General features: G+C 51.9%; 70 protein-coding genes and 1 tRNA gene. 63 read left to right on the top strand and 8 right to left on the bottom strand.

The window, feature by feature from the left end; translation table 11 throughout:
• Positions 1–388 precede the first annotated feature (388 nt).
• The gene (gene aroC, locus ACTQ3A_RS07125; protein WP_441494459.1) at positions 389–1492 is read right to left on the bottom strand and encodes a chorismate synthase; all 1104 of its coding nucleotides are present in this window, start codon (positions 1490–1492) and stop codon (positions 389–391) included.
• A 151-nt stretch (positions 1493–1643) separates the two neighbouring features.
• The gene (locus ACTQ3A_RS07120; protein WP_441494460.1) at positions 1644–2732 is read right to left on the bottom strand and encodes a glycerol dehydrogenase; all 1089 of its coding nucleotides are present in this window, start codon (positions 2730–2732) and stop codon (positions 1644–1646) included.
• A 530-nt stretch (positions 2733–3262) separates the two neighbouring features.
• On the opposite strand from ACTQ3A_RS07120, the gene ACTQ3A_RS07115 reads away from it, so the two are divergent.
• The 10 genes from ACTQ3A_RS07115 (at position 3263) to glmS (ending at position 12763) form a co-directional block, all read left to right on the top strand.
• Positions 3263–4231, top strand: coding sequence for a hypothetical protein (locus ACTQ3A_RS07115; RefSeq protein ID WP_441098977.1), 969 nt, complete (start codon positions 3263–3265; stop codon positions 4229–4231).
• Between the two features lie 256 nt (positions 4232–4487).
• A complete protein-coding gene (locus tag ACTQ3A_RS07110) occupies positions 4488–5765 on the top strand; it encodes a diaminopimelate decarboxylase (protein WP_441098976.1) in 1278 nt (425 codons plus the stop codon).
• Positions 5766–5895: 130 nt separating this feature from the next.
• A tRNA-Leu gene (locus ACTQ3A_RS07105) sits at positions 5896–5979 on the top strand.
• 74 nt (positions 5980–6053) lie between these two features.
• Positions 6054–6380 carry a hypothetical protein gene (locus ACTQ3A_RS07100; protein WP_441098975.1) on the top strand — a complete coding sequence of 109 codons (327 nt, stop codon included), beginning with the start codon at positions 6054–6056 and terminating at the stop codon, positions 6378–6380.
• 112 nt (positions 6381–6492) lie between these two features.
• Positions 6493–7353, top strand: a complete 861-nt coding sequence (locus ACTQ3A_RS07095; protein ID WP_441098974.1) for a patatin-like phospholipase family protein — start codon at positions 6493–6495, stop codon at positions 7351–7353.
• Positions 7354–7418: 65 nt separating this feature from the next.
• Positions 7419–7787 carry an ACT domain-containing protein gene (locus ACTQ3A_RS07090; protein WP_441098973.1) on the top strand — a complete coding sequence of 123 codons (369 nt, stop codon included), beginning with the start codon at positions 7419–7421 and terminating at the stop codon, positions 7785–7787.
• 158 nt (positions 7788–7945) lie between these two features.
• A complete protein-coding gene (locus ACTQ3A_RS07085) occupies positions 7946–8554 on the top strand; it encodes a histidine phosphatase family protein (RefSeq protein ID WP_441098972.1) in 609 nt (202 codons plus the stop codon).
• 112 nt (positions 8555–8666) lie between these two features.
• The gene (locus ACTQ3A_RS07080) at positions 8667–9344 is read left to right on the top strand and encodes an acyltransferase (protein WP_441098971.1); all 678 of its coding nucleotides are present in this window, start codon (positions 8667–8669) and stop codon (positions 9342–9344) included.
• The gene (gene glmM / locus ACTQ3A_RS07075) at positions 9344–10681 is read left to right on the top strand and encodes a phosphoglucosamine mutase (protein WP_441098970.1); all 1338 of its coding nucleotides are present in this window, start codon (positions 9344–9346) and stop codon (positions 10679–10681) included. The genes ACTQ3A_RS07080 and glmM overlap by 1 nt, the downstream gene beginning before the upstream one ends.
• 243 nt (positions 10682–10924) lie before the next feature.
• A complete protein-coding gene (gene glmS / locus ACTQ3A_RS07070; protein ID WP_441098969.1) occupies positions 10925–12763 on the top strand; it encodes a glutamine--fructose-6-phosphate transaminase (isomerizing) in 1839 nt (612 codons plus the stop codon).
• Positions 12764–13021: 258 nt separating this feature from the next.
• Here glmS and ACTQ3A_RS07065 read toward each other — a convergent pair whose 3' ends face one another.
• Positions 13022–13819, bottom strand: a complete 798-nt coding sequence (locus ACTQ3A_RS07065; RefSeq protein WP_441098968.1) for a type III pantothenate kinase — start codon at positions 13817–13819, stop codon at positions 13022–13024.
• A gap of 20 nt (positions 13820–13839) precedes the next feature.
• On the bottom strand, positions 13840–14466 hold the full coding sequence (locus ACTQ3A_RS07060) for an ECF transporter S component (protein WP_441098967.1): 627 nt from the start codon (positions 14464–14466) through the stop codon (positions 13840–13842).
• 367 nt (positions 14467–14833) lie between these two features.
• On the opposite strand from ACTQ3A_RS07060, the gene ACTQ3A_RS07055 reads away from it, so the two are divergent.
• The 10 genes from ACTQ3A_RS07055 to ACTQ3A_RS07010 all read left to right on the top strand — a co-directional run bounded on the left by ACTQ3A_RS07055 (position 14834) and on the right by ACTQ3A_RS07010 (position 28222).
• Positions 14834–15541 (top strand): 4'-phosphopantetheinyl transferase family protein, encoded by a 708-nt coding sequence (locus ACTQ3A_RS07055; RefSeq protein WP_441098966.1) that lies wholly within the window; start codon positions 14834–14836, stop codon positions 15539–15541.
• On the top strand, positions 15534–16613 hold the full coding sequence (locus ACTQ3A_RS07050) for an HAD hydrolase family protein (protein WP_441098965.1): 1080 nt from the start codon (positions 15534–15536) through the stop codon (positions 16611–16613). Before ACTQ3A_RS07055 ends, ACTQ3A_RS07050 begins: the two co-directional genes overlap by 8 nt.
• A 295-nt stretch (positions 16614–16908) precedes the next feature.
• Positions 16909–17988 carry an ABC transporter substrate-binding protein gene (locus ACTQ3A_RS07045; RefSeq protein ID WP_441098964.1) on the top strand — a complete coding sequence of 360 codons (1080 nt, stop codon included), beginning with the start codon at positions 16909–16911 and terminating at the stop codon, positions 17986–17988.
• Between the two features lie 619 nt (positions 17989–18607).
• The gene (locus tag ACTQ3A_RS07040; protein ID WP_441098963.1) at positions 18608–19558 is read left to right on the top strand and encodes an ABC transporter permease; all 951 of its coding nucleotides are present in this window, start codon (positions 18608–18610) and stop codon (positions 19556–19558) included.
• Entirely contained in the window at positions 19559–20356 is a 798-nt protein-coding gene (locus tag ACTQ3A_RS07035; protein WP_441098962.1) for an ABC transporter ATP-binding protein, read from the top strand. It abuts the gene before it with no gap.
• Between the two features lie 353 nt (positions 20357–20709).
• Positions 20710–21168: a tRNA adenosine(34) deaminase TadA gene (tadA, locus tag ACTQ3A_RS07030; protein ID WP_441099141.1), complete on the top strand. Its 459-nt coding sequence runs from the start codon at positions 20710–20712 to the stop codon at positions 21166–21168.
• Positions 21169–21332: 164 nt separating this feature from the next.
• Complete coding sequence (rpsO, locus tag ACTQ3A_RS07025; protein WP_441098961.1) at positions 21333–21599, top strand: 30S ribosomal protein S15; 267 nt, start codon at positions 21333–21335, stop codon at positions 21597–21599.
• A 233-nt stretch (positions 21600–21832) separates the two neighbouring features.
• Positions 21833–23980: a polyribonucleotide nucleotidyltransferase gene (locus ACTQ3A_RS07020; RefSeq protein WP_441098960.1), complete on the top strand. Its 2148-nt coding sequence runs from the start codon at positions 21833–21835 to the stop codon at positions 23978–23980.
• 388 nt (positions 23981–24368) lie between these two features.
• Positions 24369–26876 (top strand): TIM-barrel domain-containing protein, encoded by a 2508-nt coding sequence (locus ACTQ3A_RS07015; RefSeq protein WP_441494461.1) that lies wholly within the window; start codon positions 24369–24371, stop codon positions 26874–26876.
• Between the two features lie 155 nt (positions 26877–27031).
• Positions 27032–28222: a trimethylamine corrinoid protein 2 gene (locus tag ACTQ3A_RS07010; RefSeq protein ID WP_441098958.1), complete on the top strand. Its 1191-nt coding sequence runs from the start codon at positions 27032–27034 to the stop codon at positions 28220–28222.
• Positions 28223–28228: 6 nt separating this feature from the next.
• On the opposite strand, the gene dut is transcribed toward ACTQ3A_RS07010, so the two are convergent.
• On the bottom strand, positions 28229–28666 hold the full coding sequence (gene dut / locus ACTQ3A_RS07005; protein ID WP_441494462.1) for a dUTP diphosphatase: 438 nt from the start codon (positions 28664–28666) through the stop codon (positions 28229–28231).
• Positions 28663–29010 (bottom strand): DUF1292 domain-containing protein, encoded by a 348-nt coding sequence (locus tag ACTQ3A_RS07000; RefSeq protein WP_441494463.1) that lies wholly within the window; start codon positions 29008–29010, stop codon positions 28663–28665. The genes dut and ACTQ3A_RS07000 overlap by 4 nt, the downstream gene beginning before the upstream one ends.
• Positions 29011–29388: 378 nt before the next feature.
• Between ACTQ3A_RS07000 and ACTQ3A_RS06995 the strand changes: the two genes are divergently transcribed.
• Both ACTQ3A_RS06995 and ACTQ3A_RS06990 read left to right on the top strand, forming a co-directional pair.
• Entirely contained in the window at positions 29389–32235 is a 2847-nt protein-coding gene (locus ACTQ3A_RS06995; RefSeq protein WP_441494464.1) for an NYN domain-containing protein, read from the top strand.
• Between the two features lie 316 nt (positions 32236–32551).
• Positions 32552–33097 (top strand): TetR/AcrR family transcriptional regulator C-terminal domain-containing protein, encoded by a 546-nt coding sequence (locus ACTQ3A_RS06990; RefSeq protein ID WP_441098954.1) that lies wholly within the window; start codon positions 32552–32554, stop codon positions 33095–33097.
• Positions 33098–33135: 38 nt separating this feature from the next.
• Here ACTQ3A_RS06990 and ACTQ3A_RS06985 read toward each other — a convergent pair whose 3' ends face one another.
• Positions 33136–34197 carry a hypothetical protein gene (locus ACTQ3A_RS06985; protein WP_441494465.1) on the bottom strand — a complete coding sequence of 354 codons (1062 nt, stop codon included), beginning with the start codon at positions 34195–34197 and terminating at the stop codon, positions 33136–33138.
• Positions 34198–34454: 257 nt separating this feature from the next.
• On the opposite strand from ACTQ3A_RS06985, the gene ACTQ3A_RS06980 reads away from it, so the two are divergent.
• The 14 genes from ACTQ3A_RS06980 to ACTQ3A_RS06915 all read left to right on the top strand — a co-directional run bounded on the left by ACTQ3A_RS06980 (position 34455) and on the right by ACTQ3A_RS06915 (position 49555).
• Positions 34455–35576: a 4-hydroxybutyrate dehydrogenase gene (locus ACTQ3A_RS06980; RefSeq protein WP_441494466.1), complete on the top strand. Its 1122-nt coding sequence runs from the start codon at positions 34455–34457 to the stop codon at positions 35574–35576.
• 661 nt (positions 35577–36237) lie between these two features.
• Positions 36238–36528: a 30S ribosomal protein S6 gene (gene rpsF / locus ACTQ3A_RS06975; protein WP_441098951.1), complete on the top strand. Its 291-nt coding sequence runs from the start codon at positions 36238–36240 to the stop codon at positions 36526–36528.
• A gap of 27 nt (positions 36529–36555) precedes the next feature.
• Positions 36556–36846, top strand: coding sequence for a 30S ribosomal protein S18 (gene rpsR, locus ACTQ3A_RS06970; RefSeq protein ID WP_441098950.1), 291 nt, complete (start codon positions 36556–36558; stop codon positions 36844–36846).
• Positions 36847–37024: 178 nt separating this feature from the next.
• Positions 37025–38251, top strand: coding sequence for an FtsW/RodA/SpoVE family cell cycle protein (locus ACTQ3A_RS06965; RefSeq protein WP_441494467.1), 1227 nt, complete (start codon positions 37025–37027; stop codon positions 38249–38251).
• A 215-nt stretch (positions 38252–38466) separates the two neighbouring features.
• A complete protein-coding gene (gene acpP / locus ACTQ3A_RS06960) occupies positions 38467–38706 on the top strand; it encodes an acyl carrier protein (protein WP_441098948.1) in 240 nt (79 codons plus the stop codon).
• 79 nt (positions 38707–38785) lie between these two features.
• Positions 38786–39523 carry a Sir2 family NAD-dependent protein deacetylase gene (locus tag ACTQ3A_RS06955; RefSeq protein ID WP_441098947.1) on the top strand — a complete coding sequence of 246 codons (738 nt, stop codon included), beginning with the start codon at positions 38786–38788 and terminating at the stop codon, positions 39521–39523.
• 102 nt (positions 39524–39625) lie between these two features.
• Complete coding sequence (gene gltX, locus ACTQ3A_RS06950; RefSeq protein WP_441098946.1) at positions 39626–41074, top strand: glutamate--tRNA ligase; 1449 nt, start codon at positions 39626–39628, stop codon at positions 41072–41074.
• Positions 41074–42936: an ATP-dependent helicase gene (locus ACTQ3A_RS06945; protein WP_441494468.1), complete on the top strand. Its 1863-nt coding sequence runs from the start codon at positions 41074–41076 to the stop codon at positions 42934–42936. The genes gltX and ACTQ3A_RS06945 overlap by 1 nt, the downstream gene beginning before the upstream one ends.
• Positions 42937–42962: 26 nt before the next feature.
• Positions 42963–43379, top strand: a complete 417-nt coding sequence (locus tag ACTQ3A_RS06940) for a zf-HC2 domain-containing protein (protein WP_441494469.1) — start codon at positions 42963–42965, stop codon at positions 43377–43379.
• Between the two features lie 65 nt (positions 43380–43444).
• Positions 43445–46168 carry a DNA polymerase I gene (gene polA, locus ACTQ3A_RS06935; RefSeq protein ID WP_441494470.1) on the top strand — a complete coding sequence of 908 codons (2724 nt, stop codon included), beginning with the start codon at positions 43445–43447 and terminating at the stop codon, positions 46166–46168.
• A 183-nt stretch (positions 46169–46351) separates the two neighbouring features.
• On the top strand, positions 46352–46963 hold the full coding sequence (coaE, locus tag ACTQ3A_RS06930; RefSeq protein WP_441098942.1) for a dephospho-CoA kinase: 612 nt from the start codon (positions 46352–46354) through the stop codon (positions 46961–46963).
• Between the two features lie 30 nt (positions 46964–46993).
• The gene (locus ACTQ3A_RS06925) at positions 46994–47791 is read left to right on the top strand and encodes an MBL fold metallo-hydrolase (protein WP_441098941.1); all 798 of its coding nucleotides are present in this window, start codon (positions 46994–46996) and stop codon (positions 47789–47791) included.
• 110 nt (positions 47792–47901) lie between these two features.
• The gene (locus tag ACTQ3A_RS06920) at positions 47902–48174 is read left to right on the top strand and encodes an ACT domain-containing protein (RefSeq protein WP_441098940.1); all 273 of its coding nucleotides are present in this window, start codon (positions 47902–47904) and stop codon (positions 48172–48174) included.
• 16 nt (positions 48175–48190) lie between these two features.
• Complete coding sequence (locus tag ACTQ3A_RS06915; RefSeq protein ID WP_441098939.1) at positions 48191–49555, top strand: PFL family protein; 1365 nt, start codon at positions 48191–48193, stop codon at positions 49553–49555.
• A gap of 237 nt (positions 49556–49792) precedes the next feature.
• On the opposite strand, the gene ACTQ3A_RS06910 is transcribed toward ACTQ3A_RS06915, so the two are convergent.
• Positions 49793–51094 (bottom strand): tRNA(Met) cytidine acetate ligase, encoded by a 1302-nt coding sequence (locus ACTQ3A_RS06910; protein WP_441098938.1) that lies wholly within the window; start codon positions 51092–51094, stop codon positions 49793–49795.
• A gap of 313 nt (positions 51095–51407) precedes the next feature.
• On the opposite strand from ACTQ3A_RS06910, the gene pta reads away from it, so the two are divergent.
• From pta to rpsA, 27 genes are all read left to right on the top strand, one after another.
• Entirely contained in the window at positions 51408–52406 is a 999-nt protein-coding gene (gene pta / locus ACTQ3A_RS06905; RefSeq protein WP_441475098.1) for a phosphate acetyltransferase, read from the top strand.
• A 271-nt stretch (positions 52407–52677) separates the two neighbouring features.
• Positions 52678–53880: an acetate kinase gene (locus ACTQ3A_RS06900; RefSeq protein ID WP_441098936.1), complete on the top strand. Its 1203-nt coding sequence runs from the start codon at positions 52678–52680 to the stop codon at positions 53878–53880.
• 160 nt (positions 53881–54040) lie between these two features.
• A complete protein-coding gene (gene rpmF, locus ACTQ3A_RS06895; protein ID WP_441100412.1) occupies positions 54041–54226 on the top strand; it encodes a 50S ribosomal protein L32 in 186 nt (61 codons plus the stop codon).
• Between the two features lie 391 nt (positions 54227–54617).
• Positions 54618–55361, top strand: a complete 744-nt coding sequence (locus ACTQ3A_RS06890) for a hypothetical protein (protein ID WP_441100411.1) — start codon at positions 54618–54620, stop codon at positions 55359–55361.
• Between the two features lie 123 nt (positions 55362–55484).
• On the top strand, positions 55485–56552 hold the full coding sequence (gene plsX, locus ACTQ3A_RS06885; RefSeq protein WP_441494471.1) for a phosphate acyltransferase PlsX: 1068 nt from the start codon (positions 55485–55487) through the stop codon (positions 56550–56552).
• A gap of 9 nt (positions 56553–56561) precedes the next feature.
• Positions 56562–56831, top strand: coding sequence for an acyl carrier protein (locus tag ACTQ3A_RS06880; RefSeq protein ID WP_441494472.1), 270 nt, complete (start codon positions 56562–56564; stop codon positions 56829–56831).
• 224 nt (positions 56832–57055) lie between these two features.
• The gene (rnc, locus tag ACTQ3A_RS06875) at positions 57056–57799 is read left to right on the top strand and encodes a ribonuclease III (protein ID WP_441494473.1); all 744 of its coding nucleotides are present in this window, start codon (positions 57056–57058) and stop codon (positions 57797–57799) included.
• Between the two features lie 11 nt (positions 57800–57810).
• Positions 57811–61356 (top strand): chromosome segregation protein SMC, encoded by a 3546-nt coding sequence (gene smc, locus ACTQ3A_RS06870; RefSeq protein ID WP_441495273.1) that lies wholly within the window; start codon positions 57811–57813, stop codon positions 61354–61356.
• A 141-nt stretch (positions 61357–61497) separates the two neighbouring features.
• A complete protein-coding gene (gene ftsY / locus ACTQ3A_RS06865; RefSeq protein ID WP_441100406.1) occupies positions 61498–62427 on the top strand; it encodes a signal recognition particle-docking protein FtsY in 930 nt (309 codons plus the stop codon).
• A 113-nt stretch (positions 62428–62540) separates the two neighbouring features.
• The gene (ilvA, locus tag ACTQ3A_RS06860; RefSeq protein WP_441100423.1) at positions 62541–63752 is read left to right on the top strand and encodes a threonine ammonia-lyase; all 1212 of its coding nucleotides are present in this window, start codon (positions 62541–62543) and stop codon (positions 63750–63752) included.
• 190 nt (positions 63753–63942) lie between these two features.
• Complete coding sequence (locus tag ACTQ3A_RS06855; protein ID WP_441100405.1) at positions 63943–64578, top strand: epoxyqueuosine reductase QueH; 636 nt, start codon at positions 63943–63945, stop codon at positions 64576–64578.
• Positions 64579–64708: 130 nt separating this feature from the next.
• Entirely contained in the window at positions 64709–66085 is a 1377-nt protein-coding gene (gene argH / locus ACTQ3A_RS06850; RefSeq protein ID WP_441494475.1) for an argininosuccinate lyase, read from the top strand.
• Between the two features lie 97 nt (positions 66086–66182).
• Positions 66183–67268 carry an aspartate-semialdehyde dehydrogenase gene (asd, locus tag ACTQ3A_RS06845; protein ID WP_441494476.1) on the top strand — a complete coding sequence of 362 codons (1086 nt, stop codon included), beginning with the start codon at positions 66183–66185 and terminating at the stop codon, positions 67266–67268.
• Positions 67269–67523: 255 nt separating this feature from the next.
• Positions 67524–69566, top strand: a complete 2043-nt coding sequence (locus tag ACTQ3A_RS06840; RefSeq protein WP_441494477.1) for a DNA topoisomerase — start codon at positions 67524–67526, stop codon at positions 69564–69566.
• 121 nt (positions 69567–69687) lie between these two features.
• A complete protein-coding gene (locus ACTQ3A_RS06835; protein WP_441100399.1) occupies positions 69688–70380 on the top strand; it encodes an iron-sulfur cluster assembly scaffold protein in 693 nt (230 codons plus the stop codon).
• A gap of 18 nt (positions 70381–70398) precedes the next feature.
• Complete coding sequence (locus ACTQ3A_RS06830) at positions 70399–71418, top strand: GGGtGRT protein (protein WP_441100397.1); 1020 nt, start codon at positions 70399–70401, stop codon at positions 71416–71418.
• Between the two features lie 95 nt (positions 71419–71513).
• Complete coding sequence (locus ACTQ3A_RS06825) at positions 71514–73436, top strand: YgiQ family radical SAM protein (protein ID WP_441494478.1); 1923 nt, start codon at positions 71514–71516, stop codon at positions 73434–73436.
• Positions 73433–75376: a BMP family ABC transporter substrate-binding protein gene (locus tag ACTQ3A_RS06820; RefSeq protein WP_441494479.1), complete on the top strand. Its 1944-nt coding sequence runs from the start codon at positions 73433–73435 to the stop codon at positions 75374–75376. Before ACTQ3A_RS06825 ends, ACTQ3A_RS06820 begins: the two co-directional genes overlap by 4 nt.
• Positions 75377–75398: 22 nt before the next feature.
• Positions 75399–76085, top strand: coding sequence for a metallophosphoesterase family protein (locus tag ACTQ3A_RS06815; RefSeq protein ID WP_441100393.1), 687 nt, complete (start codon positions 75399–75401; stop codon positions 76083–76085).
• Positions 76086–76425: 340 nt separating this feature from the next.
• On the top strand, positions 76426–76980 hold the full coding sequence (locus tag ACTQ3A_RS06810) for a DUF3793 family protein (protein ID WP_441100392.1): 555 nt from the start codon (positions 76426–76428) through the stop codon (positions 76978–76980).
• 101 nt (positions 76981–77081) lie between these two features.
• On the top strand, positions 77082–77888 hold the full coding sequence (locus tag ACTQ3A_RS06805) for an MATE family efflux transporter (protein ID WP_441494480.1): 807 nt from the start codon (positions 77082–77084) through the stop codon (positions 77886–77888).
• A 269-nt stretch (positions 77889–78157) separates the two neighbouring features.
• Positions 78158–78814 (top strand): DUF3786 domain-containing protein, encoded by a 657-nt coding sequence (locus tag ACTQ3A_RS06800; RefSeq protein WP_441475115.1) that lies wholly within the window; start codon positions 78158–78160, stop codon positions 78812–78814.
• Complete coding sequence (locus ACTQ3A_RS06795) at positions 78807–79910, top strand: MurR/RpiR family transcriptional regulator (RefSeq protein WP_441475116.1); 1104 nt, start codon at positions 78807–78809, stop codon at positions 79908–79910. Before ACTQ3A_RS06800 ends, ACTQ3A_RS06795 begins: the two co-directional genes overlap by 8 nt.
• 27 nt (positions 79911–79937) lie before the next feature.
• A complete protein-coding gene (locus ACTQ3A_RS06790; RefSeq protein ID WP_441494481.1) occupies positions 79938–81218 on the top strand; it encodes an NAD(P)/FAD-dependent oxidoreductase in 1281 nt (426 codons plus the stop codon).
• Positions 81219–81625: 407 nt separating this feature from the next.
• Entirely contained in the window at positions 81626–82309 is a 684-nt protein-coding gene (gene cmk, locus ACTQ3A_RS06785) for a (d)CMP kinase (protein WP_441494482.1), read from the top strand.
• 13 nt (positions 82310–82322) lie between these two features.
• Entirely contained in the window at positions 82323–83174 is an 852-nt protein-coding gene (ispH, locus tag ACTQ3A_RS06780) for a 4-hydroxy-3-methylbut-2-enyl diphosphate reductase (protein ID WP_441475119.1), read from the top strand.
• Positions 83155–84237 (top strand): 30S ribosomal protein S1, encoded by a 1083-nt coding sequence (gene rpsA, locus ACTQ3A_RS06775; RefSeq protein ID WP_441475120.1) that lies wholly within the window; start codon positions 83155–83157, stop codon positions 84235–84237. Before ispH ends, rpsA begins: the two co-directional genes overlap by 20 nt.
• Positions 84238–84518: the final 281 nt, after the last annotated feature.

Raw genomic sequence — 84518 nt, 5'->3', positions numbered from 1 at the left:
CATGCATAACCTCGTATAAGATTTCTGTACGTCAGACCGGAGATTTGCCCGTGGGATAGTATGTTCCCCACATCCGGCTTCCTTCAGATTCCGTCTCACGGCGGACACCCTAGCCTTCGGCTATATCCTTCCCACTACCGGGCGGATTCGGGACTTGAACCCGTTGGAAACGTGCGCCGCTAGGCGCACTGTATAGCAGAACCCCGGCTGGAAACCAGCCGGGGTTCTGCTATATCTGCCAAATAATTCCAGCCACGCTGTTCCTGGCACATGACCTGCCTGCTCACCAGTGGGCAAGAACATTTGTGGTGGCGACAGATATGAACGAACATGGTACCGTGGAAATAACGCGAGAACGAGAACACGGCTAAAAACCAGGGAAATTTTCTCAGCGCTCAGGCATCCATATCCGGCGCACATTTTCGATCCGGCTGCCCATTCCAGTAAGAAGCTTATCTGCAATCGTAATGGCTGTCATCGCTTCGACAACCACAACCGCTCTCGGCGCCACAATCGGATCATGTCTGCCGTGTATCTCAATCTCAACCTTTTTCCCGTCCCGGCTGACTGTCTGCTGCGGCCTTGCGATAGAAGGAGTTGGCTTGCTCGCGCACCGGATCACAATATCCGATCCGTCGCTGATGCCTCCCAGGATTCCGCCGGCATGATTGGTCTGCTTCGTGATTCTGCCGTTCTCATCGATGGTAAAGTCATCATTGTTCTCCGCACCGGTTGCCTCTACAACACCAAAGCCGTCGCCGATTTCCACTCCCTTTATCGTTCCGATCGACATGATTGCCTTCGCCAGATCCGCATCCAGCTTGTCAAAGACCGGTTCCCCGACTCCCGCCGGCATTCCCTTCACAACGCATTCTATCATCGCGCCGGACGAATTCTTCTCCGACATACATTTTTCCAGGTATGCGGAAGCCATTGCGGCCGCGGAAGCATCCGGCATATACAGCTTGTTGTTCATAATCTCCTTCTCATCAAAACTCCGGATCGGTATCGGCCCGATTTGTCTGACATAGGTAGTGATCGTGATTCCCAGCTGTTTGAGCAGAAGAGAAGCGATTGCTCCCGCGGCAACCCTTCCGATGGTTTCCCGGCCTGAGGACCGCCCGCCGCCCCTGTAGTCTCGTATGCCATACTTGCTGTCAAATCCGTAATCCGCATGTCCGGGGCGGTATTTATCCATGATGCTGCTGTAATCCCCCGAGTGTTGATCGGTGTTATGTACCATCATCGAAATCGGTGTTCCTGTGGTCATTCCCTCAAAGGTGCCGGATAAAATTTCAATTTTGTCGGATTCCGCACGCTTCGTTGTATACCGGCTCTGGCCGGGTTTCCTCCGGTCCATAAAGGGCTGTATATCCTCCTCTTTAAGAGGAATCCCCGCCGGACATCCGTCCACGACAACGCCGACTCCTTTGCCGTGCGACTCTCCCCAGGTAGTGACGCGAAAGATTGTTCCAAAAGTTGATCCCGCCATGCTTTTTTCTCCTGACTGAATGGTAAAAATATGAGGCGGATGGCCGCGAAACAGTCCATCCGCCTCCAATATTAATCACTTTAGCACAGGGGAGCTGTCCTTTCAATCCCCCGCACCCCCTCACCGCTTCAGAAACGAACCGCTTTATTCCTTATTGCAGTTCTTTTCCAAGTGCATCTGCAGCCAGGATTGCGTCATAAAGCTGCTCCGCTGTAACATCCGCAACCATGTTGTGAATGGATTCCCCTTCAACGCAAGCCAGCTCTGCAATCTTTCTGACCTGTTCATCAGTAGTTACACCGAGCTCTGCAAGCGTAACCGGAAGCCCCGTCTCACGGCAGAAGTTCTGCACTTCATCGAACTCTTCACGGGGAGCACCCTCAAGCTGCAGCTGAACCAGCGTACCGAATGCAACACATAATCCATGCTGCGCCGGATGATTCTCGAGACCGGTGTACCCATTGTAGAAGGAATGCGCAGCTGCCAATCCGGCATTGTCCGCACCAACTCCTGAGAGATAGGTATTTGCCTCAATGATCGCATCCAGTGCGGGTGTTACCACATGATTCTCACACGCGCGAATTGCTGCTGCGCTGTAGTCACGCAGTGTCTTGTAGCAAAGCTCACAGAGTGCCATGGCAGAACGGGTAATTCCACCATTTTCAAGGCTCGGCGCATCGGTACGAACGCAGGCTCTTCCCTCGAAATATGTACCGAGCGCATCACCAATGCCCGCAATCAGAAAACGGGTCGGCGCGTTTGCGATAACCGCGCTGTCCACAATTACGGCATCCGGGTTTTTCGGATAGAAGAGATAGCTGTTAAACGAATGATCATCGTTGTAAATAACAGAAAGTCCTGTGCAGGGAGCATCTGTCGCGCAGACAGTGGGGCAGGAGACGTCATGGATCTTCTCATAATATGCGGTTGCCTTGGCGGTATCAATTGCCGATCCTCCGCCTACACCTACTACCGTATCGATGCCTTCCTCACGGACAATCTTCCGCATCTTTTCAATCTCACCGATACTGGAGATACCGCTGAATACTTCATAATGACGGACGTTATCTGTTCCCTCAAAACTCTTCTCGATTTTATCATGACAATTCTTATATCCGCTGTGTGAACAGATAAAAAGCCATTTTGATCCGAGATCCTGCAGCTGCTCATAGAAATGAAGCAGCGAATCCTTTCCCTGAACATACTTTAGCGGTGCTCTCATTAAACGTAATCTAGCCATAGTATCCTCCTTTATGGAATCTGTCTTGTATAATTCTCTGAGACCGTTCCGGAATCCTTTGTGATTCCAATGTTCTGTCCTAACCCCGGCCTGAAAAGTCCTAATATCCGGCTTCATCCAACCGGGATTACAATTCCATATTATGTCATTTTGTTAAATTGTTATCAACGAAGAATACGAGAAAGATGCGTCAAATATTGCAGACAACCAACGCCGGCACAAAAGCCGTGGCAAAAAGTGTTTTACGAACCGGTACCGGTCATGCGGGCGGCGCATTCCGCAACACACACAACAGCCATGGCATAAATCAATGACATGAACTGGTGGAGTGTGCGGGCAGCATATTACTGAACCGGCAATACAACTGCACAACGCCAGGGCTGGGGCATTGTGCGACGTTGACAACCCTTCGGCTGCCCCTTATAATTGTAGAAATTAACAAGAAAGCCGGCAATATCGTATCACCGGATGACAGGATATTCTGTTTCACCTGACATCCGTCTTAATACGGGAAAGAAAGGACAGGATCCATGGATTTTTTACACAAACTGGAACGAAAAATCGGAAAGTATGCAATCCATCATCTGACCATTTACATCATTATGACCTATGTAGCAGGATATATTCTCTACTTCATGGCACTCATGAATCCGGAATATGGAACGGTCTTTAACTATCTGACGCTTTCACCATCTCTTATTCTGAAGGGGCAGGTGTGGCGTCTCGTATCCTGGTGGCTGATTCCCCCGTCATCTCTGAATATCTGGACCATCATCATGCTGATCTGTTACTATCAGCTCGGAACGCTCCTGGAGCGGACCTGGGGCGATTTTCTCTATGACGTATACATTTTCTTCGGTCTGATCATGACCGTCATCGGCGCATTCGTCCTGTACGCCATCACCGGTGTGGATTATGGAATGATGTTCTCCACGTACTATGTCAGTCTGTCCATCTTCCTCGGATTCGCCCTGACCTTTCCCGATCAGAAGATGCTGTTTATGTTCATCATACCGATCCGGATCAAATACCTGGCCATCGTCGACATCATTTATCTGATCTATGACGTCATCAGTTCCCCCGCGTCAATGCGTCTTCCGAGGATCATCATGATTGTCTGCTCACTCGCCAGCACGATTATTTTCTTCTTCCTCACACATGGAACGCAGGGCATGAGCAGAAGCCAGCGGCAGACGCGGAGAAATTTCCGCCGCTACATGAACGGCTACAACACCGGCCGGAACAGTTCTCCCTATAATAGCGGGCAGAACAGCTCCCCTTACGGAAACAGCGCAAACAGAGGAGACAAAATTGACCGCAGCACCTTCGGCGCCGGCCAAGGCAATCCGAACAGCGGCCGACGGCCAATTCACCGCTGTGCCGTGTGCGGACGAACAGAACTCGATGACCCGAATCTCGAATTCCGGTTCTGTTCCAAATGCAACGGAAACTACGAATACTGTCAGGATCACCTTTATAATCATAAGCATATCCAATAAACCCTTATACGATAAGTCGTGCCACAAACTGTATAAGCTACGGATTGCTCCGTGCTTCGCGCGTGACGATTCTGTATGCGTTTTCGAAGAGCTTATACAGTACATTTTAGCTTTGTAAAGTCACAAAGTGTTTTACATTTTAATCAGAGTATGTTTTAATGGTACAGGAAACCCGGTGTCCCGTGAATGGGGCTCCGCATACTGTATAAGTTCACCTCCGATCTGTTTGCCGGAGTCATTATAAGGAGATCTACCCATGAAGAAAACGCCTTTTGTCACAAAGGAGAAACTTGAAGAGATCATTCGCGATGTACCGACTCCTTTTCATATTTACGACGAAAAAGGAATCCGTAAAAACGCACAGGCGGTGAAGGAAGCATTTGCCTGGAATCCCGGCTTCCGAGAATATTTTGCCGTTAAAGCAACCCCGACACCCGCACTCATTAAAATTCTGAAAGAGTACGACTGTGGCTGCGACTGTTCCTCTATGACCGAACTGATGCTTTCCGAGGCAATGGGCTTTGACGGAGACCATATCATGTTCTCCTCAAACGACACTCCGCTTTCGGAATACAAGAAGGCGAATGACATCCATGCCATCATCAACCTGGACGACTTCACCAGCATTGCGGATATCGAGGAAGCACTGGGATATGTCCCGAAACGGATCTGCTGCCGCTACAATCCCGGCGGGCTGTTCGAGCTTTCCAATGGAATCATGGACAATCCCGGGGATTCCAAGTATGGTATGACGACAGACCAGCTCTTTCAGGCATTCCGTATTCTGAAGGAGAAGGGCGTCGAGGAGTTCGGCATCCATGCTTTTCTCGCAAGCAATACGGTCACAAACGAGTATTATCCGAAGCTTGCCGAAGTCCTGTTCAATCTCGCCGTAAAGCTTCAGAACGTAACCGGCGCGCACATCGGATTCATTAATCTGTCCGGCGGTGTCGGCATCCCTTACAAGCCATGGGAAGAGCCGAACGACATCCACGTCATCGGCGAAGGTGTGCACAAGGTCTACGACAAGATCCTCGTACCGGCAGGAATGGGCGACGTCAAGATCTTCACCGAAATGGGCCGTTTCATGATGGGCCCCTATGGAGCCCTTGTCACCCGCGCGATTCACGAAAAACACATCTACAAGGAATATATCGGTGTGGACGCCTGCGCGGTCAACCTGATGCGCCCCGCCATGTACGGCGCGTACCATCACATCACAGTGATGGGCAAGGAAAACGCGGAATGCGATCACAAATACGATATCGTGGGTTCGCTCTGCGAGAATAACGACAAATTTGCAATCGACCGCATGCTCCCGGAAATCAAGAAGGGCGACATTCTGTATATACACGACACAGGAGCACATGGTTTCTCCATGGGATACAACTACAACGGAAAACTCTGGTCTGCGGAAATCCTTCTGAAGGCTGATGGCAGCTACGAGATGATTCGTCGTCCTGAAACGCCAAAGGATTATTTTGCCACTCTGGATTTCACCCCGGAATACCGCAAAATGTTCGGAGAGCAGTAAACCGCCATACCCCGCAGGCGGGCATTGTGTGTCAGCGACGAGCTGTGAACTTTGCATTGATTTTAAATACCCGATATGCTACACTAACAGAGTGCCCGAAAAAGGCACTCTGTTTTATTTTCTGACAAACGCCGGTGTGTCGGAATCGGTAGACGAGACAGACTCAAAATCTGTTGTCAGCAATGGCGTGTGGGTTCGAGTCCCACCACCGGCATATTACTTACCCGGAAATCTGTCGTATCGGATTTTCGGGTATTTTCATGGAAAACGAGGAAGTATAAAACAATCATGATGAGTCTGGAGAACCGAGAAAATATGTATGATACGGACGAATTCTACCACCTTGAGAAAATTTTTGTCGGACTGATTATCGCAGCCGCGATACTGATCGGCGTTGTTTTCGGTTTTTTTATCGACCATACCCGGATACCCAGAATTGTGTTCGGGGCAGTAGGAGCCACCTCTGTGATTTCCTCTCTGGCGGGAATCATTCTGATCAATTCTCTTCAGCTCGGTTACTGCGATAACGCGCTGCCGGTGAGAATTCTTCTGATTGTATCAGCTGGTCTCATGGTTTGTTTTCTGGTTCTCGCAGTGATCGGGCTTTGCATCTGATCTCACTTGAACCTGTGGCTTCATCCGCAGGGACTATTTCACCTGAACCTGTGGCTTCATCCGCAGGGACTATTTCACTTACAGCTGCGTTTCCAGCAGAAAGAGGAAAAAAATGAGCAAAATCGGACTTGTAGTCGAAGGCGGAGGTATGAAATGCGCATACAGCGCCGGCGTTCTGGATAAATTTCTGGACGATGAGATCTGCTTCGATTATGTGATCGGCGTATCCGCCGGATCGGCGAACTGTGCCTCCTTTCTGGCAGGCCAGCGGGAGAGAAATCTTCGCTATTACACCGAACATCTGAAGCGAAAAGAATATTTTGGATTTAACAGTTTTCTGAAAACAGGCGATCTCTTCGGGTTGGACTTTATATACAGCACAATGACAAACCACGACGGCGACGATCCCCTCGATTATCCGAAGCTTGCAGCGAATCCGGCCGAATATGAAGTCGTCGCTACCAATGCACTCACCGGTGTTCCGGCCTATTTTTCCGGGAAGCAGATGTCCCAGGACAATTATGAAATTATCAAGGCATCCTGTGCCCTGCCTGCCGCATGCAGACCCCGCTTTATCAACGGTACTCCGTATTTTGACGGCGGCGTCTCCGACCCGATTCCTGTCGACCATGCTCTGCGTCAGGGCGGCTGTGACAAGATCGTTGTCATTCTCTCAAAACCCAGGGATTTTCAGAAAAAGCCAGAGCACATGCGGTTATTCTACTCTCTGCGTATTATGAAATATCCAAAAATCGTGGAAGCGCTGAACAACAGGCACATCAGCTATATGCAGCGTTTTCGCAGAGTCTTTGAGCTCGAGAAGGAGGGGAAGGCTTTTGTATTCGCGCCGAGCAGGCATCTTGAGATGAGTACCTACGCGATGGATCCGGAAGAAAACCGCCGCCTCTATGATCTCGGAATTGAGGACTACCGGAATGAAAAGGATCGTCTGGGTGAGTTTCTGACCCGTTGATAACCGGTATCTGTTTCAACTGACAGTTTGTTGTAAACTATATCATATATGTTTCGGAGGATGATATGAATATCAAGGTAATAGACGAGGAATTTTCCGTCTGCAAGGTAAAGGATTTCAGTGAGACAAACCTGGAAAAAAATTTCTGCTTCATGGAGCGTACTGATGAAGAGAATTCCCTGGTCTGTCTGACCAGATATATCCCGGAAAACGCCACCGATGTCGACTACGGATGGAAGGCTATGAGAATCGAGGGACAGCTTGATTTTAATCAGATCGGCATCCTTGCAAAGATCTCGGAAATACTCGCAGAGAACAGCATCAGTATTTTCGTAGTCTCTACCTATAATACAGATTATATCATGGTCAAGAAGCAGAACATCGAGAAAGCGCTCCACGCGCTGGAAAATGCCGGCTACCATATTGACCCGTAACGTTAAAAACAGACTCCTCCGGCACCTGTTACCGCAATTTCAAGATGATTCCGGCTGTTGCTGCCGAGTTTTCCAGATGATTCCGGCAGTTACCGATGGAATCTCCAGATCATTCCGGTCATTATTCCGATATCCATCCGCGAGCGAAAGGATCTATTATGAAAATCTATCTTCTGAGGCATGGCGAAACCAGGATTAACGCGCTCGGCGGCCGGTTCCAGGGTCAGATTAACTCCCCGGATGCCGCTCTTACCGAAAAAGGCCGGAGGCAGGCACGGGAAGTTCGGGAAGAATTCCGGACAATGGGACTGCATTTTGATCTCGTATACACAAGCCCGCAGGAGCGCGCGGTGGAGACCGCCATGCTTGCGACAGGTCTTCCGGCCGAGCGGCTGACCATGGATGACCGGCTGAAGGAGATCAGCTTCGGGCCGTTTGAGGGACAGAAGTGGGAGAAGATGAACCCCAAAACCCTGCACACCATGCTGTATGACTTCGGCAACTATATTCCCGGTCCGGGCATGGAAAGCGGAATCCGTCTGATCCAGCGGGTGAGCAGTTTTCTCGAGGATTTGAAAAGAGAAAAACCGGCAGAAAGCATTCTGGTATCCACTCACGGAGGCGTGATACGTGCCGCTCTCGTTCACATTCACGCAGATCCCCTGAAGACCTTCTGGGAGAATCCTGTCGGAAACTGTGCGTGGTTCGAAATCACATGCGAAAATGGCGTCTTAACCTTGACAGGCTGCGACAGGAAAGAAGACTAAAGAAAACTGACCGGTGCGCGGCATCACAGCGAGATCAGGGCAGTAGCGCTTCCTTACATTTTGTGATATAGTAATAAACTATATATTATTCCAACATATAGAGGAGCATCATATGTACACTATCAGAGATTTGTATGATCTGGATCACACTCTTGCAAAGGACTATCTCAGCCGTTTCACCTATCCCTGGGAGGCTCTTGCAGGAATTAAGGACCTGATCCTCTCCCTTGGCAGGGATCTCGACAAAAATGAATATACAGAGGTTTCCGAGCACGTCTGGGTTCATCGGACAGCACGGATTTTCCCGTCTGCCTACCTCGGCGCACCGTGTATCATCGGACCGAACACAGAGGTCAGGCACTGTGCCTTTATCCGTGGCTCCGCCCTTGTCGGCGCTGACTGCGTAGTCGGAAATTCGGTTGAATTGAAAAATGTCATTCTCTTCGACCATGTTCAGACGCCGCACTACAACTACGTCGGGGACTCGATTCTCGGATATTTCTCCCATATGGGCGCAGGATCCATCACCAGCAACGTCAAATCCGACAAGCTCCCGGTGGTTGTCCACGGACAGGATGAAAATATCGAGACCGGTCTCAAGAAATTCGGAGCCATGCTCGGAGATCATGTGGAAGTCGGCTGCAACAGCGTCCTCAATCCAGGCACGGTCATCGGAAGAAACTGCAATATTTATCCGACCTCCTGTGTCAGAGGAGTTCTTCCTGAGAATTCCATCTGGAAGGACAACGGAACAGTAATCAGAAAAATTATCCCGGAGGAGAAGAGATAATGGGAAGATATTTCGGTACAGACGGCATCCGCGGCAAGGCAAATGAGGGGCTCACGGCTTCCCGCGCTTTTGAGGTTGGAAGATATCTCGGCTATTATTACAGCAGAAACGGCAGAAGCAAAATCATCATTGGAAAGGACACCCGTCTTTCCTCTGATATGCTGGAGAACGCGCTTGCTGCCGGCATTGCTTCCGAGGGATGCGACGCGTATCTGGCAGGATACTGCCCGACCCCGATGATCTGCTACCTCACGGTTCATGAAGATTTTGCCGTAGGCGCCATGATCAGCGCCTCCCATAATCCGTTCTATGACAACGGAATCAAAATTTTTTCAAAGGACGGCATAAAGCTCCAGGGCGAGGTGGAAGCTCTGATCGAGGATTATATCGACGGCAAGGAGACCATCCATTTTGTGACGGATGAAAAAATCGGCCGTGTAATTCCCTACCCGCAGGGCATTGATCATTATATCGATTTTATCTGCCGTACATTCCCGACAGACCTCACCGGAATGCGTGTTGCCATGGACTGCGCAAACGGATCCAGCACATATACGGCAGAAAAGGTTCTGACCCGTCTGGGCGCATCCTGCACGGTCATGAACAACAAGCCCAACGGTATTAACATCAACAACAACTGCGGCAGCACCCACCCGGATGCTTTCCGCGAATTCATGAAGACAGGAAGCTTTGATCTCGGCCTCACCTTTGATGGAGACGCGGACCGGCAGATCCCGGTACGGCCTGACGGCGCACTTGTAGACGGAGACTTTGTGCTTTATATCTGCGGCAAATATTATCGCGACAAGGGAATGCTGAAGGGGAATACCGTTGTCACCACTGTCATGGCAAACCTCGGTCTCTGGAAAGCGATGGAGCGTGAGGGCATCCATGTGGAAAAAACCGACGTCGGCGATAAGTATGTCTATGACTGCATGCTGAAAAACGGATACATCGTCGGAGGCGAACAGAGCGGTCATATCATCTTCAGTGAATACGAGACAACGGGCGACGGACTTGTCACCGCCCTCGCGCTTCTGAAGATCATGAAGGAGACCGGCCGCACAATCAATGAGCTCTGTGAGGGCCTGAAGATCTACCCGCAGCTTCTGGTAAATGTAAAGGTTACCGATAAGAATCAGGTCATGGGCGATCCGGAGGTTCAGGATGCCATCGATCAGGCGAACAGGAGCCTTAACGGCAACGGACGAATCCTGGTGAGACCGTCCGGCACGGAGCCACTGCTCCGGATTATGGCGGAGGCAGAAACCGACCGGATCTGCGAAGATGAATGTGAGAGAATAGCCTGCATCATCCGCAGAAAATACGGGGCCTGAGAATTCTGCCGGCTGTCTCGGTTCATGACATTAATTTCACAGCTCCGCTGTATTCACGAACCGGCAGACATTTCACAGCTCTGCTGCATTCACAAACCGGCAGGCGCTTCAGATATGGCGGTCCGTGCCGCCCGGGTTGATTTTCTCCGGGCACTGATGTATGTTAGACTATATGCAGGCGGAAGGGTCTGTTCCCTTCCGCCTTATGCAGATTCATATGAAGAAAGACAGGAGATATTTATCATGTGTGGAATAGTAGGATATACCGGCGACCGCCAGGCGGCTCCGATCCTTCTTGAGGGTCTGACACGGCTGGAATATCGCGGATATGATTCCGCCGGAATCGCCGTACGAAATGGAGACAAGACGATCATCGTCAAGGCTAAGGGCCGTCTTTCCGAACTGAAGGACAAGACCGACAACGGCGCTGCTGTTCCGGGCTTTTGCGGAATCGGGCACACCAGGTGGGCAACCCACGGCGAACCCTCGGAGATTAACGCCCACCCTCACTGCAGCGATGATATGAATGTCGTCGGCGTTCACAACGGAATCATCGAGAATTTCCAGGAGCTCAAGGCAAAGCTTCTGCGCCATAACTACACCTTCTACTCCGAAACCGATACGGAGGTTGCGATCAAGCTGATCGACTACTATTACAAGAAGTACGAAGGCACCCCGATTGACGCCATCAACCACGCGCAGGTTCGTATCCGTGGTTCGTATGCTCTTGCCATCATGTTCAAGGACTATCCGGGTGAAATCTATGTAACCCGGAAGGACAGTCCCATGGTGCTCGGCACCAACAAGGACGGCTCCTTCCTCGGTTCCGACGTTCCCGCCATTCTCAAATATACCAAGAATGTGTATTACATCGGGAACATGGAGGTCGGACGGCTTACCAGAGACGGAATCACCTTCTATAATCTGGACGGCGACGAGATCCAGAAGGAACTCAAGACCATTGAATGGGATGCGGAAGCAGCGGAAAAGGGCGGCTACGAGCATTTCATGATTAAGGAAATTCATGAACAGCCGAAGGCGGTCAGAGACACGGTCAATGCCTATCTCAGGGACGGCCATGTAAACCTCGAGGCACTTAATCTGACCGAAGGACAGCTTGCGGATCTCACCCGCGTATACATTGTGGCCTGCGGTTCTGCCTACCATGTCGGAATGGTCGCGAAATACGCGCTTGAAAAGATGACTGACATATGCGTAGAGGTTGACTTCGCCTCGGAATTCCGTTACCGGAACCCCAAACTTCAGAAGGAACACTCTCTCGTTATTATCATCTCTCAGTCGGGAGAAACCGCCGATTCACTGGCTGCACTTCGCCTGGCGAAAGACCGGAATATTCCGGTTCTCGCCATTGTCAATGTCGTCGGATCGTCGATCGCGCGTGAAGCCGATCACGTGATGTACACCTACGCCGGACCGGAAATCGCAGTTGCCACCACCAAGGCATACAGCTGTCAGCTTATTGCCAGCTACCTCCTCGGCATTGCAATCGGTACCGCACAGGGCTCTATCTCCGAGGAACGGGAAGCACAGTATATCGACGCCCTTCTGGCGCTCCCGGATCACATCGAAAAGGAGCTTGAGGATAAGGAGCGTATCCAGTGGTTTGCGGCAAAATATGCCAGCGCCCACGATGTCTTCTTCATCGGCCGTGGCATTGACTACGCGATCTGCATGGAAGGCAGCCTTAAGATGAAGGAGATCAGCTATATTCACTCCGAGGCATATGCTGCAGGCGAACTGAAACACGGAACAATCAGCCTGATCGAAGACGGGACTCTGGTGGTCGGTGTCTGCACACAGCAGGATCTCTATGAGAAGACCCGCAGCAATATGGTCGAGGTCAAGAGCAGAGGCGCTTATCTCATGGGGCTTACCACCAACGGGAATTACAGCATCGAGGACGTCGCGAACTTTGTCGTATACGTTCCGAAGACGGAACCGGCTTTCGAAGCAAGCCTTGCCGTGATTCCGCTTCAGCTTCTGGGCTATTACATCAGTGTCGCAAAGGGCCTCGATGTTGACAAGCCGAGAAATCTCGCGAAATCCGTAACCGTAGAATAACCGCAGAATAACTTCAAGTGGATGTAAAAAACGCCTGCAAACGCTGCCATCGCCAGATGACAGTGCGCAGACGATTACATCTTGATCGTGCAGATTATTACAGGCTGTTAGCGCAGACGATTACATCCTGATAAGGATTACAAAGCCGGGAAAGGCGGCACCTCCACGGTGCCGCTTTTCCCGGCTCTATTTTTTCCCCGATATTCTAACCCTTCATCGGAATTTTTCGTTCTGATTCAGTTCATCGGGATTTTTCGTTTACTTCTGATTCAGTTTCCAGATAATACCCAGTCCCTTCAGAAGCAGTTCATTGTCTACAATGATCGAATGACGGCAGAACGGCGCGATCAGCCGTCCCATACCGCCGGTAGCCAGACACGTAGGCGAAACCTCTCTTCCCTCAATTTCAGAAAGCTCATTTGTGAACCGGTCCAGAAGGCCGTCTATCTGTCCGGCAGAGCCGTAGACGATACCGCTGCGGATCGCGTTCACAGTATCTTTTGCAATTGCCCGGTCTGGCGCTATAAAATCAACGGCGGGCAGAAGAGAAGTATCCGCGATCAGGCCCTTCAGGGCAGTTCCCGGCCCCGGAAGTATGCAGCCTCCCAGATAAACACCCGCGGATGAAAGAGCGGTCATCGTGGTTGCCGTTCCCATATCGATGATCAACGCCGGCATCGGATATTCCGCCTTTGCAGCGACAGCAGTTGCCAGAAGATCCCCCGCGATTGCCGACGCGGGAATTCCGTTCATGTCGAGTTCCAGGCCGACCTCAACGCCTTCTCCGAGGATTCGTGCATTCTCACCGGTCAGAAGTCTTACTGCCTCAGCCACCACATGGGTGACAGACGGTACAACCGATGAAATCAGACATCCCCGGAATTCCTTCGGGTCTATCTTCTCCAGAGCAAGTATTCTGCTGATTTCTGCAGCATATTCATGATAGGTCTCGATTTTGTTGGTACTCATCTGAATGTGACGAATCACTTTATTATCCGACTCACGGATACAGCCGAGAACCATATGTGTATTTCCGATGTCGATTGCGAGAATCATTTGTATTCCCCCGTTTACGCTCAGCTTCTGTCTTTCTTCACAATCCGGAGAATGCGGATGATTATCGGGGTGAGTGCGACATTGATTATGAACTCAACCACGAAGTTTAATCCGATAAAGGTTGTCAGAAAAACGCCGAGCAGATTCTGGTCTGTTCCGAGCGCACCTGCAATGAGTCCGCGGAAAATCGTAAGAGCGGTGACACTGAAAATTCCCGTATTTATGATTGGCGCGATAATCGCCGCCAGGACAACTCCTGTGTAGAAATTGATTCTGGAGAACAGACGGAAAAACAGTCCGCTCACCAGACCGGCAAAGGTTCCCTTCAGGATGCAGACGAGAATCGTAGCCACCGGCTGGTACTCAAGCATCATTGTCGAAAAAGCGCCTGCCGCTCCGGTGATGACCTGAATCGATACCACGGCCCCGAATACCGCTCCCAGAAACGCTCCGCCTGCCGGGCCATCAAGAATCGCTCCGATAATAATCGGAACAAGCGTCAATGTAATGGTGAATGGTCCGAGCGGTATGCTTACTGCCGCCTGCAGGATGATTACAATCGCCGCCAGGATCGCAAGCATGGTCATACGCTGAACCCTGCTCCTTGGTTTGTTTACAGAATCCTTTGTTACTGTTGCTGTATTCATTTTTTTCCTCCTTGCTGCTGTTTTGGTCAATCCAAATATAGCGCAGAATTACTGTAACATACTTTTCCCCGCATGTTAACCTTTTGTCAAAAAAAATGCTACAATGTACTGTATAAGTCCAGTCGCAATGTTCGTGGCCCACGGGGAGCTTGCTCACCAGTGGGCAAGAACATTAGCGACGACAACAGGTATGAGCACGAAGTGACGCGTAAGCGGCACGGAAGTGCGAATACCTGTTAGCGGCACGGAAGCTGCGAAGCAGCGAAGTGACGCGGGGACTTATACAGTATGTGGCACGACTTATCGTATGAGGTGTGCTGTATAAGTCCAGCCGCAATGTTCTTGACCCGCATACAGGAGACATTCTATGACCATTCGTCTGTATATATTCGACAATAATTGCCCCATCCAGAGAGAAGACCGTATCCGGGCTGCTGTCCGTTCTTTTACGCACGACTCTCAGGGCAGCCTGACCGCATCTCTTAAGATTTGCAGGACGAACAGGGGCCGCCCATATCTGGTTCAAAACGGAAAAACATCGGAAGAGGACCCGTCTGTTCCGGAAATATCTATAACGGACAGTGGTTCCTGCTGGATTGTTGCTGTCTCGGATCAGCGAATCGGCATTGATCTCCAGGAAAACCGTATACGAAGACAATCCTGCCCGACGGATGACACCGAACGCTGCCGAAGACTCGCGTCCCGGTATTTTCACGCTTCAGAAAGTTCCTTCATTCTCTCCGCACAGACAGACGAAGAAACCATCCGTCGATTTTTTCAGGTATGGACCGCAAAAGAAGCTTACGTCAAATATACAGGCACCGGAATTGATGGCAACTTTTCCTCCTTCGCGGTAAATACCGGAACAACATATGCCAGCCGTGATCCCGATCACCCATTTTTCTACCTGAATCCGGAGCTTGACTGTGCGTTTCTCTATCCCCGCACTGACAGTTCCCGCACCCTCTGCGTCTGTATCGGCTGTTCCTGCAGGATTCCGGGATCAGTGCCGCCCGCCGACTGCCGGCTTTATTATTATGATCTCAAACAGAAAGGATTCCTTCTTTATGATTAAAATGATCGCTTCTGATCTCGACGGCACACTGCTTCTGGATTCCCGGACCGTCAGCGCACGCAATCGTATGGCCCTGACCCGGGCTACAGCATCGGGCATCGAGGTCGTCGTCGCAAGCGGGAGAGTACTGACCTCACTTCCGGAGTCCGTGTTCCGCATCCCCGGAATCCGTTATGCCATCACCTCGAACGGAGCAGCAATCTACCGGATTCCTTCTGATGCAGATACCTCTTCTGGCGCAGATGCCTCATCCGGTGCAGATACTTCATTTGGCGCAGATACTTCATCCGCTACAGATGCCTCTTCTGATGTTTCCTCAGCTCCCGCCCGGATACTCCCCGGCTTCCAGCCAGATAAACGGAACAATCTTTACAAAAAATCGTATTCAGACTTTCAAAGTATTCTGGCCCGCAATCCTCAGAACTATTCTGACAGTTTCCGCGGCCGACTGTTGTCTTCGAAGCGTATTTACCACCGTCCCCTGTCAGAGAAGGCTGTACTCGACCTGCTTGAGCTCACCGCGGCATATCCTTCAGACCTTTTTCCACTTTCTTATGAGGTCTTTATTAACGGCGTTGCCTATGCCTGTACCGCCTACGTCAATGAACCCGGAAACTTCGGAGCGTCCTCAGCATATGTCGATTATGTGCGGACAACCCGTGTCATGAAGGATGATATCCGCGGCTTTATCTTTCAGCACAGAAAGGAGCTTGACGGACTTGATCTTGTCGTCGGTGACGATGCGCTCTGCGAGCAGCTGCGCAATAAAATCCACAGCACGCTCAGGAATATCTATACCACCTCCTCCGTATCAAACCGCATTGAAAATTCCTCCCCTGAGGTGGGTAAGGGAGCAGCGCTTCGATTCCTGTCTTCTCAGTTAAAAATACGAAAGGAAGATATCGTCGCCTTCGGAGATGCAGACAACGATATCGACCTTCTGACCTCCGCAGGTACCGGAATTGCCATGGAAAACGGCACCGAGCGATGCAGAAAATCGGCCGACTACGTAGCCGGCCGCTATGACAGCGACGCAGTAGCAGAAGTTCTCCAATCCCGGTTCGCGATCTGACATCACATCCGAATTACATGACTAACCCGAGATCCTATGACAAAATCTTAATATTCCTCGTCGGGAAATCCGATCCGGACGAGGAATAATGGCCGATTGTGATTTGAGCGTTAATTTTTTGTGAAAATTAACAATTATTTTTTATAAGCTTCACATTGACGGCCACCCCGGTGTGTGGTAAATTATCTCTTAAATACTTTAATACAGCAACGTGTAACGCTTTTAAGCGTTAAAGCGTTTTGTATGATCCAGCAAAATCCAGCATCAAAACAGTAAAATTCAGGGAGGACAAGAAATGAAATTAAAGAAAATCACATCCGTCTGCCTTTCGGCCGTCATGGCAGGAGCACTTCTCGCCGGCTGCGGAAGCAGCTCTGCAGCCTCTTCCACGGCATCATCTGCGGATTCTTCCGCTTCTTCCGCGTCCGCTTCGGCGTCGGTAACCGCCGCTTCCGCATCGGCCGCAAAAACATCCGGCAAATATACGATCGGTATCTGCCAGCTCGTACAGCATCCGGCTCTTGACGCCGCGACCAAGGGATTCGAGGACGAGCTTAAATCCGAGCTTGGAGAAGACAACGTAACTTTCGATGAACAGAATGCTGCAGGCGACGCCGCAACAGCAACACAGATCTGCACGAATCTCGTATCTGAAAACGTAGATCTGATTCTGGCAAACGCTACCGCAGCTCTTCAGTCCGCAGCTGCTGCGACAAGCACAATCCCGATCCTTGGAACTTCCATTACAGACTATGGCGTTGCACTTGACATCGACGACTTTAACGGAACGGTCGGCGGCAACATCTCCGGCACATCCGACCTTCCTCCGCTTGATCAGCAGGCGGACATGGTTACCGAGCTTTTCCCTGATGCAAAAAATGTCGGCATCCTGTACTGCTCTGCTGAGCCGAACTCCAAATACCAGGCGGATCAGGTGAAAGGATATCTGGAAGACGCAGGACTCACCGTAAATGTATACACCTTCTCAGATTCCAACGATGTAGCCTCCGTCACCGGAGAGGCATGCAACAACAGTGATGTTCTCTACATCCCGACCGACAACACAGCGGCTTCCTGCACCGAGGCCATCAACAATGTAGCCCTTCCGGCAAAGGTTCCGATCATTGCAGGTGAAGAGGGTATCATGGCCGGATGCGGCGTTGCCACCCTTTCCATCGATTACTACGGCCTTGGTCAGACGACCGGCAAGATGGCGGCACAGATCCTGAAGGGAGAGGCAGACATCTCCGAGATGCCGATTCAGTACTATGACAACCCTGTGAAAGAGTATAACCCGGACATCTGCGAAAAGCTCGGCATCACCGTACCGGACGGATACACCGCATATGAAGCCGACAGCTCCGACAGCGAATAAAATTCAATGATTTCACGCGCGAAAATCAAACATTTATGACACCAGCTGTCAATGTGTGATATACTATTCAACGTGTTCGTGAAACAGATCAATCAATGTTTCCCCACCAGGGTGTGAAGAGCACATGGTGGGGCTTTTACTGTATAAGCTCTTCGAAAACGCAGACAGGATCGTCGCACGCGAAGCGCGCGTAAGAGACTGTATGCGATTTCGAAGGCAACAGGTATGAGCACGAAGTGACGCGCAAGCGGCACGGAAGTGCGAATACCTGTAGGATTGCGAGAGTGCGAAGCACGGAGCAATCCGTAGCTTATACAGTATGTGTCACGATGTATCTATAAGCTCTTCGAAAACGCAGACAGGCCGCCTGCCGCGAAGCGTGTGTAAGAGACTGTATGCGATTTCGAATACCTGTAGGATTGCGAGAGTGCGCAGCACGGAGCAATCCGTAGCTTATACAGTATGTGTCACGATGTATCTATAAGCTCTTCGGAAACGCAGACAGGCCGCCTGCCGCGAAGCGCAGCACACATAATCCGGCCATCCGACAGATCTCCGGACACACCTTCGCCAGAAAAGCAACAACAGAGAAAAAGAAAACCAGGAGGAACAATTATCTATGGAGGCATATTTCGCATCGCTGAACCCGATGGATCTGCTGGGCAGATTCCCCTCAGGCATTGCACAGGGCCTTATCTGGGGCATCATGGCTCTCGGCGTCTATATTACTTTCCGTCTGCTCGACATTGCAGACCTTTCCGTCGACGGAACCTTTTCAACCGGTGCAGCTGTAACAGTAATGCTGATCCTCGCGGGCTGGAATCCGTGGGCGGCACTTGTAATAGCATTTATCGCGGGTCTGATCGCAGGCTCCGTCACCGGCCTCCTTCACACGGTATTCGGAATCCCGGCCATTCTCGCAGGAATTCTGACGCAGTACGGTTTGTACTCCATAAACCTCGTAATCATGAAGATGAAAGCCAACCAGGCTGTCAGCGTTGACAAATACAACCTGATCATCTCCGGGCGGAATGTACCGAATGCTATTCTGGTGGGCGGCATCTTCGCCATCGCCCTCATAGTCATTCTCTATCTCTTCTTTGGAACCGAGCTCGGATCGGCCATCCGGGCAACCGGCTGCAACCAGCAGATGGCAAAGGCACAGGGCATCAACATCAATATTATGAAGGTTCTCGGCCTCGCGATTTCCAACGGAATCGTAGCCGTTGCCGGTGGTCTTGCCGCTCAGTACTCCGGTTTTGCGGATGTCAACAGCGGACGCGGATCCATCGTCATTGGGCTTGCGGCTGTCATCATCGGAGAAGTACTCGGAGAAGCGATCCTCCACAAAAAGCTGAATTTCTTCGGCCGCCTGGTTTTTGTAATTGTCGGCGGCATCATCTACTATCTGGTATACACTCTGGTTCTGTGGCTGAAGATCGACTCGAACCTGATGAAGCTTTTCACCGCCATCATCGTCGCCGTCTTCCTTGCAGTGCCGTATCTGAAGGGACAGGCAAAAAGCTCCTTCAGCCGTGCCGGAAAAAACTCGAGATCGGAGGGAAAGTAAATGTTAGAGGTCAAAAACATCAGCAAAACATTTAACCCCGGAACCATAAATGAGAAAAAGGCTCTGCGAGGTGTCAGCCTCACGCTCAATGACGGTGATTTTGTGACCGTTATCGGCGGCAACGGCGCCGGAAAATCCACCCTTCTGAATGCCATTGCCGGTGTATGGCCGGTAGATACCGGATCCATCACAATTGACGGACAGAATGTGACGGGATTCCCGGATTACAGGCGCGCCAGCCTTATCGGCCGGGTCTTCCAGGATCCCATGACAGGAACTGCCGCAACCATGCAGATTGACGAGAATCTTGCGCTTGCCAGACGCCGCGGCGCCAGAAGAGGCCTCAGGTGGGGTGTAACCGCCGCGGAAAGAAACGAATACCGCGAGCAGCTCAAGATTCTGAACCTCGGCCTCGAAGACAGACTCACAGCCAAAGTCGGTCTCCTGTCAGGCGGTCAGCGGCAGGCACTTACCCTGCTCATGGCAACCCTGCAGAAACCGAAATTGCTGCTTCTCGACGAACACACAGCCGCTCTTGACCCGAAGACAGCCGAGAAGGTGCTCAACGCTACAGAAAAGATCATCAACCGCGATCATCTCACAGCGCTGATGATCACCCACAACATGAAGGACGCAATCACCCATGGGAACCGTCTGATCATGATGCATGAGGGGAATATCATCTACGATGTGTCCGGAGAGGAGAAGAAGAATCTTACTGTTTCCCAGCTTCTCGATAAATTCGAGGAGGTATCCGGCAACGAATTCGCAAATGACAAGATGATGCTCGGTATCTGACCACAGAGATTCTGAGAACAAAAGCAGGATAAAACAGACAGCCGGGGCGCATCAGGCGTTAAGCACAGCATATCCTGCTGGCAGGGCACCACATAATGAATGATAAGAAAAGCAAAATCGAAGTATCCTCCACGGCAGAACACAAGGTCCTCCCGGCTGCCGGGGAGGATATTTTCCTCTTAAATAGTAATAAAAATAATATAGAGACCGGCCGCACCCAACTTAAAGAGGACCGGCGCGCGGCAGACCGCGCTGCCAAACAGATCAAATGGGAACAGAGAATGCGGCGAAAAAAATCACGGGAAGAAAAGGCTCGAAAAGAAGCGGAACAAAAAAATGCCGTAATCCGGTCCATGCACGAAAAATACATGAGAGCAGCCCTGGCGGAAGCGCAGAGGGCAGCCGCTCTCAGAGAAGTTCCCATCGGATGCGTCATTGTAAAAGAAGGCAGAATCATTGCCCGTGGATATAACCGGCGCAACACGGACGCGAACACACTGTCTCACGCAGAGCTGAACGCCATCCGGGAGGCCAGCCATGCTCTCGGCGACTGGAGACTCGAGGGCTGCACCCTGTATGTCACCCTTGAGCCCTGCCAGATGTGCGCGGGTGCCATCGTCCAGTCCAGAATCGACGAAGTCGTCATCGGCTGCATGAATCCGAAGGCGGGATGTGCAGGATCCGTTCTGAACCTCATGCAGGTACCCGCATTTAACCATCAGGTGAAGATTACGCGGGGAATTCTTGAGAAAGAATGCAGTCATCTCATCAGCAGCTTCTTCGAGCAGCTCCGTTCCGAAAAATCCGGATAAAGAAAATCCGAAAAATCCGAAAGATCCGGATAAAGAAAATCATTTACTTTTTCTATACGCTATGCTATATTGAGTGGGCATGAGTTTTAACCTTGATTCAGATCCCGGAAACTCCGACCAGATCTTAATCACAGGCGATTAGAAATATTTTGGAGGAAAATGAAATGATTACAAAAGAACTCAAACAGCAGATTATCAAAGAGTATGCAAGAACAGAGGGCGACACCGGTTCACCTGAGGTACAGGTTGCAATCCTCACCGAGAGAATTAAAGAGCTCACAGAGCATCTGAAGACAAACCACAAGGATCACCATTCCAGACGCGGTCTTCTGAAGATGGTAGGTAAGAGACGCGGACTTCTTGATTACCTCAAGAAGACAGATATCGAGAGATATCGTGCTCTGATCGAGAAGCTGGGACTTCGTAAGTAATCGAATCGCTTTCAGGGCGGGTAGGACTCACCTATCCGCCCTGTTTCCGTGTTTACAAGCAATGAGCCGCAGCCACCGCGAAGCGTGACTCATCTCGTTTTTCGGAAATCGGGACAGATGTTCCGCACGAGGATCCGTCCGTTTTCAAAGAGTAACATCCGGCGCCGCAGCAGGGCCTGCACGGTCCCGGCGGTTCGGAACAATGGCATTCGCCGAGAAGTAAAGGAGTAAAGATGGAAGAAAACAAGACATTCTCAACCAGACTTGAGAACAACTACAAGACCTATGAAATGGACCTGGCCGGAAGAAAACTTTCCGTGGATATCGGGAGAGTCGGCAAGCAGGCAAACGGATGCGCGTTCATCCATTATGGTGACACCACACTTCTGTGCACCGCAACCGCTTCCAAAGAGCCGCGGGAGGGAATCGATTTTTTCCCGCTTTCCGTTGAATTTGAGGAGAAAATGTACTCGGTCGGCAAATTCCCGGGCGGCTTCAATAAGAGAGAGGGAAAAGCTTCCGAGCATGCCGTACTCACATCCCGTGTTATCGACCGTCCGATGAGGCCTCTTTTCCCGAAGGATTACAGAAACGATGTCACACTGAATAATATGGTGATGTCCGTTGATCCGGAATGTGACCCGGAAGTTGTCGCCATGCTCGGTGCGTCTCTCGCCACATCCATTTCCGATATTCCTTTTGACGGTCCCTGCGCCGCCACACAGATTGGAATGATCAACGGCGAATTTGTCATCAACCCGGGTTATGAGAAGAAGGCCGAGTCAACGCTTGCTCTGACCGTTGCCTCTACAAGAGAGAAGGTCATCATGATCGAAGCCGGCGCGCAGGAAATTCCGGAGCAGAAGATGATCGAGGCCATTTATCTTGCCGATGAGACAAATAAAAAGGTTATTGCTTTCTTTGATCATATCGTGGCAGAGTGCGGAAAACCGAAACACACCTACGAGAGCTGCGCGGTTCCGGAGGAGCTTTTTGCCGCGATCCGCGAGGAGGTTCCGGATTCTGAGATGGAAATTGCCGTGTTCACGGATGACAAGCAGACCAGAGAGAACAACATCGCCGCCATCACAGACAGACTCAAAGAGAAATTCGCAGACAACGAAGAGTGGCTTGCCCTCCTGCCCGATGCTATCTACCAGTATCAGAAGAAGACCGTCCGCCGCATGATTCTGAAGGAGCATAAGAGACCGGACGGACGCCAGATCCGTCAGATCCGTCCGCTTGCAGCCGAGGTGGATGTCATCCCACGTGTACACGGCTCCGCGATGTTCACCCGCGGACAGACACAGATCTGCGACGTTGTGACTCTCGCTCCTCTTTCCGAGGCGCAGAAGGTAGAGGGACTTGATCCCTATATCACAAAGAAACGCTACATGCATCAGTACAACTTCCCGAGCTACTCTGTCGGTGAGACAAAGCCGTCCAGAGGACCGGGGCGCCGCGAAATCGGTCATGGCGCTCTTGCAGAGAGAGCTCTCCTTCCGGTTATGCCTTCGGAAGAGGAATTCCCATACGCAATACGTGCCGTATCCGAGACCTTTGAGTCTAACGGTTCCACCTCACAGGCTTCCGTCTGTGCTTCTTCCATGGCTCTGATGGCAGCCGGCGTGCCCATTAAGAAGCCCGTTGCCGGAATATCCTGCGGCCTTGTTACCGGAGATACCGACGACGATTATATCGTGCTCACAGACATTCAGGGTCTTGAAGACTTCTTCGGAGACATGGACTTCAAGGTTGCCGGAACACATGACGGCATCACCGCAATCCAGATGGATATCAAAATCCACGGCCTTACCCGTCAGATCGTGGAGGAAGCCATTTCCAGATGCAAGGAAGCAAGAGAATATATTCTGACCGAGGTAATGGAGAAGGCAATCGCCGGACCGCGTCCGACTGTCAACGAGTACGCGCCGAAGATCGAGCAGATCAAGATTGATCCTGACAAGATCGGTGATGTAGTCGGCAAACAGGGAAAGAATATCAATGAAATCATCGCCCGCACGGGTGTAAAGATCGATATCGACGAAGACGGATCCGTCTCCATCTGCGGAACGGACCGTGCGAAGATGGATGAGGCCGAGAAATACATCGAGGTCATCACCACAGATTTCGAAAAGGATCAGGTTCTGAAAGGAAAGGTTATCAGCATCAAGGAGTTCGGTGCTTTCCTGGAGTTTGCTCCCGGCAAGGAGGGAATGGTTCACATTTCCAAGATTGCTAAACAGCGTATCAATCACGTAGAAGATGTTCTTACTCTCGGCGATGTTGTAAAGGTTGTCTGCCTTGGAAAGGACCGCATGGGAAGACTCAGCTTCTCCATCAAGGACTGCCCGAAGGACGCAAAGGCGATCAACGAATAATCAGCTGTATACATATTTATTTATATGGGGAATCCCCTGCTGTACACGAAAATGTATGGCAGGGGATTTTTATGTTCATGCCCGCAGGCGGGGCGCAGCTATATCTATAAGCCCTGCGTCACTTCGCTGCTTCTCAGCCTCCGTACTGCTTACAAGTCCGCGATACTGCATAAGCTGCGGATTACTCCGGTACTTCGCACTTTCGCAATCCACAGAAAAAAAGTACATAAAACGGACAAACTGATGCATGGTGATTTTTGTCGATTTCTTATACAATGTAGCCGTAATCGGATCATATTTTATGCAATCCGGAGCTTATACAATAGGCGGAGCCCCGCCTGCGGGGCATAGACGTTTATGAACGATACACAGAAAGAGAAAATCCAGAATGAAGATACAAGACTGTCAGAAAATCAGTGATAACAAGATTCGGATCCGGACAGACCGGGGACTGCTTTTCATCTCTGCCGAGACAGATAATATTATGCGCTGTGTCTATACCGGAAGAGAAGAGGAGTCTTCCGCGTCCCCTCTTCAGATCAGGCACAGCGAGTCCGCATGTCCTCTCGCTCTGGAGGTGCGTGATCTGGATCTGCAAATTTCCACAAAACTTCTCACACTCCGGATCAGGCGGACAGACGGCTGTTTTGTCTGGATTCGAAGAAAAGATGGTTTTCAGTTGCTGGAAGAAGGAGAGAAAGAGCTTACCGGGATTCCAGTTATGAAATACTCAACCTGCGGAGAGAAGCCAGTCATCCGCAGAGTGAAAACCGTAGACGGAGAAAGAAATTTTGTTGAAAACCTGCGGGAGGTTGAGGACCACAGAGCGTATCGGGCGAAGCTCTCGTTCCGATTCCAGCCCGGAGAACAGATCCACGGGCTTGGTCAGGGGGAAGAGGGCATCTACAACTACAGAGGCCACACCCAGTACCTCTACCAGCACAACATGCGCATCCCGGTTCCTTTTCTGATCTCCGACAGAGGCTACGGTATCCTCGCCGACTGCGGAAGCCTCATGACCTTTAACGACGATGAGCGAGGCTCCTATCTCTTCTGCGACACTGTGGAACAGCTGGACTATTACTTTATCTCCGGGGATTCTGCGGATGCACTCATCGATGGATTCCGCCGGCTGACGGGGAAGGCGGCAATGCTCCCGAAGTGGGCCTTCGGATATATCCAGTCCAGGGAAAAGTATTCCACGCAGGATGAACTCGTTGAGGTTGCTGAGAAATATCGCCACATCGGCGTCGGACTTGACTGCGTCGTGCAGGACTGGAAGACCTGGCCGGCAGATGACTGGGGATGCAAGATTCTGGACAAAACACGCTATCCGGATATCCGGGCGGCAATCGACAGGATTCACGAGCTCCATGTCCACACCATGGTGTCCGTCTGGCCGAATATGAATTACGGAACAAAAGATTATTGTGAGATGTCCGACGCAGGCTTCCTTCTCAATGACCTGGCGACCTATGACGCTTTTGACGAAAAGGCCAGAGAGCTGTACTGGAAGCAGTGCAGCCGGGAACTTTTCTCCGGCGGCTTTGATTCCTGGTGGTGTGACTCGACAGAACCTTTTTCCGGTCCGGACTGGAACGGGGAATATGAGCGGGAACCCTGGGAGCGGTTTCTTCTTGTCGGCGGCGAGCACAAGAAATTCCTCGGCGCGGACCGGGCAAATCTCTATGCTCTCGCCCACGCCAGGGGTATTTTTGAAAACCAGAGAAAGGCGGATCCGGACCGCAGAGTTCTGAATCTTACCCGCTCCGGATATGCAGGAAGCCAGAAATACGGAACGGTTCTCTGGTCCGGCGACATCTCTGCCAGATGGGATGTTCTGAAGAAGCAGCTCCCAGAGGCGCTCAACATGGCGATGAGCGGCATGCCTTACTGGACCTTCGACATCGGTGGATTTTTCGTCGTACATGAAAACTGGTCCGGACGCGGCTGTGAGTGCAGCGGAGACCCCTCGATGAAATGGTTCTGGCGCGGCGACTACGAAAAAGGACTCGAGGATCCGGGCTACCGGGAACTGTATGTCCGGTGGTTTGAATTCGGCTCCTTCCTCCCGATGTTCCGCTCCCACGGAACCGATGTGCCTCGTGAAATCTGGAATTTTGGAAAGCCCGGCGATCCTTTTTACGATGCACTGGAGAAGACGATCCGCACACGATATCGCCTGATGCCCTATATTTATTCCATGGCAGGCGCGGTCGTACAGCAGAACAGCACCATGGTTCGGAGTCTGCTCTTTGATTTTTCCGATGACATCAGGGCAGCTTTGCTTGATTCTGAATATATGTTCGGAGAAAGCCTGCTGATCTGTCCGATCACCGATCCGATGTATTACGGCAGAGGCGGGGAGCATCTCAACACCCCGAAAACCTGGACAGTCTATCTGCCGGAGGGAACCGGATGGTATGACTTCTACACGGACGACTATTATGAAGGCGGACAGACGCTGACGCTCGCGGTTTCTCTGGATCACATCCCGGTGTTTGTGCGGGCGGGAAGCATCCTGCCGATGGAGTCCGGTCTCACCTATGCAGAGGAAGTGCCCGACACTCCCTTTGAATTTCATCTGTACCCGCTTCGCCATCCGGGGAAGAAAAGTTCCTCCGTGCACCGGATTCTGTACTATGAGGATGACGGCGACGGATATAGCTATGAAAACGGAGTTTTTCAGCAGATTCCCGTTACATGGGATGAAAAAGAAAATCTCTTTTCCATCGGTCCGTCGCCCTTCCGTTTCAGGGGAGGTATCGCCGGCAGGGATATCCGCCTCGTATTTGCCGGCGGCGGAGAGCAGCTCTTCCGTTACCGGGGTGAAGAGCACACCGAACACCTTTCAGCTTCTTGCCGGTCACTGAGCCACATACCGGAGAAAGAATAACATACGAAAGGAAGCGCACAAATAATCAGGCGTGGAACAACACCCTCGAATAATCGATTGATATACAGGCCCTGAAATAAATCCGCAAACAAAAGATCTCCAATTCAGAGATTTGTTATTTCAAGCCATAAAAAAGCAAAGTAAAGGAGAATGCAATGCAATACAAAGACAACTGGGATGAAACAAAAAAGAAATTTGACGGCTGGTGGCATCAGAGCAATACCGGAAGACCGCTGATGCACATCGTCGCGAGAAAACCGGAAATCGAACACCTATCCGATGGTCAGCCGCATGAGGGCGGAATGGATCAGGTCTTCTGCCAGGGCCTGTATTATGATCTGCCCGAGAATCTCAAATGGAAAGATATGGAGGACAAATACATGAACCCGGAGCGCATGGTTCTCCGGTACCGCGACTTCTGCGAAAAGCATCTGTTCCTCGGAGAAGCATTCCCGAACATGGAGACTAACTTCGGACCGGGCTCCGTCGCGGCTTATCTCGGCTCTGATATCGGATTCAAGGAGGATACGGTCTGGTTCAAGCCCTGCATCGACGAAGATGACGACTGGGAAGACGTTCCGCCGTTGAAATTTGACCCGGAGAATAAATGGCTTCGCAGACATCTCGAAGTGGTCGAAGGCTGCAGAAAATTCGCGGGCAATGATTTTTGCCTGGATATGCCGGATCTCATGGAAAACGTTGATGTGCTTTCCTCTCTCCGGGGCGCCCAGACCCTCATGATGGATATGATTGAGGATCCGGACTCCATTGAGGAGCGGGTCGGACAGGTGACCGACGCATATTTTGAGTTCTTTGACCGTTTTTATGATCTCGTCAGAACTCCTGACGGAGGCAATTCCTATTCCTGCTTCCAGATCTGGGCTCCGGGAAGAATGGCAAAGCTTCAGTGTGACGCCTCAGCCATGATGTCGGTTGACTTCTTTGACGAATTTGTTCTGGACTCGCTGAAAAAACAGACACAGAAGCTCGATTATGCCATGTATCATCTGGATGGCCCCGGCGCCATCCGCCATCTTGATCATCTTATGGAAATTCCCGGCATCAATGCCCTTCAGTGGACACCGGGAGACACCGGTCCGGACGGCACTTACGAAGAGTGGGACAAGATCTATGACAAGGTAATTGCCTCCGGCAAATCCCTGTGGATCAAGGTATACAGCGGCGGCTTTGACGACTGGATCCGGAACTGCGACAGAATCGTCCGTAAATACGGCTCCGCGTCCATCATGTTCTATTACCCGGAGATGTCTCTGTCACAAGCTGAGCAGCTTCTGAAATACGCGGAAGAAAACTGGTCGGATATCAAAGGATCCTTCCGCGGATAATTTCTATCAGGATCTTCCGGTGCTTCCGAAGCCGCCTTCTCCCCGTTCCGTCTCGCCGAGCTGTTCCACCTCCTCAAACTCGGCGGGAAGGAAGGGAAGGATCACAAGCTGCGCAATCCGCTCTCCCGGAGTCACACAGCGCGCTGTCTCGCCGTCATTGTGAACAGCGATCATAAAGGGGCCCCGGTAATCCGCGTCAACCACACCGACACAGTTTGCGGGTCGGAGAGATTCCTTTGCGGCAAGTCCGCTTCTTGCAAAAATAGCTCCGAAATATCCTTCCGGGATCTCCATCGATAAGCCTGTGCCAACCATAACCGTTGCGTGAGGCTCAATTTCCACCGGTGTTTCCACGTCTGCATAAAGATCGTAACCCGCAGCCGATGCGCTTCCGCGCGTCGGCATCTTGGCGGTATCGGTCAGTTTCTTCACTTTGATTTTCATGTTTCATCCTCCGTAAGGTCAATATTTTTCGTCATGGCTTCGAAAATCGCCGAAGCTTCTCTGTATTCATCCTCACTTTCAATCTGTGTCACAACCGGTGCGCCTTCATCATCTGTATCAAAATGATACAGATACGCCGTACCTTTCGTACTTCCGTCCTCCGGAATCAGAACGATATATTTCTGCGCTGGTGTCTGGAAGATCCTGACGATTGTGCATCTCACGTCCCTTCCGTCCTCATAGGTCAGTGTCAGGCTTTCCTTGTCCGTATCGATAAAAGAGCAGCCCTCCGTGCGGGCCGCACCTTCCGGCGCATGATTCTTCTGTTCTCTTTCTTCCGCCATATTTTCCTCCATTTCAGACTGTTGAGCCAGCCATCCATTTCCTTCTGTTTCAGGCTGCCCTGAGCCGGCCATCCGCTTCCCTCTGGTTCAGACTGCCTTGAGCCAGCCATCCATTTCCTTCTGTTTCAGGCTGCCTTGAGCCGGCCATTTAATTCCTTCTGATTGTACCTGTTTCCGGAGCATGTTACAATACTTCACAGAAAGATCTGTCCCTCCGGAGGCCATACTGTTAAGCCGATGCCTGATATTCTCCGTGGACAGTACGGTAAGACGCACATGCCCCGCAGGCGTGGCACCACAATATGCATATGCTGCGGATTGCTCCGTGCTTTGCACTCTCGCAATCCACAGGGTATGAGCAGAACAGAAGGATAAGCAATGAGCAGCAGACATATCACAGCAGGAATTCTGGCACATGTAGACGCGGGAAAGACAACCCTTTCCGAAAGTCTTCTGTACCTGTCCGGAAAAATACAGAAACAGGGAAGAGTCGATCATAAAGATGCCTATCTTGATACCTGGCAGCTGGAGAAAGACAGGGGCATCACTATTTTTTCCAAGCAGGCGGAGCTCTCTTTCGGCGGCACCGACGGGCTCTCCGTAACCCTTCTGGACACACCGGGTCATATCGATTTTTCGCCGGAAACAGAGCGGGTTCTTCAGGTTCTAGACTACGCAATCCTGGTTATCAGCGCGGCGGATGGCGTCACCGGGCAGGTCCGGAATCTCTGGAATCTTCTCGCACATTACAGAATTCCGACATTTCTTTTCGTAAATAAGATGGATCAGCCGGGTGCGGACACCGCGGACCTTCTCCGCGATATCCGGGATAATCTCGGCTCGCAATGCGTGGATTTTACCGGAGTTCAGTTTGATCCGGTGCTTCAGATCCCGGGAAGTCAGGCGGAGAATATTGCTGTCTGCGATGACCGTGTTCTGGAGCACTATCTGGAGACGGAAGAGATCCTGGAGGACGATCTCCGCGCCATGATCCGGGACCGGAAGCTCTTTCCCGTTTTCTTCGGATCTGCGCTGCGAAATGAAGGCGTCAGCGCGCTGATGCGGGCGATGGACGCTCTTGCACTGATGAAACATTATCCGGACGAATTCGGCGCGCGAATTTTCAAGATATCCCGCGATGATTCCGGAAACCGTCTGACCTGGATGAAAATCACCGGAGGCAGTCTCAGGGTTCGTTCTGTCATCTCTGTCAGGAATGAGGACAGCACAGAGAGCAGCGGAGAGAACACGGAGCAGAAGGTCAACCAGATCCGTATCTACTCCGGCAAAAGCTTCGTGCAGGTGCCCCAGGTGGACGCGGGTTTTGTCTGTGCGGTTACCGGACCTGACGAAACCCGGATCGGAATGGGTCTCGGCTTTGAGCATGACTCGGATGCATCTGTTCTCCAGCCGGTATGGAAGAGCCGCATCCTTCTTGCGCCGGACCAGGACAGAGCCGAAGCTCTCCGGAATCTTCGGGTTCTTGAGGAGGAAGAGCCGCTTCTTCACATTGACCAGGACGATGCCTCCGGTGAGATTTCCGCCCGTATCATGGGAAAGGTCCAGATGGAAATTCTGAGGGAGCTCTGTGCGCAGCGGTTCGGCATGCGGATTGATTTCGCACAGCCGTCAATCATGTACAAAGAGACCATAGCGGATTCCGTCGAGGGCGTAGGGCATTACGAACCTCTGCGGCATTATGCAGAGGTGCATCTTCTGATGGAACCCGGCGAGCCGGGAAGCGGGCTTGTCCTGGAATCCGACTGCAGCACTGATGATCTGGCGCTCAACTGGCAGCGCCTTATCCTGTCTCATCTGGAGGAGCAGCCGTTTCCGGGCGTTCTGACAGGATCGGAAATCACAGATATTAAGATCACCGTGATCGGCGGAAGAGCATCGGAAAAGCATACCTCCGGAGGTGACTTCCGACAGGCGACACACAGAGCTGTCCGTCAGGGTCTGATGATGGCAAAAAATGTGCTCCTTGAGCCGGTCCTGCGGCTTCACGCCGAACTGCCGTCAGGGAGCATGGGCCGCTTTATGACAGACATACAGAGAATGGAGGGATCCGCGGATCTTCGCGAGAACGACGGCACCACCGCGATCATCACAGGTTCTGTGCCTGCCGCGGCCATCGGGGATTATCAGCAGGATTTCATGTCCTATACCCACGGACACGGAAGACTGAGCCTGACACTCAGGGGGTATGAGCCCTGCCGCCATTCCGAAGAGGTGATTCTCGAGAAGGGTTATGATCCGGAGGCAGATACGGATCACCCGTCCTCCTCTGTATTCTGCTCCCATGGAGCCGGAATCCGGGTACCGTGGGATCAGGTCCGCGACTACATGCACATCGACACCGGATGGCGTCCGGATATGAAATGGCTCACCGAAGAAGACCAGGCACTCTGCACTGACGGTCCGAAGACGGAGAATACGGAAAATACCGGAGGGAAGAAAATTTTTTCCGCCGGATGGCAGAAAAAGCACAGGACAAAAGAAAAATCATGGACAGAAGAGCAGCGCACCCGCGAAAACGAGGAAAATGAGCTGCAGCAGATTTTTGAAAAAACCTACAGTGGATCCAGCTGGAACACCCCTATCCACAGCGTTGCGAACAGCTATTCAAATGAAACCGGCATATGGAGCCGTGACGGCTCTTTGGAAAAAGCGGAGCGGGACAGAACAGAGAAGAATAAATCGGAGAGCAGCAGAACAGCGGCTGTAAAGTCTGCTGGTGAACAGACCTCCTCCGGCAAAAATCGACGGTCCGGAACTTCCGGAGCCGCTTCAAAAAAGGAAGATTACCTGCTGGTTGACGGATACAACATCATCTTCAGCTGGGAAGAGCTCCGCAGCCTTGCGGCGTCCGGCATGGATGCCGCAAGAGACCGGCTGATCGACATTCTGAGCAACTTCCACGGCACAAGATCCGGTACGCTGATTCTGGTTTTTGATGCGTATAAGGTGCCTGGCGGGAGAGGCGCGGTCTGCCATTACCATAACATCTATGTCGTTTACACGAAGGAAGCGGAAACTGCAGACGCCTACATTGAAAAGACCGTACATAAAATCGGAAAGCAGGGCAATGTCACCGTCGCGACCTCCGACGGCCTTGAACAGGTGATCATCTTCGGTGAAGGCGCGCGTCGAATGTCTGCCCGGGAACTGCTTCTGGAAGTAGAGGCCTCCAGGAAGGAACTTCGTTCGAGCTACAATTTATAATTACCTTTGATAACGGACTTTTATTAGTGTATTGATAATGGTCTTCTATAATAGCTTTCGATTACAGCCTTCATAATGGCCTTCAAGATACAGAATCTGACTTTCCCTGTATCCTGTCCTGTGATATAATTGGAACAGTTTTTGGAATGTGTTACCGGATAAATATCTGTACCTATTTGATATTTATTTACAAGATCAGACACCTCTGCCTGCCATAAGCCGGCAACGGTCTGCTGCATGCCCGGCGTGCAGAAGGCCCTGCGTCGATCTGACGCAGGCTGGTGTCTGATTTCAGAATGGACAGGAGAGTGATTTTGTGCCCGATGCTAACATAACGAAAAATGCACTTGCTTCTTCCATGAAAAAGCTGATGAAGGAAAAGCTTTTTGAGAAGATCAGTGTCATTGACATCTGTGAGGGCTGCGGGATGAACCGCAAGAGCTTTTATTATCACTTCAAGGACAAATACGATCTGGTTAACTGGATTTTCTACACCGACTTTATCAAAACCGCCAGCAAACGATCCTATACCAACGGATGGGATCTTCTGACCGCAGTTGTCGAGCTGTTCTCAAGTGACCGCGACTTCTACAAGGCGGCTCTTGAGATCCACGGCCAGAACTCCTTCCGTGATTATTTTTATGAGGCAACCGTGCCAATCTTCTCCATGTTTTCGGAAGCAATGACCTCCGACACCGACAGTGCTGTCCTCGATCCACATTATTTCACGGATGCCTTTCTGGTCATCATGTACCGCTGGCTCAGCCAGAAGACCGATCAGAGCCCCGAGGAATTTATCGAGAGTCTGAAAAATGTACTCGTAAAGGTCGGAAAGGATATTGTCAGATCAGAAAATTCCTGATACATCTCCCCCCGTGGATCCGGTGACAATCATCGGATTCATGAGGGATTTTCTCTTGGAAGGCCGATCGTAAACAGCTGATCCAGCGATGTCGTGTGTCTGAAATCAGAGATCGTCTCCGTCGTGGTCTTAATGTCTCCGTTCTCGAGAAGCTCGAAGTAACATTCATCCTCTGAGATGATGTGGTTGATCTGCACAGCATCTCCTACCAGATCGAACAGGATCATCGGATACTCCGGATGCGTACGCAGAGACCGGCAGTACTTCGCGACCTTTGCTCCATTCCTTTTCGAACAGGTGTCGTCACTGACCAGAAGATTGATACCTGCATTGAGCTCCGCGAGCTCCTCGGCCTTCTGATCATTGTACCAGGCAGCCGCGTCGTCATTCCCGTACACCGCGTAAATGCCATAAAGGATCTTGCTTTTCTTCATTGCGCTTACATTTTCTGCCGTTGCAGCACCCCTGTTCTGGAACATAACCATGCTGTTGGTACACTCCTTGATTCCCGCGACCTGAACCGGATTCAGCGGCTCGTCCGGAAGCAGCGACACAAAAGCACACTCCGGATGCTGCTTCACCAGATCCATGAGTCTGCCAATGCAGGTAATTGCGCCGGATAGACGAATGAAATAGCAATATATTCCCATCGCCGTTCCCTGACGGACACAGCTTTCCAGTTCGCTGACCGACAAACCGTCCTTCAGCGTCGGATTGATCCGGAGTGTAAGTGCCCACGGAATGTGATAGGGAAGCGACAACTCATGTTCCCGTATCACCTTGCCGCCATAGGTAAGTCCACTGTATCCGAAGCTGATCCCGAAATCCTTCAGATTTTTCCGGTCCGTATTCCGCAGCATCTGCTCAATTGCCTCATAGTAAGGGCTGTCATCATTGCGAAGGAGATCCTGCACAATGCTCAGCACCTCGTCCATGAACCTTCCCTTGATGAACATCCGGCCCATGTCCGTGAGCTTCCGGATACTCCGCTTCGGGTCCTCCTCGATCTCACGAAGCCCCCGGTCTACAGACGCGTCGATCAGCGCCCTTGTTATATTATTCGGTCCCTGTGACTTATTGTCATCCCTCGAAATTTTCATTGTTTTTCCTCGTTAATTTCTAAAATTCAATTCATTATAGAAAAAATGAAAGCAGATTCACACGGTCAGATTTTTCCGTTTGTCTAAAGAATCTGTCATTCCCAGTCCGTTCCGGAAATCCGGGATCACCAGCAGTTTAATGAAATATAAGTAGCCGATCGGGCAGAATCCATACAATAAAAGAATGGAATATTTCAAAGCGGGTTATATAATTGTTATAAAAAGCATATAAAATACGAACAAGGAGGCAGAAGAAATTGGAAGGTTTTTGCATTCGCACCAAAATAAAGGAGTATGACACATTTAAGGAGTTCGCAAATGATGAGCAGCTTGGACCGGATGACCTGATTCTGACCAATGAATACATTTACAATCCGTCCATCGAGCCGCTGGGGCTTGGATGCCAGACATTGTTTCAGGAAAAATACGGAGCAGGTGAACCGACAGACAACATGGTAAACGCTATTCTCGATGATCTGCGTGACAAAAATTTCGCCCGGATTATCGCAGTCGGAGGAGGAACAATCATTGATATCGCAAAGGTTGTTGCTGTAGCGTCTCCGGAAGACCATGTCGACGATCTGTACGATCATAAGGACAGCCTGAAGAAGCATCACGAGCTGATCATTGTTCCCACGACCTGCGGAACCGGAAGCGAGGTGACAAACATCTCAGTCATCAACCGTGTCAGCCGGGGCGTGAAGATGGGCCTGACCTCCCCGTCCATGTATGCGGATGCCGCCGCCATGATTACAAATATGCTGGCAACCCTTCCCTACAAGGTATTCGCTACCTCCTCCATCGACGCGATGATTCACGCCGTGGAGTCTTATCTGAGCCCGAACGGATGCAGCATTTCCCGAATCTTCTCGGAAGCTGCCCTCCGCACGATTCTGAAGGGCTGGAGTCTTTCCGTTGAAAACGGAGGAAATGACGCATGGAAGGCGTACAGCGCAGACTTCCTGAAGGCATCCAACTGGGCCGGCCTTGCATTTGGATACGCGGGATGCGCGGCGGTTCACGCCCTGAGCTATCCTCTCGGAAGTGTGTACCATGTGCCGCACGGCCAGTCCAATCAGCTGATGTTCGCGGATGTTATGCGTAAATACAAGGAGATCAAACCGGTTGGAAGAATCAACGATCTCGAGAACCTTCTCGCAGAGTGCCTGGGCACGAAGCCGGAGAACGCGCTCGACGCTCTGTACGCATTGATGGATAAAGTTCTGAAGAAGGAACCGCTCCGCAGCTTCGGCGTGAAAGAGTCCGACCTTCCGGTATTTGCAAAGAATGTACCGCAGACGCAGCAGCGTCTTCTGAAGAACAACTATGTACCCCTGACCGAAGCACAGATCCTCGAAATCTACAAAGCCGCCTACTGAACATGCTTTTCGAAAGCGCAGTGCGGAGCAATCTGCAGCTTATTCCGTACGGTATCATGAATCCCTCTTCGGAAGCGCCTTTGATAGCGCCTTCGATAGCGCAGCTCAAGGCTTAAAAAAATTAGCAGCACAGAGCATTAAAAATTTACGCGCTGAAGTGAAAAGTTAACTTCCACTTTTAAAATTAGCAAATATCTGTGGAAGTTACTCTTGCATTTCGGTGAGTGGAATTTACAATTACATCTTACAATCAAGGGCTTTTAGCAGGTTGTTGTTGTCATAGTCAAGGCGACGGCTACGTCTCACCTTCGGTGGTCTTGACTATGACAGCAACAACCTGCTTGCAAGTAATCAAGAGGATTTTTCAATCCTCTTGCATCTATGATGCAGGAGAGCAAGACTAAATTCCACATTTGATAATGTCAAATAGACATTATTTTTCAAAGTGGAAATTGCCCTGTAAGACTAACGTCCACTTATACCCTCTCGAAATGGAAATAAACTTTTCACTTCAGGTAAAAATTTACGCAGCACAGGGCATTAAAAATTTACTTTACATCTGAAAAACCATATGCTAAAATATCTAGCCGTGAGACAATCTCTTACACCTTGTTTTCTGCGAGACGCAGAAAGCCACTAATGTCCAGAAGGGAGAAATACAATGCATAAGTATGAACTGGCACTGGTAATCAGTGCAAAGCCGGATGATGAAACCAGAGCAGCTATCCTTGATAAGGCGAAAGGTTATATCACCCGTTACGATGGAACAATCGGAGAGATTGAGGAGTGGGGCAAGAAGAAGCTCGCTTACGAGATCCAGAAAGAGACTGAAGGATTTTATTACTTTATCCCGTTTGAGGCACCGGTAACCGCACCGGCAGAGATCGAGAGACATTGCCGCATCATGGACAACGTTCTTCGCTATCTGATTGTACGCACAGACGAAGAGTAATTCCTTTTTAATAAGGAGGATAAAGTAATGGCAGAAGTAGAAAATACAACAACTGCAGCAGCAAACGAGAGACCGGCAAGAACCGAAGCTCCGGCTAGAAGAAGAGTACAGCGCAGAAGAAGAAAAGTATGCGTTTTCTGCGGTAAGGACAACGTTATTGATTACAAGGACGCAGCAAAGCTCAGAAGATACATCTCCGAGAGAGGCAAGATCCTTCCGAGACGTGTCACCGGCAACTGCGCAAAGCATCAGAGAGCAATTACCTCTGCGATCAAGCGTGCAAGACATCTGGCAATTCTTCCGTATGTTGAGGATTAATTCCGGATATTTCAGTCAGGTTATTTCGCTGTAATGGCAAGGAAGCTGTCAGGCTATATAATAGCCGGGCAGCTTCTTTTGTTTTGCGTAATCATCCGCTATGTGCTATACTTTGCTAAAAGATGAGCCGTGAGCCGTATCTGCTGCGGTCCACGCATCGAAGGAGAGAGTAAGATCCATGCCTTTTTCCAGAAAAACTGCCCGGAAACCTTCCGCATCCCGCGCATCCAGAAAGAACGAACCGGGATATTTTGATTATAATCTGCTCGCTGTTATCATTATTCTGATCTGCTTCGGCCTTGTCATGCTGTACAGTGCCAGCGCGTACGAGGCAAAGAACGATCCCGTGATCAACAGCGACATGTTTTATTTTATCCGGCAGGCGGAATTCAGCGCCGCAGCCATTGCAATCGCTCTTATTATATCCCGGATCAACTATCATCTCTGGATTCGCCTTGCGCCGGCAATATATGTCCTCGCCATGATCCTCATGGCGATGGTTCGTTTCACCCCATTCGGAATCACGGTAAACGGTGCCAGGAGATGGCTGAAGATCGGCATACAGTTTCAGCCGGCAGAGATCGCGAAGATCGCGATCATCTTGTTCATGCCATACATGATTCTTCGCATGGGCAGAAATCTGAATACCTGGAGAGCGGTCCTCTGTCTCGGAATATTCGGGGTTGCCCAGGCAGCCGGCGCGTATGTCTTTACAGACAACCTGAGTACTGCGATCATCATCGCAGGAATTGTGATTGGAATTATTTTCCTCGCTCACCCGAAGACGAGGGGATTTATCGTGGCCGGCCTGGGGGCACTTGCGCTGGTGATTATTATTCTGATCATTATGAACTACTCCATGACTTCGAGCAGCAGCTTCCGTCTGAGACGTATACTGGCCTGGCTACACCCGGAGGAGAATCTGAGCACTGACAGCTATCAGGTACTGCAGGGACTGTATGCAATCGGTTCCGGCGGGCTGTTCGGAAAGGGCCTTGGCAACAGTGTCCAGAAGCTTTCCATCATCCCCGAGGCTCAGAATGACATGATCTTCGCGATTATCTGCGAGGAGCTGGGACTTTTCGGAGCGATTCTGCTGATGCTGCTATTCGGCTATATGCTCTACCGGCTTATCGTTATCGCGCAGAATGCACCTGACCTCTACGGAACGCTGATTGTCAGTGGTATCTTTATCCATATATCCCTTCAGGTCATTCTGAATATCGCCGTTGTTCTCAACGTCATTCCAACGACAGGTGTCACGCTTCCGTTCATCAGTTACGGAGGTACGTCGGTCATATTCATCATGATTGAAATGGGAATTGCGCTGAATGTCGCGCGTAACATCCGTAATACGGAAACTGCGGAAAACCGGCGGTTTGAAAGGGTATTTCGTGAGAATTGATCTCCTGCCTGCACAGAACCGCTTTACCGGCAGAATCCGCGTCTTCGCTTTCCGGATCTTGTGCTGACCCATGTGTGCCGCCAGCCGGCGTCCGGCTCGTATTCCGCCGCGTGACTTAGCCAGGATTAAAAGATAACCTGCAATATAACACTGCAATACTGTACAGAGAAGTATAAAAGGAAGTATAAAAAAAATAATGACAGAGAGGTGATAATATGTTAGAGAAAATGAAGAAAATCCTGTCGGAGCAGCTTGATATTGACGAAAATGAGATTACACCGGAATCCAGATTCAAGGAAGACCTTGATGCCGATTCCCTTGACCTCTTTGAGCTGCTAACCACACTCGAGGAGCAGTATGACATCGAAATCCCTGCCGAGGACATGGAGGGACTGACTACCGTTGGAAAGGTAATTGACTATCTGAAATCAAAGGGAATCGAATCCAGGATGTAATACCGTAAATGATCAGGCGGGCTTCGCGTGTCCGAAACCGCCCGACGATGGCTTGATACAGTAGAAGGGGGCTTTTACTATGAGCATCGGTTACTTAAAATCCATTCTGGAGAATGGAAGAAATATCGTATGCCTTCTTGGAAGAGGTCCGGCGGCTGAACAGGGATGCGACCTGTATCGCGAGGATTTCAGCTACGATGTCGAGGTGCGCTACGGGCGTTCTCCCAGTGAAATCGTCAACAGCACATTCTACAACAACCGGCCGGAGGTCTTCTATGAATTTTACCGCGAAGATATTCTGAAGCGAAGAGGGGAGCCCGACGAGGTGAACTTCTGTCTGAAAAGGCTTGAGGATGACGGAAAGCTCAGAGGCATTGTAACAAGAGGATTTTTTGATCTGTCACGGCGTGCCGGCTGTCACAATGTGATTCACCTGTACGGCAACATTGACCGGAACTTCTGTCCGCACTGCGGAAGGATTTATGACGCGGAATATATATTAAGCCATAAGCCGCTTCCTCTCTGTGAGAAATGCGGAACTCTGATCCATCCGGGAATCGCGCTCTCCGGCGAGATGCTGGACCGCCGCACCATGAACCGGGCGATCGAGCTCATCAGCTCCGCGGACATTCTTCTGGTCGTGGGCACTGATCTGCAGTCCAGGCTCGGATCGATGGCAAAGTACTTCACCGGCGACAGAATCTGCCTGATCAATACGACAGATCATTATTCTGATGAAGCGGCGGACTGTGTATGCATCGGCAACATCGCAAAAATCATGCACGAGGCATATCCGGTTTCCCTTGGCATTAAATAATGCTCCGAACCCGGTCAGAATACGCCCTGTTCCGCATAAAAGCCTGTGTCAGAAACGCTACAGGCAATTACTAACCATACCAACATGAAGGAGATTTTGAAAATGACACCAGTAAAAACCAGATTTGCTCCAAGTCCCACAGGACGCATGCATGTAGGCAACCTCCGCACAGCATTATACTCCTATCTGATCGCCAAACATGCCGGAGGCACCTTTATGCTTCGCATAGAGGACACCGATCAGGAACGTTTTGTCCCGGAAGCGCTGGATATTATCTACCAGACGCTGAAGGACACCGGTCTTGAGCATGACGAGGGTCCGGACAAAGATGGCGGTGTGGGGCCCTACATCCAGAGTGAGCGCTGCAAGCTCGGCATTTACCAGAAATATGCCGACCAGCTCGTGGAACAGGGCGATGCCTACTACTGCTTCTGCAGCAAGGAGCGTCTGGAAAGCCTGAGACGTACCGTCGGGGGCAAGGAAATTTCCGCCTACGACAAGCATTGTCTCCACCTCTCGAAGGAAGAGGTGCAGGCGAAACTGGCAGCGGGAGAGCCCCATGTCATCCGTTTCAACATGCCTCTGGAGGGCACCACGACCTTTCACGATGAAATCTACGGAAACATCACGGTAGAAAACGCGGAGCTTGATGATCTGATTCTGATCAAATCTGACGGCTATCCGACCTACAATTTTGCGAACGTCGTCGATGATCACCTGATGGGCATCACACACGTGGTCCGCGGTAATGAATATCTTTCCTCAACGCCGAAATACAACCGGATTTACGAAGCCTTCGGCTGGGATATCCCGACCTACGTCCATTGCCCGCTGATCACCAATGAAGAAGGGCAGAAGCTCTCCAAGCGTTCCGGTCACTCCTCCTTTGAGGATCTGATCGATCAGGGCTATCTGAAGGAAGCCGTTGTCAATTTCGTTGCCCTTCTCGGATGGAGCCCGGCGGGAGACCGCGAGATCTACTCGCTCAAAGAGCTGACCGAAATATTTGACTATCATCACATCAATAAGTCCCCGGCTGTCTTCGATATGACCAAGCTGAAATGGATGAACGGCGAATACATCAAGGCCATGAGTGACGAGGATTTCTATCCGCTTGCGGAGCCGTATCTGAAGAAGTATGTTACCGGTCCCTATGATCTGAAGAAGATTGCTGCGATGGTTCGGACCCGTATTCAGATCCTGCCCGATATTGAGGAGCAGGTGGATTTCTTCAATGCCGTTCCGGACTATGATGTGGATCTGTTTAACCACAAGAAATCAAAGAGCACCATCGATTCTTCGCGCGCCATCCTGAAGGATGTTCTTCCCCTTCTCGAAGACGCCGGAAGCTTCGACAACGATACGCTGTTTAATATTCTCAAGAACTACGCAGCGGAAAAGGAATACAAGGTCAACACCGTGATGTGGCCGCTTCGCACTGCGGTTTCCGGCAAACCGGCGACACCGGCGGGCGCCACCGGACTGATGGAGGTGCTTGGCAGAGACGAGACCATCGCCCGTATTCAGGCTGCGATCCGGAAGCTCGGCTGATGCAGTACAATTCTTCTCAGCTGAAGGCGATTGAGCACGGAGGCGGTCCTGCGCTTGTACTTGCCGGGCCCGGCTCCGGCAAGACCGCAGTCATAACCGGCCGGACCGTACGGCTGATTCAAAACGGAATCTCTCCTTCCTCCATTCTTGTCGTAACCTTTACCAGGGCAGCGGCAGCGGAGATGAAGGAGAGATTTTTAAAAATGACCGGACGTTCCGCCAGTCCGGTAACCTTCGGCACCTTTCATGGCATTTTTTACGGAATTCTGAAAAATACCTATCGCATCAGCGGCAGCAATATACTCGCAGACGCCAGAGCTCTGCAGCTTCTCCGCGAGATTCTGGAGCACACCTGTCCCGATACGCAGGAGGCGGATCTGCCATCTTCCGTCGCACGGGAAATCAGTCAGGTCAAGGGCAGCCGGATGGACATCAGCCATTTCTACTCCGGAGTTCTTCCCACGGACGCTTTCCGCAAGGTTTTTCGTGCCTATGAAAACTGGAAGAGAGACAATCGGATGCTGGATTTTGACGATATTATCACCCGGTGTTACGATCTCCTGACGACGCGCCAGGATATCCTGAGCCTCTGGCAGCAGAAGTTCCGGTACATCCTTGTCGATGAATTTCAGGATATCAGTCCTCTGCAGTACGAAATCATCCGGCTTCTCGCCTTTCCCGAAAACAACCTCTTTATTGTCGGAGACGACGACCAGTCGATTTACCGTTTTCGCGGCGCCAATCCGGATCTTATGCTGAACTTCCCGAAGGTCTATCCGGGCTGTCAGGTCATTGCGCTGGAGGAAAACTACCGCAGCACCCCCGAGATCCTGAAGGCCGCGGAAAATCTGATCTGCCACAACCGGAAACGCTTCAGGAAGAATATTCTCTCTTCCAGGCCCTCCGGTTCTCCCGTTTCCTTTGAATGCTTTGACAATCCGAGAAAGGAATGTGTGCGCATGGCACAGCAGATCCGGGAAGCACATGACAGGGGAGTGCCATATGAGGAAACCGCGGTACTGTTCCGCACGAATGTCGGATGCAGACAGGCTGTCGAACAGCTGATGGCTTATCAGATTCCTTTCCGGATGGGTGATGTCATCCCCTGTGTCTTTGATCACTGGATCGCAAAGGATGTCATGGCCTACATGGATCTTGGAGCCATGAGCCGCGATCGCAGAGGAAAGAGAAGTGATTTTCTCCGCGTATATAACCGCCCGAACCGTTATTTTTCCAGAGAAGCGTTCTATGACCCGCTGGTCACCTATGAGAGTCTGTACAGCTATTATGAAGATAAGGACTGGATGGTACGGAGAGTCGATGAGCTGGAAACCAATCTCACAATGATCCGTCACCTCGCCCCCTATGGTGCCCTGAACTACATCCGGAGAGAGATCGGTTACGAAGGTTATCTCCGTGATTATGCGATGCAGCGGAACATTCCGCCGGAGGATCTTCTGCAGGTTCTCGATGAACTGACGGAAAGCGCCCGCAATTACAGAACCTGTGAGGAATGGAAGGCGTCCATCGAAAAGTACCGGGAAAAACTGGAGCAGCAAAGGGCTCTCCGTTCGGAGGAGCATTCCGGCGTTGTTGTATCTACTCTGCACGCCTCCAAAGGTATGGAATATGACACCGTATATATCCTTGACGTAAATGAGGGAATCATCCCCTATCACAAGGCAGTTCTTGACGCCGACCTGGAAGAGGAACGGCGCATGCTCTATGTCGGAATGACCCGCGCCCGGAAAGACCTGTACATCTATTCTGTCCGGGAGCGGTACGACAAGAAGATCGCTCCGTCCCGCTTCCTGCGGGAAATCGGGGCAGGGCTTACCGATACTGCCCGTCAGCAGACGTAAGCCGTATTCTATCAGGGAGAGAACATATGGATTCTTCTGAATTTATCAGCAAAAGCAGGAAAATCACCTGCCGCGAGGCGGAAGCAATGATCCCCGATTACCTTGAGGACAGGCTGTCGGACAAGGATCTTGCGGTTTTCCTGAACCATATAAACAACTGCAACAAATGTCACGATGAGCTGGAGACGAATTTCATGGTGGACCTTACGGTCCGTTACCTGAATGAGGATGATCCCCAGGGGTCTTTTAATCTGAAACCCATGCTGCAGAAGAACATCAACGAAAAAACAGCCCATCTCGTTCATAAGCACCGGATGAGAAAGCTGAGAGCGTTAATTTTCTTTATCACCCTGATGCTGATTATTCTCTGGCTCCTGGACCTCGCCCATGTTCTGGGAATCACCGACGCGGCTGCAGAGTTCTTCCGCGGAATCGGACGGTAATCAGCATCCCTGCAATCCTGCAGCATATGATTATCCTGCAGCATACAATTTAAGGAGAGAATGCTTTGAGTGAAACATTTCTGGTAATAGACGGACACAGTATGATGAATCGCGCCTTTTACGGCCTGCCCGACCTCACCAATGCCGAAGGGAAGCACACCAATGCCGTCCTCGGATTTCTCAACATCATGCTGAAGATTCTCGAAGAAGAGAAACCCGCATATCTGGCGGTCGCCTTTGATATGCACGCCCCGACCTTCCGGCACCGGATGTTTGAAGCCTACAAGGGCACGCGTCATCCGATGCCGGAGGAACTAAAAGAACAGATTCCTCTCATTCAGGAAGTCCTGAAGGCAATGGGAATTCTGATCCTGACAAAGGAAGGCTACGAAGCCGACGACATCATCGGCACTATATCGAGAAGAAGCGAAGCGAAGGGGATGAACGTCACCATCCTCTCCGGCGACCGGGATCTCCTTCAGCTCGCCACGGACAAGGTTCTGGTCAGGATTCCGAAGACGAAGGGCGGACAGACCATTGTCCAGGACTATCATACCCGGGAGGTCATTGAAGAATACCAGATCACCCCCGCCCAGGTCATTGAACTGAAAGCCCTGATGGGAGACAGCTCCGATAATATCCCGGGTCTTCCCGGAGTAGGTGTCAAGACCGCGACAAAGATCCTGCAGAGCTATGGAACTATTGAAAATGCCCACGAGCATCTCGAAGAGATCAAGCCTAGGAAAGCCATGGAGGCGATGCGGGATCACTGGGATCTTGCAGTTCTCTCCAAGAAGCTGGCCACGATCAACACCGACAGTCCGATCGTTCTGGACTATGATCAGGCAAGACTTGGCAATATTTTCACGCCTGAGGCATACCAGCTCTTCAAGGAACTGGGCTTCAAAAAGCTGCTGCTTCATTTTGACTCCTCTGCCCAGAACACAGAAGACGCACTCACGGTTCAGACGGTCAGAGACAGCGAAGAAGCCGACCGCATCTTCACGAAGGCAGCCGCCTCCGCGGAAGCCGGTATCTATCTTCTACAGAGCTTTGAACCCATATCCCGCACGTCAGAGATCTTCGGTCTTGCTGTCTCACTGGCAGATGCCGGAACCTGGTACATCCCGGCTTCCGAAACGATTTCCGCCTCAACGCTCAGGGACGGAGTACTGCGGATCGCACAGAGTCCCTGCGTGCTTTCCACCTTTGAGCTCAAGGACCAGATGAAATCTCAGCCGCTTCCCGAGGAGTTTTTTACCGAACCCGCGAACGGCAATCCGGAGGTTTCCTCAAAGGAAAACGGCACGGATCCCTCCGTCACCGGAATCTTTGACATCAGCATAGCCGCTTATCTTCTGGATCCTCTAAAAGCAGACTATCCCTTTGACAGCATCGGCGCCGCGTATCTCACAGAGCCTGTTCTGTCCGCCGGAGAGATTTTCGGCACAAAGAAGCTGCCCGCTCCGCAGGAAATGGAAGAGTCGAAGGCTGCGCTCTACGCCGGACAGATTGCCCGGATTTCGCTGAAGTCAAGAACTCCGATGACCCGCGCGCTGAAGGAATCCGGCATGTACCAGCTCATGACAGATATCGAGATGCCGCTTGTGTTCACCCTTCATGATATGGAGACAGAAGGGATCCGCATTCTGCCGGAGGAGCTCGCAGCCTACGGGCAGAGACTTGCCGGAGGAATTGCCTCCCTTGAGAAACGGATCTATGAGGAGGCGGGAGAGGAATTCAATATCAATTCTCCGAAGCAGCTCGGCGTCATCCTTTTTGAAAAGATGAAACTTCCCGGCGGCAAGAAGACAAAGACAGGGTATTCAACCTCGGCAGACGTGCTTGAAAAGCTCGCTCCCGATGTTCCCCTTGTTCAGGATATCCTGGACTACCGGCAGCTCTCCAAACTGAAATCCACCTACGCGGACGGTCTCGCCGGCTTTGTGTCGGATGACGGACGAATCCACACGACCTTTAAGCAGACCATCACCGCAACCGGCAGAATCAGCAGCACCGATCCGAATCTTCAGAACATCCCGGTGCGGATCGAGCTTGGCAGACAGATCCGGAAGGTCTTTGTCCCCAGAGAAGGGTATATCTTCGTGGACGCCGACTATTCGCAGATCGAACTGCGTGTGCTCGCGTCAATGTCCGGAGATGAAAAACTGATCGAGGCATATCGGGAGGCGAAGGACATACACCGCATCACTGCCTCTCAAGTCTTCCACGTTCCCTTTGACGAGGTCACACCGGTCATGCGGCGGAACGCAAAGGCTGTGAATTTCGGAATCGTATACGGGATCAGCGCCTTCGGCCTGAGCAGGGACCTCGACATCTCACGGAAGGAGGCCGCGGATTACATCGAGCGCTACTACGAAACCTATCCCGGAATCCGGTCCTTCCTGGAGGGTCTCGTCACAGACGCTAGGGAGAAGGGATATTCCGTCACCAGATTTGGCCGCCGCCGTCCCATGCCAGAGCTGAAATCCTCCAATTTCATGCAGCGCTCCTTCGGTGAAAGAGTCGCGAAGAACGCGCCTATTCAGGGCACGGCCGCCGATATCATCAAGATCGCCATGAACCGGGTGGACCGGCGCCTCCGGAGAGAGCATCTGAAATCACGGCTTCTCATCCAGGTTCACGATGAGCTTCTCGTAGAGACGGCAATGGATGAGGAAGAACAGGTGAGGAATATTCTCCGGGAAGAAATGGAAGGCGCGGCAGACCTTGCCGTCCGCCTTGAGGTCGATATCCATGACGGATCAAGCTGGTACGAGGCAAAATGACACGCCGGATACTGCTGGTTTCTGTATGACTGCCCAGTCTCACATGCCGGGTATTAGCAATCCCTGAAGCTGCGGATTTCGAAACAACAGTTTCACAGCCATGCATCGCAGCGGGGCATTCTCACAAAAACCATGCGGATGGACATACAGCAGGTCACGGCCATCACAGCAGGAGGAACGACATTGAAAATAATCGGAATTACCGGCGGCGTCGGAAGCGGAAAAAGCGAGGTAATGAAGTATCTGGAAACCCACTACGACTGTGATCTGATCCGTTCGGATGAACTTGCACATACGATGATGCGGAAAGGACAGGCCTGTTACGGTCCGATTCTCAGCCTGCTTGGGCCAGGTGTTCTGGCCCCCGACGGTGAGTTTGACCGGAAAGCCGTCGCGGCAAAGATCTTTGCGGACAAAAGACTTCTGGAACAGATGAACCGGATCATACATCCGGCTGTCCGCAAAAGCATTGCCCTCTCCATGAAGGAGGCAGAGACAGCGAGCCGTCCGTTTTTCTTTCTGGAGGCAGCCCTTCTGATCGAGGAAAAATATGATGAAATCTGCGATGAATTATGGTATGTTTATGCAGATGCGGAGATAAGGAAGAAACGTCTCCGGGAAAGCCGGGGGTATTCTGATGCGAAAATCCGGGAGATCATGTCAAATCAGCTCCCAGATTCCGAATTCCGGAGAATATGCGCGTTTGTTCTCGACAACAGCGGCCCGTTCCCGAATACCATTCGCCAGATTGACGCCAGAATGCGTCACTTCGCACCGCAGCCAGGCACCGGTTAATCAATCTCAAAACAGAGGAAGCGTATAATTATGAAAATGTGCAGTCTCTCCAGCGGAAGCAGCGGCAACTGCATTTTCGTTGGAAGCGAACATACCAGCCTTCTTGTCGATGCCGGGATTTCCGGCAGGCGGACAGAACAGGGGCTCAACACCATCGGATATACCGGGAAGGATATTGACGGAATCCTGATTACACATGAGCACTCGGACCATATCAAGGGTCTGGGCGTTCTTTCAAGAAAACTGAATCTTCCGATCTATGCCACAAAGGGAACCTGGGACGCGATCCGGAACAAAAACTCAACCGGAAAAATCCCGGAAGGCCTGTTTCATGAGATCCGGCCGGATCAGGTGCTGCGGATCGGAGACCTTGACATCGAGCCCTTCAGCATTATGCACGATGCCGCAGACCCCGTAGGGTACCGTATCTGCAGCGACGGCCGTTCCTGCGCCGTGGCGACCGATATGGGAACCTACACCGATTACACAATCCGTCATCTGCAGTATCTGGACGCCATTCTGCTGGAGGCCAATCACGACGTCAACATGCTGGAGGCCGGCCGCTATCCATATCCGCTGAAAGTCCGCATTCTCAGCGACAGAGGACACCTCTCCAACGAAACCTCCGGACAGCTCCTCTGTCAGATCCTGCATGACAACATCCGTCACATTTTTCTGGGCCACCTGAGCGCGGAGAACAATTATCCCGCCCTTGCCTATGAAACCGTATGCAGCGAAGTCACCATGGGAGAGAACCCCTACAAATCCGGTGACTTCCCGATCACCGTCGCGAAAAGAGACACAGTAAGCGAATTCGCGGAATTCTGAAAAAAGCCGTGCATCTTCCACGAATCGTAGTATAATCGAACAAACAACGCAAACCGAAGGTGTCCCTGATCTATCATTCAGGCACCGCTATTCACCGAGGAGACAAGATCATGAAAAAAACAATCATCACAGTCACCGGAAAAGATACTGTCGGCATTATCGCGAAGGTCTGCAACTACCTTGCAGAGAATAATGTGAATATCGAAGATATCTCCCAGACCATTCTGCAGGGATATTTCCATATGATGATGATCACCGATGCGTCCAAATCCGAGAAGAATACTGCGGAACTCGCCGAGGATCTGAAGAAAGTCGGAGAGGAGATCGGTGTAATGATTCACTGCCAGCGGGAAGACATCTTCGACATGATGCACAGAATCTGAACAGAAAGGTACAGCCATGATTAACATTTTTGAAGCAAATGAAACCAATGAAATGATCGAAAACGAAAATCTGGACGTGCGTACCATTACTCTCGGCATCAGCCTTCTGGATTGCATCGATTCAAACCTGGACCGTCTGAACCAGAAAATCTATGACAAGATCACAACACTCGCCCGCAACCTGGTGCAGACCGGCAAAGACATCGAGGCCGAGTACGGCATCCCGATCGTCAATAAACGGATTTCCGTGACACCAATTGCCCTGATCGGGGGCGCAGCCTGCAAGACTCCGGAGGATTTTGTGACAATCGCCGAAACACTGGACAGAGCAGCTCATACCGTCGGCGTCAACTTCCTCGGCGGTTATTCCGCCCTTGTATCCAAGGGCATGACAAAGGCTGACGAGCTCCTGATCCGTTCTATTCCGATGGCAATGGCGCGCACCGAACTTGTATGCAGCTCCATCAATGTCGGTTCCACAAAGACCGGCATCAACATGGACGCGGTGAAGCTGATGGGCGAGATTGTGAGAGGCACCGCGGAGGCAACAAAGGACAACAACTGCCTCGGCTGCGCGAAGCTCGTTATTTTCTGCAATGCGCCGGATGACAACCCCTTCATGGCAGGCGCCTTCCACGGCGTCACGGAAGCGGATGCCATCATCAATGTCGGCGTATCCGGCCCCGGCGTCGTAAAGCACGCGCTGGAAAAGGTAAGAGGGGAGAATTTCGAAGTTCTCTGCGAGACCATCAAAAAGACCGCCTTCAAGGTCACCCGTGTGGGACAGCTCGTTGCCAGGGAGGCATCCAGACGTCTCGGGGTTCCCTTCGGCATCATTGATCTGTCTCTGGCTCCGACTCCCGCGGTCGGCGACTCTGTGGCAGACATTCTTGAGGAGATCGGCGTGGAATCTGTCGGTGCTCCCGGAACGACAGCTGCACTTGCCCTTCTGAACGACCAGGTAAAAAAAGGCGGTGTTATGGCTTCCTCCTATGTCGGCGGACTTTCCGGTGCCTTTATCCCGGTCAGTGAGGATCAGGGAATGATCAATGCCGTAAACCGCGGTTCTCTCTGCATGGAAAAGCTCGAGGCGATGACCTGTGTCTGCTCCGTCGGTCTTGACATGATTGCTATCCCCGGAAACACAAAGAGCACTACCATATCCGGCATCATCGCCGATGAGATGGCAATCGGCATGATCAACCAGAAGACAACGGCAGTCCGTGTAATTCCTGCCATCGGTAAGGATGTCGGAGATTCCCTGGAGTTCGGAGGTCTCCTCGGAAGCGCGCCGATCATGCCGGTCAGCCGCTTCGGATGCGACGCACTGATCAACCGCACCGGCAGAATCCCTGCCCCGGTACACAGTTTCAAGAACTGACATAGAACCGACATAGAATTGACCGTGTTTCAGCTGCAGAAAAAGACGGTCTCCCTTCTCCGGGAGCCGTCTTTTTCTTTGCCCGGATGACCACTCCTAACATTCTTGTCGTATCATCCGTCTGCCGCCTCTGTCAGAATCCAGGTGACCCACCCGGACTACCTGTTATATTTTCCGTCTGCCACCTCTGTCAGCCTCTGATCTCCGCCACGAATGGACCGGATTTCAGCATTCTCATCATACCCGGATCACCTGTCTCCTGAATTCATGAATAAAATCCTGGCCGTTCTTCTCTGAACGGACTGCTTCATACAGATTCGACGCGAACACATCGGCCCGGGTCAGCTCCGGAGGAAGAGAGGATATCTTTGCCACAGGACAGAGCCTTCCCGGCCCGCCTGTCTTAATCTCCCTCAATACCTCCCGTCCTTTTTCAGAGAACCCCAGCAGATGCACGTATTCCGGATGAAGTGCCCGGTTCAGATCATCCTCCCGGATATTCAGAAGAATATGGAGCAGTGCGCGGTTCATCTGCGTCAATGGATAATTTTTTGCCGAGAGCAGTTCTGCAAATTGTGAAAATGACCGGTACCTGCTCAGATGATTCCGTATCCGCAAAGCAAGATCTTCCGTCACATCCAGATACCGCGAGAGCGCCCTGTTTTCCGATACTTTCCTCCCGGTTTGTTTTACCCCTGTTACCCCCGAATGCCTGAAGATATTCCCGCTGTCCTCCCGCAGCAGCTGATACCGCAGCATCGCGGAAAAATCGTTTTCCCCGACAGGAGCGGACGAACGGCAGGCCTCCTTGAGTATGTTGTACACCCGTGGCGGAACAGAGTCCTCCAGACGTTCAGGACCATTCTTCTCAAAAATCTGACAACGGATTGCGGATGCCGAATTATAGCCGTTTTCCTGTCTAAAGATGCTGTCATTGAAGCCGGCCCCGACCCTTTGAATCGTCCTCGGTACAACGGCGCTGGCTGTTTTTTCGAGAGCGATGCAGTACTCCAGACCCAGAATATTATTCGGCATGCTCAGAAACTCCCGGATTTCTTCACCCATCCGCGGTGTTCCCTTATCTTTGAAATAACCGGTGAGTGCCTCTTCCCTCGCACGGGGAAAAGAGAGCCCTGCAGCCAGCCATTTTCTGAGAAGCGACCGGTATTCCTCCGGCTCAGTGGAGAGAACCGGCGCGAGCAGACGGAACATGTCCATTTTCCCGGATTCACTTCCGAACCAAAGTTCATCGACCACGCCGATTCCATTCAGAACAGCCAAAGCCCCCTCCGCAAACCGCTGGGCGGACGAAGCCGCGGCTGCCACCGGAAGCTCCAACACCAGATCACATCCGCCTGCGAGAGCCATTTCCGTCCGCGTATACTTATCGAATACCGCAGGCAGTCCCCGCTGTACAAAATCGCCGCTCATAACCGCGACAACTGCGTCAGCGCCGGAAACCTCCCTCGCCCTCCTGATCAGATACGCATGACCGTTATGGAACGGATTGTATTCCGCTATGACACCGATTATCTTCATGAACATTCTCCTCGAAAAACCTGCTGCAGGACTGATTTTTCTGCACTTTATCATATCGTATCATGATATTCCTTCTCCTGGCAAAAGGAAATGGATCCTCCGGGACTTTTCCCTCGGGCAACCCTGTCTGGAGACGACCGAATCCTCCTGTTTTTCTGCTTTTGTATTATTTATAATACAATTTTACTGCTTGTCGAAGGCCTGAGAAGGTACTATACTTTATTCATGAAAGTGAGTGCGTACAGGTATGTTGCGGACTTTTCAATCAGTGTGTTCGGAATGCGTTAAGGCATATCCAGAAAGGAGCCTGGAAATGGCATTTATTGACAGTATCAAAGAAAAAGCAAAATCCAACAAGAAAACAATCGTATTGCCGGAGTCGATGGACCAGCGCACCTATGAGGCCGCTGTTAAGTGCACCAAAGAGGGAATTGCGAATATCATCATTCTTGGTACCCCTGAGGATATCCAGAACCACGGTACCGGTTATGATCTGACGGGAATCACGATCCTTGATCCTTTCACCGATCCGAACCGCCAGAAATATATTGACAAATTCGTTGAGCTTCGCGCAAAGAAGGGCGTTACCCCTGAGATCGCAGAGCAGCAGATGACCAAGGACTATATGTATTACGCATGTCTGATGTGCAAGTGCGGAGATGCCGACGGTGTTGTTTCCGGCGCATGCCATTCCACCGGCAACACTATCCGTCCGGCTCTTCAGCTTCTGAAGACAAAGCCCGGTGTAAAGAGCGTTTCCGGATTCTTCATCGTAGAAGTTCCGAACTGCCCGTACGGTGAGAACGGTACCTTCCTCTTCGCCGACTGCGCTGTCAATACTGATTTCGATTCTGAGAAGCTTGCAGAGATCGCAGGCCTTTCCGCTGACTCTTTCCGCGCATATATCGGAGCGGAGCCGAAGGTCGCAATGCTTTCCTTCTCCACAAAGGGCAGCGCAAAGCACGACAATGTAACCATGGTAGCAGAAGCAGCAAAGATCGCGAAGGAGAAATATCCTCAGGTGAAGATCGACGGAGAGCTTCAGTTTGACGCGGCTATTGTTCCGGAAGTTGCGAAACTCAAAGCTCCGGTCAGCGAGGTGGCCGGCCACGCCAACACCCTGATCTTCCCGAGCCTTGAGGCAGGAAATATCGGATATAAGATCGCGCAGAGACTGGCTCACGCGAATGCGTACGGCCCGGTTCTGCAGGGTCTTTCCATGCCGGTTAACGATCTGTCCCGTGGATGCTTCGCGGATGATATCGTAGGCGTCGTAGCCATGACAGCAGTAGAGGCCATGATGAACAGCTGATTTCCGGTCCTTCTTTTGCAAAACAGCGAGATAAAACACGCTGCGCGAGTTTTATCTCGCTATCGCAACGCTCGCCGCACACGAATACTTCGCATTCGGCTGCGGCTCACTGTTCGCGTAAATTGAGAAATAACCGAACCCCCAGAAGGCTCGGTTATTTCTTTGCGTCCTTTGTAAATCCGCTGTCCGTCACGGATGGCATCTGCGGCAGGCTTTTCCACCTGTGTGCAGGATATAATCTATATAATCACATGATCAGGAGGGTTTATTCATGAAAGTTTTAGTCATTAACTGTGGAAGTTCTTCTCTGAAATATCAGCTGATCGACTCGGATTCCGAGGAGGTTCTTGCCAAGGGACTCTGCGAGCGTATTGGTATCGACGGCCGTCTCGTATATCAGAAGGAAGGTCTCGACAAGGAAATCACAGAAGCACCGATGCCGACACACAAGGAAGCCATCAAGATGGTTCTCGATGCGCTCACCAACGACAAGACCGGCGCAATCCGCTCCCTGAAGGAGATCGATGCGGTAGGTCATCGTGTCGTACACGGCGGCGAGAAGTTCGCACGCTCCGCAAAAGTAGACGATGCCATGATCAAGGCACTGGAAGACTGCTCCGATCTGGCACCGCTTCACAACCCCGCTAACCTGATCGGAATCAATGTCTGCAAGGAGCTTATGCCGGGCGTTCCGATGGTCGGCTGCTTCGATACCGCCTTCCATCAGACCATGCCGGAGAAGGCATATCTGTACGCGATTCCGATTGAATATTATGAGAAGTACCGCATCCGCAAATACGGCTTCCACGGCACAAGCCACAGCTTTGTCTCCAAGGAGACCGCAAAGTTTCTCGGTCTCGATCTCAACAACAGCAAGATCATCGTCTGCCATCTGGGCAACGGCGCGTCGGTCAGCGCTGTGAAGAATGGCAAATGCGTGGACACCTCCATGGGCCTTACTCCTCTTGCCGGTCTTGCCATGGGAACCCGCTCCGGCGACCTTGATCCTTCCGTTGTCGAATTCCTCGGAAAGAAGCTGAATCTCGATGCTTCCGGTATCCTTAACATTCTGAACAAGAAGTCCGGCGTATACGGTCTCTCAAGAGGACTTTCCAGTGACTTCAGGGATCTGGCCGATGCGGCGAAGAAGGGCAATCACGACGCAGAGGTTGCACTGGAGGTATTCGCTTACCGCGTAAAAACCACCATCGGTGCTTATGTGGCGGCTATGGACGGCGTTGACGCAATCGCGTTCACGGCAGGAATCGGAGAGAACGACGGAGCCACCCGCGCCAGAATCATGGACGGCTTCAGCTACCTTGGCATCAAGATTGATCCTGAGAAGAACAAGCTCCGCGGACAGAACGTAAAAATCTCCACAGACGACTCCAAGGTAGCTGTCTGCGTCATCCCGACAAACGAGGAACTCGCGATCTGCCGCGACACTGTAGCGATCCTCGGCGGAGACAAATAATTTATCTTCGGAGGATCCTCGGCTGAGGTAAATAATTTATCCTCGGCTGAGGTAAATAATTTTCCTTGACAAACCCATACCTCCTGTGTATAATTCTTAAAGTGCGATTGAGAAAATCAGCGGTTTATTTTGAATTCAGGAAGTATGAGGAGGTGTTATAATGTCCATCTGTCCAAAAAATAAATCATCCAAGTCACATAGAGACAAGAGAAGAGCAAACTGGAAAATGTCCGCTCCGAACCTTGTTAAGTGCAGCAAATGCGGAGCACTTATGATGCCTCACAGAGTATGCAAGAACTGCGGAACCTATAACAAAAAACAGGTTATCAACGTAGAAGAGGCATAAACTTCTGCATCCAATATGTGAACGATCCGGACTGTCACGAGAGTGGCAGTCCTTTTTTTACGCGAACAGTGAGCCGCAGCCGAATGCGAAGTATTCGTGTGCGGCGAGCGTCGCGATAGCGAGATAAAACTCGCGCAGCGTGTTTTATCTCGTTGTCTCATTTTGCTTCAGGCAACGGTTCGACGCCCACAGGCGCATTTTGCGTGATAACGCCGGCAGGCGCATTTTGCGTGACATTGACAGTCACCGGAATCGCGTGATATAATTTCGAATAACTGTGAGATTGTAACAAACCTGTAACTTTTATCGGATACAGACAACCGCTGCAGCCGGCGAACCGGCTCACGAATATCCTCCGGTAAGAGCTGCGCAATCAAAAGGGGAATACAGTATGAAGGCTCTTAAAATTTCAGGAATACTTGCTGCCGGAATAAGCACGGCGATGCTTCTTGCAGGATGCTCGTTCTCAGGCGGCATGAACCGTCTGGTCGGCACCGTCACAGACACCGGGAAGGAGACGGTTGTCTCGGCTTCCAGTGAAGAGGGCACGCCGGTTCAGGCGCTTTCCTTCAATACAGATGTAGCGGCACCGGCTTTTAAAAGCGATCTTTCCGGTTCCACCGATGTAGCAGTCAACGGAAAGACGACCCTCTCAGCCAAAGCATCCGCTTCTGACGGTGGCACAATTTCCTATCAATGGTACTCCAACAACGTGGATTCAAACGGCGGCGGAACGAAGATCCCCGGAGCGACCTCTGCAGACTATACACCCGATACTTCAGAAGGCGGGACCACCTATTACTATGTGGTCGCGATCAATACCGTGAAGGGACAGGTCAACGAGACCACCAGCTCCACCCACAGCGTCACCGTCTGGGCGAATATGTACTGGCAGCGGAACGCGGACAATGGTGGCTATCAGTATCTGAACCACGACGACGGATCCTATCCCAGTAATACCTCGATGGAAATCGATGGCGTCACTTACACCTTCAATGACAGCGGATTCGCGGTGGATCCGGACACCGGCGATTATGTCGATGTGACACAGTTCGGAGAAAATGCTTCTGAAAGCTCATCCTCGGACAGCAACGCATCCGCAGACGACGCGGTGCAGTCCTCCTCCGCCCAGTAACATCGTACGGTTCCGGCGGGACAGACGGATTGCTGCTCCCTCGCCTCGGGAAACTGCCGCGGAATAATGAACAGCTGCGAAAGCCGCTCAGCTCATATTTTATATAATGGAAGTGAAGAGATTATGAATGAAAAAGTCAGAGTAGTTGTAGATGCCATGGGCGGTGATTATGCTCCGGAAGAGCCCGTGAAGGGGGCTTTGGAAGCGCTTCAGGAGGACAGCAGAATCGAGCTCATCCTGACCGGTCCGGAGGCCCGCATCCGCTCGGAGCTTTCCAGGTATACCTATGAGGAAAGCCGTGTGAAGGTTGTAGACGCTCCCGAAGTCATCGAAACCGGAGAGCCGCCGGTGAAAGCCATCCAGACCAAAAAGAACTCCTCCCTTGTGGTTGGGCTCAATCTCGTTCACAAGGGCGAAGCAGATGCCTTTGTATCCTCCGGAAGCACCGGAGCCGTCCTTGTCGGCGGTCAGGCGATTGTCAAGAAGATCCGCGGGATTCACCGCGCGCCTCTTGCGCCCCTCCTTCCAACCGCGAACGGGGTATCGCTTCTGATCGACTGCGGCGCCAGCGTAGATGCCAGACCGGCTCACCTGGTACAGTTTGCCGTTATCGGATCCATCTATATGAAGAGTGTTCTGGGTATCCAGAACCCCCGTGTCGGGCTTGTAAACATCGGCGTCGAGGAAGAGAAGGGCAATGCGCTCTGCAAGGAAACCTTCCCTCTTCTCAGAGAATGCAAGGACATAAACTTCATTGGAAACGTTGAGGCTAGAGATATCGCCAAGGGCGTTGCAGATGTCTATGTAACAGAAGCCTTCGTCGGCAATGTCATTCTGAAGATGTACGAGGGCGTCGCAAGCACTCTGCTTCACGAGATCAAGGGCGCGATTTATTCCTCCGCCCGAAGCAAGATCGGAGGGCTTCTGATCAAGCCGGCTCTGAAGTCCACCTTGAAGAAATTCGACGCAACCGCCTACGGCGGCGCGCCACTGCTCGGTCTGAAAGGCCTTGTCGTCAAGACGCATGGCAGTTCAAAAGCTGTCGAATTCAAAAATACCGTTCTTCAGTGCATCCAGTTTAAGGAAGAGGATGTAAATGGAAAAATTCAGGAATTTCTTGCAAAGGAATCCGCTGCGCGAGAGAGCGGGCGTTCGGACGCTGCCGCCTCTGCTGCAGGGGATCCGCAGTGAGGCTGACGAATGGAATTTCAACTGCTTCAACAAATCATCGTGGAGATCCTGCACGTTGATCCAAGAGAGGTCACAATGAACACCACCTTCGCGGAGGATCTCGGTGCCGACTCTCTGGATCTGTTCCAGATTGCCGCGCTGACAGACGAAAAATTCGAAATAGAGATCACCGAAGACGAATTTCTAAATATCAAAACAGCTGGAGACCTCGTGAAACTGATCCGGAATAAAACCAGTAAACCGCCGCGTCCCGCAGGCGGGGCACCACATACTATATAAGCTGCGGATTGCTCCGCGCTTCGCAAGCGGGGCACCAAAATATGTATCAGCAAGCGTACAAAAAGACTGCTCCCGGTTAACTGCATCCTGTAACCGTCAGCAGTCTTTATGTTGCTGGCTGCCTGACACCTGACAAGAGGCTATTTTTACAGCACTCCTGTCAGCTGTCCGCAGACGGCAGCATCTTTACCGCTTCGGCGACGCAGTACAGAAAGGAAGAAAAAATGGAAGAAAAGCTGTCGGAACTGCAGCAGAAAATCGGCTATACCTTTACAGACGTCAGCTGGCTCGAGCTGGCACTTCGTCACAGCTCTTATGCCAATGAGCACAACCTCGGGCATGAGGGCTGTAACGAGAGGCTGGAATTCCTCGGGGATGCGGTCCTTGAACTGGTATCAAGCGAATACCTCTATGATCATTACCCACAGCTCCCGGAAGGGCAGCTGACAAAACTGCGGGCGAGTCTCGTATGTGAACCGACACTCGCCTATGATGCGCGACTGTTCGGGCTTGAGCATTATCTGCTGCTCGGAAAAGGAGAGGACGCGACCGGGGGAAGAAAAAGAGACTCCGTGGTCTCCGACGCCCTTGAGTCCGTCATCGGCGCAATTTTCAAGGATGGAGGCTTTGCACAGGCAAGAGCTTTCATTCTCCGCTTCGTGATGGATGACGTGGAGCACAAGCAGCTGTTCCACGACTCCAAGACCCACCTTCAGGAAATGATTCAAGCTGTTTCTGAAGAGCCAATCCGCTATGAAATCACCGGAGAAAGCGGACCCGATCACAACAAGAAATTCACGGCACAGGTATGGCTTGGCACAAAACTCCTTGGTCAGGGAGACGGTCATTCCAAAAAAGCGGCGGAGCAGCAGGCAGCATATCAGGCAATTATGCGTTTTTCACCGGCTGATCTTACGGCAGAAACACAGAACGGATCACAGAAGGAAAGCACAAATCCATGTATCTAAAATCAATCGAAATGCAGGGTTTCAAATCCTTCGCGCTCAGAACCCGGCTTGAATTTCATAATGGCGTTACCGGAATTGTCGGGCCGAACGGATCTGGCAAAAGCAATGTCGGCGACGCGGTCCGCTGGGTTCTCGGTGAACAGAGCGCGAAATCTCTGCGCGGCGGCAACATGCAGGACGTTATTTTCGCGGGAACCGAAAACCGGAAACCGGTCGGATTCGCCATGGTCGCCATCACGCTGGATAACGCCGACCGGAAGCTCAATTTTGACGCGGACGAAGTGACGGTCATGAGAAAGCTTTACCGCTCCGGCGAGAGCGAATATCAGCTCAACGGAAGGAACTGCAGACTCCGCGACATCAACGAACTTTTCTATGACACAGGAATCGGAAAAGAAGGATATTCCATTATCGGACAGGGACAGGTGGAGAAGATCCTGAGCGGCAAGCCGGACGAACGGCGAGAGCTCTTTGACGAAGCGGCCGGCATTGTAAAATTCAAGCGAAGAAAAGCAACCGTCCTGAAAAAACTCGAGGATGAGGAGGCGAATCTTGTCCGCGTCAACGACATTCTCAGTGAGGTAACCCGTCAGATCGGTCCTCTGGAGAAGCAATCCGGGAAGGCCGAGGAATATCTCAGAAAGCGTGACAGCCTCAGAACCCTTGACATACAATTGTTTCAAATTGACGAGGGGAGAACCGAGGGGCAGCTTCTTGAGCTGAATCAGAACAAAAAGATCGCAGAAGAGCATCTTGACGATCTCAATGTCCGGTTAGAAAAGACAAGGCTCGAATATCAGCGGGTCGAGAAAGAGCTGGAAGACCTCGAAGCAAGCATCAGCAGTTCCAGAGACAGCCTGCAGGCAGCCGCACTCGAAAAGCAGCAGCACGAAGGGCAGATCAACGTTCTGCGCGAGCAGATCCGCGCGGCAGAGACCAACCGGAAGCTTCTCCATGACCGGCTTGATACCATAGAGGAAGACAAGGCTTCCCGGATCCGCAATGCGGACGAACAGCGGCAGGAACAGCAGAAACTGACAGAAAAGCTGACAGCAGCTGAAAAAGAGAGGGATGCCCGGGAGCGCGACGCATCGGAAATTGAGGCGGAGATCGCCGGAAAAAATTCCGCCGCAGAACAGAGCCGCAGCGATACGATCGCCCTCCTGAACAACCGGACGACGATCCGGGAACGCCTTCAGCGTTACGACACGATGCTTGAGCAGATCGAGATACGAAAATCCGAGCTTTCCTCCCGCATCCTGCAGATGAAGGAAAGCGAATCCCGGGAAAAGGACAACCTCAGAAAATATGAGGAAGAATTTTCCGCAGTCAGCTCCGAGGTCGAAAAATACCGCAAATCGGAAGCGGAAAAGGAAAAGCAGATCATCGCCCTCAAACAGATGCTCGATGAGGAGAACCATCAGCTGGAAACCGGTCAGACCGCCTATCACAGAGAGGCTTCCCGTCTCGAATCTCTCCGGAACATTGCCGAGCGGTACGAGGGATACGGCAACAGCATCAAGCGCGTGATGGAACAGAAAGACAGCAACCCTGGCATTCACGGCGTCGTAGCTGATCTGATCAAGACCGACAAAAAATACGAGACTGCCATTGAAACCGCGCTTGGCGGTGCTCTCCAGAATATTGTGACCGACAATGAGAGCACGGCGAAATACCTGATTGAATACCTGAAACGCGGTCACTTTGGAAGAGCCACCTTCCTTCCTCTGACTGCCATGAGAGACGACACCCCCCTCTCTCAGAATATCCAGTCGGTTCTTCGGGAGGATGGAGTCCTCGGCGTCGCCGACACGCTCGTCTCCTGCGATAAAATCTATCAGAGCGTAATCCGCCGTCTCCTTGGCAAAACCGTCGTCGTTGATACCATCGACCATGCGATCGCCGTGAGCCGGCGTCACCGTCAGTCCGTCCGGATGGTCACACTCGAAGGTGAGCTGCTCAGCCCGGGAGGCTCCATGACCGGAGGTTCTTTTAAGTACAACAGCAATCTCCTCGGCCGAAGAAGACAGATCAAGGAGCTCGAGAGCAGCGTCCAGTCCCTGAAAAAGGAAATGCAGGAGCTTCAGAAAAAAATCGAGGGACAGCGCACTCAGAGAAATGACCTGCGCAGCCGCCTCGCGGAAGAGCAGGATGCCCTCCAGAAGCTTCTGATCCGTCAGAACACTGCCCGCGTAAACCGCGACGGCGCAAAGGAAAAGAGTGATTCTCTGAGCGCAGATTTTGGCCGCCTGACGGCAGAGCGCGACGAGATCAACGGCCAGATCGCCGAGATCCGCGAAAAGCGCTCCCTGATCGGCGGCGAACTGGAAAGCTCTCAGAAGGAAGAGGAGAATCTGGAGGATAAGCTCCGGCAGATCACAGATGAATCACAGGCGCTGCGTCAGAAGCAGCAGAATGCTATTGCCGAGAGGGATCAGGCGCGGCTCACATGTTCCAACATCCGCCAGCAGGCTGCCTTCCTCGAAGAAAAACTCCGCACCACGGAATCCGAAATCCGCCGTCTCGACGAGGAGCGGGAAACTCTTCTTCACTCCATTGACGACGGTGAGAGCGACACCGACAGCAAAGAATCAATGATTACGGCGATTCAGAATAAGATAGACGAGCTCACCGGAACGATCTCAGACGCCCGCAAAAATGGCGAATCTCTTCAGACCAGAAAAGAAGAGCTCACCAGAAATCACCGTGAATTTTTCGAAAAACGCGACCGCCTCTCCACCGAGAAGACAGAGATGGATCAGGAGATCTTTCGTCTCGATTCCCAGATTGAAAAGCTTCGCGAGCAGAAGGAAAATCAGATCAATTATCTGTACGAGGAATATCAGATCACACCCGATCAGGCCGAGGCTGTCCATTTCGACGAGATGCCTGACCGTACCCCGCTCCGCAAGCAGATCACCCAGCTGAAATCCGAGATCAAGGCGCTCGGAACCGTAAATGTAAACGCCATTGAGGAATACCGGGAGCTGAAGGAACGCCACGATTTCCTCCAGAGCCAGCACGATGACCTGATTAAGGCCTCCGACGATCTGAAGGGAATCATCCGACAGCTCGATGAAGGCATGCGCAAGCAGTTCAAGGAGCGTTTCGAACAGATCCGGGTGGAATTCAACAAGGTATTTCAGCAGCTCTTCGGCGGCGGCAAGGGAACCCTGGAGCTGACCGATGAGGAGAATATTCTGGAATCCGGCATAACCATTACGTCACAGCCGCCGGGGAAAAAGCTCCAGAACATGATGCAGCTGTCGGGAGGCGAGAAAGCTCTCACCGCAATCGCGCTTCTCTTCGCGATTCAGAACCTGAAGCCGTCGCCCTTCTGTCTGCTGGACGAAATCGAAGCTGCCCTCGACGATAACAACGTAGGCCGCTTCGCCGCGTATCTGCATAAGTTGACAAAAAATACGCAGTTTATTATTATTACTCACAGACGCGGAACCATGGCGGCGGCCGACCGCCTGTATGGAATTACCATGCAGGAAAAGGGCGTATCGGTCCTTGTCTCCGTTGACCTGATCCGCGAGCAGCTCGACAACTGACAGCAGCATTGCGATGAAAAGCAGCTGTTTCCCGGCTCTATCGCAGCTGTATTCTGTTTCTACAACAGCTGTCTCATGTTTCTACAGCGGCCGCATTACGTTTCTGCAGCAGCTGCTTCATGATTTTAAAGGAGAAAAAATATGGCAGGTTTTTTCAGCCGGCTGTTTAAGGGACTGTCCAAAACCCGTGACAGCATGAACGAAAATCTGGACGAGGCCTTCGGATGCTCGGAGATCGACGACGAGTTCTATGAATGTCTGGAGGAAGCCCTTGTTGCAAGCGACATGGGAATTGAAACCACCGAGACGGTTATCGACAATCTGAAGGAAATTGTGTCGGATCTCGATCTCAAAAAGCCGGCGGACTGCAAGAAATACATGGTTGACTGCTTCCGCCAGCAGATGAAGGTGGAAGAAAACGCCTACGAATTTGAGAACAGACAATCCGTCATCCTCGTCGTCGGCGTTAACGGGGTCGGCAAGACGACGACCGTCGGCAAGCTCGCCGCCAAGCTCCATCATCAGGGCAAAAAGGTTATCATCGCAGCCGCGGATACCTTCCGCGCGGCAGCGATTCCGCAGCTGGAGACCTGGGCGGACCGCGCGAAGGTGGATATCATCACCGGACAGGAAGGCGCGGATCCCGCTTCCGTCGTATACGACGCGGTTGCCGCGGCGAAAGCCCGCAAAGCCGACGTTCTGCTGATCGACACAGCGGGACGTCTCCATAATAAGAAAAATCTCATGAACGAGCTTCAGAAAATTTATAAAATTCTCGCCAATTCCTACCCGGAAGCATATCTGGAGACCCTGCTCGTTCTTGACGGAACCACCGGTCAGAACGCTATTCTTCAGGCCAAAAGTTTCGCCGAGGTCGCACACATCACAGGCCTTGTCATCACCAAGCTCGATGGCACAGCGAAGGGCGGCATCGCCGTCGCCGTGCAGTCCGAGCTTCAGATTCCGGTCAAATACATCGGAGTTGGAGAACAGCTTGACGACCTGCAGAAGTTCGATCCTGATTCGTATGTAAACGCGCTCTTCGAATCCAATCCTGAAAACGCACAATGACAAGAAAGCCGGGACAGAAGTGCGTATCCTGACGCGGATCCCCTTCCTCCCTGAAAAAGCACAATGACAGATCCCACACCGCAGAAAGGAAAAACAAGATGAGTGAGAAAGAAATGCTTACACTGAACGCCTTTGAAGAAGCCTCAGAGATCGTAAAGAGGGTCACTTCCGACACCAAGCTGGTCTACAGCGAATATTTCAGTGCTCAGACTGGAAACCGCTGCTATCTGAAGCCGGAGAACATGCAGGTAACCGGCGCCTACAAGATCCGCGGCGCCTATTATAAGATCAGCACGATGAGTGAAGAGGACCGTCAGAAGGGACTCATCACCGCATCCGCGGGCAACCACGCACAGGGAGTCGCGTATGCTGCAAAGGCCTACGGCTGCAAGGCAGTTATTGTAATGCCGACAACCACGCCCCTGATCAAGGTAGAACGGACAAAGAGCTACGGCGCGGAGGTTGTTCTCTACGGAGATGTCTATGACGATGCCTGCAAGAAGGCTCTTCAGCTCGCTGCGGAAAACGGCTACACCTTCATCCATCCCTTTGATGACCTGACCGTCGCGACCGGACAGGGCACCATCGCCATGGAAATCATCAAGGAGCTTCCGATCGTCGATACCATCCTGGTTCCCATCGGAGGAGGCGGTCTCGCGACCGGCGTTTCCACCCTCGCCAAGCTTCTGAATCCGAAGATCCACGTCATCGGTGTGGAACCGGCTGGCGCGAACTGCATGCAGGTGTCCCTGAAAAACGGCAAAGTCACCGAGCTTCCGAGTGTGAACACAATTGCAGACGGCACTGCGGTAAAACGTCCAGGCGAAAAGATTTTCCCATATATTCAGAAGAACATCGATGAAATCATCACCATTCCGGATGAGGAGCTCGTGGTGGCATTCCTGGATATGGTGGAAAATCACAAGATGATTGTCGAAAACTCCGGTCTTCTCACAGTAGCAGCCCTCAAGCATCTGAAACCGGAAAACAAGCGCGTTGTAGCTGTCATGAGCGGCGGCAACATGGATGTCATCACCATGTCCTCCGTCGTTCAGAACGGATTGATTGCGCGCGACAGAATCTTCACCGTCTCCGTCCTTCTGCCGGACCGCCCGGGCGAACTTGTACGGGTGTCCACCGTCATCGCGCAGAACCGGGGCAACGTTATCAAGCTGGAGCACAATCAGTTCTACAGCACCAACCGGAACGCTGCTGTTGAACTCCGGATTACCATGGAGGCCTTCGGAACCGACCACAAGAATCAGATCCTCAAGGCACTCGAAGAGGCGGGATTCAACCCGAAGGAGAAGCACACAAGTCTCTGATCCCTCTGGTACGAAGGCACCACAGAAACATAGAAAGTACTTTAGAAGCACTTCCGGCATTTATCCGGATCAGCAGGCAGAGTCATCCCGCAGGCAGCCTTGTCTCAGAGCGGATGCGCCTGCGAACCGGATCTGTGCTCACCGCCTGCAGGCAGGAAACGGCATATCAGAGAATCAACGGTCGGAAAGCATGAATCAGAAAATCAACTATCAGAAAGAAATGGAAAAGGTTCTGGCAGAGCTGAAAGCAGACGGGCGTACACCGCGGCTTCTGCTTCACAGCTGCTGCGCCCCCTGCAGCAGCTATGTGCTGGAATACCTGTCACCGTATTTTTTTATCACAGACTTCTACTACAATCCGAATATAGCTCCGGCGGAGGAGTATCGGAAACGTGTCAACGAGATGCAGCGCCTGATCCGCGAGATGCCTCTGCCGCATCCCGTGGAATTCGAGGAAGGTGTCTACGACCCTGACCGTTTCTACGAGATGGCAAGGGGTAAGGAAGATATCCCCGAGGGCGGGGAGCGCTGTTTTGCATGCTTTGAGATGCGTCTGCGCGAGGCGGCACAGGAAGCTCTCCGCCTGCATATGGATTACTTCACCACCTCTCTGTCGATCAGTCCGCTGAAGGACGCGCAGAAGCTCAATGAGATCGGCATCCGGCTCGGAGAAGAGTACGGCATTCCCTATCTGGTTTCCGACTTTAAGAAAAAGAACGGATTCCGCCGCTCCACCGAACTTTCCAGAGAATATCATCTCTACCGCCAGAACTACTGCGGCTGCGTCTATTCAAGAAGGCAGGCGGAAAGGGAAGGCAGAGTATAGCAGAAGATATTGTTTTTATCGTCAGCCGCCGGGTGCCTTGATCTCAGATCTCAGCAATCCGACGATCTCGTTTTTCAGCGTCAGCAACCCGATGGCATTGTTTTTTCAGTATCAGAAAGGGAAATTCACTATGGCACAGCTCTGGGGCGGGCGGTTCACCAAAGAAACCGACAAACTCGTATACAACTTTAACGCGTCAATCAGCTTTGATCAGAAATTCTACCGGCAGGACATCCGCGGCAGCCTTGCCCATGTGCGGATGCTCGCAAAGCAGGGAATCCTCACTGAACAGGAGAGGGATCAGATCATCGACGGACTGAACGGCATCCTGAGGGATGTCGAGAACGGCACGCTCAGCATTACCGACGAGTATGAAGATATCCACAGCTTTGTCGAGGCAAATCTCATCGACCGGATCGGCGATGTGGGCAAAAAGCTCCACACCGGAAGAAGCCGGAACGACCAGGTTGCTCTGGATATGAAGCTTTATGTGCGGGACGAAATTGACGAGCTTGATCCGATCCTGAAGAAGCTTCTTCTTGTGATCGAGCGGATCATGGAGGAGAACACGGAAACTTATATGCCCGGCTTCACCCATCTGCAGAAAGCGCAGCCGGTCACTCTCGCACATCACTTCGGCGCATATTTCGAAATGTTCCGCCGCGACAGAAGCCGCCTCGCCGATATCCGCAGAAGAATGAACACATGCCCGCTCGGAGCAGGTGCCCTCGCCGGCACCACCTACCCGCTTGACCGCGCGTACACCGCCCAGCTGCTTGACTTTGACGAGCCGACCGCCAACAGCATGGATTCCGTATCGGACCGCGACTATATCATCGAGCTTCTTTCCGCACTCGCCACCATTCAGATGCATCTGTCCCGTTTCAGCGAAGAAATCTGCATCTGGAACTCAAACGAGTACCGTTTTGTGGAAATCGATGACGCATACAGCACCGGAAGCTCGATCATGCCCCAGAAGAAGAACCCCGACATCGCCGAACTCGTAAGGGGTAAAACCGGACGTGTCTACGGCGCGCTGATGCAGATGCTGACAAGCATGAAGGGCCTGCCTCTTGCCTACAATAAGGACATGCAGGAAGACAAGGAGCTCACCTTTGATGCCATCGACACCGTAAAGGGCTGCGTGGTCCTCTTCACCGGCATGCTTGACACCATGAAATTCCGAAAAGACATAATGGAACAGTCCGCAAAGCACGGCTTCACCAATGCCACCGATGTCGCGGACTATCTGGTCCGCAAGGGAATCCCGTTCCGCGACGCACACGGAATCACCGGCCGTCTTGTCCTCGACTGCCTGGACAGAGGCTGTTCTCTGGATGATCTTCCCCTCGACGAGTTCCGCAGATACTCTCCGGTCATCGATGACGACATCTATGAAGCCATCAGCATGAAAACCTGCGTGGAGCGCAGAAACACCACCGGTGCCCCCGGACCCGAAGCCATCCGCGCAGAGATCGAACGGAACCGGAAGTACCTCTCCGCCTGATAAAATCAACTTTTTGCGGGATACCGGTTGCATTACCGGAAAAAAAGGAATAGAATACGTGAAAACAATGAAAGATCAAATGTAAGGAGATTGAACAATGGACAGAAAATTAAGAGTCGGTATCCTCGGTGCCACCGGAATGGTAGGTCAGCGTTTTGTCACACTCATGGAAAATCATCCTTGGTTTGAAGTCACAGCTGTGGCAGCCAGCGCCAGAAGCGCCGGACAGACCTATGAGGAGGCTGTCGGAGGCCGTTGGAAAATGGAAACTCCGATGCCTGAATATGTAAAGAACATGACAGTAATGAACATTACGGAGGTTGAAAAGGTCACCGCTCTCGTTGATTTTGTGTTCTGTGCTCTGAATATGCCGAAGGATCAGATCCGCGAAATTGAGGATCGCTACGCAAAGGCAGAGACTCCTGTTGTATCCAATAACAGCGCAAACCGCTGGACACCGGACGTACCGATGGTCGTTCCGGAAATCAATGATTCCCACTTTGATGTAATCCCGTATCAGAGAAAGCGGCTCGGCACCACCCGTGGATTCATCGCCGTAAAGCCCAACTGCTCCATTCAGAGCTATGCTCCGGTTCTCACCGCGTGGATGAAATTCGAGCCGACCGAGGCTGTTGTCACGACATACCAGGCGATTTCCGGCGCAGGCAAAACATTCAAGGACTGGCCTGAAATGGAGGGAAATGTCATTCCCTTCATCAGCGGTGAAGAAGAGAAGAGCGAGCAGGAGCCGCTCCGCATCTGGGGTCATATTGAGAACGGCGAAATCGTAAAAGCGGAAGGTGTGAAGATCACCAGTCAGTGTCTTCGTGTTCCCGTACTGAACGGACACACCGCCGCCGCTTTTGTGAACTTCCGGAAGAATCCCTCCAAGGAAGAACTCATCGAAGCCATGGAGAGCTTCCGCGGATATCCGCAGGAGCACAATCTTCCGAGCGCTCCGAAGCAGTTCATCCGTTATATGACCGAGGATGACCGTCCTCAGGTTCGTCTGGATGTAAACTTCGAAAATGGAATGGGCATCAGTGTAGGACGTCTCCGCGAGGACAGCATCTTTGACTGGAAGTTTGTCGGCCTCTCCCACAACACACTCCGCGGAGCTGCCGGCGGCGCTGTTCTCTGTGCAGAGACCCTCGTTGACAAGGGCTATATCACCGCAAAATAAAATCCGACCGTCGGAAGGTGCTTTGCCGACCGACACCTTTTTCAGAAAGCCGGGATCCTGCCGCGGCAATGCCGGGCAGGATCTTTTTCCGTTTTTCCCCCTCCCTTCTATTTCCTTTTGTCGTCAGCCCTTGTCTGTCCCGTCTTCCATATGACAATCAGAGTCTTTGTAGAAGAACCCTTGTTCACGTTAATAAAGAAAGCTCCATCCACAGCAGGCGCAGTATCTCTGTATAAAGGAAAGTGAGGCCCCTCATTGCCCAAATCGCTCTATATCGCCGAAAAACCCAGCGTTGCGCAGGAATTTGCCAAGGCGCTCCATGAAAACCCGGTCCGCCATGACGGATATATGGAATCCGATAACAGTGTCGTCACCTGGTGTGTAGGGCATCTCGTGACCATGTCCTATCCGGACAAATACGACGAAAAATACAAAAAGTGGTCTTTTGACACCCTTCCTTTTCTTCCCGCACAATTCAGGTATGAAGTCATCAGCTCCGTCCGAAAACAGTTCCAGATTGTCAGCGGTCTTCTGAACCGCGAAGACGTAGAAACCATATACGTCTGCACCGACTCAGGACGGGAAGGAGAATATATCTACCGCCTTGTCGCTATGATGGCGAAGGTTCCCCCAACCAGGGACCAGCGGAGAGTGTGGATCGACTCACAGACAGAGGAAGAAATTCTCAGAGGAATCCGCGAGGCGAAAAACATATCGGAATACGACAATCTGTCCGAAGCCGCGTTTCTGCGGGCAAAGGAGGATTATCTGATGGGAATCAATTTTTCCCGGGCCCTTTCCCTGCGTTATTCCTACGATCTCTCCTCCTACCTTGGCGGCAAATATCACGCCATTGCTGTCGGAAGAGTCATGACCTGTGTGCTGGGAATGGTAGTACGCAGAGAGCGGGAAATCCGGGATTTTGTAAAAACCCCGTTTTTCCGTGTTCTTGCAAGCCTGTCCTGGCAGGGCCGGTCATTCGAGGGCGAATGGAAAGCCGTTGAAGGCAGCCGCAGTTTTCAGTCCCCGAAGCTTTACAAAGAGAACGGCTTCCGGAAGAAAGAGGATGCGGAAGAGCTGATACAATATCTTGGCGGAATCCATCCGCAGGAAATGAAAGCGGTCCGCGTGGAGAAGAAGACCGCCCGGAAGAATCCTCCCCTCCTGTACAATCTGGCGGAAATTCAGAACGACTGCTCCCGGTTCTTTAAGATCAGCCCTGACCAGACACTGAACATCATTCAGGAGCTCTACGAAAAGAAACTGGTGACCTACCCCAGAACGGACGCGCGTGTTCTGTCCACCGCGATCGCAAAGGAAATCAACCGGAACATCGGAGGCCTCCGGAATTACGCCCCGGCTGCGTCCTTCGCCTCCGAGATTCTGGAGAAGGGTACCTGGAAGGGCATCGGAAAGACCCGCTACACCAACGATAAACAGATCACCGACCACTATGCGATCATACCGACCGGACAGGGCCTCCAGAACCTGAAAAATCTGACCCCGCTCGCCGGTAAGGTCTATGATCTGATTGTCCGGAGATTCCTGAGCATTTTCTATCCGCCCGCAGTCTACCAGAAGGTCAGTCTCGAGACACAGATCGAGACCGAACATTTCTTCTCCAATTTCAGCGTACTCACAGAAGAGGGATACCTGAAGCTGGCGTACCGGAACCCGGCCAAAAAAACAAACGCGTCTGCAGATGACTCCGGAGAATCCTCTCCGCCGGACAATGCCGAAGAACAGGTCGACACGGGATTCCTCGAAGCATTAAAGCAGCTGCATAAGGGAAGTGTTCTTCCGGTCAGCGGCTATAAGATCAGGGAAGGGGAAACCTCTCCGCCGAAGAGATATACTTCCGGTTCCATGATACTTGCGATGGAAAACGCCGGACAGCTGATCGAGGACGAAGAGCTGAGGGAACAGATCAAGGGAAGCGGCATCGGCACTTCCGCGACCCGCGCGGAAATCCTGAAAAAGCTATTCAACAATAAATACCTCGAACTGAACAAAAAAACCCAGGTCATCACACCTACGCAGATCGGAGAAATGATCCATGATGTGGTTTACTGCTCAATCCGCTCTCTTTTGAATCCGGAGCTCACCGCATCCTGGGAGAAGGGGCTCACCTATGTCGCGGAAGGGACCATTGAGCCCTCTGAATATCTGAACAAACTCGAGACCTTCGTGGCAAACCGCACTAACGCGGTCAAGCAGACGAACAACCGGGCAATCCTTCAGAAGCGATACGATTACATCTCCCAGTTCTACAAGAAAGGCCGGCGCAAAAAATCATAAAGACGCCCGTGATCCCCGTGTGGAATCGTTCTTTTTCTGACGAAATCCCCTTTACGAAAAGGCGGATTTATGCGAGAATATAAACGGCTATGTGAAAAACTTTTTTGAAAGGAGTTTTACAATGATTTATTCACAAGAAGTAGAAGATATGTGCGTTGTACATCAGGGCGTACATCATGGCGCTGCTCCTATTCCTGAAGAAGCTAAATGGGTTCAGGCAAAGGAGGTTAAAGATATTTCCGGGTTTACACATGGTGTAGGCTGGTGTGCACCGCAGCAGGGTGCCTGCAAACTGTCTTTGAACGTCAAGGAAGGAATCATCCAGGAAGCTCTGATCGAGACGATCGGCTGCTCCGGTATGACCCATTCCGCTGCAATGGCAGCAGAGGTTCTTCCGGGACTTACCGTTCTGGAGGCTCTGAACACAGACCTTGTCTGCGACGCGATCAATACTGCTATGCGTGAGCTCTTCCTTCAGATCGCTTATGGCCGCTCCCAGAGTGCGTTCTCCGAGGATGGTCTTCAGATCGGCGCTGGTCTTGAAGATCTTGGAAAGGGTCATCGTTCTCAGGTCGGAACCATGTACAGTACTCTTGCGAAGGGACCGCGTTATCTTGAGATGACAGACGGCTACGTAAAGGAACTTGCTCTTGACGAGAATGATGAGATCATTGGATATAAATTCGTAAACTTCGGAAAGATGATGGACTTCATCAAAGCCGGCGACGATGCTAATACCGCATTTGAGAAGGCTTCCGGTCAGTACGGCCGCGTAGCTGACGCCGTGAAGTTCATTGACCCGAGAAAAGATTGATAGAGGAGGACGACAAAGATGGCTTTATTTGAATCATATGAAAGAAGAGAAAAACAGATTCTCGCAAAGCTTGCTGAGTACGGGATCAACTCTATTGAAGAAGCAGCAGAAGTAACAAAGGCCGCAGGTCTTGATGTATACCATCAGGTTGAGAGCATCCAGCCGATCTGCTTTGAGAACGCAAAATGGGCTTACACTGTAGGCGCAGCAATCGCGATCAAGAAGAACTGCCGCACAGCCGCTGAGGCTGCTGCCGCAATCGGTGAGGGACTTCAGTCCTTCTGTATCCCGGGATCCGTAGCTGACCGCCGCAAGGTTGGTCTCGGACATGGAAACCTGGGCAAGATGCTCCTGGAAGAGGACACCGAGTGCTTCGCATTCCTCGCCGGCCACGAGTCCTTCGCAGCAGCAGAGGGCGCGATCGGTATCGCCGAGAAGGCAAACAAGGTACGTAAAAAACCGCTGCGTGTCATCCTGAACGGTCTCGGAAAGGATGCGGCTCAGATCATCTCCCGTGTAAACGGCTTCACCTTTGTGGAGACCTCCTATGATTACAAGACAGGCGAGCTCAAGGAATTAAGCCGCACCTGCTATTCCAAGGATCCGAACGGCGCGCGCGCAAAGGTTAACTGCTACGGTGCCAACGATGTACAGGAAGGCGTTGCCATCATGTGGCATGAGAACGTTGATGTTTCCATCACCGGAAACTCCACCAACCCGACCCGCTTCCAGCATCCGGTCGCAGGCACCTACAAGAAGGAGCGCCTCGAGGCAGGCAAGAAGTACTTCTCCGTTGCTTCCGGCGGCGGCACAGGCCGTACCCTTCATCCGGACAATATGGCTGCAGGCCCTGCATCCTACGGTATGACAGATACCATGGGACGTATGCACAGCGACGCTCAGTTCGCAGGATCCTCCTCCGTTCCGGCTCATGTAGAAATGATGGGTCTGATCGGCGCAGGTAACAACCCCATGGTCGGCATGACCGTTGCGGTTGCCGTTGCGGTTGAGGAAGCTGCAAAGGCAGGACGTTTCTGATCTGACACCGCCCGGGCTGTATACACCGGTTTCCACACCCCGGAAACATCCGAATCGGATGTTCCGGGGTTTTTTCATAACGGAGGCACTGTTACATGAGTTTTTTGCCCGTTTCCAGAGAAGACATGAAAAGGCAGAACATCACACAGCTTGATTTTATCTATGTCTGCGGCGACGCCTATGTAGATCACCCCAGCTTCGGTTCCGCGATCATCGGAAGAGTCCTTGTTTCCCGCGGCTACAGCGTCGGTATGATCTGCCAGCCCGACTGGAGGGATCCGGCAAGCATCGCCGTTCTTGGTGAGCCGAGGCTCGGTTTCCTGGTATCCGCGGGGAATATGGATTCCATGGTTCTCCACTATACTGTCGCGAAAAAGCGCCGGCACGAGGATCTGTACAGTCCCGGCGGGAAGGGCGACTGCCGCCCCGACCGGGCTGTAATCGTCTACTGCAACCTGATCCGGCGAACCTTCAGGCACACCCCGGTCATCATCGGAGGAATTGAGGCAAGTCTTCGAAGACTCGGCCACTATGACTACTGGTCCGATAAGGTACGCCGGTCCATTCTTCTGGAGTCCGGCGCGGACCTCCTGTCCTACGGGATGGGAGAGCGCAGTATTGTTGCGATCGCTGACGCTCTCGCCTCCGGCATCCCCGCAAGGGATATTACCTACATCGACGGAACCGTTTACAAGACCAGAGATGAAGAGAGCATCTACGATGCCGTCCGACTGCCCGATTTCAGCGAGATCAGCGAGGACAGTGAAAGGGGCCGCAGAAAATACGCCGAAAGCTATGCGGTGCAATACGCCAATACAGATCCTTTTCAGGCAAAACGGATCTATGAGGGCTATGGGAACGGTGTCCGCGGCAGCGACGGCTCCGATCACGGGTCCGGGATGACCTATGTCGTCCAGAACCCGCCCTCAAAACCGCTGACGCAGATGGAGATGGACGACATCTACGCGCTTCCCTATATGCGCCGCTGGCATCCGATGTACGACAGGCAGGGTGGAATCCCCGCCCTCGCCGAGATCCGCTTCAGTCTGACCAGCAATCGGGGCTGTTTCGGCGAATGCAACTTCTGCGCGCTCACCATGCACGAAGGCAGAATCGTCCAGGCCAGAAGCCATGAATCCATTCTCCGGGAGGCGCGGCAGATGATAAAGGAGAAGGACTTCAAGGGCTATATCCACGATGTCGGAGGTCCCACGGCGGAGTTTCGCGCTCCCGCTTGTGACAAGCAGCTGAAGTACGGTGCCTGCGTGCACAAACGATGTCTCTATCCCCGCCCCTGCAGCAATCTGCGCGTCGACCACTCCGACTACCTGAAGCTTCTGAAAGAGCTGAGAAGTCTCGACGGTGTGAAAAAGGTATTCGTCCGGTCCGGCTTCCGCTTCGATTATCTCATGGCGGACCGGGACAGGAATTTTCTCCGGGAGCTTTGCCGTTATCATGTGAGCGGACAGCTCCGGGTCGCCCCCGAACACATCTCCGACAATGTTCTGCGGGAGATGGGAAAACCGCCGGTGAAGGTATATAATGCCTTCGTACATGAGTTCGAAAAGGTGAACCGTGAGCTCGGGATGAAACAGTACATCGTTCCGTATCTGATGTCTTCCCACCCCGGCAGCCGTCTCTCAGACGCAATTGCCCTCGCCGAATATATCCGCGACATGGGATACATGCCGGAACAGGTTCAGGATTTCTATCCGACACCCGGCACGGTTTCCACCACCATGTATTATACCGGCCTGGACCCTCTGTCCATGCAGCCGGTGTATGTCGCAAGAAATCCGCACGAAAAGGCGATGCAGCGGGCCCTGATCCAGTACCGCAGGCCGGAAAATTATGATCTGGTAAAAGAGGCCCTCCAGAAAGAGGGGAGAGAGGATCTGATCGGATTCGGTCCCCATTGTCTGATCCCGCCGAGAAAAATGGCAGAGCATTCCGCACACAGCACCGGAAGAAACGTTCATTCTCACAAAAAACCGTCCGGAAGGAGGAAGAGAAGATGAGAGAGGATTATGTAAAGGCAAAAAAGCAGGCTGACAAGGCGCTCCGGAAAGCGGCCGGCGAGGGAAGATATCCGTATCTGACCTCTCTGGACAGTTTCCTTCCCAATTACATGACACTGGCGAAGGTACCCGTAGGAGTCAAGGACATCCCCATCCGCATGATTGCCGGCACTGTAACAGAAAGCCGGCAGAATGCTTTTACCTGGAACTTTCTGCCGACTCTGAGATACTACACCGAATTCGGGCAGAAGTGGTCCACCCTCTACGACGCCCAGCAGGCCGAGGGAATCCACGACCCGATCAAGTGTTTTGAATATCTCAACCGTTTCTATGTCCTTGAGGGCAATAAACGGGTATCCGTGCTCAGCTACTGCGGAGCCAGATCGATTGCCGCAGATATCACCCGCATTCTTCCGATAAAGTCGGATGACATCGATATCCGCGTCTATTATGAATTTCTGGATTACTACAAAGTCACTCAGCTCTACGGCATTGTTTTTTCCAAACCCGGCTGCTATGCGAGACTGGCCACACTGTACGGAAGAGACCTGACCGAACCCTGGCCCATCGAGACGGTCGAGGACCTGCGCTCGGATTTCAACCGTTTCTCCGACGCATACGACGCAAAAGGCGGGGAAAATCTTCGGATTTCCGCAGGTGACGCCTTCCTGATTTACCTGGGTTTCTACCACCGCCAGAGTCTTCAGGAGGACACCCGTTCCTCCATCGAGAAGAAAATCGGCTTGATCTGGAACGAGCTTCTGAGCGCGGAGAACGAGGGAAATGCGGCCCTGCTCGATACTCCGGACACCTCACGAAAGGGGAACATCCTCACCAATCTGTTTACCCCTGTATACACAAAAGAGCAGCCTCTCCGCGTCGCCTTCCTCTACTCCCGTCCGCCGAAGACCTCGCGCTGGCTTTATGGCCATGAGCTCGGCAGAAATGAGTTGAATCAGACCTACGAGGGCGTCGTGGATGCCATCTGTTTCGATGACTGCAATACAGAGGAAAAGCTCGACGCCGCCTTTGATGCCGCTGCGGCGGATCTCGATGAAGTGGTCTTCACCACCTCACCGGACATGATGGACGCTTCCAAACGCGCCGCTATACGATATCCGAACATGAAGATCCTTAACTGCTCCATCGACCTTATGAGCAGCGCGGTCCGCACCTATTATCCGAAGATGTACGAGGCAAAGCTCATCATGGGCGCTCTCGCGGCGTCCTACGCAGAAGACCACCGTATCGGCTACGTCGCAGACTATCCGCTGAACGGAAACATCGCGAACATCAACGCTTTCGCGATCGGAGCCGCCATGATTGATCCGGAAGTCAGGATCCTCCTGAAATGGAGCGGCATAAAGAACAGCCGATGGGAGGAGGAGTTCAATGAGCAGGCGATCGGGGTCATCTCCGGTCCGGACCTTATCCGGCCGGATGAAGCATCCCGGAAATACGGTGTGTACAAGCGTCTGGCGGACGGAACCATCCGCAATATTGCCGCGCCCCTGTGGAACTGGGGACAGTTCTATATTCAAATTGTAGACACCATCCTCGACGGCTCCTGGAACAACCGTGAGAACATCAGCAAGGAGCAGGCAATCAACTACTGGTTCGGTTTTTCCAGTGGCGCCATCAATGTGATTCTCTCCCAGAATATTTCGTATTATTCCCGCAAGATGGCATATCTGTTCCAGCAGGGCATCGAGAACGGAACCATCAATCCATTCTGCGGCGAACTCCGCAGCCAGACCGGACTCATCCAGGATGCAGGCGGAGGATCACAGCTGACCAATGACCAGATCATTCACATGAACTGGCTCAACGACAACATCATCGGATCACTCCCGGATCCCTCGCAGCTCACAGATACGATTCATTCCACGATGGAGCGGAGCGGGGTTCAGGGAATCCCCACTGCCGAAGAGCAGAAATAAGGAACAGAACGGAGAGATAAAAATGAAATTACTGCTACTGGCCGACGAGGAAGTCAAACAGCTCTGGGATTTCTACAGACCCGGCATGCTCAGGGATTACAATCTGATCGTATCCTGTGGAGATCTCAACAGAAAATACCTGGAATTTCTTGTCACAATGGCGAGCTGCCCGATCCTCTACGTCCGGGGCAACCACGACAAAACTTACAGGGAACAGCCGCCGGAAGGATGCATCTGCATTGAAGACACCGTCTATGACTACCATGGTCTGCGGCTTCTCGGACTGGGCGGATCCATGCGCTACCGTCCGGACGCCGACAACATGTACAACGAAAAGGAGATGGAAGACCGTATTCGCAGAATCACGCGCGAAATCCGTCTTCGCAACGGCTTCGACGTCCTTGTCACCCATGCTCCCGCAAAGGGCTACGGAGACCTCGAGGATCTCCCGCACAGGGGATTTGAATGCTTCAATGAGCTGATGAACAAATGGCACCCGAAATACATGTTCTACGGCCACGTTCACAAATCCTATAACAACTGCCATTTCGAACGCGAAATCCTTCATCCGAGCGGAGCCCGTCTGATCAACGCCTACCAGAAATACGAGCTGGAGATCGGTGATGACGAATATCCTTCCGTCGGACATACCGGTTCTTTTATCTACGACCTTGTAATGTCCATGAAGAACAAAAAGAATCCATATTAACAACAGCAGAATCACGCCGATGAACCTTCTTTGTGAACTACTCCGACTTATAGAAGTCGGAGTAGTTCACAGAACCGGGGGATTCATCGGCGCGATATGAATTCAGTTCTTCTTGGATTCTTCTTGGATTCTTATCTGATCCTTATCCGATTCTGCACACACTTCCCGTTGACAGCGCTACATTCGTATGATATATTGAATCTGCGTTAGATATATCTAATATTTGTAAACAAACTTGTACTTCTGTGCACAGATGCCGGAGAAACCGCGTTATTCAAGCCGCAGAGCCGGTATGATTCAGGTCATTCATTATAGATGAAGACCGGATATCGGAGGAATCATGTCAGACCAGACACTTGTCGATCACGCCTCACCTACACTCGCCGGACTGAAGACAGGGGCCCTTTTTCCTGTTCATTACCCGGACGAACAATCCATGAGAGAAGATATTCGACGTTACAACAGACGCATGCAGACGGCCGGGCTCCGGCTTCTTCCGGTCCGCTACAGAGACGGACGCGCTCTGCTGTATCTGTACCGCGGAAAAGATTTGGACAGGGATCTCGGGCAGGAGAAGAGCCGACGAATCCTCGCGTCAGCGGGCTACACAGGGACACATGCCTCGGAGTGCGTCTGTGAACTTGTCTGCCGCATGCGGCAGAACCGGGATTTTCCCCACGAAGTCGGCGTCTTTCTCGGATATCCGCCGGAAGATGTCGAAGGGTTCATACAGAACCATGCGAAAAACTTCAAATTTGTCGGGACCTGGAAGGTTTACGCAAACGAGGATGAGGCTAGAAATTCCTTCGACCGGTACAGAAAATGCACCCGGTGTTACCAGAAGCTTCTGTCGGTTGGTATTCCCCTGGAGAAGCTTCTGGTTTCTAACCGGTAATCAAACGAGATAAAACACGCTGCGCGAGTTTTATCTCGTTTATGCCGCAGCCGGCCCCTGTGCAGACCGGCTGATCTATAGAACAGGAGGATATTCATATCATGAACGAAACAGCAGATACCGTGCACACAGAAAACAAAATGGGGACGCAGCCGATGGGCCGTATCCTGTGGGCGATGGGAATTCCAATCATCGTTTCGATGATCCTGCAGGCGTGCTACAACATTGTGGACAGCATGTTTGTAAGCCGGATGCCGGATATGAACGGACTGGCTCACACAGGAGAGTACGCCATGACCTATGGCGTAAACATCATCTTTGCAGGAGTTTCGACAGCAGCCGTCACCGCCTATGGCATTTTCTACAAGATCCAGCAGTTCATTTTCTTCGCCGGCTTCGGCCTCCGTGATGCCATCACGCCGCTGATCGCATACAATTACGGCATGGGAAGCTATAAACGGGTCATAGAAGGAGTCCGGTACGGAATCCTTGACACAAGTCTTATCATGATCATCGGAATCATCGCCATGGAGGTGTTCGCGCATCCGCTCGCACAGATTTTCGGCCTGTCCGAACACACGGAAATTCTCTGCGCGCGGGCGATGCGCATTATCGCTCCCGGATTCATCTTCGCCGGAATCAACATCTCCTCGCAGGGAATCTTTCAGGCGCTTGAAAAGGGCACATACTCTCTGTATGTCTCTCTGCTGCGGCTGGTTATTGTTGTTCTGCCCCTCGCTTACCTCTTCTCTATCATGGAGAGCGCGGAATTCCTGATCTGGTTTGCTTTCCCGATCGCAGAGGCTGTCGCCATGCTCGTCGCCGCTTTCCTCCTGAAGCGCACCCGCGTTCAGAAGATTGAACCGATGAGGAAATGGAGCAGGAATCAAACCCAGTCTGCGGAATGAAAATAACGGCTGCTGTTAACAGCGCAATTGACGGGCATTGCTTTCACAGTTATTTCTGTCGCTGCAGCGCCGGAAAGGACACCTGGAAATCTTTTTCCTGTGAGTTGCGCCCGAACCGGAAGTGTGATACCATCGGCATAAAAAGTATGACGTGTAATCTTGCAGAATCCCCGGAAAATCTGTCGGCAGTACCTGTTTTTTTGCTGCCGGCTCAAAAATCGGGGCCGATATGAATAAATATCCGTCATAATAATACCGGGGGTATATCAATGGAAGAAAAAACAGAAACAGCAGCACAAAACAGGAAGCCGGACTACAACAGACACAGCCTGCAGGAGCAGCCCATCGAATTCTATACGCAGAAGTTTCGTGAAGCCGATCCTGCAGAGATTGCGGCCAGGACTCACACAGATTACAACGAAGAGAAGCAGCGCTTCACCCTGCGTTTTCTGGGCAGGGATTACAGCATTTCCTGGCCCGGCTTTGAGATCACACCGCAAATCGCAGACAACAGCGGAAGAGTACTGATTCTCCGCTATCTGCTTTTTGCGGAATATGAAGCATTCAGCAATCACTTCATCTCGTTCCGCGACATGCCTTCCGGTGATCTGTATTTCGGTCCCTTCCAGGGCAGATGCATCTTCCGCTTCAATCACAAATACGGCAGCCGGAAAAGCGTCTTTCAAAAAGTCCTTGAGGGTATGGGAGCCACAAAGGTAGACTATGCCGACGCCTGCTATGACATCGAGCTTCTCCCGGAGCTGTACATCCGCTTTATCCTGTGGGAAGGCGATGACGAATTCCCGGCATCCTCTCAGATTCTTTTTTCCGATAACTTCAAAAAAGCATTCGCGACCTACGACCTCGCAGAGGCCGGCGGCGTCTGTCTCAACGCCTTCAGTGCATGGGAGGCAGATCATGCGTAAGGAAGACGAAAGCTTTTCTTTCAGCGCGGCGCCCCGGTCCGGCAGGTCAGATGATAGCATCTGTGAAGGCAGCTTTTGTCCGGAACCCGACGAATCCCCGGATCCCGGCGAAAAAAAACACATTCAGGAATTCTCCATCAGCAGTCCCTCCGCAGATCACCGGAAAGCACAGGAGGACAGTCTCTCCTCCAGAATCAGCCGGCTCTACCCAAACATGAGCAAGGGGCAGAAACGGCTCGCCGACTATGTCACCGAGCACTACGAGAAAGCCGCCTTTATGACCGCGGCAGAGCTCGGCAAGCAGGCCCGCGTCAGCGAATCCACTACGGTGCGCTTCGCAACCCTTCTGGGATACCGCGGATTTCCCGAATTTCACCAGACACTGGAGGAGCTCGTTCGCAACCGTCTGAATTCTATCCAGCGTATGGAGGTCACCTACGAACGGATTCCTCAGGACAAAATTCTGGACACCGTTCTGACAAGCGACATCGAGAAAATCAAGCTGACACAGGAGCACATGGACCGAAAAGCCTTCCATCTGGCCATCGAGACCATTCTCTCCGCAAAAACCATCTATGTCATGGGGCTCCGGAGCTGCGCGCCGCTTGCCGCTTTTCTCGCCTTCTATCTGAATGAAATTTTTGACAATGTCCGCCTGGTGAATTCCACAGGCTCAAGTGAGGTATTTGAGCAGCTGATCCGAATCGGAGAGAAGGATGTCATCATCGGGATCAGCTTTCCCAGATACTCGATGCGCACGCTTAAGGCGATGGAATTTGCCAACAACCGCAACGCAAAAGTCATCACGCTGACCGACAGCATTCACTCCCCGATGAACCTGTATTCCTCCTGCAATCTGATTGCCAGAAGCGATATGGCTTCCATCGTAGACTCGCTGGCTGCGCCCCTCTCCGTGATCAACGCGCTGATTGTGGCGCTTTCCATGCGGCGGCAGAATGAGGTTGTGAACACCATGACCACACTGGAGCGGATCTGGAATGAATACCAGGTATACTCGCGCGACGAGATCAATCCTCTTGATGATCACCGCGGGATAAACCTGAAGGATCCTGACCGGAATACAATTGATGACTGAATTTTTCAAAAGACCGGGGGAATATCTATGTCTAAAATCTGCGTGATCGGAGGCGGAGCGGCAGGCATGGCTTGTGCCATGTTCGCGGCGGAACGCGGCTTCAAAGTTCACCTTTTTGAGCGAAACGAAAAACTGGGCAAAAAGCTCTTTATTACCGGCAAAGGCCGCTGCAACTTTACAAATGCGTGTGAGAAAGACGAGCTTTTCCCCCACGTCGTGACCAATCCGCGCTTTTTATACAGCGCCTTCAACAGCTTCAGCAGTCAGGATACCATCCGTCTCTTTGAGAGCCTTGGCGTGCACACAAAGGTGGAACGCGGCAACCGGGCATTCCCATCGTCTGATCACTCCTCTGACATCATCCGCGCGCTGGAAAGCCGTCTCCGGCTGCTGGATGTGAAGATTCATCTGAAGACCAGGGTCATGAAAGTTCTGACGGAGGATCTCTCCCCGGAGGAAACCATAAAGAAGCAGAACCGGAGAGTCAGCGGCATCCTTCTGGAAAACGGATCCGTAATCCCCTGCGATGATGTGATCCTTGCGACCGGAGGGCTTTCCTATCCTTCCACCGGCTCCACCGGAGACGGCCTTATCATCGCGGAAAGTCTCGGCCATACCCTCCAGAAGCAGCGCCCCGCGCTGGTTCCTCTCGAGACCGCCGAGCCCTATATACCCGAACTGCAGGGACTGTCCCTGAGGAATGTCACACTGACCATCCCCTACGGAAAGAAAAAACAGTTCCGCGAATTCGGCGAAATGCTCTTTACCCATTTCGGAGTCAGCGGTCCACTTGCTCTGACCGCGAGCTCGTATATTGGAAAGTACCTGGAAGACGGACCTCTTGCGGCATACATTGACCTGAAGCCCGCTCTCACCGACGAACAGCTTGACGCAAGGCTCCTCAGAGAATTCGAAAACGCACGGAATAAAGAACTGAAGAACGCCACCGCCTCCCTTTTCCCGGCGAAACTTCGCCCGGTCATGATGAAGCTGAGCGCAATTCCCGAAGACAAACCGGTCAATGAAATCACCAGAGAGGAAAGAGCCGGCTTCCGCCGACTGGTAAAAGCCTTTCCATTCACCATAACCGGTCTTCGCAGTTACAACGAGGCCATCATCACCCAGGGCGGGATCTCTGTGAAGGAAATCAATCCGTCCACCATGGAATCCCGTCTGGTGCGCGGCATGTACGCGATCGGAGAGGTCCTTGACCTTGACGCCGTCACCGGAGGCTTCAATCTGCAGATCGCGTGGTCTACGGCAAAGGTATGCGCCGACGCGCTTTCAGACAATAACCGGTCTTCATAACCAGCTCAGATGGGCCGGCCGTGGCAGCTCCGGACAGAAGAAACGGACTCAGTCGAGTCACTCGTGGACAGGGAAGCGGATGACGCTCTTCACAATTTCTGCCGGATCGTTTATAATTTTCTGCAGTGTATCTATGCAAACAGCTGCTCCGCCACCGCGGAGCGCCGCATTATTTCTGCCGGACGGTTTATCATGTGCCGGCAATGTAACTAGGCAAACAGCCGCCCGCGAGGGCGGGACACAACATTTATTCAGCCTGCGGATTGTCCAACGAGATAAAACACGCTGCGCGAGTTTTATCTCGCTATCGCGACGCTCGCCGCACACGAATACTTCGAATTCGGCTACGGCTCACTGTTCGCGTAAATTATATGCGTCTCCGACGTCCGGCAGGCACGAGGTCAGAAATGAGTTTTCAGATTGCAATTGACGGCCCCGCCGGAGCGGGGAAAAGCACCATAGCCAGGAGAGTCTCCGAAGCGCTTGGCTTTATTTACGTTGACACCGGAGCCATGTACCGGGCCATGGGCCTATATTGTCTGGACCTGGGGATCGACACGGAGGATGAAAACGCCGTCAACGCGTCCCTTCCCGGCGCCAGACTGAGTCTTCAAATCATCGAGGGCAGTCAGCATGTATTTTTAAACGGAAAAGACGTTACCGGACGGATTCGTTCCGAGGAGGCGGGAATGATGGCCTCCAAGACAAGCCGGTACGCCGCGAACCGTGAGAAAATGGTAGCCATGCAGCAGGAAATCGCCCGCTCGCAGAACGTTGTGATGGACGGAAGAGATATCGGAACCGTCGTCCTGCCTGATGCGCCGCTGAAGATCTACCTGACCGCAAGCGTTCAGGTCCGCGCTCTCCGCAGGTACCGGGAACTGCTTCAGAAGGGTCAGACTCCCGTTCTTGAGGAGATTGAAAAGGACATTGCCGCAAGGGATGACCAGGACATGCACCGGAAGAATTCCCCGCTTCGAAAGGCAGAAGACGCCGTCCTCGTAGACAGCTCTGACATGACGATCGAGGAGGTTGCAGATACCATCACGGACCTTGCCCGTGCCAGAATCGCAGAAAAGGGCAGCTGCTGAGAGGAGGGGACGGATGGAGATTATCAAAGCAAAGAGCGCAGGATTCTGTTTCGGCGTAAAAAGAGCAGTTGACGAGGTTCAGAAACAAATTCGCGATGGCCGGAAGCCCGTCTATACCTATGGACCGATCATTCACAACGAACAGGTGGTAAATAAGCTCGCGGCCCAGGGAGTCCGGGTCATCCGCTCAGAGGAAGAGCTCGATCAGATCCATGAGGGTACCATCATCATCCGCTCTCACGGCGTTCCCGAGCGGATACAGAAAAAAATGGAATCACTGGGAGTGGACCTTGTGGACGCCACATGTCCCTTTGTCAAAAAAATCCATGAGATTGCCCGGAAGGCAGGCGAAAACGGTGACATCCTCATCATCGCCGGAAACCCGAATCACCCTGAAGTACAGGGCATCATGGGCTGGACCAAAGGAGAGGTCTATGCAGTCGAATCCCCCGAAGAATTGCAGAATCTGAAGATCCCGGAGGGCCGGAAGGCGGTTCTGGTCGCCCAGACCACTTTTGATAAAGTAAAATTTGAAGATATTGTTGAAATTTTTGCCAGAACGCGTTATAGTAGTTATGTTGTAAATACTGTGTGCAATGCAACTGACGAGCGGCAGACAGAAGCGCGGGAGATTGCGCAGAAAGTAGATGCTATGGTTGTCATCGGAGGCAGGCATAGTTCTAACACACAAAAGCTGTATCATATTTGCAGTGAGAAATGTGCGAATACTTACTTCATTGAGACACTTGTTGATTTGGATTTGAAACCTTTTCAATCTTATTCTCGTGTAGGTATCACAGCTGGAGCATCTACTCCAAATAGTATAATTGAGGAGGTTACAGAACATGTCAGAATTAAGCTTTGAAGAAATGCTGAACGAGTCTTTCAAGACCGTACATAACGGAGAGGTAGTCGAGGGAACGGTCATCGACGTCAAACCGGAGCAAATCATCCTGAACATCGGGGTTAAGGCTGATGGCATTCTGACCAGAAACGAGTATTCTAATGATAACTCTCTGGATCTGACAACCGTCGTTAAAGTCGGTGACAAGATGGAAGTCAAGGTCATGAAGGTCAACGATGGCGAGGGTCAGGTACTTCTCACCTACAAGAAGCTGGTTGCCGAGAGAGGCAATAAGAAACTCGAAGAGGCATTTGAGAACCATGAGGTTCTGAAGGCAAAGGTTGTCCGCGTTCTGAACGGCGGACTGAGTGTCAACGTAGACGGCGCGCGTGTATTCATCCCGGCCAGCCTCGTATCTGACACCTTTGAGAAGGATCTCAACAAATACATGGATCAGGAGATTGAATTCGTGATCATCGAGTTCAATCCGAGAAGAAGAAGAATCATCGGCGACCGCAAGCAGCTTGTTGTAGCCGAGAAGAAGAAAGCCCAGGAGGAGCTCTTCTCCAGAATTCACGTGGGCGATGTTGTCGAGGGAACTGTTAAGAATATCACTGATTTCGGTGCATTCATTGATCTCGGCGGAGCGGACGGTCTGCTTCATATCTCCGAGATGAGCTGGGGCCGCGTTGACAATCCGCGTTCTATCCTTTCGGTAGGACAGAAGGTTACCTGCCTGATCAAGGATATCAAAGGCGATCGCATTGCGCTGAGCCTGAAGTTTGACGATCAGAATCCGTGGCTTACCGCCGATGAGAAGTACGCGGTTGGAACCGTTGTAGAGGGCAGAGTAGCCCGCATGACTGACTTCGGCGCTTTCGTTGAGCTTGAGCCAGGCATTGACGCTCTTCTTCATGTATCTCAGATTTCCAGAGATCATGTCGACAAGCCGTCTGATGTGCTGAATGTCGGCGACATCATCACTGCGAAGATCGTTGATTTCAATGCAGAGGATCGCAAGATCTCCCTCAGCATCAAGGCTCTTCAGAACGATTCTCAGGATGAGGCTTCTGACGAACAGTAATCCGCCGGAGAATCCCCGGATTTCTCTTATATATCAGAGTTTATAAAGCTCAGATGAGCATGTAAAACCCGCAGATCCTGTCTTTTCAGGATTTGCGGGTTTTTCTCTTCTTCGTTTCATGAAAGCTCAATATCGCATACAGTCTCTTACGCGCGCTTCGCGGCAGGCGGCCTGTCTGCGTTTTCGAAGAGCTTATACAGTAAACCCCCATGCCCCGCAGGCGGAGCACCACAATAGATATAGCCTGTATTCTGAAAACCCATTATACTACCTCCTTATTT

Source organism: Bilifractor sp. LCP21S3_F8 (genome assembly GCF_052117805.1).
Lineage (GTDB): Bacteria > Bacillota > Clostridia > Lachnospirales > Lachnospiraceae > Bilifractor.
Note: the sequence above shows the minus strand (reverse complement) of the source record. Positions and strands in the feature narration are given on the sequence as shown.

Excerpts from the sequence above, each read along its gene's own strand:
- ACTQ3A_RS07015 (WP_441494461.1), top strand. The coding sequence starts at position 24,369 with ATGAAGATACAAGACTGTCAGAAAATCAGTGATAACAAGATTCGGATC.
- ACTQ3A_RS06810 (WP_441100392.1), top strand. The coding sequence starts at position 76,426 with ATGTCAGACCAGACACTTGTCGATCACGCCTCACCTACACTCGCCGGA.
- ACTQ3A_RS06945 (WP_441494468.1), top strand. The coding sequence starts at position 41,074 with ATGCAGTACAATTCTTCTCAGCTGAAGGCGATTGAGCACGGAGGCGGT.
- ACTQ3A_RS06965 (WP_441494467.1), top strand. The coding sequence starts at position 37,025 with ATGCCTTTTTCCAGAAAAACTGCCCGGAAACCTTCCGCATCCCGCGCA.
- ACTQ3A_RS07110 (WP_441098976.1), top strand. The coding sequence starts at position 4,488 with ATGAAGAAAACGCCTTTTGTCACAAAGGAGAAACTTGAAGAGATCATT.
- ACTQ3A_RS07060 (WP_441098967.1), bottom strand. The coding sequence starts at position 14,466 with ATGAATACAGCAACAGTAACAAAGGATTCTGTAAACAAACCAAGGAGC.
- dut (WP_441494462.1), bottom strand. The coding sequence starts at position 28,666 with ATGAAAATCAAAGTGAAGAAACTGACCGATACCGCCAAGATGCCGACG.
- ACTQ3A_RS06815 (WP_441100393.1), top strand. The coding sequence starts at position 75,399 with ATGAAATTACTGCTACTGGCCGACGAGGAAGTCAAACAGCTCTGGGAT.
- ACTQ3A_RS06940 (WP_441494469.1), top strand. The coding sequence starts at position 42,963 with ATGGATTCTTCTGAATTTATCAGCAAAAGCAGGAAAATCACCTGCCGC.
- ACTQ3A_RS07050 (WP_441098965.1), top strand. The coding sequence starts at position 15,534 with ATGATTAAAATGATCGCTTCTGATCTCGACGGCACACTGCTTCTGGAT.
- ACTQ3A_RS07120 (WP_441494460.1), bottom strand. The coding sequence starts at position 2,732 with ATGGCTAGATTACGTTTAATGAGAGCACCGCTAAAGTATGTTCAGGGA.
- ACTQ3A_RS07020 (WP_441098960.1), top strand. The coding sequence starts at position 21,833 with ATGGAAGAAAACAAGACATTCTCAACCAGACTTGAGAACAACTACAAG.
- rpsO (WP_441098961.1), top strand. The coding sequence starts at position 21,333 with ATGATTACAAAAGAACTCAAACAGCAGATTATCAAAGAGTATGCAAGA.
- ACTQ3A_RS07085 (WP_441098972.1), top strand. The coding sequence starts at position 7,946 with ATGAAAATCTATCTTCTGAGGCATGGCGAAACCAGGATTAACGCGCTC.
- ACTQ3A_RS06820 (WP_441494479.1), top strand. The coding sequence starts at position 73,433 with ATGAGAGAGGATTATGTAAAGGCAAAAAAGCAGGCTGACAAGGCGCTC.
- ACTQ3A_RS07080 (WP_441098971.1), top strand. The coding sequence starts at position 8,667 with ATGTACACTATCAGAGATTTGTATGATCTGGATCACACTCTTGCAAAG.
- pta (WP_441475098.1), top strand. The coding sequence starts at position 51,408 with ATGGCATTTATTGACAGTATCAAAGAAAAAGCAAAATCCAACAAGAAA.
- tadA (WP_441099141.1), top strand. The coding sequence starts at position 20,710 with ATGCACGAAAAATACATGAGAGCAGCCCTGGCGGAAGCGCAGAGGGCA.
- ACTQ3A_RS06880 (WP_441494472.1), top strand. The coding sequence starts at position 56,562 with ATGGAATTTCAACTGCTTCAACAAATCATCGTGGAGATCCTGCACGTT.
- glmS (WP_441098969.1), top strand. The coding sequence starts at position 10,925 with ATGTGTGGAATAGTAGGATATACCGGCGACCGCCAGGCGGCTCCGATC.
- ftsY (WP_441100406.1), top strand. The coding sequence starts at position 61,498 with ATGGCAGGTTTTTTCAGCCGGCTGTTTAAGGGACTGTCCAAAACCCGT.
- smc (WP_441495273.1), top strand. The coding sequence starts at position 57,811 with ATGCAGGGTTTCAAATCCTTCGCGCTCAGAACCCGGCTTGAATTTCAT.
- ACTQ3A_RS06920 (WP_441098940.1), top strand. The coding sequence starts at position 47,902 with ATGAAAAAAACAATCATCACAGTCACCGGAAAAGATACTGTCGGCATT.
- ACTQ3A_RS07040 (WP_441098963.1), top strand. The coding sequence starts at position 18,608 with ATGGAGGCATATTTCGCATCGCTGAACCCGATGGATCTGCTGGGCAGA.
- ACTQ3A_RS06910 (WP_441098938.1), bottom strand. The coding sequence starts at position 51,094 with ATGAAGATAATCGGTGTCATAGCGGAATACAATCCGTTCCATAACGGT.
- ACTQ3A_RS06995 (WP_441494464.1), top strand. The coding sequence starts at position 29,389 with ATGAGCAGCAGACATATCACAGCAGGAATTCTGGCACATGTAGACGCG.
- ACTQ3A_RS07065 (WP_441098968.1), bottom strand. The coding sequence starts at position 13,819 with ATGATTCTCGCAATCGACATCGGAAATACACATATGGTTCTCGGCTGT.
- ACTQ3A_RS07010 (WP_441098958.1), top strand. The coding sequence starts at position 27,032 with ATGCAATACAAAGACAACTGGGATGAAACAAAAAAGAAATTTGACGGC.
- ACTQ3A_RS07000 (WP_441494463.1), bottom strand. The coding sequence starts at position 29,010 with ATGGCGGAAGAAAGAGAACAGAAGAATCATGCGCCGGAAGGTGCGGCC.
- aroC (WP_441494459.1), bottom strand. The coding sequence starts at position 1,492 with ATGGCGGGATCAACTTTTGGAACAATCTTTCGCGTCACTACCTGGGGA.
- ACTQ3A_RS07095 (WP_441098974.1), top strand. The coding sequence starts at position 6,493 with ATGAGCAAAATCGGACTTGTAGTCGAAGGCGGAGGTATGAAATGCGCA.
- ACTQ3A_RS06985 (WP_441494465.1), bottom strand. The coding sequence starts at position 34,197 with ATGAAAATTTCGAGGGATGACAATAAGTCACAGGGACCGAATAATATA.
- gltX (WP_441098946.1), top strand. The coding sequence starts at position 39,626 with ATGACACCAGTAAAAACCAGATTTGCTCCAAGTCCCACAGGACGCATG.
- ACTQ3A_RS06825 (WP_441494478.1), top strand. The coding sequence starts at position 71,514 with ATGAGTTTTTTGCCCGTTTCCAGAGAAGACATGAAAAGGCAGAACATC.
- ACTQ3A_RS06900 (WP_441098936.1), top strand. The coding sequence starts at position 52,678 with ATGAAAGTTTTAGTCATTAACTGTGGAAGTTCTTCTCTGAAATATCAG.
- ACTQ3A_RS06890 (WP_441100411.1), top strand. The coding sequence starts at position 54,618 with ATGAAGGCTCTTAAAATTTCAGGAATACTTGCTGCCGGAATAAGCACG.
- ACTQ3A_RS07055 (WP_441098966.1), top strand. The coding sequence starts at position 14,834 with ATGACCATTCGTCTGTATATATTCGACAATAATTGCCCCATCCAGAGA.
- rpsA (WP_441475120.1), top strand. The coding sequence starts at position 83,155 with ATGTCAGAATTAAGCTTTGAAGAAATGCTGAACGAGTCTTTCAAGACC.
- ACTQ3A_RS06925 (WP_441098941.1), top strand. The coding sequence starts at position 46,994 with ATGAAAATGTGCAGTCTCTCCAGCGGAAGCAGCGGCAACTGCATTTTC.
- plsX (WP_441494471.1), top strand. The coding sequence starts at position 55,485 with ATGAATGAAAAAGTCAGAGTAGTTGTAGATGCCATGGGCGGTGATTAT.
- acpP (WP_441098948.1), top strand. The coding sequence starts at position 38,467 with ATGTTAGAGAAAATGAAGAAAATCCTGTCGGAGCAGCTTGATATTGAC.
- rpsF (WP_441098951.1), top strand. The coding sequence starts at position 36,238 with ATGCATAAGTATGAACTGGCACTGGTAATCAGTGCAAAGCCGGATGAT.
- ACTQ3A_RS07035 (WP_441098962.1), top strand. The coding sequence starts at position 19,559 with ATGTTAGAGGTCAAAAACATCAGCAAAACATTTAACCCCGGAACCATA.
- rpsR (WP_441098950.1), top strand. The coding sequence starts at position 36,556 with ATGGCAGAAGTAGAAAATACAACAACTGCAGCAGCAAACGAGAGACCG.
- ACTQ3A_RS06830 (WP_441100397.1), top strand. The coding sequence starts at position 70,399 with ATGGCTTTATTTGAATCATATGAAAGAAGAGAAAAACAGATTCTCGCA.
- ACTQ3A_RS07100 (WP_441098975.1), top strand. The coding sequence starts at position 6,054 with ATGATGAGTCTGGAGAACCGAGAAAATATGTATGATACGGACGAATTC.
- ACTQ3A_RS06855 (WP_441100405.1), top strand. The coding sequence starts at position 63,943 with ATGAATCAGAAAATCAACTATCAGAAAGAAATGGAAAAGGTTCTGGCA.
- argH (WP_441494475.1), top strand. The coding sequence starts at position 64,709 with ATGGCACAGCTCTGGGGCGGGCGGTTCACCAAAGAAACCGACAAACTC.
- ACTQ3A_RS07090 (WP_441098973.1), top strand. The coding sequence starts at position 7,419 with ATGAATATCAAGGTAATAGACGAGGAATTTTCCGTCTGCAAGGTAAAG.
- ACTQ3A_RS07045 (WP_441098964.1), top strand. The coding sequence starts at position 16,909 with ATGAAATTAAAGAAAATCACATCCGTCTGCCTTTCGGCCGTCATGGCA.
- ACTQ3A_RS06800 (WP_441475115.1), top strand. The coding sequence starts at position 78,158 with ATGGAAGAAAAAACAGAAACAGCAGCACAAAACAGGAAGCCGGACTAC.
- ACTQ3A_RS06790 (WP_441494481.1), top strand. The coding sequence starts at position 79,938 with ATGTCTAAAATCTGCGTGATCGGAGGCGGAGCGGCAGGCATGGCTTGT.
- ACTQ3A_RS07115 (WP_441098977.1), top strand. The coding sequence starts at position 3,263 with ATGGATTTTTTACACAAACTGGAACGAAAAATCGGAAAGTATGCAATC.
- ispH (WP_441475119.1), top strand. The coding sequence starts at position 82,323 with ATGGAGATTATCAAAGCAAAGAGCGCAGGATTCTGTTTCGGCGTAAAA.
- ACTQ3A_RS06805 (WP_441494480.1), top strand. The coding sequence starts at position 77,082 with ATGAACGAAACAGCAGATACCGTGCACACAGAAAACAAAATGGGGACG.
- glmM (WP_441098970.1), top strand. The coding sequence starts at position 9,344 with ATGGGAAGATATTTCGGTACAGACGGCATCCGCGGCAAGGCAAATGAG.
- ACTQ3A_RS06795 (WP_441475116.1), top strand. The coding sequence starts at position 78,807 with ATGCGTAAGGAAGACGAAAGCTTTTCTTTCAGCGCGGCGCCCCGGTCC.
- ACTQ3A_RS06915 (WP_441098939.1), top strand. The coding sequence starts at position 48,191 with ATGATTAACATTTTTGAAGCAAATGAAACCAATGAAATGATCGAAAAC.
- ACTQ3A_RS06835 (WP_441100399.1), top strand. The coding sequence starts at position 69,688 with ATGATTTATTCACAAGAAGTAGAAGATATGTGCGTTGTACATCAGGGC.
- ilvA (WP_441100423.1), top strand. The coding sequence starts at position 62,541 with ATGCTTACACTGAACGCCTTTGAAGAAGCCTCAGAGATCGTAAAGAGG.
- asd (WP_441494476.1), top strand. The coding sequence starts at position 66,183 with ATGGACAGAAAATTAAGAGTCGGTATCCTCGGTGCCACCGGAATGGTA.
- rpmF (WP_441100412.1), top strand. The coding sequence starts at position 54,041 with ATGTCCATCTGTCCAAAAAATAAATCATCCAAGTCACATAGAGACAAG.
- rnc (WP_441494473.1), top strand. The coding sequence starts at position 57,056 with ATGGAAGAAAAGCTGTCGGAACTGCAGCAGAAAATCGGCTATACCTTT.
- cmk (WP_441494482.1), top strand. The coding sequence starts at position 81,626 with ATGAGTTTTCAGATTGCAATTGACGGCCCCGCCGGAGCGGGGAAAAGC.
- ACTQ3A_RS06955 (WP_441098947.1), top strand. The coding sequence starts at position 38,786 with ATGAGCATCGGTTACTTAAAATCCATTCTGGAGAATGGAAGAAATATC.